Source organism: Achromobacter sp. SD115 (assembly GCF_017355315.1).
GTDB lineage: Bacteria > Pseudomonadota > Gammaproteobacteria > Burkholderiales > Burkholderiaceae_B > Achromobacter > Achromobacter xylosoxidans_B.
This window is the reverse complement of the sequence record NZ_JADIJM010000007.1, coordinates 1-113,779: the sequence shown is the minus strand read 5'-3', so window position 1 is coordinate 113,779 and position 113,779 is coordinate 1. Positions and strand designations below refer to the sequence as shown.

Genomic DNA, 113,779 nt, shown 5'->3' with positions numbered 1-113,779 from the left:
GGCGCGGCAGGCCGACTTGCGTGGTGAACCCTTGCGGCAGGCGGCGGTCCACGTACGCATAGGACAATTGCATCTGCCAACCCGGGGTCAGTTCGCCGCTGATTTCGGCTTCCACGCCGCGCATCACCGCGCCGTCGGCGGCGACATAGGCGTTGTCGCCGTTCGGCGCCAGGCGGTCGCCATCCAACATGGCGTAGTTGTCCTGGCGGGTCCGGAACAGGGCCAACGCCGCGTTCAAGCGGCCGTCCAGCAGGGCTGACTTCAGACCGATCTCGTAGGTATTGCCTTTGATGGGAGCCAGTACGCTGCCCGACACGCTCTGCGCCTGTTGCGGCTGGAAGATGCTGGTATAGCTGGCATAGGCGGACAACGTGCTGGTGAGGTCGTAGACCACGCCGGCATACGGGGTGTAGACGCCCTGCTCCCGCATATTGTCCGGGTAGGACGAACCATCGTTGTAGTTGTACGAGGCCTGCTGGTCCCACCAGGTCACGCGCGATCCCAGCACCACGGACAACGCGTCGGTGGGACGCAGGCGCAACGCGCCGTAGATCGACGCCTGCTTCTCTGTGTAGTAACGCTTGCCCGTGGTCTGCCAGTCCGGTTCGGGCACGTCGCCATTCCAGTCGCGAATGTCTGGAATCTTCGCGTCGTAGCCCGGCGCCGTCCAAAGCGGATACATGTCGTAGTCGCCCCTAGTGCGCGAGGCGCTTGCGCCCACCACCAGGTCATGTCGACGGCCGAAGGCGTCGAATGCGCCGCTCAGGCTTGCGTCGACCGCATTCTGCGTCTTGGGGATGGGCCATTTGGCGACCCAGACCGAGGCGCCGCCGCCCGTCGCCGGGTCTGCCCAACCGTTACTGCTGAACCAGCCATAGGTGCGGTCATTGTCGTCTCCGGTGCGGGATACGGTCACCGACCCCTTCCACAGCGGCGCGAACTCATGATCGAGCGTGGCGAACACGTTGTAGCGCGTGCGTTCCTGGCGGCTCCAGTTGGTCGCCGAGTTGAAACGCTGGCGGAAATCCGTCTTCGAACCGTCCGCGTAAGCGGCAGGGAACCCGAAGTAAGAGCACGCCGTGCACTTCTTGCGCTGATACTCCGCGCCCACGGTGAGCAGCGTGCGTTCGGCCAGGTCGGCCTCGACCACCCCATAAAGCAACTGCGAATCCTGCTTGACGCGGTCGATGAACGAACCGCCCTCCTGCCACGCGCCAACCAGGCGGCCGCGCAACTTGCCGGCTTCGTCCAGCGGGCTGCCCAGATCGAATTCCGCGCGCCGGTAGTCCCAGGACCCGACGGCCGCACCCACGCCGGCCTCGAACTCGCGGGTTGGACGCTTGCGCACCAGATTGATCGACGCCGCGGGATTGCCAGCGCCGTTCAACAGGCCGGTCGAACCGCGCACCACTTCGATCCGGTCATACAGCGCGGTATCCAGCCCCAGCGCATTAAAGTCCTTGTGCGTGGGCACGCCATCCACCTGCATGTTGGTGACTTCCATGCCGCGCGCGTACAGGCCCTTTTCGTTGTCGTCGGCCGACCCTTTCTTTTTGAAAGTCAGGCCGGGCGTGTTCGCAATGGCGTCCTCCAGCGTGTTGAGCCCCTGGTCCGACAAGCGTTCGCGCGTCATCACCGATACCGATTGTGGCGTCTCGCGCAGCGTCATCGGCAGCTTGGTGGCGGTAGTGGACAGGCCCACGGTATACGAGCCCGAGCCTTCGCTGGGCGCCGGTTCGCGCGAGCCCAGCACCTCGACGGGCGCTAGCGTCTGCGCGCTGACGAGGCGCAGCCCATAGTTGTTGCCGCCCTGGCTGACAGCCTCCAGCCCGGTCCCCGACAACATGGTTGCCAGCCCCGAAGCAATGCCGTACTGCCCCCGCAGGCCCGCGCTTTGCCTGCCTTGCGTCAATTGGGCGTCGAACGACAGCACCACGCCCGCCTGGGCGGCAAAGCGGCTGAGCGCCAGGCCCAAGGGACCGGCCGGCACATCATAGGAACGAGCCGCATCGGCCGAGGGTACGGCCTGCGCCAATGCGGGCGGGGCCAAGGTCACCGCCATCATTGCAGCAAAGACAGCGCCCGCAATCGGCGCCAGGGAACTTGGAGGGCGATGGAAGGAGGTAGCGAAAGGCATAAGCTCAGGTTTTCCGTGTATCAAATCCGACGTAATCCCTGCTAAGTCGGACGAGCACGGAAAAAGGACAATGCCAGACGCAAATAAATCAGCCGCGGGCGACGATCCGGGTGTAGTAGCGCGTAAAGCGGGAAATGCGCACGGGCAGCGCACGTTCCACCGCGGCCAGCGCGCGGTCAGTGTCGTCGATCGGGAATGCGCCCGACACGCGCAACGGTGCCACCGCCTCGTCGCAGCTCAAGCGGCCGGGACGGTAGCGGTCCAGCTGCGCAACGAAATCGCCCAGCCGCAGGTCGTCCACGATCAACAAACCGCGGGTCCAGGCGTCGGGTTCACTGGTGATGGCGCCTTCATGGCGGGCTGCCGAGGTCTCCAGAACGCCCTGCTCGCCCGCGTTCAGCACCAGCGGCTCTCCCCCATCGGCGGGCTGCAGTTCCACCGCATGCCGCAGCACCGCGACACGCGTGTGCATGTCCTGCCGCCTGACGGTAAAACGCGTCCCCAGCGGGCGCACCGTGCCATGCCGCGTCGTCACCCGCAGGGGCGGCAAGCCCGGAGCGGCGCGTTCGGTATCGATCAGGATCTCGCCTGCATGGACGGTGATGTGCCGGCCGCGCGCGTCCACCGTCACGTCTACCGCGCTGGCGCTGTCCAGCCACAGCAACGTGCCATCCGCCAGCAACAGTTCGCGCCGTTCGCCCGTGCCCATGCGGTAGTCGGCCAGATAACCGGCCGCCATCTGCTCGATCGGCAGGGTGCGCCAAGCCAGCAAGCCACCGGCGCCGAAGAGCGCCGCCGCCCCCAGGCCGGACCGCAGCGCAGTGCGTCGGCGCGCGAAGTGAAGGTCTGCGCGATTGAGCGCATCTGCGGCGAGCCGGGCGGGCGCCGCATTCAAGGCGCCGCGCAGGCGTTCCACCTGGCTCCAGATGCGCGCATGTTCGGGATCGGCCGCCAGCCAGCGGCCATGCGCCGTCACATCGGCCGCGCTGACGTCATCGGCGCACAGTCGCGCATACCATTGCGCCGCCGCGGCGATAGTCTTGTCCGCCATCGCTCGCCTATTGCCGTTCCAAGGCGTAGACCAGGCAATGCTCGGTCGCGCGCGCCATGTACTTCTTCACCGAACTGACCGTCACGCCCAGCTTGGTCGCAATGTCTGCGTAGCTTGCGCCTTCAAGTTGGGACATGAGGAAGGCGCGCCTCACCTTCTCGCCCAGGCCGTGCAGCATGGCGTCGATCTCGCGGATCGTTTCCAGCAGGATGGCTTGAGTTTCGGGCGAGATCGCATGGGCCTCCGGCTGTTGAGCCAGGGTCTCCAGCCAGGCGCGCTCCAGTACCTGGCGCCGGATGTGGTCCACCAGCGTGCGTTGTGCCACCGTGGCCAAAAAACTGCGAGGCTGCCTGACGCCCTGCAACTGGGCCATGGATGCGGGCGACGCCAACAGGCGCAAAAACGTGTCCTGAGCCAGGTCGGCGGCTTCGGCGGGCACATTCAAGCGCCGCAGCAGCCATCCACGCAGCCAGCCGTGATGATCGCGGTAGAGCAAGCCAAGCTCGCGGTGCTCCAAAGATGGCAAGGACGACATGGCCGTAGCGCGACCGCTTCATGAGTTTTTAAGAATGGGAATTGTAATCATTATTGATGGTGGGGCGCAATTTCGCACCGAGTGCGCCAGAATCCGCAGGAATTTTCGGACAAGCGTCAGCCCACCCCCCAAAAAAAAGCAGACCCGCGGTCCGCCTCCCTATGGTCCAGACACCCGCTGCGGCCGGCCAACGGCGCGCAGCAGGGGCCGCTTCAATGACCCGTCGAATCCCCTTCCCGGCTGGCCTCGAACAGGAACCACGTGCGCCTCTCGGTTTCATCGATCCAGTTTTCGATCAAGCTGGAGCTGGCGATGTCGCGGTGCTCATCGGTGATGTTGTGCGCTTCGCGCAGCGCCGCGGCCAGGACCTTGTTGTCCTCGCGCAGCTCGGCCAGCATGTCCAGGGGCTGCACATAGTCCGCGTCGTTGTCCGAGATGCGCTGCGAGCGCGCGATATGGCCGATGGACCGCAGCGTCGTGCCGCCGATCTTGCGGATGCGTTCCGCGATGGGGTCCGTCATGGCGAACAGCTGGTCGCCCTGCTCGTCGAGCAGCAGGTGGTAGTCGCGGAAATGCGGCCCGCTGACATGCCAGTGGAAGTTCTTGGTCTTGAGATACAGCGCGAACACGTCGGCCAGTATCTGGTTCAGCGCGGCGGAAATATCCCTGGTGGCGGCCGACGCCAGGTCGGTCGGCGTCGCCAGCGGCCGCTTGCGCCGCTCTTTCAGGGCTTTGGTGGTCTTCTCATCCAGTTTCTTGGCCATGGGTCGCAACTCCTAGGAATGATGGTGAAAACGCACGCGCGGCGCAGCTCATGCACGCCACGACTCCGTTAGCGTAATTCCGCCCGCGCACTTTTGCCAATGTCCTGGATCAAGGCGCCACCGCTTCTTTGACCATGCCCTGCGTCAAGGCTCCGCCGCTTCTGAAATCCAGCCCGGCTAGGAGTATGCTACGCCGCGTCAATCTAGCTGGATCCATTCATCGCTATGCGCGGCAATCCCGACGCCAGGCAAGGCGCCATCGCCCTGCACGGGTTTTACTTCCTGTATTACGGCCTGCAGGGGGTCAGCATTCCGTTTCTGCCCCTGTGGTTTGCCAGCCGCGGCCTGGATCCCGCCTTCATCGGCCTGATCGTCGCCACGTCCTTCCTGCCCAAGATCCTTTCCACGCCGGTCGTCGCGCACGTGGCCGACCAGACCGGCCGCGCGCACGCCCTGATCGCCGCGGCGCTGGCGGCCTCGCTGGTGCTGTTCGTCTGCTACCCGTTCGGCAGCACGCCCGCCTGGCTGCTGGCCATCACCCTGCTGCTCAATGCCGTCTTCCCGGCGGTGCTGCCGCTGATGGACCGCATGGCCATCGCCAGCGGCCGCGGCCAGGGCAGCTCCTACACCGTCATGCGCGCCTGCGGCTCGCTGGGCTTTGCCGTGGTCACCGTGGCCGGCGGCTACCTGATCAAGACCTTCGACGCCGACTGGGTGATGTGGCTGTCGATCCTGCTCATCATCGCCTGCCTGGCCTGCGTACGGCTGCTGCCCCGCGCGGCGCGCCCCGCCGCCGGCGAAGCGCCGGCGCCTGCGGTGCGCCTGCCCATGCTCGAGGTCCTGCGCGACCGCCCGCTGCTGATGTGCATCGCAGCGGCCTCGTTGGTCCAGGCCAGCAACGGCTTTCTCTATTCCTATTCCACGCTGTACTGGACCGCCAGCGGGCTGTCGACCTCGCTGATTTCGATGCTGTGGGTGGTGGGCGTGGCCAGCGAGGTCCTGTTCTTCTTCCTGGCGCCCCGCATCCTGGCCCGCACGGGCGCGCAGTGGCTGATCCTGGCGTCCGCCGTCATGACCGCGATCCGTTGGGCCGGACTATCCGCCACCACCGATCCCACGCTGATCGCCGCGCTGCAGCTACTGCAGTGCTTCACGCTGGCGGGCAACAACGCCGCCATCATGTGGTACATCACGCGCCACGTGCCTGCGGCGATCAAGACCTCGGCCATTGCGCTCTATGCGTTGTTATCCGGCGGGGTCTTCATGTTCGCCAGCATCCAGCTGGGCGGCGCGCTGTACCGCAGCTATGCGCCGGGGGGATTCCTGGTGATGTCGCTGTGCGCCATTGGGGCGGTGCCCTTGGTCATCTACGCCGAAAAGCTGCGCAGAAAGGCGGAAGCACCCGGCGCCTAGAAGCTGCTGGACGAAAAAAAGGCCTCGCGAGCGAGGCCTTGTCTGTCAGCAGCAGCCGATCCGCTTCTTCCCGCCATAGCGCGCGTCCTGACGCTCGCGGAAAAATGCTTCGTACGTCATCGGCTCCTGGTCGGGGTGCGTGCGCCGCATGTGCGCCACATAGGTTTCATAGTCCGGCACGCCGACCATCAGCCGGAGCGTCTGCCCCAGGTAGCGGCCGGCGGCGCCGGCCGCGGAACTCATGTTGGTGAACAGCATGCGTCGTCTCCCCTTTCGCTCAGTCCGCGCCGGCAGCGGCCGGCAGCGTTTCGTACGGCATTTCGCGCGAGGTGGGCTTGTTCTCGTTGCGCGCGCGCTGCACCGAACGCAGCCCGAACACCACGATGCTCACCACCACGAAGATGAAGATCGCGCAGAGGCCGGCGTTGATGTAGTCGTTGAGGACCACGCGCGACATTTCGCCCAGGGACTTGGCTGGAGCCAGGACCTTGCCTTCGGCGATGGCCGCGTTGTACTTGTCGGCATGCGCCAGGAAGCTGACGCGCGGGTCGGCGTGGAACAGCTTCTGCCAGCCGGCGGTCAGCGTGCATGCCAGCAGCCACAAGGTCGGCAGCACCGTCACCCATGCGTAGCGGTCGCGCTTCATCTTGAACAGCACCACGGTGCCCAGGGTCAGCGCGATCGCGGCCAGCATCTGGTTGGCGATGCCGAACAGCGGCCACAGCGTGTTGATGCCGCCCAGCGGATCCACCACGCCCTGGTACAGGAAGTAGCCCCAGGCCGCCACGCACAGGCCGGTGGCGATCAGGTTGGCGGGCAACGAGTCGGTGCGCTTGAGCGTCGGGGCGAATGTGCCCAGCAAGTCCTGCAGCATGAAGCGGCCAGCGCGGGTGCCGGCGTCGACCGCCGTCAAGATGAAGAGCGCTTCGAACAGGATGGCGAAGTGGTACCAGAAGGCCATCATGCCCGGGCCGCCGATGGCCTGGTGCAGGATGTGGGCCATGCCCACGGCCAGGGTGGGCGCGCCGCCGGCGCGGGAGATGATGGTGCTTTCGCCCACGTCCTTGGCGGTCTGGATCAGGTCGGCCGGCGTCACCACGAAGCCCCAGCTGGACACTACCTGGGCGACCTGGTCGGGGGTGGTGCCGATCACGGCTGCCGGGCTGTTCATGGCGTAGTAGATGCCCGGCTCGATCACGCAAGCCGCCACCAGCGCCATGATGGCGACGAAGGATTCCATCAGCATGCCGCCGTAGCCGATGTAGCGGGCCTGGGTTTCGTTCTCGATCAGCTTGGGCGTGGTGCCCGAGGAGATCAGGGCGTGGAAGCCCGACACCGCGCCGCAGGCGATGGTGATGAAGAGGAACGGGAACAGATTGCCCGACCACACCGGACCGGTGCCGTCGACGAACTGGGTCAGCGCGGGCATTTTCAGCTCGGGCGCCACCACCACGATGCCGATGGCCAGGCCGACGATGGTCCCGATCTTGAGGAAGGTCGACAGGTAGTCGCGCGGGGCCAGCAGCAGCCACACCGGCAGCACCGAGGCGATGAAGCCGTAGATGATCAGGATCCAGGTCAGGCCCTTGCCGTCGAAGTCGAACATCGGTCCGATCACCGGGTGCGCGGCCACGTCCTGGCCGAAGGTGATGGCGGCCATCAGGCCGACGAAGCCGATGATGGACACTTCGCCGATCTTGCCCGGGCGGATGTAGCGCAGGTACACGCCCATGAACAGCGCGATGGGGATGGTCGCGGCCACCGTGAAGGTGCCCCAGGGCGAATGTGTCAGCGCCTTGACCACGATCAGCGCCAGCACGGCCAGGATGATGACCATGATCATGAAAGCGCCGAACAGCGCGATCACGCCCGGGATCTTGCCCAGTTCGGACTTGACCAGGTCACCCAGCGAACGGCCGTCGCGGCGGGTCGAGATGAAGAGGATGGTGAAGTCCTGCACGGCGCCGGCGAACACCACGCCGGCCAGTATCCACAGCATGCCCGGCAGATAACCCATCTGCGCGGCCAGCACCGGGCCCACCAGGGGGCCGGCGCCGGCGATGGCGGCGAAGTGGTGGCCGAACAGCACGTGCTTGTTGGTGGGCACGTAGTCCAGGCCGTCGTTGTGCTTCCATGCCGGCGTCATGCGCGTCGGATCCAGCTGGAAGACGTTCTTGGCGATGAAGCGGCTGTAGTAACGGTATGCGATCAAATACACGCATACGGCGGCGATCACCACCCATAGCGCATTGATGGTCTCCCCTCTGGCCAGCGCCACGGTACCCAGCGCGAACGCGCCCAGTACCGCAACCGCCAGCCAGACCAGGTGCTGACCCAGTCCCTTACTGCTGGTTTGCATAAGTGCTCCTCTTGCCTCCCGCCATGCTTTTGGCGTGAAACGCTTTTATCGTCCCGCGGAAGGCAGACTCATTGTTGTGGGGTGGTGGACGCGCGCGTCCACGCAGCGCCGTGTCGACGCGGACGCTAGTATTTCGTTTTGACCACGCAGCAACAAGCGCGAAACTACGCAAGTCCGCTACGTGTTACTACGCAATGCGCCGCAGCATGATTTGGCGGAAACCGTAAAATCCATGCTGGAATTTCCCGACCCTGATTGCGGAACGTAAAATGCTGCGCCGCAATAAACGCGTTCGCGCTGATACAAATCCTTCATGAAGCTGCGCCTGAAAATCCTGCTGCTTGCCGCGGTGCCCCTGCTGGTGGCTGTCGCCGCCATCACGGTGGCCGTCTACGTGCAGGGCCTGCAACTGGCGCAGCGCGAAAAACAAGTGGTGGAAAGCGCCTGGCTGGCCAGCAAGGAAGGCGAGCTGCGCCACTACGTCAACCTGGCCTACAGCGCCATCGCGCCGCTGCAGGCGGCGGCCGACGACGACGCCACCCGCCAGCGCGCGCTCGACCTGCTGGCGCAGATGGAATTCGGCCACGACGGCTATTTTTTCGTCTACGACCTGCAGGGCAGGAACCTGATGCACCCGCGCCAGCCGGAACTGGTCGGCCAGGACCTCTGGGAACTGCGCGACACCAAGGGCCAGCCGGTCATCCAGAACCTGCTGACGGCCGCCCGGCGCGGCGGCCAGGACGGCGAAGCGGTGCATTACCTGTGGGAAAAGCCGTCCACCCTCCAGACCGAGGAAAAGCTGGGCTACGTGGTGGTGCTGGAGCGCTGGGGCTGGATGCTGGGCACCGGCATCTACCTGGACGACGTGCAGCAAGCGCTGGAACGCATCGACGCGGCCGCGCAGGCCAATATCCGCAGCATGTTCGCCTGGGTGGCAGGGATTGCCGCCGTGTCGATCCTGGGCGTGGCCGCCTGCGGCCTGGCCCTGAACATCAGCGACCACCGCCAGTCCGACGCCAAGCTGCGGCTGATGGCGCGGCAGCTGGTGCGTTCGCAGGAAGACGAGCGCGCGCGGCTTTCGCGCGAACTGCATGACGGCATCAGCCAGGTGCTGGTGTCGATCAAGCTGTCCCTGGAAGCGGCGCGCGAACGGCTGCGGCAGACACTGCCGACGGAGCCGCGCCAGTTCGCCCACATCGACACCCCGCTGGGCGGCGCGCTGGACCGGTTGAACACCGCCGTGGGCGAGGTCCGCCGCATTTCGCACAACTTGCGGCCCACGCTGCTGGATGACCTGGGCCTGCCGGCCGCGCTGGAACACCTGGGCCGGGAGTTCGCCATTCCCAGCGAGGACGGCGCCCCGCCGCTGGCCGTGCGCCTGCATACCGCCGGACAGCCGGTGAAGCTGCCCGAAGCCTACGCCACCGCCCTGTTCCGCGTCACCCAGGAAGCCCTGACCAATGTCATCCGCCACGCCGGCGCCACCCGCGCCGACCTGACGCTGGCCTATTCTTCGCGCGACCTACGCCTGACCATCGCCGACGACGGCCGCGGTTTCGACTATGCCGAAGTGCAGCAGGATCCGCGCCGCGGCATCGGCCTGCGCAATATGCGCGAGCGCATGAACGCGCTGGCCGGCACGCTGACGTTCCGCTCCACCTCCCACGGCACGGTGCTGCAAGCCTGGCTGCCGCTGCCCGCCGCCCCTCTCCCCGCGAGTCCCGAAGCATGACCGACGCCATCCGACTGCTGTTGATCGACGACCATCCACTGGTGCGGGACGGGCTGCGCCTGCGCCTGGAAACCGTGCCGCAGCTGCGGGTAGTGGGCGAAGCCGGCAACGCCGCCGCCGCCCAGGCCTTCCTGGCCGCCTGCATGGCCGAGGATCCGCAGGGCGGCACCTTGCCGCACCTGGCGCTGATGGACCTGAACATGCCGGGCGTGGGCGGACTGGAGTTGACCGCCCTGCTGCATGAACGCTACCCGCAGATCGCCGTGCTGGTGCTGTCCATGCACGACAACCCCGAATACATGGTGCAGGCGGTCAAGGCCGGCGCGCGCGGCTATCTGCTGAAGGACGAGCCGGCGCAGGAGATCGTCACCGCCATCGACGCCGTCATGGCCGGCCGCAGCTATTTCAGCGCCGCGGTGGCGGTGCGCCTGTCGCAGGCCACGGCCCCCGCCACCATGCTGACGCAGCGCGAACGCGACGTGCTGCGCCACATCGCCAGCGGCGAGGCCAACAAGCAGATCGCGCAGGCGCTGGGGCTGTCGGTGCGCACGGTGGAGACCCATCGCCTGAACATCAAGCGCAAGCTGGGCATAGATGGGCAGGCGGAATTGATCAAGTATGCAGTGGAAAACAGAGGGGTCTGAGCCGGGTCCGGTCCCGGTCTGACCCTTTTCCCGCGCTGCGGTAGACTTGCGTCACCAAGCTACACAGTAAAGCGCCGCAACCAGCGCCGCCCCCAGGAGTCCCCGATGTCATTGGAAAAGCACTACACCGCCATTCTCGAACAACTAGGGGAAGATCCGTCCCGCGAAGGGCTGGCCGACACGCCCGCCCGCGCGGCCAAGGCCATGCGCCACCTGTGCCGCGGCTACGGACAGAACCTGGACGAAATCGTCAACGGCGCGCTGTTCACCTCCGACACGCGCGAGATCGTGCTGGTCAAGAATATTGAGCTGTACTCGCTCTGTGAGCACCACATGCTGCCCTTCATCGGCAAGGCGCACGTGGCCTACCTGCCCAACGGCAAGGTGCTGGGCCTGTCCAAGGTCGCGCGCATCGTCGAGATGTACGCGCGCCGCCTGCAGATCCAGGAAAACCTCAGCCGCCAGGTGGCAGAGGCCGTGCAGTCCGTGACCGACGCCGCCGGCGTGGCCGTGGTCATCGAAGCCCAGCACATGTGCATGATGATGCGCGGCGTGGAAAAGCAGAACTCGTCCATGGTGACCTCCGTCATGCTGGGCGAATTCCACGACAACCCCTCGACCCGGGCCGAGTTCCTGAGCCTCATCCGCTAGCAGGATCTCCTCTCCCCCTTTTGGCGCATGTCGCGGGCCCGCCCCGCCGCGCCGGCCGCGCCAGTCCTCGCGTTGCCGGCGAGGCGGGCGGGCCTGGATCTTTTTGGCTCCTACTGATTAGGGCATCTGGACCTAGCGTTCTGGCCCCATCCGGGCAAACTGGCTTCAGTGTCCTGTCCCGCAGATGCGTCCGCATGACGAAATTCATCCATAGTCGTCAGGGCTAGGCGCAAACCGCAGCGATACCCGTAGGTATCGCGAGGATTTGCAACGACGCACTGGCGGCTATGGGTGGATTTCGTGCGGGCGTATCTGCGGGACAGGACACCAGCATGCCGGTCGCGCCGGAGCGCGGCCGTTCCCTCCCGGAGATCTCCATGAACGCGATATTCCGCCTCATCCGCCGCTGCACCCTGGCCGGCCTGGCCGCCGCGCTGCTGGCCGCTCCCGCCTATGCCCAGACCAAGCTGGTGGTGGGCTACCAGCTGATCGTCGGGCCGTTCCTGTCGGCGATCGCCGACGGCAGTTTCGACAAGGCCCTGAAGGACGCCGGCTACCAGGTGGACTGGCGCCAGTTCACCTCCGGCGGCGACATTTCCACTGCGCTAGCCTCCGGCAACGTGCCGGTCGGCGTGCTGGGCTCCACCGGCATCACCGCCGCCGCCACCCGCGGCGTGGACATGGAGCTGTTCTGGATCCTGGACAACATCGGCAAGTCCGAGGCGCTGGTGGCGCGCAACGGCTCCGGCATCAACAGCACGGCCGACCTGAAAGGCAAACGCGTCGCCACGCCCTTCGTGTCCACCTCGCACTTCCATCTGCTGGTCGGGCTGGAACAGGTCTGGAAGATCAATCCGCGCGACGTGCGCATCCTGAACATGCAGCCGCCGCAGATCGTGGCCGCCTGGCAGCGCGGCGATATCGACGCCGCCTACGTCTGGCCGCCCGCGCTGACCGAGATCGCCAAGAGCGGCAAGATCATTGCCGACTCGGAACAGATCGGCAAGGCAAGCGTGCCGACCTTCGACGGCATCGTGGTCGACCGCGCCTGGGCCGCCAAGAATCCCAAGTTCATGGCCGCCTTCACCAGCGTATTGGCCAAGTCCTATGCGGACTACCGCGCCAACAGCGCCAAGTGGACCGCTGACTCGCCCCAGGTCAAGAGCATCGTCAAGCTGATCGGCGGCAAACCCGAGGACATGGTCGAGGCGCTCCAGTTGCTGGTGTTCCCGACCGTGCAGGAACAGGCCTCCAATGTCTGGCTGGGCGGCGGCAAGGACTCGGGCGCCGCGCGCGCCTTCGCGGCCAGCGCCCAGTTCCTGAAGGACCAGAAGCAGATCGACAAGGCCCTGGCCGACTACAGCCCGCACGTCACGGACAAGTACGCCAAGGCGGCAGAGAAGTAAGGGACGCTTACGGCCAAGGCGGCCCGTCCGGCGCCGCCTGCCCAGCGTCCCGCAGGGCTGCGCGCAGCCCGTCGCATCAAGGGGAGCCGGCATGACCATGCAGTCCACGTCCGCCACGCAGAGCCTGTGCGCGGAGAAAGTCAGCGTCACCTACCCCGGCCTGCACGACAGCGGTCCGGTCATCGCGTTGCAGAACGTCAACCTGACCATCCAGCCGGGGGAGTTCGTCGTTGCGCTGGGCGCCTCGGGTTGCGGCAAGACCACCCTGCTCAGCTTGCTGGCCGGGTTCCTGTCGCCGACCGAGGGCGAGATCACGCTGGGCGGCAGGCCCATCGTCGGACCCGGCGCGGACCGTGGCGTGGTGTTCCAGAAACATGCCCTGCTGCCCTGGCTGAACGTGCTGGAGAACACCGAGTTCGGCTTGAAGCTGCAAGGCGTGGACAAGGAAACCCGCCGCGCCCGCGCCCGCCGCAACCTGGAACTGGTGGGCCTGCAGGACTTCCACCGCCACATGATCTACCAGCTGTCCGGCGGCATGCAGCAGCGCGTGGGTATTGCGCGCGCGCTGACCTGCAATCCCGCCATGCTGCTGATGGACGAGCCCATGGCGGCGCTGGACGCGCTGACCCGGGAAACCATCCAGGAGCTGCTGCTGGACATCTGGCGGCAGACCAACAAGATGTTCTTCTTCATCACGCACAGCGTCGAAGAAGCGCTGTTTCTGGGTTCGCGGCTGATCGTCATGTCGCCCCGCCCGGGCCGCATCACGCACACCTTCACGCCGGACTTCAACCGGCGCTACCTGGAGACCCGCGATGGCCGCAGCATCAAATCCAGTCCCGACTTCATCGCCATGCGCGAACAAGTCCTTGGCATCATCTATGGCGACGAGCGAGCCTCTTCCCCCCAAGGCTTCCATGGCTAGCAGCCGCACGGGACACAAGCCCGCCGCGCCAGGCAGGGTCTACGGCGCGCCGGGCGCGGGCTACAGCGGCCACATCAGCCTGATCACCAGCCTGGCGCTCATCGGGCTGTGGTTCCTGGTGACCAGCGCCGGCTGGGTGCGGCCCTTGTTCCTGCCCTCGCCCCTGGCCGTGTACGACAAGTTCGTCTCGGCCATGACCGACGGCGTGGCCAATTCGACGCTGACGGAACATGCGCTGGCCAGCCTGTCGCGGGTGTTCGGGGCCTTCTTTCTGGCCTGCGTGACCGCCATTCCGGTCGGCATCCTGATGGGCGTGAACCGCTACGCGCGCGGCATCTTCGATCCGCCTATCGAGTTCTACCGCCCGCTGCCGCCGCTGGCCTATCTGCCGCTCATCATCATCTGGTTCGGCATCGGCGAATTCCCCAAGGTCCTGCTGATCTACCTGGCGATCTTCGCGCCCATGGCGATCGCGGCCCGCGCCGGCGTGCGCTCGGTGTCGATCGAACAGATCCACGCCGCCTACGCCATGGGCGGCACGCCGGCGCAGATCGTCTGGCATGTGATCCTGAAGGCGGCCATGCCGGAAATCTTCACCGGCATGCGCATCGGCATCGGCGTGGGCTGGACCACGCTGGTGGCCGCCGAAATGGTGGCCGCCGACCGCGGGCTGGGCTTCATGGTGCTGAACGCGGCCCAGTTCCTGGCCAGCGACACCGTCATCATGGGCATCATCGTGATCGGCGTGTTTGCCTTCGCCTTCGACCTGCTGGTCCGTTATCTGGAGAAATTCGCCATCCCCTGGAAGGGACGGGTCTGAACGCCGCCCGGGCAATCCCTCATTTATTCCCCCATCCGGCTCCTCTATCCTCAAGAACGGCGCCTGCGCAGCGGCTACCGGCTGCGCGGGCCTACACAAGGAGCCGTCATGTCCAGCCAGGCCTCGATGCTCAAGCCTGTGTTGTGGGAGCGCCTGTTCGAACGCGAAAGCGCGCCCAATCTCAGCCTGCAGGGCTGCGTGCGCCAGATGCTGGTGTCCGCCATCCTCAGCGGCCACCTGCCGCCCGGCACGCCGGTGCCGTCCAGCCGGCATCTGGCCGACCAGCTGCGCATCGCGCGCAACACCGTCGTGTTCGCGTATCAGCAACTGGTCAGCGAGGGTTATCTGGTGTCGCGCGAACGCAGCGGCCACTTCGTCAGCGACACGGTCATGCGGGGCCACTCGGGGCCCGCGTCCGATGCCCCGCCCGCCGACGGCGGCGAACCGGACGTGCGCTGGGACGAAAGACTGCGCTTCCGGCCATCCCGCCAGCGCAACATTACCAAGCCGCGCGACTGGCAGAAGCAGCCCTATCCCTTCGTCTACGCGCAGTTCGACCAGGACCTGTTTCCCACCGCGGAATGGCGCGAGTGCTGCATCAAGGCGCTGTCGGTGCTGGACATCCGCAGCTGGGCGCCCGACCTGATCACCCACGACGATCCCGCGCTCATCGAGCAGATCCGCACCCAGGTCCTGCCGCGCCGCGGCGTCTGGGCGGATGCCGAGGAAATCGTCATCACCGTGGGCGCGCAGCATGCGCTCTATCTGCTGGCCGACCTGCTGGTCAATGAAGACACCGTGGTCGGCATGGAAGACCCCGGCTACCCCGACGCCCGCAACATCTTCGCCAGCCACACGCGCAACCTGCTGCCCTTGCCGGTGGACGAACAAGGGCTATGCAGCGGCACCCATCTGCTGGGCTGCGACTACATCTTCGTCACGCCCGGCCACCAATGCCCCACCACGGTGACGCTATCGCCGGAGCGCCGCCAGAACCTGCTGACGCTGGCGCGCCAGGCCGACAGCCTGATCATCGAGGACGACTTCGAAAGCGAAAGCCGCTGGGGCGAAGGCGCGATTCCCGCATTGAAGAGCCTGGACCGCGACGGCCGCGTGATCTACGTGGGCAGCCTGGCCAAGTCCTTCGCCCCAGGCTTGCGCATCGGCTACATCGTGGCCCCGCGCGAGCTCACCGCCGAACTGCGCGCCCTGCGCCGCCTGATGCTGCGCCATCCGTCGGCTTACATCCAGCGCGCGTTCTCGCTGTTCATTTCGCTGGGCCACCACCATTCACTGTTGCGCAGGCAGTCCCAGGCCTACCAGGAACGCGGCACCGAACTGGCCCGCGCGCTGGCGCGGCACTTGCCTGATTTCAAGTCCATCCCCATCACCGGATCCTCGTTCTGCTGGCTGCAAGGCCCGCCCTGGCTCAACGCCGTCGAGCTGTCCGAGGCGGCACTGGCCGAAGGCGTGGTGGTCGAGCCGGGCGACGTTTTCTTCATGAACGGCGCCGACGCGCCGCGCAACTTCCTGCGCGTCGGCTTCACCTCGATCCGGCCGGAGCACATCGAACCCGGCATCGCCAGACTGGCCAAGGTGGTCGAGCGCTACCGCCGTGCCGCCGCCGGCAATAAAAAGGCCCCTGAGGGCCCGGACCTGCACACGCTAGAGCATTTCGTCTCGTAGGTAGTACCAGCGGTACAGCAGGCCCTGACCCAGCCTGCGGAACGGCGCGAACATATGGCCCGGCAAGGGCGAGTCGTAGATCGGCAGGTCCCAGGCCACGCCGTCCTTGCCCATCATCCGCTGCGCCAGGCGCTTGCCGGCGTGGGCCGAGAACGCCACGCCGTTGCCGCCGTAGCCGAAGGCGTAGTAGACCGGCTGCGCCGGATCGGGCTGCGTCACGCGCGGCATCATGTCGTGGCTCACGTCCACCCAGCCCCACCAGGAATAGTCCACGTCCACGCCCGCCAGCGTGGGAAACTTGCGCGCCAATCCCTCGCGCAGCAGCGCCAGATGGCGCGGATGCTGTGCGTCGGCGCCGCGCAGAGCGCTGCGGCTGCCTATCTGCATGCGGCCGTCGGGCAGCAGGCGGTAATAGAAGCGCAAGGTCCGCGTGTCGGTGATGAACACCGTGCTTTTCAGCCCCGCGGCGTCGCGCTCAGCCGGGGTCAGCACCCGCGTCACCAGCGAGTTCGACAGCACCGGCATGATGCGGTTGTCCAGCAGACGGTTGACGCCTTGCGCGGTGTAGCCGCCGGTGGCGAATGCCACGCGGCGCGCGCGTACATAACCGTTCGGGGTCTGCAGCCGCACGCCGCCATTCTCCGAACGCCAGCCCAGCACCGGACTGCCCGGATGAATGCGCACGCCCAGCGCCCGCGCCTGCCGCATGTAGCCGTAGGCAAGCTTCAAGGGATGCACGCCCACGCCGTCAGGCTCGTGCATCGCGCCCACCGCCTCGCGGTCGTACACGTAGCGCTCGCGCAATTCCTCCCTGCTCAGCATCCTGGCGTCGTAGCCGAACACGTCGCGCATCACGCGGGCTTCGTTCTCCAGGAAGGCCATCTTCTTCTGGCGGTGCGCCGTGTAGAGATGGCCGCCCGGCTGCGCGTCGCAATCCACCTGGGCCACCAGGCTCTTCCAGTATTCAAAGCCTTCGCGGATCTCCGCGTCCAGGCGTTTGGCCGTCGCCAGGCCCCAGCGCGCTATCCATTGCGAACGGTACAAACGCCCGGACGCGTTCTGCCCCTGGCCGCCGTTGCGGCTGGTGCAACCCCACACCGCGCGGTTGGCTTCCAGCACCACGGCCTTGACGCCGAAGTCACGGGCCAGCGTCAGAGCCGCCGACAGGCCGGTAAAGCCGGAGCCCACGATCACCACGTCGGCGTCGATATCGCCGTCGACCGGGCCGTCGTCCTCGGGCGGCTGGCCGGCGGTCGCGACCCAGTAGGTGGGCGCGTAGTCCTGGCCGCGCCCGGGCGGGGACACCAGCGGATCGTAGGCCGGGTTGTACGCGCTGATCGCCGTCCGGCCAGCGGGGGCCGGCCCTACAGATTGGAAGGACATTTGAGTATCCATGCTGCGTTCCGGTTGCTGGGTGCGAAAGGCGGCCTCAGCCGCGCGCCGGCAAGGCCGGGCGCTGCTTGCGGTAGGCGTTCTTCACGCGGATCTTGCCGTCCTGGAAGGTGAACACGTCCACCATGTCCGCCTCCACGCGGGAGCCGTCGGCGGCGGTGCCGGTAAAGGTGGATTCGGACACGCCGCGGTCGCCCGCGACCCAATGCGTGCCGTTCTGCCACTGCGCATCGGGGAAGTTCGCCCAGGCCGCGGCAAAGGCCGTGCGCACCGCGTCGCGCCCTTCATGGCGCGCGCCCCATCGTTCGGGGCCGGCCACGGTCTCGAACACGCAGTCCTCGCTCATGAAGGACATCAGGGCATCGATATCGTGTCGGTTCCAGGCCGCCGCGAATTCGGCCAGCATGTCGGCGGTGACGGTCTTCTGCATTGCATACCTCCGATAGACGCCGGCGCGACACGCGCCAGCATTCAGATCAAAGGTAAGTGAGCCCCCAGGCAGGGTCTAGAACCAGAAGCGGGAAATCGCTTGCACCAGACGCAACATCGGGCGGCGGGCCGCGCAACGCGCTCCCCGCCCCCCGATGCCATGCCTTGCGGTGTTCCCGGACTGCGGGCTACAGCGTCATCCCGCCATCGGCTGTCAAACTGGCGCCCGTCATGTATCCGAATTCCGCGCTTGCAAGCCATGCCACCAGCGACGCGATTTCGTCGGCGCTGCCGGCGCGCTGCAGCGGAATCAGCGGAATGACCGCGTCCAGATGGTTGACCGTCATGTCGGTCTGGATAGGCCCGGGCTGCACGTTGTTGATCGTAATGCCGCGCGGCGCAAGGTCGAGGGCGATGCCCTTGACCATCGTCGCCACCGCCGCCTTCGTCATCGCATAAACGCTCACGGCCGGCCCGCCGATGCGCGCGGCCACGTTGCTGCCGATCGTCACAATCCGGCCGCCGCGCTCGAGGTGCGCAGCGCCCGCCTGGATCGCCAGGAACACGCCCCGCACGTTGACGGCCAGCATCTGGTCTAGGTCTGCCACGCTCACGTCGGCCACGCCACCCAGCTTCAGAATTCCCGCGTTGACCACGACGACGTCGAGCCGCCCGAAATGCTCGACCGCCCGCGCGGCGGCCAGCCGGATCGCCTCCGCGTTCGCGCTATCGGCATGGATGGCCAGCGCCTTCGCCCCGCACTCCTCAATCGCGGCGGCGGTCTCGCGCGCTCGCTCGGGCGCCGATAGGTAGGTGAACGCTACATCCGCGCCGTCGGCCGCCAGCCGCCGGCCAATGGCGGCGCCGATGCCGCGCGAACCGCCGAATACGATTGCGGCCTTGCGCAAGCCGTTGGAAGTGCCTGTCATGATTCGCTCCTTGGTAGACCGATGGGTCAAATTGCAGCCGGAAAAAGGCCGGCTATCGAACCGGCGAATTCTCCCGTTTGCATCGAGTCGATCAATGACAAAAAAATTGACAGGCAATCCAATAAATTTGTATTTCTCTGCGTCCGTCCCTCAAACCGCCGCCGGCGCCAGCCATGCAGCAACCTCCACGGGCTTGATCGCCCCGCGCAAGCCGATCAGCACCAGCGATGGCCCGTCCAGATCCGTGGGCGGCCTGGCCTGCGTGTCATAGCGCACACGCCGGCCCGCCAGTTGCACCAGCACCAGGCCGTGCCGGTCGGTGCGCACCCAACCCTTGGCGCGCAGCAATTGCCGCGGCGCCTCGCGCAGCCTGCTGGCGAGCCTGTCGGCGTCGAGCAGCGCGGGCGCGCGCCACAGCCAGCTCTGGAACGGATGGTCGGGATCGTCGGACGTTGCGGCGTGAACGTGTCCGGGGTGCCCGCAAGCACCGCTGGCGCATTCATGCGCGAGGCCGCGCGCCTCACCCTCCTCCTCGCCCAGCAGGTGGCGCAGGTCCACCCGCCCTTCCCGCGCGTCAACCATCGCAGCCCCGTGCGTCGCCGCGCGCAACCACAGGCGTAGCCCCGGCAACTCCCGGGCGGACACCAGGTCGGTCTTGTTCAGCACCAGCAGATCCGCCGCCTTGAACTGGCGATCCAGCGTATCGGCCAGCAAGGGATCCGCCGCCAGCGTGCGCACGTTCGCGGCGTCGGCCAGCACCACCACGCCCTCCAGCTGCAGCATGGGATCGGACATGCCGACCTGCGCGATGCGGCCCGGATCCGACACCCCGCTGGCCTCGATCACGATCCATTCGGGCAAGGGGTCCAGCGCCAGCACGCGCGCCAAGGCATCGTCCAGACCACCTGCCATCGAACAGCAGACACAGCCGTTGGCCAGCCTGATCACCTGGTCGCTGCGCTGCGCGATCAGTCCGGCGTCGATGTCCACCGGGCCGAAGTCATTCACCAGGACCGCCGCACGGCGGCGAGTGGTGGATAGCACATGATTGAGCAAGGTCGTCTTGCCCGCGCCCAGAAACCCGCCCACCACGGTCAGCGCGATGCGCGCTCCGCCCAACGGCGCCATCTCAGGCCTCCCGCAACGCCAGCGGCCTGCCGCCGATGACCGTGCCCAGCACGCGTACGTCCTTCAGCTGCTCGGGCGGCACTTCCAGCGGATCGTCCTGCAGCACGCAAAAATCGGCATGCTTGCCGATCTCGATGGAGCCCACCAGATGGTCCAGGTGCAGGGTGTAGGCCGCGCCCAGCGTCACGGCGTGCAGGGCCGCCTCCACGCCGATGCGCTCGGATTCGCCCAGCACCTTGCCCGAGGAAGTCTGGCGATTGACCGCGCACCAGGCCGTGAACAGCGGTCCCAGCGGCGTGATGGGCGCGTCCGAGTGGATGGAGAACGGCACGCCGGCGCGCGCCGCCGAAGCGCAGGCGTCCATGCGCTTGGCGCGGTCCGGCCCCATGGTCATGGCATGGTGCGCATCGCCCCAGTAAAAGATGTGGTTGGCGAAAAGATTGGCGCACATGCCCAGACTGGCCATGCGCCGGAACTGCGCCGCGTCGGCCATCTGGCAATGCTGCAAGGTATGGCGGTGGTCCCGGCGCGGACTGCGGCGCAGGGCGCGGTCGACGGCGTCGATGGCAAGCTCGGTGGCTTCATCGCCATTGGTGTGGATATGCAGCTGCACGCCGGCATCGTGATACGTCTGGACCATGGCGTCCAGTTCGGCCGGCGCGATCACCCAGATGCCGTTGGGCGCGCCGTTGTAGTAGCCCGGCCAGCGCAGCCTGGCCGTAAAGCCCTGGATCGAGCCGTCCACCACCAGCTTGACCATGCCCAGATGCAGCTTGTCGTTGTTGAGCCGCCGGGCATCCTCCAACTTGGCCAGGCAGCGCGCCGGATCGCCCGCATACGTCAGCGCGGACGCGGCGGGCACGATGCGCACCGGATAGTCCGGTTCAGAGGTGATGCGCGCCAGTGTCGCCAGGCCGTCGTCCCCCAGCTCGTTGACCAGGTCCGTGGCGGTCGTGACGCCTGCCCACTGAGCCACCTTGCCGAACATGCGCAGGCCCTCTTCCGACACGCCCACGGTGCGGAACGGGCTGCCGATCAGGCGCATGACGGGAAACATGGCCGCGAATTCGCAGAGCTCGCCGCTGGGGCGCCCATCGTCCATGCGGGTAATGCCTTCGATATCGGTATCGCGGTCGATGCCGGCACGCGCCAGCATCGGGGTATTCACGTTCATCAGGTGCATGCTGGCGTGCATCACCACCACGGGCCGCTCGGCGGAAACGGCGTCCAGGTCCTGCACACGCATGCGCGCGCCGTCGAAGAAGATCGGATCGAAGCCCCAGCCGATCAGCGTTTCGCCGGCTGGTAAGGCACGCTCGGCCTCGCTCAGCCGGGCAGCCACCGCGTCGAAGCTCTTCAGGCCTTCCCAAAGCCGGCCGTCCGGCCCGCGCCGGTCGTAATAGCCCACGTACACGAACTTCCACATGCCGCCTTCCGGCAGGTGGCAATGCCCTTCCACCAGGCCGGGCATGAGCACTTTGTCCGCATAGCGTTCGTCAAGTTCGGCAGGCCCCCAGCCCGCCAGGTCTTCGCGGCTGCCCACGCCCAGGATGCGGCCCTCGCGCACCGCCACGTGGGTGGCGCGCGGCTGCATCGGGTTCATGGTCAGGATGCTGCGCGCGGCATAGATCGTGGTTCGTGCGCGGGTCTGGGTCATCGGTCTGTCCTTCTATCAGAGGGTGGGCTTATCCCTGCAGCGGCGACACCAGGACGCCATCGCGGGATTCGACGAAATGGCAGGCCACGCGGTGGCCCGGCGCGACTTCGCGCAGGGCCGGCTCACGCGTGGCGCAGAGCGGCTGCGCGGCCGGGCAACGGCCGGCGAAGCGACAGCCGGGCGGCGGATCGACCGGGCTGGGCGGATCCCCCGCCAGCCGTACTCGGCGGGCGGCAAGTTCGCGCCCGCCCTTCACGGTCGGCACCGCCGACATCAGGGCGACGCTGTAGGGATGCAAGGGGCGCGTGAAGAAGGCGTTGCGCGAGGCCTGCTCGATGATCTTGCCCAGATACATGACGGCGATGTCGTCGCAGATGTGCTCCACCACCGCCATGTCGTGCGAGATGAACAGGAATGACTGCCCCTGCTCGCGCTGGATGCGCCGCAGCAGGTTCAGGATCTGCGCGCGGATGGCGATGTCCAGGGCGGACACCGGCTCGTCGCAGACGATCAGGTCCGGCGCGCTGGCCAGGGCCCGGGCCACGTTCAGCCGCTGCCGCTGGCCGCCGGAGAACTGGTGCGGAAACAGCTGCCGCTGTTCCGGGCGCAGGCCCACCAGCTCGAACATGCGGGCCACCCGCGCCTCGCGTCCTCCCGGCGGATCGATGCCCATCAGGTCCAGCGGCGAACGCACGATATCACCCGCGCGCTGGCGCGGATTGAGCGAGGAATACGGATCCTGGAACACCAGCTGCACGCGGCGGCGCATGCGGCGCAGGGCCGAACCGCTCAACGCCGTCATGTCGGTGCCGTCGAAGTGGATGGAACCCGCGGTCGGATCCGCCAGGCGCAGCACCGACAAGGCGGTAGTGGTCTTGCCCGAACCGGACTCGCCCACGATCGCCAGGGTGCGGCCGCGCTGCAGCTCGAAGGACACGCCGTCCACGGCCTTCACGACGACGGGCTTGCCGTCGCGTCCGCGTCCGCCAATGGGGAAATGCACGGCAAGATCGCGCACCGACAGCAAGGCGGGAGATTGCGGTGATGTCATCGCACGACCTCCGGATACAGCCAACAGGCGACTTCCTGGCCCTCGCCCACGCGGGTCAGGGGCGGAAACGCCTCACGGCAGCGCGCCATGGCCTGCCCGCAGCGCTCCATGAAGGGGCAGCCCGCGCCGCGTTCCCAGATCGAAGGCACCACGCCGGGAATCTCCGGCAGTTCCGGGCGGATGTCGTCGGGCTCGCGGTCCAGTTCCGGCAGACAGGCGATCAGCCCCTGGGTGTAGGGATGGCGCGGCTGCGCCAGGATTTCGCGCACGCCACCCTGCTCCACCACCCGCCCGCCGTACATGACCACCACGCGGTCGGCCATTTCCGACACCGCGCCCATATCGTGCGTGATCAGCAGCACCGCGGTGCCGCGCCGGGCCTGCTGCTCGCGCAGCAGGTCGAATATCTGCGCCTGCACCGTCACGTCCAGCGCGGTAGTGGGTTCGTCGGCGATCAGCACGTCCGGATCGCAGGCCAGCGCGATGGCGATCATCACGCGCTGCCGCATGCCGCCTGACATCTGGTGTGGATAGTCGTCCACGCGCCGCTCGGGCAGGGGGATGCCGACAGACTTCAGCATCTCGATGGCGCGCTCGCGGGCCTGGCTCTTGCTCAGGCCCTGGTGCAGCCGCAACGGCTCCGCGATCTGGTCGCCGACCGTGTACACGGGATTCAACGCCGTCATGGGCTCCTGGAAGATCATCGATATCTTGTTGCCGCGCACCCGGCGCATGGCCTCTTCGTCGTGGCCGGCCAGGTCATCGCCGCGCAGGCGCACGCTGCCCCCGCCTATGCGCCCCGGCGCGGGAATCAGCCGCATGATGGCCAGCGCCGTCATGCTCTTGCCGCAGCCGGATTCGCCCACCAGACACAGGGTCTCGCCAGGGTTCAGGGCAAAGCTCACCGCGCTCAGCACCTCGGCCGCGCGCCCGCGCGCCTGGAATTCCAGGCTCAGGCTATCCACCTCCAGCACCGGGGCGTTCATGCCCGCCCCCGCGAGTTGGGATTCAGCGCGTCGTTCAGCCCGTCGCCGATCAGGCTGACGGCCAGCACGGTCACGAAGATGGCGGCGCCCGGCAGGGTCACCGCCCACCACGCGGTCAGGATGTAGGGGCGATTGCTACCTATCATCAGGCCCCAGCTCATGATATTGGGATCGCCCAGGCCCAGGAACGACAGGCCGGCCTCGAACAGAATCGCCATGCCTATCGCCAGCGTCGCGGACACGATCAGCGGCGCCAAGGCATTGGGCAGGATCACCCGCCAGATGATGCGGGCGTCGCCCGCGCCTATCACCCGCTCCGCCAGCACGTACTCGCGGCGTTTCAGGCGCAGGAATTCGCCGCGCGCCAGCCGCGCCGTGCCTGTCCAGCTGACCACGCCGATCGCCACCGCGATGGTCGCGAGCGAAGGCGAGAACAGCGTCACCAGCACCATGGCGAACAGCAAGGTGGGCAGCACCTGGAAGAACTCGGTGATGCGCATCAGGGTTTCGTCGATCCAGCCGCCGTAGTAGCCCGCCAGCGCCCCCACCGTCAGCCCGATGGCCATGGACAGCACCGCCGCCACCACGCCCACCAGCAGCGTGGCGCGGCCGCCGTAGACCATGCCGGTCAGCACGTCGCGGCCCAGGTAGTCGGTACCCATCAAGGCGTCCGCGCCCGGCGGCGTCATCGGCGCGCCGGCGATCTCGAAGGGGTCCGCCTGCATGACCATGGGGCCGAAGATCGTCACCGCCAGGATGACGGCCAGCAGCAGCACGCCGGCCAGCGCCGAGGGATTGCGCGCGAACACCCGCAGGGCCTCGTACGACGGACGGGCCGGCGGCCGCGCCGCCTGGGCCTGCAAAGCGGCAACGGGAACGGCGGAAGGAGTCTGGCTCATGAGGTCTTGATCCTGGGATCGATCAGGCGGTAGGCCAGATCGGTAAGCTGATTCATCACCACCACCAGCAGCGAGGCGAACAGCAGGATGCCCAGCAGCGTGGGATAGTCGCGCCTGAGCACGGAATCGAAGGCCAGCCGCCCCAGCCCCGGCCAGTTGAAGACCGTCTCGACCAGGATCGCGCCCGCCAGCACATTGCCGAACTGCAGGCCCAGCATGGTCACCACCGGCAGCACGCCGTTGCGCAGCGCGTGCTTGTACAGCACGGTGCGTTCCGGCAGACCCTTGGCGCGCGCGGTGCGGATGTAGTCGGCCGACAGGGCCTCCATGACGCTGGCGCGCGCCAGCCGGCTGTACTGCGCCAGGTAGACAAATGCCAAGGTGAAGGCCGGCAGCACCAGATGGTGCAGCACGTCCAGCACGCCGGCCCAGCCGTCCTGGGGTCCGCCGGCAGAGCGCATGTCGGACACCGGGAAGATCGGCAGCACCGAGGCGAACAGGATGATGAGGATGATGCCGGTCCAGAACACCGGCGCGGAATAGCCCACCACCGACAGCAGCGTGATGCCTTGCGACAGCGGTCCATTGGGCTTGCGCGCGGCCAGCGTGCCCAACAGCGTGCCTGCCAGGAAAGCGCTCAGCACCGAGGTCACCACCAGCAGCAGCGTGGCCGGCACGCGATCCCAGATCAGTTGCGCCACCGGCACGTTGAAAAAGTAGGAATAGCCCAGGTCGCCGCGCAGCACCTGCATCAGATAGATGCCCAGCTGCGTCAGGAAGGGTTGATCCAGCCCGTACTGCGTGCGCAGCTGCGCACGCAGTTCTTCGCTGAGGCCGCCCATGGAGCCGGCGATGGTCTCCACCGGATCGCCCGGCGAGATGTGGATCAGCAGGAAGTTCAGCGTCACCACGGCCAGCAGCAGCACCAGCGCGTAGGCCAGGCGGCGCAGGAGATAGCGCGTCATGGCGGCCCCCTACTGCAAGTAGGTATCGTCCATGGGCGAGATGACGCCCCAGATCCCGTCCGGCAGCCCGTGGACCTTCTTCGAGGACAAGGTGTGGTACGGAATGACCGTGAGGAAGTCGATGGGTACGTCCGCGGTGACCAGGCGCTGGAATTCGGCGTAGAGCGCGCGGCGCTTGTCCGCGTCGGTTTCGGTGCCAGCCTGCTCCAGCAGCTCGTCCACCTTGGGATTGGCGTAGGACTGCGTATTGGTCCAGATGATGTCGCGGATGTTGCTGGACAGATAGGTGCGGTGCACGCCGATCACCGGATCGCCCCAGTTGAAGACGATGTCGGTGGTCATGTCGAAATCCTTGCTGGCGATGCGCTTGGCCCAGGTCGGGAAGTCCGGCGAGGCGCGCACCTGCACCGCGATGCCGACCTTCTTCAGCTGGCTGCGCAAGTACTCCGCCACGTTCTTGCCCTGCACGTCGGAACCCGGCATATAGTCCACGGTCAGCGACAGGCGTTCGCCCTTGGCGTCCTTCTTGAAGCCCGCTTCTTCCAGCAACTGTTCGGACTTCTTCAGGTCCAGCGGATACTTGGCGACGTCCTGGGTGGCGAACGGGCTGGTGCCGATGATGGGACCGTTGGCGGGCTGGGCGAAACCGGCGTTCAGCGCCTTGGTGATGAAACCTTTGTCGGTGGCGTAGGCGATGGCCTGCCGCACCCGCACGTCGTTCAGCGGCTTGCGCGCGGTGTTGAAGGCCAGCCAGCTCAGCGCGCCTATACCTTCGTAGCCCTTGCTGGTCATGACGATGGCGGGATTGTCCTTGGCGCGCCGCAGGATGGTGGGCTCGGTCATGAACGGCAGCACGCCGATGTCGCCGCGTTCCAATCCGATCAGCAGATTGGTCGCGTCCGGATTGATCTTCACCACGATCCGGTCCAGGTAGGGTTTGCCGGGCAGGAAGAACTTGTCGAATTTCTCCAGCACGATTTCCTGCCCGGGCTTGAACTCCTTGAACTTGAACGGACCCGACCCGACCACGTCGGCCGAATTGCGAGGGTGGTTCTTCAGGTCCTGGCCGTCGTCATAGATGTGCTTGGGCAACACCGGCATCAAGGCCGGCGACAGCGCCAGCAGGATGGCCGGATGCGGCTTGTTCATGCGCAGCACCACCGTGTAGGGGTCCGGCGTGTCCACGGCCTCCACGGGCGCGAACATGGTCTGGAACGGGTGGTTCTTCTTGACCGCCATGACGGAAAAGGCCACGTCGGCCGAGGTCACCGGCTTGCCGTCATGGAACAGCGCGTCCTTGCGCAGATGCAGGGTCAGCGACTTGCCGTCCGGCGCCAATTCCCAGGACTGGGCCAGATAGGGTTGCGGCTTCCAATCGGCGTCGTAGCGCAGCAGGCTGGCGAACAGCTGCGTGCTGGGCAAGGCGGTGGCGATGCCCGACTGCACCGCGCCGTTCAGGTGACGCGGCACTTGCGTCGAACCGATCACCAGCGTGCCGCCCGGCTTGGGTGCGTCCGCGGCCATGGCTCCGCCCGCCAGGGCCAGCGCCGTCAGAATCGTGGTCAGGCATTTTTTTGCGCTGCGCATGTTCTACCCCTTGATCTTGTGTGTCGCGAACCATTCAACGGATGGCCTTGGGGGTAGCGTATCCAGCCTGAGGGTCCAGGCTTAGTACCAAACCGCCGGACTTTTTGGAGCCAGTCGCGTCGACGGCCGGAACTCAGGCAGCCTGCGCCCGCGCATACAACGAGGCCACCGCGCAGCTGTTGACGCGGGCTTGCATGGAATCGGAGCGGCTGGTCAGCAGCACGGGCACGCGCGTGCCTAGCACCAGCCCGGCCGTACCCGCGCCGGCCAGCCAGGTCAGTTCCTTGTAGAGCATGTTGCCGGCCTCGATATCCGGCACCAGCAGGATGTCGGCATCGCCCGCCACGCGCGACACGATGCCCTTCTGGTCGGCCGCCTCGCGCGAGATGGCGTTGTCGAAGGCCAGTGGGCCGTCGATATCGCCGCCGCGGATCTGCTGGCGGTCCGCCATCTTCGACAGGGCCGCCGCATCCAGCGTGGCGGGCATGGAAGGGTTGACGGACTCGGTGGCGCACAGCACCGCCAGCTTGGGCCGTTCCACGCCCAGCGCGCGCGCCAGGTCGATGGCGTTCTGCGCGATGTCGGCCTTTTCCTGCAGGGTCGGCGCGATGTTGACGGCCGCGTCGGTCAGGATGAAGAGCTTGGGATAGGCCGCAACCGCCATCACGAAGGCATGGCTGATGCGTCTGTCGGTGCGCAGGCCTGCTTCGCGCGCCACCACCGCCGACATGAAGTGGTCGGTATGCAGGCTGCCCTTCATCAGCATGCGCACCGCGCCATCGCGCGCCAGCGCCGCCGATGCGCGCGCGGCCTGCACCTCGTCGTCGGGCGTATCGACCACTTCCAGCTCGCCTTCGCGCAGCCCCAGGTCCGCCATCAGGGTGCGCAGCCGGCCCGCGGGGCCGACCAGCACTGGTTCGATGTAGCCCGCGTCGCGCGCCTGCACGGCCGCGCCCAGACTGGTCGGACACAAGGGATACGCTACCGCAGTGCGCAAGCGTCCGGCCGACAGCGCGGCATTGCGCAGCGGCTCGAACAAGCTATCGCTTTCCATTTCGGTCTGCTCCTGCCGCGGAATCCGCGGCGCCTGGCGGGGGAAGTCCGGCGCGGCCGCCGCCGCGCCGGACGAACGCTACGCGGTCAGCGCTTGGCGGGATCGATCGACAACGGCACCTCGCCCGGATGGAACGGCTGGTTCACGTACTGCTTGTACTTGTCCAGGAAGCGCACCGGCTGCTTGAGAGCGTCGCGGCGGAACGGATCGCCCAGTTCCTGGCTGACCATCATCTCCAGCACGGTGGTCTTGCCTTCGGACTGGGCCTTGCAGGCGGCCTGCAAGGCGGCGCCCACCTGGTCGGCGTGCTCCACCCGTATGCCTTCAGCGCCCATGGCCCGCGCCAGTTCGGCGAAGTTCGGGTTCAACAGATTGCTGCCGACGAAGCGGCGGCCATAGAAGTCCACCTGGTTCTTCTTTTCGGCGCCCCACTGGCCGTTGTGGAACACCACGGCCGTGACCGGTATCTTCTCGCGCACGCAGGTCAGCAGTTCCTGGAAGCTCATGCACCAGGCGCCGTCGCCGACGTAGGCCACGGCCGGCCGGTCGGGCCTGCCGAGCTTGGCGCCGATCAGCGCGGGCAAGGCGTAGCCGCAGTTGCCGAAGCTCATGGCGGCCAGCATGGAATTCGGCTCGTCGAAGCGCAGGTAGCTGTTGGACACCGAGCAGATATTGCCGATGTCGGTGGACACCATCACGTGCTTGGGCATGGCGCGTTCCAGCTCGCGCAGCATGCGGCGCGGATGCATGCGGCCGCCGCCGTGCTCGATGATGTCCAGACTCCAGTCGTCGCGCTCATGCGACCAGCTGTCCAGTTCCGTTTCCCATTCGGCCTTCTGCGCCGCGATCTGCTCGCCGCGCCCCGCCTTGGTGGCGGCGCAAGCGACCTCGCGCCCTTGCAGCTTGGCGGCCAGCGCCGCGGCGGCCGGCTTGGCATCGCCGCAGATGCCGACCGACACCGGCCGCACCAGGCCCAGCATGCGGTGGTCGGCGTCCACCTGGATGATGCGCGCGCCCTGCGGCCAGTAGTCCAGCCCGTGCTGCGGCAAGGTGCCGAAGGGACCCAGACGCGTGCCCAGCGCCAGCACCACGTCGGCCTGCGACAGCAGCTTCATGCCGGCCTTGGCGCCCTGGTAGCCGAGCGGGCCGCACCACAGTGGATGGCTGGCCGGGAAGGCGTCGTTATGCAGGTAGCTGGTGACCACCGGCGCGCCCAGCAATTCGGCCAAGGCCACGCATTCGGCCTGGCCCTCCGAGAACAGCACGCCGCCGCCCGCCACGATGACGGGGAACTTGGCCTGCGCCAGCATCTGCGCTGCCGCCTCCAGATCCTCTTCCGAGCCCGGACCACGGCGGATGCGGCGCGGCTCGGGGATGGCCACGTCGATCTCGCCATAGAAGTAATCGCGCGGAATATTCAGCTGCGTGGGGCCGCGCTCGGCCAGCGCGTTGTCGAAAGCCTTGGCGGTGAACTCGGCCATGCGGTCGGGACGGTTCACGTGCGCCTGGTACTTGGTGATGCGCGAGAAAATGGGCAGCTGTTCGGTTTCCTGGAAGCCCCCCAGCCCCATGCCCGCGGTGCCGGTCTCGGGCGTGATCGCCACGACCGGGCTGTGCGCCCAATAGGCGGCCGCCACGCCGGTCACGAAATTGGTGATGCCCGGGCCGTTCTGCGCGATGCAGACGCCGTGGCGGCCGGTCACTCGCGAGTAGCCGTCGGCCATGTGCGCGGCGCCCTGTTCATGCACCGTGGGCACGAAGCGGATGCCCGCCGCCGGAAACAGGTCCAGCGCGTCCATGAAGGCCGAGCCGACGATGCCGAATACGTCCTTGACGCCCTGGGCGACCAGCGTTTCCACAAACGCTTCGCTGGGGGTCATGTGTTGCTTGCTGCTCATGGTCTCTCTCCTGGCAGGCCGGCGGTGTCGGATTGCATCTGGGCCGGCATGATCCGATACTGCAGCAGAAACCTCGCCGCTCACACCCCGCTGCGTTCCATTTTCTGCAAAATCCGTGCAAAGATGAGGGGCGAACCGCCGAATCTTCAATTATTGAAAGATGAAAGACGAATCTTCCGCAGCGCTACGCGCGCTGACCCTGCTGGAACAGGTCGCCCGCTCGGGGCAACCGGTATCGTTGGCCGCGCTGACGGACGCCACCGGCCTGCCCAAGCCCTCGGTGCTGCGCATCCTGTCGCGCCTGGTCGACGCCGGCATGCTGCTGCGCGAACCCGCCGGCAAAAGCTACGTCAGCGGCCCGCGCCTGAGCGCGCTGGCGCGCGACACGCTGCTGAACTCGCCCCTGCGCGGCGAGCGCCACCGCATCCTGGACAGCCTGGTCGACGAGATCGGCGAAACCTGCAACTGCACCATGCTGGACGGCGACGAGGTCATCTACCTGGACCGCGTCGAAACCGCCTGGCCGCTGCGGGTGAACCTGCAATCAGGATCGCGCGTACCGCTGCATTGCTCGGCCAGCGGCAAGCTGTTCCTGGCCCATATGCGGCGCGAGGCGCGCCAGCGCCTGCTGGCCGCGGCGGCGCTGCCGCGCTACACGCCCAACACCCTGTGCGACGTGGCCGCGCTGGAGCAGGAACTGCGTACCATCAAGAGGGAAGGCGCCAGCTTCGACCGCGAGGAATTCCTGCTGGGGATCGTCTGCATGGCGGTGCCCATCCTGCATGGCACGCGCGCCATTGCCGCCGTGGCCTTGCACGCGCCAGTGGCGCGGCTGTCGATCGAAGGCGCGCGTGCCTGGCTCCCGCGCATGCAGGAGGCCGCCCGGGCCTTGGCCGGGACCTATGGGCCGGACGCCTGACCGCCGCCAGATCCCGCTGGCCGGCCCGTCCCGGGGCATGTCGGCAGGGACAAGTCCGGCCCGCCATATCCGGACCTTTGTTGCAGGCCCCATCGGCCGCAGGCATTACACTCTTGGGCGTATGCGGTTTGCGCAACCGCCCCTTTCTTTTGCCGCCAGGCCACCGCCGGGCAGAAAGCGACTATCTCTCCTATCGTGACCGACACCTCCTTTACCTCCCTGCCCCTCCTGCCCGCCCTGCTCGACAATCTGAAGAGCCTGGGTTTCGAGCAGATGACGCCCATCCAGGCGCAAAGCCTGCCGCTGATCCTGGAAGGCCGCGATCTCATCGCGCAAGCCAAGACCGGCAGCGGCAAGACCGCGGCCTTCGGCCTGGGCGTGCTGCAGAAGCTCGATCCCGCGCGCTTGACGCCGCAGGCGCTGCTGGTGTGCCCCACGCGCGAACTGGCCGACCAGGTCGCGCAGGAACTGCGCCGGCTGGCGCGCCAGATCGCCAACATCAAGATCCTGACCCTGTGCGGCGGCGCCGCCGCCCGCCCCCAGGCCGAGTCGCTGGCGCGCGGCACCCATCTGGTGGTGGGCACGCCCGGCCGCATCCAGGACCACCTGGAACGCGGCAGCCTGGACCTGTCGGGACTGAACACCCTGGTGCTGGACGAGGCCGACCGCATGGTCGACATGGGCTTCTATGACGATATCGTGGCCATCGCCTCGCACTGCCCGACCAAGCGCCAGACGCTGCTGTTCTCGGCGACCTATCCCGACAACATCCGCAAGCTCAGCGCCCGCTTCCTGCGCAATCCCGCCGAGGTCAAGGTCGAGGCGCAGCACGACGCCAGCCGCATCGAGCAGATCTTCTACGAAATCGATGAAAAGGACCGGCTCGACGCGGTGACGCGCCTGCTGGCGCATTTCCGTCCGGAATCCACGCTGGCCTTCTGCAACACCAAGATCCGCAGCCACGACCTGGTCGAACGCCTGCAAGCCGAGGGCATCAGCGCCCAGGCGCTCAACGGCGACCTGGAACAGCGCGAGCGCGACGAGATCCTGATCCAGTTCGCCAACCGCAGCTGCGCCGTGCTGGTGGCCACCGACGTGGCCGCGCGCGGCCTGGACATCCAGAACCTGGGCGCCGTCATCAACGTCGACGTCACCAAGGACACCGAGGTCCACGTGCACCGCATCGGCCGCAGCGGCCGCGGCGAACAGAAGGGCCTGGCGCTGAGCCTGTGTTCGCCCGAGGAAATGCGCTGGGCCAACCTGATCGAGCAATATCAGGGCGCGCCGCTGGTGTGGGGCGACATCAAGACGCTGCGGCCCAAGGCGGACCGCCCCTTGCGCGCGCCCATGATCACCCTGTGCATCCAGGGCGGCAAGAAGGACAAGCTGCGCCCGGGCGACCTGCTGGGCGCCCTGACCGGCGACGGCGGCCTGACGTTCGAACAAGTCGGCAAGATCAACATCACCGAGTTCAATTCCTACGTGGCGCTGGACCGCCAGATCGCCAAACAGGCGTTCTCGCGCCTGTCCAACAGCAATATCAAGGGCCGGCGCTTCCGCATGCGCTATCTGGAAGAGTTCTGAGTGTCGTCAGGCGACAAAAACTTGATGATTTCGCTCGGGTTTTGCAATAATGGCGCGGCCTGCCCTGGCGGCCGCCCTGCCCGCGATCATCGGGGCGCGGAACCAACGGCTCGCAACCTGTTCCAACGGCCGCGGTCCCCTTTCAACCAATAGAAGAGAAACTCACCATGATCAAATCCGACGACACCGGCAAGCTGATCCTGCGCCTGACCCTCGGTATTCTGATTCTGCTGCATGGCCTGTTCAAACTGACTGGCGGCGGCGTCGGCGGCATCAGCGGGATGCTGTCCTCGCACGGCTTGCCTGGTTTCCTCGCCTATGGCGCCTACGTCGGCGAAATCCTCGCCCCCGTCCTGCTCATCGTCGGCATCTACACCCGCCTGGGTGGCCTGCTGATCGCCATCAACATGCTGGTCGCCATCCTGCTGGCCCACTCCGGCCAGATCAGCAGCATGACCAACAACGGCGGCTGGGCGCTGGAACTGCAAGGCATGTTCCTGTTCACCGGCCTGGCCATCGCCTTCATGGGCGCCGGTCGCTTCAGCCTCGCTGGCAACGGCGGCCGCTGGAACTGATAGCCGTAACACGGCGATACGCGCTACACAGGGGTCGCCAAGGCGGCCCCTCTTCATTTGCGCGGACATTGATACGAACGACATCGACGGTCACGCAGGTGCAAACATCCGTCACCGGAAAGCTGTTTCGGAACGATTACAGTGCAGAACCATGGGGACTGCCCTGTGGCCTAATCCTGACGAGCGCAACAAAGGCGTGAGCCACGCCAGGCGCTCGGCAGGAGTCGCAAATGAAGAAGAGTCTGTTGCTGATGCTGGCCATGTCCAGCGCCTTGACTGGATGCGTGGTCGTACCCGCAAGGCCGGCGTACTACCGTCCGGCGCCGGTGTATTACACGCCGCATTATTACTACCCGGCATATCCAGCCCCCCATTACTACTATCGTGGCTATTGATCCGCGCGCCCGTTGCGCAAAGGAAAAGACCATGAACATCTACTCCCGGATCCTCCGCCCGCGGCCCCTGGCCGCAGCCGTTATGCTGGCCGCCTGTGTCAGCGCCACGGCGCAGACCTATGCGCCGCCGCCCGCGCCCGCCGCGCCCGTGTATGACGATGGCGATCCGGCCAACGCCAATCTGGCGCTGGTGGACCGCAGTCCCGAACCGCCGCCTGCGCTGCCCGTGTATGTGCAGCCGGCCGCGCCCGCAGACGGCTATATGTGGGTACCCGGCTACTGGAGCCGCAATCGCTACGGCTTCTTCTGGGTCCCCGGCGCGTGGGTACTGGCGCCCTATCCCGGCGCCCTCTGGACACCGGGATACTGGGGCTTCGTGAACGGCGTGTACCTGTGGAACGCGGGCTACTGGGGCCCCCACGTGGGCTTCTATGGCGGCATCAACTACGGCTTCGGCTACACCGGCCTGGGCTACGTGGGCGGCTACTGGAAACGCGACCGCTTCTACTACAACCGCTCCGTCACGAACGTGAACATCACGCGCGTGACCAACGTCTACAACCACACGGTGGTCGTGAACAACGTGGACAACCGCCGGGTCAGCTACCATGGCGGCCCGTCGGGCGTCCGGCGCGACGCGGACCCGCGCGAACTCGCCGCGCGCAAGGACCGGCATTCCCAGCAGACCGACATGCAGCGCGGCTATGTGCGCGATGCCGGCAACAACCGGGCGCAGTTCTATGACCACAACAAGGGCCGTCCGCCCCAGGCGTACGTGGACCATCAATCCAACGGCAGGCCGCCAGAAGGCCAGCGTCCGGGGAATGGGCGCGACGGGCGGGACAACAACGGGCGCGATAACCGTGGTGGCGGCGACCGTAACAACCCGGATCGCGGGGACATGCAACGCGGACGCGATATGACGCCCGGGCAGCAAGGCCGCCCACAGCCGCCGCAGGCGCAGGCGCAACAGGGGCGCGAGCAACAGCACCGTGAACAGCAGGCTCAGGAGCAGACGCGTCAGCAACAGCAGCGCGATCAGCAGGCCCAGCAGCAAACGCGTCAGCAACAGCAGCGCGACCAGCAAGCCCAGCAGCAGGCGCGTCAGCAACAGCAGCGTGATCAGCAGGCCCAGCAGCAGGCGCGTCAGCAACAGCAGCGCGACCAGCAGGCCCAGCAGCAGACGCGTCAGCAACAGCAGCGCGATCAGCAGGCCCAGCAGCAGGCGCGTCAGCAACAGCAGCGCGACCAGCAAGCCCAGCAGCAGGCGCGTCAGCAACAGCAGCGCGACCAGCAAGCCCAGCAGCAGGCGCGTCAGCAACAGCAGCGCGACCAGCAAGCCCAGCAGCAGGCGCGTCAGCAACAGCAGCGCGATCAGCAAGCCCAGCAGCAGGCGCGTCAGCAACAGCAGCGCGATCAGCAAGCCCAGCAGCAGGCGCGTCAGCAACAGCAGCGCGACCAGCAGGCCCAGCAGCAGGCGCGTCAGCAACAGCAACGCGATCAAGCGCGCGGGGATGGAAACGGCAATGGCCGCGGTGGGCCCGGGCGCGACTAGGACCGGCCGCCGCCAGGCCGCGCGCTGGACCCTCGCTTCTCGCAGGGCTACAGTAGACCTATTGCCGCGCGGCCCCTGAAACTCTGGAGATCCCGATGAAGCGCATTGCCCCCTGGTTACTGCTCTGCGGCCTGCTGGCCGGCCCTACGGCCCAGGCCGCGCTGGACGTGGGCGCCCCGGCGCCGGAATTCAGCACCCAGGCTTCGCTGGGTGGCAAGGTCTACACGTTTTCGCTGAGCGAGGCGCTCAAGCAAGGTCCGGTGGTCCTGTATTTCTTTCCCGCCGCATTCACCCAGGGCTGCACGATAGAAGCGCACAACTTCGCCGAAGCCACGGACGAATACAAGTCCCTGGGCGCCACCGTCATCGGCGTGTCGACCGACAACATCGATACGCTGAACAAATTCTCGGTCAGCGAGTGCCGCGGCAAATTCGCGGTGGCGGCCGATGGCGACGGCAAGATCATGAAGGCCTATGACGCCGTCCACGACAAGCGTCCGGAATACGCGCAACGTATTTCCTACGTGATCTCGCCGCAGGGCAAGATCCTGTACGAATACACCGACATGAATCCGGATTCCCACGTGGCCAACACCATGCGGGCCTTGCGCGACTGGAAGGCCAGGCAGTAGGCAGCGCCGGCAAGCAGCGCGGCGCCAAGGCATACGCCGGGACCAGCCTGGCCAGATCCTCCGCGACTGTCTTGGCCGTCATGGCTGCGGCGGGGTGATGGCGCGTGACGCGAATTTCACGCGGACGGTCTTGCCCGGATCCGCCGCCACTGTCCTGGCCGTCAGCACCGCAGTGCCGGCGGAAGTCGGCGCGCGCAGTTGGACCGTGGCCATGCCGCGAGCGTTGGTGCTGCTGGTGGCTGCGGCCAGGGTGCCGCGGTTGGTCGTCCAGTTGACGATGATGCCCGCATCCTCCAGATTGCCGTTGGCATCCCTCACGGTCGCAGTGAGGGTCACGGTGTCTGTCCCGTTGGCCCGCCCGGAGGTCTTGCTGGCGGTGAGGGAGGCAACCCGAGGGGATAATGGGTCGGCCATCAGCGTCACGCTAACGGTTGCACCCGGATCCCCCGCCCCAACCCTGGCGGTCACCGAGGCCAGGCCAGCGACGGTCCCTGCCGTCAGCACGGCCGTGGCCGCGCCGCTGGCGTTGGTCTTGCTGGTAGCGCCATCCAGGGTGCCGAGGTCGGTACTCCAATTGACGACGTGGCCCTCGCCCCTGGAATTGCCATTGCCGTCCAGCACCATCGCCGTGAAGATCGCGGAGTCGCGGCCGTTGGCCACGATGCGGGTCTTGCTGGTGGAAGCACTGCCGACACGAGGAGAGGATGCGCTATTTTTGAAAGTCACCACGGCGAAATTGTTGTTCTCATCATTGGCTCCTGCCTTGGCGCTCACCGACACCTCGCCCGCCACGATCGGCGCGGTCAGCACGATGCGGGCTGCGCCGGCGGCATCGGTCATGCTCGTGGGCGCGGCCAAGGTACCTCCCGTCGTCGTCCAGTGCACGGTGATGCCGGCGCCCACCGGGTCGTTAAACTGGTTGCGCACGACAGCCGTGAAGATAGTGGTGCCGATGCCGTCGGCCACGCCCGTATTCTTGTTGGCGTTCAAGATATTGACGTAATCCCGGGACGGGTCCGCTACGTAGTTCATGACTAGGGTCTTGCCCGGATCCCCCGCTACGGCCAGGGCCTTCACCAAGACTGCGCCGGCCGAGAAATGCGTTACGGTGTTGGTAGCCGTTCCGTCCTGAGAAGTCGCACTGGTAGCCTGATCGAAAGTGGCGGCGTCGCTGCTCCAAGTGATGGTGACGCCCGCGCCGACAGGATTGCCATAGGCGTCTTGCACGGTCGCTCTCAGATTCACCCAAGCGCCAGCCGGGAAGGTGGTGCTGGTGCCGCGTAAGGGAAGGAGCGAAACCACGCGGGCGGTGGACACATCAGCCGTGAAGGTGACGGAGGCGGTCTTGCCAGCATCCCCGCTTGCCGCCTTGGCAAGAATGGACGCCGCGCCGGCCGCGGTCGGCGCGGTCAGCACGATCGAGGTTTCGCTGTTTCCATTGGTAATGCTGGTGGCGTTGAGCGTACCCAGGCTGGCGCTCCAGTTGACTGTGACGCCCGCGCCCACCGGATTGCCCTGGGCATCTACCACCGAGGCCATGAAGGTCACCGTATCCATGCCATTGGCCACGCCGACATTCTTGCTCGGGCTGAGTTCGATGACGTGCGCGCTGGACGCGTCGGCGGTGAAGGCAATGGAAACGGCCTTGCCCGTATCCCCGCCTGCGCCCTTGGCCGTTACTGTGACCGAGCCGACAGCCGTCGGCGCGGTCAGCACGATCGTGGCCTGGCTGCTGGCGTTGGTCACGCTGGTCGCGCCCGCGAGGGCACCCATGGTGGCGCCCCAGTTGACCGCGACGCCCGCGCCAACCGGATTGCCCCCCGCGTCCGTGACCGTGGCCGTGAACGTCACGGTATCCCTGCCGTTGGCCACGCCGGCGGTCTTGCTCGGGCTGAGCTCGATGACGTGCGCGCTGGACGCGTCGGCGGTGAAGGCGATGGCGGCGGTCTTGCCAGGATCGCTGCCCAGGCTCCTCCCCTGCCGGACAGGCGCGCACTTGGCGGTGACGGTCGCCTGACCAATCATGGTCGGCGCCGTCAGGACGACCGTAGCCTGGCTGCTGGCGTTGGTGACGCTGGCGGCGGCAATGGTGCCCCGATCGGTGGTCCAATTAACGGCGACGCCCGCCCCCACCGGACTGCCGCGGCCATCATCGACTGTGGCCGTGAGCGTGACGGTGTCGGTGCCATTGGCCAAGCCGCTGGTCTTGCTTGGCGTCAGGACGGCCACGCGCGCCCTCAGCACGTCGGCGGCGAAGACGGCCGAGGCCGTCTTGCCAGCATCGCCATCCGCAGCCTTGGCAGTAATGGTCGCCACGCCGGGGACGATGGGCGCGGTCAGCAGCACCGTTGCCTGACTATTGGCGTTGGTGACGCTGGCGGAGGCGATGACACCCAGATTGGCGGTCCAGTTGACGGTGACGCCGGCGCCGACAGGATTGCCACGGCCATCTTCAACCGTGGCGGTGAAAACCAGGGCATCCGTGCCATTGGCCACGCCGCTGGCCTCGCTGGGCGCAAGCAGGACCACACGGGCGCTTGAGGGATCCACCACGAAGGCGATCGCAGCAGCCTTGCCCGCATCGCCGCTTGCGCCCCTGGCGCTGACGGTCGCCACGCCCGCCACGGTGGGCGCCGTCAGCACGATCGTGGCCTGGCTGTTCGCATCGGTGCTGCTGGAGGCGGCGCTCAGTGTGCCAAGGCTGGCGCCCCAGTTGACGGCGATGCCCGCGCCCACCGGATTGCCCCGGCCGTCGGCAACGGTGGCTGTGAGAGTCACGATGTCAATACCGTTGGCCAGGGCTGTGGTCTTGGCAGACGTGAGCAGCACGACCTTCGCATCGGATGCGTCGAGCAGGAAATCCACGGACCTCGTCTTCCCCGGATCATCGACCCCAGCCTTGGCGGTGATGTCCGATGTGCCCGGAACGGTGGCGGAAAGCAGTTCCGCCACCGCCACGCCGCTGGCGTCGGTATTGCTGCTGCCGCTGGAAAGCCGGCCGCCGGTTGCCGTCCAATTGACCGCCACCCCCGCGCCTACCGCGTTGCCCTTGCCATCCTTGACTGTCGCCGCCAGCACGGTCTTGTCCCGGCCGTTCGCAAGGATGGACGCTGGAGTCACATCGAGCTGCGCGACGTTCGCCGAACTTGGCGCTGCAAGGAATTCGGCCTCGCTGCGGCCCTTGAAGCCTTGAGCTTCCGTTGCCTCGACTTCGACCATGGCCGCGACCTGGCTGCTGACCATGACGAACGCCAGTCCGTCCGCATCGGTCCGGTCCGAAGATTCCTTGATGGCGCCGGGCCCGCGCAAGGTCCATGCAATGGCGCGTCCGGCCATGGGTTCCGCCTGGACGCCGCGAACCTGGGCCGTAAACCTGACGCTGTCCATGCCGTCGGCCAGGGCCACGGCTTTCGAGCGCGCGACGCTGAGGCTGAGCGGATTGACGCTTACCTCCATGACGTTCGAACTGATTTTCCGTCCGTGCGCATCGATGGCCGTTGCCGTCAGGCGATAAGTGTTGACGCCGGCGATATTGTAGGCAGGCAGCGTCATCGCCCCTGACGCGCCGCCGGCATAGGGCATGGCAAAAGGCGCCGCCGAACCGGACCATTCGACCGTGGGTGCCTCGCCCGCGCCGACGATGGTCACCGGAAAACTGAGCACCGTCTGCGGATAGCCTCTGGTGGCCGATGGCAGCTGGATCGTCAGCGGGGCGTTTTTCTTGTATTCCAGGACGATTTCGTTATTGCGCTCGACGAGGTCCATGCGCATGCCGGCCAATTGGCGGCTGCTCGCGACGCCGCCCGGCTCCAGCTGCTTGGCCAAGGGCACGCCTATCGCGTACTTCACGCCCAGCTTGAAGCTCGTGTCGGACTTTCCGCCCTGCCCCATGCGATGGTCCAAACCCAGAGTGATGGCCGGCGCCGGCGTATAGGACACGCCCAGGGTCCAGGCGCGGGGATTCCTTTGCCGGTTGCTGGCGCCGAACAAGCCGACCTCATCGCCGTAGTACTTCTCGAACATCAACTTGCCGCCCAACTGTGGATACCGGGGCAGATAGCCTTCGGTCCTGATGTCCCAGCCGCTGGCCGGACGCTCCTGGTAGTCCCGCGCATCGGGCGAACGCTTCCAGTCGCTCAGCCGGAAGTAGCCGTTCATGCTGAGTTTGAGATAGTCCGCCCACCATTCGCCGCCCAGGCCCAGCCGCCGATGGCCGCGCGAAACGTCTTGATCCAGGAAGGCGTTGCCGCCGACCATGAAACCGTCGGCGAAATGACGATATCCCAGCCCAAGGTTGACCGTGGTTCGATAGGACTCTTGCAGCAGGTTGGTCCGCCGTGCGCCGAACTGGGAAAAAATCAGACCCGTCCCAGAATCGTGTAGCGGGAACAGCATGTCCAGGGCACCACCATGGAAGCTGCCCAGCAGGTCCAGTCTGGCGGTGCCGAACTGGCCCAGCCAGCTTTCCGCCGCCTGCTTCGCTACGCCGGTGGCCTTGCCGCTGGCCAGCGACCTGGCGTCGTCGCTGGCCATTTGATCGGGATTGGCAGGCAAGGGACGCCCTTCCAGATCGGGCGCGGGATCCAGCGTGCCAGCGGCCCGGCTCCGCGCCTGCGCGGCATCCGGGTGCGGCGTTTCCGCGGCCGCTTCCACCCTGGCGGTCCTGGATGGCGCGTTGCGTTCGGAACGGGGCAGCGGCTTGCGCAGTTCGCCGGCCAGCGGCGCCGCGCATCCCTGGAACAGCAGGAAAACCGAAAGCGCCATGCAAAGCGCCTTTCTGGCTTGGCCTGCGGCCGATGTCCGCCAAGCAAATGACTTGGTTGGTTTCAGCATCGTCATGACCTTGTCTTGAAGAATCCCGCGGGCCGGGGGTGTTCCGGCCAGACAAGGTCGCCAAACTACTGAATGGCGGCATGGGCGAATCCGTTCTGGCTCAGATCCAGGACGAAATCGCATGCGCGCTCGCAGCGAGCCTGCCCGAGGGGGTTCGTGTTGTTATTTAAAAAATGACAAAATATGACGACATGCTATTTATATGACTGCTGATATCAATATGTAATTTATTGAATCAACAACAGAAAACCTGAATACCAGATCACTCCGCGCACAGCGGACGCCAGGCAGGACTAGCGGGGGAAAAGGCAATGGAGGCGGTTCAGGCATGGCTGAACGCGGGAAACGCGGGTCGTGTCGAACAGACAACGCCCAGCGGGCCGTGTTACGGCGCTTGGGTCAAAGTGGGACGGAACCGTAGAAGCATCCCCGGCCCGGAGAGGCCGCCCGCCCCTGAAGCAAGCGCCTCATGGCGCGCTGGAGCGCGCCCGCGGCCCTAATTGAACGGCCAGACCGGAGGATGGGTACCCGGCGGGCTGGACGGACGGGTCCAGCGGGCCGGGGTTGCCGAGAACTGCGCGGCGTGCCGCAAGGCCACCAGTTCCCCGAAACCGGAGGGCTCGGTTTCCAGCAAGCCTTCGAAGCCCGGCATCGGACAGGCCAGGCCGCCCTCGACCCGGCCCAGGCCGCGCAGCCAATGCGCGGTTTGCGCCAGCGACACGCGCACATGCCAGCTGCCGCCTTCGGTCGCCTGCCGCGCCAGCGCGACCTGCGCGCCGAAGGCCATCAGGTAGCCCGAGACGTGATCCAGGATCTGCAAGGGCATGGGCTTGGGTTCGTCCTGGCCCGCAGCCTGCGCCTCGGCATGATTGAAGCCGGTGGCGGTCTGCACCAAGGAATCGAAACCGCGGCGACCTGCCCAGGGACCTTTGTCGCCATAGGCCGACAGCGACACGTAGACAATGCCAGGGCGGATGCGCGCCGCGTCCTGCGGGCCGAAGCCCAGCGCGGCCATGGCGCCGGGGCGGTAGCCCTGTACAAACACGTGCGCACTGCGCAACAGGTTGCCCAGTGCGATGCGGCCGTCGGCCGTATCCAGGTCGGCCTGCACGGACAGCTTGCCGCGGCTGGTGTCGATGATGTTGTCGATGTTGGGCAGGTGCGGCGAGTTCAGCAGCATCACGTCGGCGCCGTACGCGGCCAGCGCCCGTCCGCATACGGGACCGGCGATGATGCGGGTCAGGTCCAGCACGCGGATGTCCTTGAGCGGCCGGGCGCCATTGCCGTACTTGGGCAAGGGCCGAGGATCGGCCTCGCCGATGCGCTCGATGGTCAGCAAGGGTTGCGCGGCCACCGCCGTGGCTTGCGGATGGCGGTCCCATTCGTCGAAGCTGCGCATGGCCGCCACCGGCAAGCCCGCATCGGCAGCCACCTGTTCGAAGTCCAGGGCCTTCCAGCGGCTCAGGGCGCGCTCCACCGTTGCGCGGGAGGTGTCTTCACCGACAGGACAGCCCAAAAGCGCCAGGGCGCCATCGCGGTGATGGGCGAAATTGGCGTGAATGCGGACCCAGCCGCCGTCGCCGCAGCGGTACAGGCCGGTGATGGGGTCCCAGGGATTGGGGGTGACGCCGTTGATGGTGTAGTGGCTGCGGCACTCCTGCGCCGCATGCAGCATGTCGACGCCGACCTGCTGCCTGGCGCCGCCGCGCAAATTCCAGATTTCGGCCGCGGCCAGCGCGGCCGCGGCCATGCTGGCCTGCGCCGCCGTGCCGACGGCAAAGGACGTTGGGAGTACCGGGTCGGCGCCAGTCAACACCACGTGGTCCAGCGAGTCATCGGGCAGATCCACCGAGCGCCAGAGCTTTTGCAAAACGTCGCGGGACGAATTGCCTGCGGGTGTGCGGCCCCTCAGAAAAGACGGGCGTAGGTCCATCAGATTTCCCATAGCGTTCATCTTGCTCTAGTCGTTTATCTGAATTACATGGCGGGGCCCAGGCCGCGTCAATATACCCGGCGTGCCAGCGTGTTTCATGGTTTGACCGCGAAGCGCCGCGATTGGGCCGCGCCGCGCGAATTCCCCTGCGAGGCCCGCTGCGCGGGCCTCTGCAGGCAAGGACACATCTACTCGTAGTTTTTACATCGTCTTCCAAGCGCGCCCTGCCGGCGCGGCCGCGCGGACGGCGCAATATAGAATGCCAGCCTCGCCGGCCCGCGCGCCGCCCTCCTGCCCTGGACCGCCCATGAACACGTTGCTCTGGCTGCGCACCGACCTGCGCGCGCACGACAATCCCGCCCTGGCCGCGGCCGCCGAAGCCGGCACGGTCACCGCCCTGTTTCTGGCCGCGCCCGGCCAATGGCGGCTGCACGGCGACGCGCCGGCCAAGGTCGATTTCTGGCTGCGCAATCTGCGCGAACTATCGCGGGAACTCGGCCGCCTGGGCATTCCGCTGCGGCTGCTGGCCGTGCCTGACTGGAGCGACGCGCCGGATGCGCTGGCCGATTTCTGCCGCACCCACGCCATCGGCCAGGTCCACGCCAACGCCGAATGGGCCGTCAACGAGCGCCGCCGCGATGCCGCGGTCGCGGCCCGCCTGCAAAGCCAGGGCGTGGAGTGGACGCTGCATCACGGCGCCTCGCTGCTGCGGCCCGGCACCGTGCTGACCGGCAAGGGCGAGTGCTACCGCGTCTATACGCCGTACGCGCGGGCCTGCCGCGAACGCCTGCGTACGGCGCCGCTGCGGGCGCTGCCCGCGCCGCGCGCCCAGACGCCGCCGCCGTGGCCGGCGGACCCGCTGCCCGCGGCCTTCGAGGGTTTCGAGGCACCCGCCGCCCCCGTGCGCGCGCTGTGGCCCGCCGGCGAGGATGCGGCCAGCGAACGGCTCGAAGCGTTTGCCGATGGCGTCATCGACGCCTATCAGGAGCAACGCGACTTTCCCTCGCTGCCCGCCACCAGCTGCCTGTCGCCCTATCTGGCGGCGGGCGTGCTGTCGCCGGGCCAGGCCCTGCGCGCGGCGCTAGCGGCCAATCACGGCGAAGTGGACGGCGGCAAGCGCGGCGCGGCCACCTGGATCAACGAGCTGCTGTGGCGCGAGTTCTACCAGCATCTGTTGGCCGCACACCCTGCGCTGTCCATGCACCAGCCCATGAAGCCGGAGACCGCCGCCGTACCCTGGCGCGATGCGCCGGACGACCTGCGCGCCTGGCAGCAAGGCCAGACCGGCATTCCCATCGTCGACGCGGCGATGCGGCAGCTTCTGGCGCTGGGCTGGATGCACAACCGTCTGCGCATGGTGACGGCCATGTTCCTGTCCAAGAACCTGCTGATCGACTGGCGGCTGGGCGAAGCCTGGTTCATGGCGCAGTTGGTGGACGGCGACCTCGCCGCCAACAACGGCGGCTGGCAATGGAGCGCGTCCACGGGCGCGGACGCGGTACCCTACTTCCGCATCTTCAATCCGTTGTCGCAGTCGCGTAAATTCGATCCCGCCGGCGTGTTCCTGCGCGAATGGCTGCCGGAACTGGCGCATCTGGACAGCCGCGCCATCCACGATCCCAGCCCGATGGAGCGCGCGGGGGCCGGCTATCCGCTGGCCATCGTCGATCTGGCCCAGAGCCGGCTGCGCGCGCTGGAGGCGTTTGGTGGATTGCCCCCCGCCTGAGGCGCTCCGCCCGAGGCACCCGGCCTCGGCGGCACGCGAGAACGGCGTGGGCGCCGCTTGACCTAGGTCAACGCCGATTCCTGCCGCGTCCCGGATGATCGGTCTGCGACTCCCCGCCAACGCCGATCGCAGGACGACACAGCATGCGCGACCATCCGCAGGTCCACGACCAGGAATACACGCTGCACGACGAGCAGTGCCTCATCACGCGCACCGACGCGCGCGGCCGCATCATCTATGCCAACCCCGCGTTCCTGGAGGTCAGCGGCTACACGCAAGCCGACCTGATGGGCAAAGGCCATGACACCATGCGCCATCCCGACATGCCGCTGGCCGCCTACGACGACCTGTGGCGCACCATACAACGCGGCAAGTCCTGGACCGGCGTGATCAAGAACCGGCGCAAGCATGGCGGCCACTATTGGTCGCTGGCCAGCATCACCCCGGTGATGGAGCGCGGCGTGACCGTCTGCTATGCCTGCGTGCGCGTCAAGCCGACGCGCGCCCAGATCGAGACCGCCGACAGCGCCTACCGGCGCCTGCGCACCGGCATCACGGGCGGCTTGCGGCTGAGCGCGGGGCGGATCCTTCCGGGAGGCTTGCTGGCGCGCTTGCGCGACTGGCGTGCGGCCGGCGTACGCACGCGCATGCTGACCTGGGCGGGGCTGTCGTCCGCATTGTTCCTGGCCGCAGGCGGCTTCGCGCTGCACGGCATGGCGGCCAACCTGGATGGTGAACAACTGGCCCTGGCGGCCGCCGTGCTGGCCGGCGGCTCCAGCCTGATCTTCGCATCGGGCTGGGCCTACGCCCGCACGCTTTCCGGCTTGTTGGCCACCGCCACCGACTTCACGCGGCAGATCGCCGCCGGCAATCTGGGTACGCCGCTGGCGCCCGGCAATCCCGACGATGAAACCGGCGCGCTGCGGTTTTCGCTGGAGGCCACGCGCAGAAACCTGGTCGGTCTGGCCCGCGATGTGCACAGCGGCATTGCGGACGCGCCGGAAACGGCGGCGGAGCGCGGCGTGCAGCCCGCCGGGACCGAGGACCTGCGCCACGCCATCGAAGTGTTCCGGCTCGCGCGCACCCAGCCGCTGCCCGCGCGTCAGGCCAGCTAGGCCTATTGCGGGAATGCCCCGCGCAACGTTTGCCGCGCCGTGCGCTTTCAGCCGCCGGCCGCGGCTTCCTTGTCCAGGCGCTTGATGAACACCTGCAATTCCTTCACCACCTGTTGATCGCCGCGCGCCTGCGCGGCCTGCAGGCCCGACTCCCAGGCGGCGCGCGCGCCGCTCTTGTCGCCCTGTCCCAGGCAGGCCTTGCCCAGCCATTTCCAGGCCACCGAATAGGCGGGATCGAACGCCAGCGCCGCGCGCAGATGGGGCTCGGCGTCGGCGAAACAATCCTGCTCCGCATAGGCCTTGCCCAAGGAGAAACGCAGCAGCATATTGTCCGTGCCCTTGGCCAGCATCGCTTCCAGGCGTTCGATCATTCCTTCCATTGCCAATCTCTCCTACAGGCGCGCGCATTTCGATCCGATGCCACATGATAGGACGGTCGCTTGCGAATCCGGGCAATGGCCCCGTGCGGCGCAAGCCCTTGGCGGCGCGGCAGCCGGCGCAGGACATGGCCCCGACGGCGCCCCAAAACCCCGGGTATACCCTTATTTGCAATAGGGCCTTCCGCAAGCGCCCGCGCCACGCTGTCCTAGAATTCCGCCCTTGCCTCTTCTTTGCCGCCGGACCTTCCCCCAATTGCCGGCCTCCTCTCCCATGCCCCTGCACCTCATCGCACTTGCCGCTGCCGCTTTCGGCATCGGCACCAGCGAGTTCGTCATCATGGGCCTCCTGCCCAACGTCGCCGCGGACTTGCAGGTCAGCATCGACGTCGCCGGCCTGCTGATCACCGGTTACGCCATGGGCGTGGTGATAGGCGCGCCCATCATGGCCATCATCACCGCCAGGCTGCCGCGCAAGGCCACGCTAATCGGGCTGGCCAGCACCTTCGTGGTGGGCAACCTGCTGTGCGCGCTGGCGCCGAACTACGGACTGCTGATGGCCGCGCGCGTGTTCACGGCGTTCTGCCATGGCGCCTTCTTCGGCCTGGGCGCCGTGGTGGCCGCGGACCTGGTGCCGCGCAACCAGCGCGCCAGCGCCATCGCGCTGATGTTCACGGGGCTGACGCTGGCCAACGTGCTGGGCGTGCCGTTGGGCACGGCGCTGGGCCAGGTGGCCGGATGGCGCTCGACCTTCTGGGTGGTCAGCGGCATCGGCTTGGCGGCCGTGGCGGCGCTGGCCGCCTGGCTGCCGGCGCGCATCCCCATGCAGCCCGGCAACATCCTGCGCGAATTCAAGGTGCTGCGCGACGTGCGCGTGGTCTGGCCGCTGGCCGCCAGCGTGCTGGCGTCCGCCGCGCTGTTCTGTGTGCTCACTTACATCGCGCCGCTCTTGCGCGAAGTGACCGGCGTGTCCGAGCGCGGCGTGACCGGCGTGCTGCTGCTCTTCGGCGTGGCGCTGACGGTGGGCAGCACCTTGGGCGGCAAGCTGGGCGACCGCAACCTGGAACTGTCGCTGCGCCGCATTTTCCTCGGCCTGCTGCTGGTGTTCCTGGCGCTGAGCCAGGCCATCCACGCCTTGGCGCCCATGCTGGCCGTGACCTTCATCTGGGGCGTGCTGGGCTTTGCCGTGGTGCCGTTGCTGCAGATGCTGATCGTGGACCAGGCAGCCGACGCGCCCAACCTGGCCTCGACCCTGAACCAGGGCGCGTTCAACCTCGGCAATGCGGGCGGCGCCTGGCTGGGCAGCCTGGCACTGGGCCATGGCCTGCCGCTGACGGACCTGCCCTGGATGTCGGCCGGCATCACCGCCGCCGTCCTGCTGCTGACCTTGTGGGGCACGCGCTACTACGGCCGCGGCGCCGGGGCTACACTCGCTGGACAACAAGCCGGTGCGCTGACGCCCTCGCGTTCGGACGCCTGATCCAAGGAGCACGCATGAGCACCCTCTACGATTTCTCCGCCCGCGCCATCGACGGCACGGAACAGTCCTTGGACACCTACCGCGGCCGCGTGCTGCTGGTGGTGAACGTGGCCTCCAAGTGCGGCTTCACGCCCCAATACACCGGCCTGGAAGAGCTCTACCGCTCGTTCCACGACGACGGTTTCGCCGTGCTGGGCTTTCCCTGCGACCAGTTCGGCCACCAGGAACCCGGCGACGAAGCCGAGATCCGCAATTTCTGCAGCACGCAGTACGACATTACCTTCCCGCTCTACGCCAAGATCGACGTCAACGGCGACGGCGCCCATCCGCTGTACCGCTGGCTCAAGGGCGAAAAGCCCGGCGTCTTCGGCACCGAGGGCATCAAGTGGAACTTCACCAAATTCCTGGTGGGCCGCGACGGCCAGGTCATCAAGCGCTACGCGCCCACCGACACGCCAGCCGGCATCCGGGACGACATCGAAAAAGCGCTGTCCGCGCCGGTCTGAGCGGGCTTCATCGCAGCGGCGGCAGCCGGCGGCGCACCGTGTGCGCCTTGACGATGGCGGTGTTGGTTTCCGCGAACTCGGTCACGCGCTCCAGGATGCCGTCCAGGTGCGAGATCGAGCGCAGCACCACGCGGGCGATGAAGCAGTCGTCGCCCGTGACCTTGTCGCACTCGACGAATTCCGGAATCTGCTGGATCAGGCCTTCCACGTGGCGCAACTGCCCGGGCAAGGGACGGATGCGGACGATGGCCTCCAAGGTGTAGCCCAGCGCCACCGGGTCCACGTCCAGGGTATAGGCGCGGATCACGCCCGACTCTTCCAGCCTGCGCAGGCGGTCCGCCACGCTGGGCGCGGACATCCCGACCTGGCGCGCCAGGTCGGCCGTGGTGGTGCGGGCGTTGGCCGTCAGCGTCTCCACCAGACGGCGATCGATACCATCCAGGACCGGGTTTTCACTTTTTAGGTCGTTTTGCATAAATTCCACCTAAACAAAGGTTTCGGAATCGATTCACCACATCATGATCATATAACCAGCGTGATCCGCCTGGGATAATTTCTCCATCGAATATCGTGGCCGCGAGGCCCCTGGAGAACCCTCATGAACCCCTCATCAGAACGCGTGGGCCTGGCCCAGATGGCCGCCGCGATGACCTTGTCCGGCACCCTCGGGGTGTTCGTGCTGGAGTCGGGCCAGAGCGCCTGGAACGTGGTTTTCTTCCGCTGCGTGTTCGGCGCCCTGTCGCTGTTCCTGTATTGCTGGGCGCGCGGCCTGCTCAAGCCCGGCCTGTTCACCGCCCGCACGCTGGCGCTGGCCCTGGCGGCCGGCGCCGCGCTGGTGCTGAACTGGGTGCTGCTGTTTTCTGCCTACCGGCTGGCGTCCATTTCGCTGGCCACCGCGGTCTATAACGTGCAGCCGTTTTTCCTGATCGGCCTGGGCGTGCTGTTCCTGGGCGAACGGCCCACGCGCGGCAAGCTGGCGTGGTCGGTGCTGGCCTTTGCCGGCCTGATGCTGGTGCTGCGCCTGTCCGACGCCGGCGGCGCCGATGGCCGCGCCTATCTGTCTGGGCTGATGCTGGGGCTGGGCGCGGCGGCGCTCTATGGGGTCACCGCCATCATCGTCAAGCGGCTCAAGCACATTCCGCCCCAGGTCCTGGCACTGGTGCAGGTCACGCTAGGCGCCGTGATGCTGCTGCCCATGGCGGACTTCAACGCCCTGCCCGCCGCGCCGCTGCAATGGGGCTATCTGGTTGCGCTGGGGTTGATCCATACCTGCCTGATGTACATCCTCATGTACTCGGCCATCCAGAAGCTGCCGACCACCTCCACCGCCGCACTCAGCTTCATCTATCCTGCCGTGGCCATCCTGCTGGACTTCGTGGTCTACGGGCATCGCATGGACGCCACGCAGATCGCCGGCGTGGCCATGATCTTCGTGGCGGCGGCGGGCGTCAGCCTGAACTGGACCTGGCGCATGCCTGGCCGGCCGCGCGCCGGCGCGGCCTGAAAACCGGCTGACAGGCCGGGGAACGCCCAAGGGACAAATCCGTACCCGCCCCCCGGTTATTGGGGCCGCCGCGAACCCGGCCCCGCTATCATGGCTTTTCCCTGCGCCGGCCGCCGCCGGCGCAACGCACAGGACATCCCATGATCGATCTCTACTACTGGACCACCCCCAACGGCCACAAGATCACGCTGTTCCTCGAAGAAACCGGCCTGCCCTACAAGATCCATCCGGTGAACATCGGCCGCGGCGATCAGTTCAAGCCCGAGTTCCTGGCCATCGCCCCCAACAACCGCATTCCGGCCATCGTCGACCAGGCGCCCGCTGGCGGCGGTGCGCCGATTTCCTTGTTCGAGTCGGGCGCCATCCTGCTGTATCTCGCCGAGAAGACCGGCCGCTTCCTGCCCGCCGACCTGCGCGGCCGCGCCGAAGTGTCGCAGTGGCTTTTCTGGCAGATGGGCGGCCTGGGCCCCATGGCCGGCCAGAACCACCATTTCTCGGGCTACGCGCAAGAGCGCATCGCCTACGCCATTGACCGCTACGTCAAGGAAACCAACCGCCTCTACGGCGTGCTGAACAAGCGCCTGGCGGACCGCGAATTCGTCGCCGGCGACTATTCCATCGCCGACATGGCGGCCTATCCCTGGATCGTGCCGCACGCCAAGCAGGGCCAGGACCTGAACGACTTTCCGCACCTGAAGCGCTGGTTCGACGCCATCGCGGCGCGCCCCGCCACGCAGCGCGCCTATGCGCTGGCCGACACCATCAATACCGCGCCGTCCGTCGGCGACGAGGAATCGCGTCGCATCCTGTTCGGCCAGACCGCTCAGAACGTCGCGCGCTGAAGGAGCCGCCATGCCCGACCCGCAACTGGTTTTCCGCCGCGCTCGACTGGGGGATCTGCCTGGCATCGTCGCCCTGTTGGCCGACGACGAACTCGGCGCCACGCGCGAGAATCCCGCGCTGCCGCTGGACCCGCGCTATGCTGCCGCCTTTGCCGCAATCGGCCAGGACTCCAATCAATTCCTGGCCGTGGTCGAACAGGGTTCGAACCTGGTCGGCTGTTTGCAGTTATCGTTCATACCCGGCCTGTCGCGGCTGGGCCAGTGGCGCGGGCAGATCGAGAGCGTGCGCATCGCCTCGTCGTCGCGCGGCGCCGGCCTCGGACGCAAGATGTTCGAATGGGCGATCGAGCAATGCCGCATCCAGGGCTGCAGCCTGGTGCAACTGACCACCGACCGCGCCCGGCCCGATGCGCGCAGGTTCTATGAAAGCCTGGGCTTCAAGGCCAGCCACGACGGCATGAAGCTCAGCCTGTAGTTTTTGGCACTGATACAGCAAGGAGCGCCCATGCATGGCGAATACAAAGTCCCCGGCGGCAAACTGGTCGTCGCGGATCTGGAAGTGCGCGATGGCCGCCTGGCCGACGTGCGCATCAGCGGCGATTTTTTTCTTGAACCGCCCGAGGCCCTGGACGCCATCAATAGCGGCCTGAACGGCCTGCCGGCCGACGCCGGCGAACTGGAACTGGCGCTGGCCGTGCAATCGGCCCTGCCCGCCGATGCCGAAATGTTCGGCTTCTCGGCCGAAGCCGTCGCCGTGGTGCTGCGGAGGGCGCTGGCATGACGCGCACCGACTGGAACGACTACGACTGGCAACTGATCCATGAAGGGCCGCAAGACCCGGTGCTGCACATGGCGCTGGACGCCGTCATCACTGATGAAGTCGGCGCCGGCCTGCGCCCGCCCACCCTGCGCATCTGGGAATGGGCCGCGCCCGCGGTCGTGATCGGCCGCTTTCAATCGCTCAAGAACGAAGTCGACCCCGAAGGCGCGCACCGCCACGGCATCCAGGTCGTGCGCCGCGTCAGCGGCGGCGGCGCCATGTTCATGGAACCCGGCAACTCCATCACCTATTCGCTCAGCGCGCCTCAGGCGCTGGTGCACGGCATGAGCTTCCAGGAGTCCTACGCCTTCCTGGACGCCTGGGTGCTGACCGCCTTGCAGGGACTGGGCATCAAGGCCTGGTACCAGCCGCTCAACGACATTGCCTCCGACATCGGCAAGATCGGCGGCGCTGCGCAAGCCCGCCGCGGCGGCGCGGTGCTGCATCACGTCACCATGTCCTACGACATCGACGCGGATAAAATGGTCGAAGTCCTGCGCATCGGCCGCGAGAAGCTGTCGGACAAAGGCACCACCAGCGCCAAGAAGCGCGTCGACCCTTTGCGCACCCAGACCGGGCTGTCGCGCGAAGTCATCATCGGCCGCATGGTGGAAACTTTTGCCGGCCTGCACCGTCTCACCCCGGGGCAGATAGGCAGCGACACCCTGGCCCGCGCGCAGGCGCAGGCGGCCGAGAAGTTCGCCACGCCCGAATGGACCGGCGTGGTGCCTTGAACCGCCCGGCACCGATTTTCTGGAGGTAGTTTCAATGCGTCGCACATTCACGCCGCAAGGCGCGATAAGCGGTCTCATCCTGGGCGCAGCCCTGCTGGCGCTGGCGGGCTGCAGCAGCACGCCGCCGGCCGACATCACGCTGGCCACGCAGGGCCCGGCCTCGGCGTCCACGCCGGAAAAAGTCGGCGACCTGTCCACCGAGCGCATCAAGTGGGCGTCTAGCAAACCGGGCTGCGAGGGCGACTGCCCGCGCATCGAAATCGACAGCGTCGCCTTCCCGGGCATCCCCAAGCTCACCGCGCTGGTGGACCACGTGCTGGCCTACATGACCGGCACCGATGCCAACCGCCGCGGCCCCTACGACACGCTGTCCGAGTACACGCAGTACTTCTGGTCGGTGGCGCGCGCGCGCGACGCCACCTATTTCAAGGCCAGCGTGAAGGACACGGTGGGCGACATCGTGGCGGTCGAACTACATACCGAACAGTTCCTGACCGGCGCCGCGCATGGCATCCCCGCCACCCAGTACCTGAACTGGGAGCGCAGCCATGGCCGCGTGATGAGCCTGGAAGAAGCGCTGATACCGGGTCGCCATGCGCAATACGTGGCGGCGTTGCGGCAGGCGCATGCCAAATGGCTGGCCAGCAATCCCGATGCGCGCCGCGATCCGGCGGCCTACAACAAGATGTGGCCGTTCCAGGAAAGCGACAACTACGCGCTGACGCGCGACGGCATCGTGGTCAAGTACGACGCCTATTCCATCGCGCCGTACTCGCATGGCGAACCCGAGCTGAGCATTCCCTATTCGGAACTGCGCGGGATCCTGAAGCCTGAACTGCTGCCTGCCGCATAAGCCGCATGCGGGAACGCCCGCGGTCTACGCGGGCGTTCGGTACGGCATCAAACCGGGGTTCGGTTGAGCGGACTGAGGATGGAGCTAGGGAGGTGGCCGCTTTTTTCGCGTCTGTGGCCGGGTAAGACGCCCAGTCCGCTCAGTGCAACCGCGGCGGCAGGGCGACGCTGACGCGCCGCCCTTGCGCGCCTTGCGTCTTAGAAGCGGTGACGCACGCCCACCATGGCCACGGTGCTCTTCACGCCGTCGGTGAACGCGAAGTTGGTGGCATACGAACCCAAGGCGTACAGATTGGTGCGCTTGGACAGGTTGTAGGTGTAGCCCAGGCTGTAGATGTTCATGGTGGCGTCGTCGCCGGTCAGCTTGGTGCTATCCGTATCGGCGCGCTGCCACGAAGCCAGGATGTTGCTGGCGCCGCCGATCGGCACGCTCAAGCCCACCAGGTAGGAGTTGGCCTTGAAGCCCGACACCGCCACGTTGGTGCCGAAGCCCTTGGCTTCGGGGCTGCCGCTGCCGAAGGCGTTGGCGCCCTGGCCGGTGAACCAGCCGTCGCGCGTCTGGCCGTAGGCCAGCGCCAGCTTCAGCACTTCGAAGTCGTACGAGCCGCCGATCATCCACGACTTGGGCGTGGCGTCGGTGTTCAACTGGTTCGCGGGGTTCAGCTGGTCATAGGTCAGCGCCACGTTCACCGGGCCGCTGACATAGCGCAGGCCGGCCGTGATGGCGCGGGTGTTGTCGGCGGTCTTGAAGCCGGTTTGCGCGGCGGTCGTGTCGGCGGCGTTGAACGAGTAGCCGATGCCGAACTGCACGCCGCTGAACGACGGCGTCGAGTACTGCACCATGTTGTCGTAGCGGACCGTGTTGGCGGCGCTGAAGGCCACGCCAATGTTGGCCTGGCCGTAGCTGCCGCCGAACGGATCGATCGCGGCGAAGTACTTCGAGGCGATGTTGGTCTGGCGGCCCAGTTCCAACAGGCCCCACGAGGTGCTCTTCAGGCCGATGGTGGCTTGGCGGCCGAACAGGCGGCTGCTCTGGCCCGACGTGCCGTTGGCCGAGTTGAAGCCGCTTTCCAGCGTGAACACGGCGCTCAGGCCGTCGCCCAGGTCCTCGGCGCCGCGCAGGCCCCAGCGCGAACCGCTGGACACGCCGTTGACCATGCCAACCTTGGACTCATGGTAGCCATCACCCTTGATGCGCTGGTAGCCGATACCGGTGTCGATCAAGCCGTACAGCGTCACCGAGGTCTCCGCTTGCGCCGTTGCGCCGAACGCGGCCAGCATGGCGGTGACGAACAAAGTCTTTTTCATTGCAAATTCCCATTGATTGAACAGACATGCGCATCCGGGCTGGCACGCATCGCGTGCGGCGCGCCCGGCGCATGGCAGGAACGGATTCTAGGGACGCAATATGTCAGTTCTGGTTACGCAAGTTGGGAAATCCCCTAGGCCGTGAAAAAGGCGCTGAATGTCGCGCCATGCCGACAGCCCGCCAGCAAGGCCACGGCACCCGCAGGCCTGCAATGTCGATGTGCTATTCATGCGCGGTGCGCGTGCGGACGCGCAAATGGAAATCGCCCCTTGCGGGGCGATTTCCGTTTTTGCCACCGGCCATGCCAGACAGGCGCGGCCGGGGCGGTTCTTGTCTCCCTGCCCTCCTCGGCGCGGCGTCCAGGGACGCCCCGCCGTATCGGGTATCAGGGGTACAGGCCGCGCACCTGGCGCGCTTGCAGGATGCGCGTGCAAGCGACGATGAACGCCGCCGTGCGCAGCGTGACCTTGTGTTCCTTGGCCACTTGCGACACCGAGGCGTAGGCTTCGCGCATCAGGCGTTCCAGGCGCTGGTTGATCTCGTCCTCGCTCCAGAAGAAGCTGGAGAAGTCCTGCACCCATTCGAAGTAGCTGACCGTCACGCCGCCGGCGTTGGCCAGCACGTCCGGCACCACATAGACGCCGTGTTCGGCCAGGATGTCGTCCGCTTCGGGCGTGGTCGGGCCGTTGGCGCCTTCCACCACGATCTTCGCGCGCACCTTGGCGGCGTTGGCAGCGGTGATCTGGCTTTCCAGGGCGGCCGGGATCAGGAATTCGGTTTCCAGCGTCCAGAACTCGTCGCGGTCCATGGCCTGGCCGCCGGAGAAGCCGCCCACGCCGCCATGCTGCGATACGTAGGACAGCAGCTTGTGCACGTCCAGCCCTTCGGCGTTGTGGACGGTGCCGGTGTGGTCCTGCGCGGCGATGACCTTGGCGCCGGCTTCATGGAACAGGCGGGCAGCGGTGCCGCCCACGTTGCCGAAGCCCTGCACCACCACGCGCGCCTTGGACACGTCGATGTTCAGGTCGCGCGCGGCTTCGCAGCCCACCACGAACACGCCGCGGCCGGTGGCCTCGACGCGGCCCAGGCTGCCGCCCAGCGCGATCGGCTTGCCGGTGACCACGCCGGTGGCAGTGGCGCCTTCGTTCATGGAGTACGTGTCCATCATCCAGGCCATGGTCTGGGCGTTGGTGTTCACGTCAGGCGCCGGGATGTCCTTGGAGGGTCCGATGATGACGCCGATTTCCGAGGTGTAGCGGCGCGTCATGCGCTCGAGTTCGGAAGCGGACAGCTTGCGCGGGTCGACCCGCACGCCGCCCTTGGCGCCGCCATAGGGCAGGTTCACCGCGGCGTTCTTGATCGACATCCAGGCCGCCAGCGCCATCACTTCGGAGAGCGTGACGTCCTGGTGGAAGCGCACGCCGCCCTTGCCGGGGCCGCGCGAGGTGTTGTGCTGGACGCGGTAGCCCTCGAAGTGGGCGATGCTGCCGTTGTCGAGTTCGATCGGCACGTCGACGATCAGGGAACGCTTGGGGCGCTTCAGGGTCTCGACCCAACGCGCCAGCGAACCGAGATACGGGGTGACCCGGTCGACTTGCTGCAGGTAGTTGCCCCAGGGGCCGAGGTCCTCGGCGTTCAGATAAGACGGCAATGCGTGGGTGGGAGTTTGAGACATGAGCTGGCTCTCCTGACAAAGTTGCGCCATTTTATCCACGAAAGTCATATCGTCCCCATTTAAAACAAAAATATTTTAATTAGGGACGCATTACTGTTGCGACGATTGAACGGGCCGCAAACCGAAGCCTGATGCTGCCCTTATCCTAAGCCGCCAAGCCGGCAGCGTCCAGCCTGCCAGCCATAAGCCGCAAGCCCTGCCACCCGCCATAAGGGGGATGAAAAACGGGGCGGTTTCCTGCCAGGAAACCGCCCCGCCTGATCCTGCCCCCCCCCATCCGAAGGATGAAGGCGGGTCCGCTCAATCGCTCAACAACTGCCAGGCAAGGCGCGCCGCCGCCCGCGCGCCATGACCGTCCTGGTCGTAGCGTGGATTGAACTCGGCCATGTCGGCCAGTCGCAACTTGCCGCTGGCCTTGACCCGCAGCACGATTTCCTCGATCACCGTCAGCGGCACCCCATAGGGCGCCGGCGCCGACACGCCCGGCATGACCGCCGCCGGCAGCACGTCCAGGTCTATGGTCAGGTAGACGTGCCGCGCCCGCGCCAGCAAGGCGTCGACGTTGGCCAGCCGGGCCGCCAGATGGCGCTCCTGCATGTCGCGGTCCTCGACCCAGATGGCCCCGACTTCGGCGGCGCGCGCGTACAGCGCCGGCGTGTTGGCCAGCCGCGATACGCCCAGGCAGGCGTATTGCAGGGCCCGGCCGCGTTCCTCGCAAAAACGCGAGATCTGGTCGAACGGCGTGCCGGAACTGCCGGGCCGCCCGGTGCGCAGGTCGAAGTGCGCATCCAGGTTCAGCACCAGCACGGGCTCCGTGTCGCCACGGGCATCCAGCCAGCGCGCCAGGCCCTGGAAGCTGCCCCAGGCGATCTCGTGGCCGCCGCCCAGCACCAGCGGTCGGGCGCCCTGCTCCATCAGTTCGGCCACGCGCAGGCCCAACTGCTCCTGGGCGTCCTCGAGCCGGTCGCCCTCGCAGGCCACGTCGCCGGCGTCCAGCAGGCGCGTGAGGCCGTGCGCCGGAAGGCCCGCCAGGAACTTGCGGATGACTTGCGGGCCTTCGGCCGCGCCGATGCGGCCCTGGTTGCGGGCCACGCCGGCGTCGCAGGCAAAGCCCAGCAGCACCGCCTCGCCCTTGCGGGCCTGGCCGGCGGCCGCTTCGACGATATGCGCCAGGCGGCGCGTGTCGCCTTGTTCGGCGCTGTCGTCGCGGGCCTTCCACAGGCTTTTGTCGAATTGCGCCACGCTCATGCCGCCCCCTGCCCCGCGCTCAGCACCGCCTGCAGGAACTCGCGGGTACGCGCCTCGCGCGGCTGGGTAAAGATCACGTCGGGCGAACCGGACTCCAGGATCACACCGCCGTCCATCACCGCCACCATGTCGGCCACGTCGCGGGCAAAGCCCATTTCGTGCGTGACCACCATCATGGTCATGCCTTCCTTGGCCAGCAGCTTCATGACCTGCAGCACTTCGCCCACCAACTCCGGGTCCAGCGCCGAGGTCGGCTCGTCGAACAGCATGACCTTGGGCTGCATGGCCAGGGCGCGGGCGATGGCCACACGCTGCTTCTGCCCGCCCGACAGGCTGGCGGGCATGGCCGACATCTTCTGGCCCAGGCCGACCTTGTCCAGCAGGTCCGCGGCCAGGGCATGGGCTTCTTCGCGGCCCATGCCGCGCAGCTTGCGCGGACCGACCGTGACGTTGTCCAGCACCGACAGGTGCGGGAACAGGTTGAAGCCCTGGAACACCATACCCACCTGCATGCGCAGCTGGTTGAGTTCGGCTTCGGGCAGCAGCTTGCCGTGGTCCAGCAAGGTCTGGCCGCAGATGTCGATGGTGCCGGCTTGCGCCACTTCCAGGCCGTTGCAGCAGCGCAGCAAGGTGCTCTTGCCCGAGCCGCTGGGCCCGATCACCACCACCACCTGGGACGGCAGCACGTCGAAGTCGATGCCGCTCAGGACCTCGTGGTCGCCGTAGGATTTGCGCAGGCCGCGGATGCGGATCATTTCTTGCGGGTCCGCGGCCCGGGCCGCAGCAGAGTTCATTGCGGAGTTCATTGCACCATCCCCCCCGCGCGCAGGCGGTGTTCAACCTTGCGCAGCACCAGCATGGTGGCCGTGGTCAGGATCAGATAAATCAGCGCCACTACCAGATAGGTTTCCAGCGAGCGATAGGACACGCTGATGATCTTCTGGCCTTCATGCATCAGGTCGTGGATCGTCAAGAGCGACACCAGGGCCGAGTTCTTGATCAGCGCGATGAATTCGTTGCCCAGCGGCGGGATCATGCGCACCACTGCCTGCGGCAGCACGATGATGCGCATGGCCTGGCCGGACGACATGCCGAGCGAGCGCGCCGCCTCGGTCTGGCCGCGGTCCACCGACTGGATCGCGCCGCGCACGATTTCCGACACGTAGGCGCCGGAGTACATGCCCAGGCCCAGCACGCCGCAGGCGAACGCCGGCAGGGTGATGCCGAAGTGCGGCAGGCCAAAGAACCAGATGAACAGCTGCACCAGCAAGGGCGTGCCGCGGAACAGCAGCAGATAGACGCTGCACAGGTTGTAGATGACGTAGCGCTTCGGGTTGAGGCGCCCCACGCCCACCAGCAGGCCGATGACGCAGGCCAGCAGCAAGGCGCCCGCGGTCACCTCGACGGTGACCACGGCGCCATTGATCAGCGCGCCGAAGTCGGCAAAGACGGGAGAAAAATCCAGGTTCATTTCGCGGGAGCCTCGAACCACTTGTTGACGATGGCCTGGTAGCTGCCGTCGGCCTTGAGCTTCTGCAGCGCGGCGTTCAGTTCACGGGTCAGCTCGGGCTTGTTCTTGGGCACGGCGATGCCGTAGTCCTCGGTGGTGATCTGGTCGTTCAGCACCGTCAGGTCAGGCGTGCTCTGGGCGAACAGCTTGGCGGCGGGCTTGCCCGTCACCGCGGCTTCGGCGCGGCCGATCTGCACCAGGTTGAACATCTCCTGGTTCTTCTCGACTTCCACGCGCTGCACCGCCGGGTAGTGTTCCTTCAGATAGTTGACCGACTTGGTGCCCACCTGCACCGACACCTTGCGGCCGTCCAGATCCTTCAGCGTCTTGACCGGACCGTCCTTCTTGGTCATGACGACCAGGCCGCCCGCGTAGTACGGGTCGGTGAAATCCACGACCTTGGCACGCTCGGGCGTGATGTAGATGGCCGACACGGCGATGTCGGCGCGGCCGGCCTGCAGGGCGGGAATCAGGCCCTTGAAGTCGATGTCGATCCATTCGACCTTCTTGCCCATGGCGCCGGCCAGGGCTTCCACCAGTTCGATATCGAAGCCGGTGCGCTTGCCGTCCTTGACGAACTCCATCGGCGGGAAAGTCGCGTCGGTCACGGCGCGGATGGTTTCCTGGGCGAACGCCGGACCGGCGCTCCAGGCGAGGCCCAGCGTCAGGGCGGCGGTCAGCAGTGTGCGGCGAGTGGTCATGGTGGGTCCTCTAAGGAATATGGATACGGCGGTCGGATGGGTACGGTGGAGCGTGGGAGAAAAAAGTGCTCTCAATGAGCCTGCAACTTCGCCGAGATGCGCCGGGCCGCGGCCACGGTCATTTCGGTCAATGCCTCGGGCCGTTGGGCGGCCCGGGTCGAAGGCGCCATCAGCGTGATCGAGGCCACGGCCTGATTGGCGCGTTGAAAGATCGGCACGCTCACGCCCCAGACGCCGGCGTCGACCTCGCTGTCGGTCATGGCGTAGCCCTGGGCGCGGATGGCTTCCAGCTCGAGCCCAAGGCGCCCGGCGTCCACGCCGGCCTCGGCCGCCAGATACGTCAGCGCAGCCTGCAGGCGGGCCAGCGGCATGAAGGCCAGCAACGACTTGGCGGAGGCTCCGCGCGCCAGCGGCAGGCCGCGCCCCTTGGTGAAGGAGCAGCGCAGCGGATGCTGGCTTTCGATCATGTCCAGGCACACCGCCTGGTCCTTGACCGCCACCAGCAAGCCTATGGTTTCGCCGGAGGCGGCGGCCAGCGCGGTCATGTCGGGCTGCGCTTCGTGGATCAGGAACGAGGACTGGTCAAAGCCCCAGGCCAGTTGCACGCACAACGGGCCGGGACCGTATTCGCCGTCGTGCTCGGCGACGAAGCCCCAGCGCTTGAGCAGCGCCACCTGCCGGTACAGGGTGCTTTGCGCCAGGCCGGTCTGCTCGGCCAAAGCGGCGATGCTGAGGGGGCCGTCATGCCTGGCCAGGGTGGCCAGCACATACAGCACGCGATCCGCGCCTGCCCCGACTGAGTGATCCGCTTTCAACATTTGGCTCCAAGCTAACGGAGCGCAGATTATCAATTTATGGTTCTTCAACCACTTTTTATTCCCGAATACTGAGAATGACTGGGGAAAACCCCGAATAGCCGACGCAAAAAAGGCGCCCGAAGGCGCCGAAGAATCCGCCGCGCCCCGGCGGTGCGCGGTGGATCAAACCCGGCCCGGGCCGGTCAGGCCTGGTGGGCGGTAGAGCCCAGGATGCGCTCCGCGCAACGCGCCCAGTACAGCAGCCGCGCGTCCTCCTTGACGAAACCGACCATCTGGAAGCCCAGCGGCAGGCCGTTGGGGCCGCGCGCCACGGGCAAGGTGATGGACGGGTTGTGCAGCAGCGACCAGATGCGGATGAAAGCCGAGCTGCCGGTGGAGCTGGCAAGCGGCGCTTCGCCCAGCGTGGAAGGCATAACCACGGCGTCGACCTCGCGCGCGGCGTCGTAGAAGGCGCGGCGGCAGGCGTCGGCGGCGTCCAGCGCCCCGGCGTAATCGGCCGCGGACAGCCCTTCGCCCATGGTCAGGTAATCGATCAGGCCCGGATCGCACAGCGCCGCGTGGTCGCGCTTGATGGCCGCGTATTCGCGCGCCAGGTCGTAGGCCATGATCACGTCCTGCGCCTCGCCCATGGTGTCGAAGGCCGGCGGCATGGCCAGTTCAGTCACCTTCACGCCGGCGGCCGACAGCGCGCGCAGATTGGCTTCGAAGCTCTCGCGCATGCAGGGTTCCGTATCCGTCCAGTCCTTGGGACGCCACACGCCCAGGCGGAAATCGCTGCGCAACGAGGACGCCGGATCGTAACGGGGATCGCCCGTGAAGGCGCGCATGAACAGCGCGGCGTCGTCGACCGAACGCGAGATGGGTCCGATCACGTCCAATACCCGCGAATAGCGCCGGATGGCCACATAAGGGATGGCGTCCAGCGTGGGCTTGAAGCCCACCGCCCCGCAGAATGCCGACGGCCGCAGGATGGAGCCCGCCGTCTGCGTGCCGATGGACAGCGGCGCCATGAAGTCGGCAACCGCGGCCGCCGAACCCGCCGAGGACGCGGCCGGCGTGCGGCTCAGGTCGTGTGGGTTGCGCGCGGGGCCGGGCAGCATGATGGCGTGGCGCGACACGGTGTTCTTGCCCAGCAGGTTGAAGCCCAGTTCCTGCGCCTGCGTCACCACGGGCGCGTCGGCCTCGGGCTGGCGGCCCGGAAAGATTTCGGGGTCGCCCAGTTCGGTCGGCATGGCCGCCGTGTCGATGGTGTCCTTGATGCCCAGCGGCACACCGTCCAGCGCGCGCCGCCGGCCATGGCGGTCCCATTCGCGGGCGCGGGCCAGCGCGCCTTCGGCGTCCACCCGGACCCAGGCCTTGACGCCGCCGTTGCGTTCTTCGATGCGGTCCAGGCAGGCGCGCGCCCAGGCCTCGCAGGTCAGTTTGCCCTGCTCCAGCGCGGCCAGGCCCTCGGTGGCGGTAAGGGCGGCGATGGCGCCGGGCGCGGGGCGGCGCGCAGCGGATGCCGGGGAAACCATGGTTTCGGAAGTAGGCAAGGAAGTAGGCAAAGTACGGCTCCTGCAAAGCATCATGGAAAAGTAGACTTGCCGTCCGCGCCAGCAGCCGCCGGCGGGACGGTCCAATCGGTTTCAGGCGGGGACATTGCCAGCGGACGAACGATCGCCCCCAGCATGGCCGCCCCCCGCATGCCCTCCCCGCCCGATATACAGATCGCTCATATGCTGGTTGGCCAGCAGCGCCTGCCCCGTATCGGTCAGCACGATACGGCCGGAATCCAGGATGTAGCCGCGGTCGCTGAACGCCAGCGCCTGGCGCGCCCGCTGCTCCACCATCAGCACGCCCACGCCGATCTGCGGCAGGCGCCGCACTTCGGCGAACACCTGCTCGGTCAGCGCCGGCGACAAGGCGGCCGAGGGCTCGTCCAGCACCATCAGGCGCGGCGAGGACATCAGCGCGCGGGCGAAGGCCAGCTGCTGGCGCTCGCCGCCGGACAGGTTCTCGGCATGCGTCTTGCGCCGCCCGGCCAGCGCGGGAAACAGCTCGAACATGTCGCGGATGCGCTTTTCGCGCGCCTGCACGTGTTCGACCACCTGCAGGTTCTCCAGCACGGTCAGCGCGCCGAACACGTTGCGTACCTGCGGCACATAGGAAATGCCGATGCGCACCCGCTCTTCGACCGGCAGCGCGAGCAGGTCGCGGCCATCGAAGGTCATGGTGCCGGCGATGCGCGGCAACAGCCCCATCACCGCCTTGACCAGCGTGGACTTGCCCGCGCCATTGGTGCCGGCGATGGTGACGATCTCGCGCGGCGCGACGTGCATGTCGATGCCGCTGACGATATCGACCTCGCCGTAGCCGCCGGACAGGCCTTGCATGACGAGCTGGCTCATATCACTCCCCCCATGTACGCTTCGCGCACCTGTTCATTGGCCAGGACGCTGTCGGGCGTCCCTTCGGCGATGACGCGGCCGCGGTCCATGACGTACATGCGCGGCACGATGCGCGACAGCTCTTCCAGGTTGTGCTCGATGATGGCGACGGTCAGGCCGCGCTGGTTCAGTTCCACGATGCGCGCCGACAGTTCTTCGATCAGCACCGGATTGACGCCGGCGAACGGTTCGTCCAGCAGGATGCAGCGCGGCTCCAGCATCAGCAGCCGCCCCAGTTCCAGCAGCTTCTTCTGGCCGCCCGACAGTTTCCCGGCCGGCTCGTCGGCCACGCGGGTCAGGTTCAGGAACGCCAGCAATTCGTGCACGCGTTCGGCGTTGCGCGCTTCTTCGCGCGCCACCTCGCGGCGGGCGAACACCAGCGCCGCCAGCTTTTCGCCGCGCTGGTCCGGCGCGGCGGCCATCATGTTGTCGAAGACCGTCAGCTGGCTGAACTCGCGCGGCACCTGGAAGGTGCGCGCCAATCCGCGGCGCACGCGCTGGTGCACGGCGACGCCCGTGATGTCCTCGTCCGCAAAACGCACGGACCCGGAACTGGGCGGGATGTAGCCCGTGACCACCGAAAACAGCGTGCTCTTGCCCGCGCCGTTGGTGCCGATCACCCCGACCATTTCGCCCTTGCGCACTTCCAGCGACACGTCGTCCAGCGCCTTGAAACCGCCGAAGCTGGCGCTCAGCCCTTTGATGGAAAGCAGCGTCATCCCTTATCTCCTGCGCGTGGCCGAGGTGTTGCCGAAAATGCCCTGAGGCCGGTACAGCACCACGCAAATGAGCGCCAGGCCGATGACGCCGATGCGCACGCTGGCCATCTGTACCTCCGAGATGCCGCCGACGAAGTCGCGCACGAAACGCGAACCTTCCAGAAAGCCGACCAGCAGCACCGTGCCCGCCACCACGCCGCTCAACCGCCCCACGCCGCCCAGGATGATGGCAATCCAGATGTAGAAGGTGATCAACGGCACGAACTGCTCGGGGCTGATGAACGTCAGGTAGTGCGCCTGGAACGCGCCCGCCAGGCCGGCCAGGCCCGCGCCCAGCATCAGCGAACGGGTCTTGAAGCGGGCCGGGTCCTTGCCCAGCGCCCGCACCGCCACCTCGTTGTCGCGCACCGCCTCGATCACGCGGCCGAAGGGGCTGCGTATCACCAGGTGGATGAGGAACAAGGCGCCGGCGTTGACCGCCAGGAGCAGCAGCATGATCCACAGGTCCACCGTCTGCGGCGAGGCCCAGCCGGCGAACAGCCGCGGGATGCCGGGCAGGCCGTGCATGCCGCGCGTCAGCCATTCCTCGGTCTGCAGCATCATGCGCACCGACTCAGAGAAGCCCAGCGTCACGATGGCCAGGTAGTCGCTGCCCAGCCGCAAGGCGATCATGCCCAGCGGCCAGGCCGCCAGCGCCGCGAACGCGGCGGCGGCCGCCATGGAGATGGGTATCGGCACGCCCTTGAGCGACAGCAGCGCCGAGGTGTAAGCGCCGATGGCGAAGAAGCCGACGTGGCCGAAGTTGATCAGTCCGGTGAACCCGTAGTGCAGCGACAGGCCGAAGGCCAGCAGCATGTAGATCAGGATCCCGATGGCGATAGCAATCAGATAGGCTTCCATGACTCACCTCGCCGCCATCGGACGGCCGAAGATACCCTGGGGACGCAGCAGCAGCACGCACAGCAGCACCGCGAAGGCGAATACGATCTTGTAGGCCGGCCCGACCACCAGGCTGGCGACTTCCTGCGCAATGCTGAACACCATGATGCCGACGATGGCGCCAACCGGATTGCCGATGCCGCCCAGGATCACGGCCGCGAACATGGGCATCAGCAGTTCCCAGCCCAGTTCGGGGATCACCACCGCCTTGATGCCCAGCAGCACCCCGCCCAGCCCGCAATACGCGCCGGCGATGCTCCACAGCGTGATCATCACGCGCCGTCCACGTATGCCGCTGGCCGCGGCCAGCTCGGGGTTGTCCGCCACCGCCCGCATGCGCCGCCCGGTGGGCGTCATGTGCATCAGGGCGAACACCAGCGCCAGCGCCGCCACCGCCGTGCCGACGATGTACAGGTCGGTGGGCAGGATGCGCACGCCGCCGAAATTCCAGGCGCGCGTCAAGGGCATGTCGAAGGTGTACTGGTCCTGCCCGGCGAAGAACGTGATCGTGCTGCGCAGCGCGAACGCCACGCCGATGGACGCGATCAGGCGCGACACGTTGGAGCGCGACTCCAGCGGCCGGAACACCCAGGCATAGAAAAACAGGCTGACCAGGGTGGTGCCGGCGACGGCCGCCAGGCCGCCCGCCAGCATCGAGCCGCCGGCCAGCGCCTGGGTGAAGACGGCGGCGTAGGCGCCCAACGTCATGTAGTCGCCGCTGGCGGCGTTGGGAAAGCGGGCGATGCCGAACACCAGCGTGATCGCCAGTGCCGGCAAGGCCAGCAGCATCCCGATCACAACGCCGTTGATCGCGGCGTTGATGACGGTGATTCCATCCATACTTGTGTTCCCCTAGTGTTTTTATCGTCAGACCTGGCCGGCGATGACTTCATTCAGCACCAGCTTGCCGTCGCGGATGTCGAAGACGCCGAAGTCCGGCACGGTCTCGCCCTGTTTGCCGAAGTCCAGGCGCGAGGACGCGCCGTCGTAGTCCACCGGCTTGCCGGCGCGCAGCAGCGCCTGGCCTTGCGCGAAGCCGCTGACCTTTTCTCCGCCGCCCTGCGCGGTCACGGCGCGGATCTTGCCGTTGATGGCGGCCACGTCCGCGGTCGGCCCCGCCGCCTCGATGGCGAGCGCCAGCGTGATCACCATGTCATAGGACTGCGAAGCGAAGATGTCCGGCTCGCGCTTGGTGCGCTTGCGGAATTCGGCGGCGAAGGTCTTGTAGGCCTGGTGTTCGTGGGCAGCCACGTTGGAGATCGAGATGATGCCCTCGGTGGCTTCCTTGCCCAGCGCCTTGACCAGGTCTTCGTTGGCGGTCCAGCCCGGCATGATGAACTTGCAGTCCTGGCCGGTCTGGAACCATTCCTTCAGGATGATGGTGGCGTCGGGCCGGTAGGCGCTCAGCGAGATCACGTCGGGCTTGGACGCCAGCACCTTGGTCAGTTCGGTGCGGTAGGTGGTCTGATTGGGTTCGTAGATGGTGAAGGCGCTGACCTTGCCTCCCTTCTCCTGCCAGGTATCACGGAAGTAGTTTGCCTGCCCTACAAAAGTGGAGTTATTGAAGGCCATGACCGCCGGCCGCTTGAAGCCGCGCTGCCGCGCCACTTCGGCGAAAGCGCGGCCGAACACCGCGTTGGATGCCTGGAACATCCAGGCCAGCCCCTGCTTGTTCTCGGTCAGCATTTCCGGCGCGCCGCAGGTGTTCATGGTGATGAGGCCCGCGGCATTGGTGATGGGCATGGCGGCCAGGCCCACCGACGACGGCCAGATGCCGACCACCGCCTCGACCTTGTTGATCTCGATCAGCTTCTTCACCGCCAGCACGGCGGCGTCGGGCTTGGTCTGGTCGTCTTCGGCATAAAGCTGGATCTTGCGGCCAGCCGCGCCGCCGGCGGCGTTGACCTCGTCGATGGCGATCTTGATGGCTTCCAGCATGGCCGGGCCATAGGGGCCGCCGACGCCGGTGATGGAGTTGAGCGCCCCCAGCCGGAACGGCTGGGCCGATTGCGCCCGGACCAGGGAGGGAACGGCGCCGCAAGCGGCCAGCGCGGCGCTGGCCGCGATGAAGCCGCGGCGGGAAAGATGGATGGGCTGTGTCATGAAGGTTCCTTGCGGCGTGAACATCTTTGTTCAACTTCGAATAGCCGCCGGCGTGCGTGACGCCGGCGTCCCCTTGTAGCTTGGATGCGACTTCGATACTGCCTGCTGCGGTTTGTCTGTTACGCGATGACTCCTCGGGCGCGCATGCCTGCAATTCTGTCCTCCGCCACCCCGAAGCGGCGCAGCACCTCGTCGGTGTGCTGGCCCATCAGCGGCGCGGCCGTGCGCAAGGCACCCGGCGTCCTGGAAAACTTGGTCGGAATACCTATGGTCTTCATCTTGCCCAGCGCGGGATGGTCCAGTTCCTGCACCATGCCGCGCGCCAGGTAATGCGGGTCCTGCATGGCCTGGCCGAAGTCGTTGATCGGGCCGCAGGGCACGGAGGCCTTCTCGCAGCGCGCTATCCATTCGGCCGCGTCGGCGCGCGCGAATTCCGCTTCCAGCAAGGGTTCCAGTTCGGCGATATTGGCCAGCCGGTCCGAATTGGTGATGAAGCGCGGATCGGTGATGAGTTCGGGGCGCTCCAACACGTCCGCGCACAGGCGCTCCCAGGTGCGCTGGTTGGCGGCGCCTATCATGATGAAGCCCTGGCGCGTGCCGAAGGCCTGGTACGGAGCCGACACACGGTGGCGGCTGCCGGTGCCTTCCGGCACCGTGCCGTCGGCGAAGTAGGCGGCGGCTTCCCAGACGAACCAGGGCAATCCGCACTCGGCCAGCGCGATGTCGATGTGCTGGCCCTCGCCCGTCTTCATCTGGTGGATGCAGGCGGCCAGGATGGCATAGACCGCCGTCAGGCCCGCCCCCACGTCATAGATGGCGATGCCCGACTTCAAGGGACGCCCGCCGGGTTCGCCGGTCATGCTCATGATGCCGCTCATGCCCTGGGCCACCAGGTCGAAGCCGCCCTTGCCCGCGTAGGGGCCGGTATGGCCATAGCCGGAGATCGAGCAATACACCAGGCGCGGATTGATGCGCGACAGCGTTTCGTAGTCCACGCCCAGCGACTTGGTCACGCCCACGCGATAGTTCTCCACCACCACGTCGGCCCAGCGGGCCAGCTCGTACAGCACCTCGCGGGCCTCGGGATCCTTCAGGTTCAGCGCCACGCCCTGCTTGTTGCGGTTGATCTGGGCGAAACAGGTGGACTCGCCGTTCACATAGGGGCCCATTTCGCGGGAGTCGTCGCCGGCGCCGGTCTTCTCGACCTTGATGACCTCGGCGCCCAAGTCGGCCAGCACCATGGTGCAGTACGGCCCGGCCATGATCTGCGAGAGATCCAGGATCTTGATGCCTGCCAGGGGGGATGCAGCTTGCGTCATATGCGGTCCGTCTCGGGTCGGTGGCCGCTTTAGCGGCCGATGAATTCGGGGATGCGCTTGGCGGCGAAGGCTGCGCGGCCGCGCCGGTAGTCCTCGGTGCCGAAGCAGGCGTAGGCTTCGCTGCGCTCGTCCGCGCTCAGCGCGCGTCCTTCGCGCAGCTGGCCGACGAAGCGCTTGTGCCAACGGTTGACCAGCGGCGCGGCTGCGGCGATGCGACGGGCGGTGGCATAGGTTTGTTCCGCCACGCGTTCGTCATCCACCACGCGGGTCAGGAGGCCCTTGGACATGGCCTCGTCGGCGCCAAAGATGTTCCCTTCCAGCAGGATTTCCAGCACCCGCGCGGCGCCGACCACGCGGATCAGATCGGCCAGTTCCTGGTGGTCCACGGTCAGCCCGATGCGGTTCACCGGGATGCCGTAGCGGCTGTTGCGCCCGCCGATGCGGATGTCGCACAAGGCGGCCAGCTCCAGCCCGCCGCCCACGCACACGCCTTCGATGCAGGCCACCGTGGGATGGCGCAGATGCTTGAGCGTGTCGGTCATGGACAAGGTGAAAAGCGCGTACTCGGCCGCCTGCGCGGCGCCGTCGCGGTCTTCTTCGAAGCCGCCGATATCGCTGCCGGCGCAGAAGGCGCCGCCGGCGCCGCGCAGCACCACGCAGCGCACCGTGTCGTCGGCGTCGAGTTCGCGCATGACCCGGCCGAACTCCCGGTACATGTCCAGCGTGAACGCGTTGCGCTTTTCCGGGCGGTTCATCAGCACGGTGGCCACGCCGTCGGCGTCGCGGCTCAGGTCTATGCTCATGCCGCGTCCTCCAGGCGTAGTTCGGTGCCTTGCAGCACCACCCTGCCGTCCAGTTCCAGCGTCGCGTCGGTGACGATGGTGTCGTAATGGGCGGCCGCCTTGACGGTGCCGCCGATGTAGGCGCTGGTGCCCAGCGCCAGCTGGATCGAGCCGTAGACGGATTCATCGGACAGCATGGTGCCGTCCAATTGGCAGCGCGGGTTCATGCCCACGCCCAGTTCGCCCAGGTTGTAGACCAGCGGGTCGTTGAAGCTGGCCAGCAGGTCGCGGAACTGCCGTGCTACCGCCCCGCCTTCGATGGCCACCGCCATGCCCTTCTCCATATGGATGCGCACCGGCTCGTCGCGGATCAGCGAGACACCGGGAATGCTGGCGTTGACCACGATCACGCCTTCGGCCGTGCCTTCCACCGGCGCCAGGCTGGACTCCAGGCAATAGCCCGCCGAAATATCGGTGGTGTTGGCAAAGCCGTGCAGCGCGCGGCCCTGGCGGCCGGCGATGCTCATGGTCACGTCGGTGCCGAGTTCGCTGGTGACGCGGGCCGTGTCGGCGCGGGTCAGCGCGTCGGCCAGGCCCTGGATCTGCGGACGCAGCGCGTCGAAGTCGCAGTCCCAGCCTTCGGCCAGGAAGAAATCGGGCAGATGGGATTCGGGCAGCACGATCACGCCGACCCCGGCGCGCGTGGCCTGCTGGCGCGCATCGGTATGCGCGGCGTTGGCCCGCGTCAGGGCGATGACCAGGTCGGCCGCCTGCATGGCCTGGGCCACCACCGGCGACAACTGCCGGCCGTGGCGCGCGGAACCCGCGATCTGCAGCAGGTGCAGGCCGGCGCCCGCCTCATCCACCGCGATGGCCAGGGGCTCGACGTTGTGGTGGGTGTGCAGGTCGTACAGCACCAGCACTTCCATGCCCGGTTTGGCCGCGCCCAGCTGGCTGACCACTTTGCGGGCGTTCTTCAGTTTCAACAGCGTATGCATGCAGCGCTCCTCAAGCCGTTTGCGACGCGCGGGCGTCGGCGATGCGCTGGGCGTCCGCCACCGCGCGCCCGAGGATGTCCAGGCCGCGGGCCAATTCCTCGTCGGTAATGGACAGGGGCGCCAGGAAGCGGATCACGTTGCCGTAAAAGCCCGCCTTCACCAGCACCAGTCCGCCCTGGTAGGCGGCCTGCACGATGTGGGCCGCCAGATCGCCGGCGGGGCTGTCGTCGCCGTTGCCGCGCACGACCTCAAAGGCCACCATCGCGCCCAGGCCGCGCACGTCGCCGACGATGCCGTACTGTCCGGCCCAGGCAGTAAAGCGTTCGCGCACGCTGGCGCCGAGATCGCGGGCGCGCGCCGCGTAGTCCTCGCGCCGCATGACCGCGATGGTCGCGAGCGCTGCGGCGCAGGCCAGCGGGTTGCCGCCATAGGTGCCGCCCAGGCCGCCCACGGCGGGCGCGTCCATCAAGTCGGCGCGCCCCACCAGCGCCGCTATCGGCAAGCCGCCGCCCATGGACTTGGCCAGGGTGTAGAGGTCGGCCTCGATGCCGGCATGCTGGGTGGCGAACCATTCCCCGGTGCGGCAGAAGCCCGACTGGATCTCGTCGGCGATCAGCACGATGCCGTGTTGGGTGCAGTAGGCGCGCAGCGCCTGCAGGAAGGCGGGCGACGCGGCATGGAAGCCGCCCTCGCCCTGCACCGGCTCGATGATCACGGCGGCGACCTGCTCCGCGTTGATCTCGGTTTCGACCAGGCGGCGGAATTCATTGAAGGCCGCCTCGGCACATTCGGCTTCGGTAAGCCCGGAGCGGTAGCGCACCGGAAACGGCGCGCGGTAGACCTCGGAGGCGAAGGGGCCAAAGCCAGTCTTGTACGCGGGCGCCTTGGCGGTCAGCGACAGCGCCATGTAGGTACGGCCGTGGAAGGCGTTCTCGAACGCCACCACCGCTTGCCGGCCGGTGGCGCGGCGCGCCACCTTGATGGCGTTTTCCACGGCCTCGGCGCCGGTGGTCTGCAACATGGCCTTCTTGGGCCAGGATCCGGGCACCAGATCGACCAGCGCTTCGGCCAGCTCGATGTATTCCGGATACATGACGATGTTGAAGCAGGTGTGCAGATAGCGCGCGGCCTGCGCCTGGACGGCGACCACCACCTCGGGATGCGCATGGCCGACGTTCAGGGTACCGATGCCGCCGGCGAAATCAATGTAGGCATGCCCGTCCAGGTCGGTCAGCGTGGCGCCGCGGGCAGCGGCCGCGAATACCGGGGGCCCGTTGGCCACGCCCAGGGCGACGGCGGCGTTGCGCCGGGCCAGGTATGCCTGGCACTGCGGACCGGGAAGTTGAGGGGACTGCGCGGCGTCTTTCATTGCCCTGGGCTCCTTGGATGCGTGGGTACGGCGACGAAGTGCAGCCACTATATTCTTGTGCGTTTTATTGTGTCAATGCTGATTTACAACTACGCATTCTAAATTGTGCACAATCTTGAGTTCAAAAAAATGCTATGCTTCCCGCCATTCAACCCAGGTGCCTACATGCCCAATAAACGCGCGACTGCCTCAGCTGACGCCGCCGCCCCCGAAACACGCAAGGCGGCTTCCACCCACGAAGTCATACTGGATATGCGAGAACGTATTGCGTCGCAGGCCTTGCTGCCCGGCACCCGCGTGCCGGAGGAAGACCTGGCGCAGGCCTACGACATCCCCCGCGCCAAGGCGCGCGAAGTGCTGGCGACGCTGGAAGACCGCGCGCTGGTGGAACGGGTGCCCAACAAGGGCGCCGTCGTGGCCCTGGTGGACATGGAAACGACCTATCGGCTGTACCAAGTGCGCGAGGCGCTGGACGGCCTGGCCGTGCGCCTGGCCATCGCCAATGCCACGCCCGACGATTGGGAAGCGATGCAGGCCCTGCTGGGGGAACCTTTCGAGCACAGCCTGAAGAGCGGCGACATCGAGGCCCATGTGGCCACGATCGAACAGTTCCGCAACCACATCAAGGAACTGGCGCGCAATCCGGTACTGAGCGACATGATCGAGCGCATCTACGATCGCACCCGCGTGTCGATGCGCCGCGTGGCCCTGCTGCCGGGCCGTTCAGAGATGGGGATCAAGCAGTACCGCGCCCTGTTGGACGCAATGGTTCGCGGCGACGCCGATGAGGCCGAGCGCTGCGTGCGCGAATTGAACGGCAGCGCCCGCGACTACATCGAGCGCTACAAGAATTACGTGATTTGAAGCGGGCCGGCCCCTTGCGGGCCGGCCCTCGGGCAAGCCCGCGCCTCAGGGCGCGGCGGGCTCGTCGTAGTTGTTGAGCTTCACGCCCGAAACGCCCTGGACCGCGGAAGACGCGGCCGGGGCTTTCTTTTCAGCGGCGGGAGCCTGCGCGGCTGCCGCGCCCAGCTCCGGACTGGCCGGCGCGCTAACTGCCGCGCCCGCCTGTGCCCCCGCCGACTCGACGCCCTCTTCGGCCGGCCGCGACGCGCGCAGCTTGCGGCGGGTTTCTTCTTGCTGGGCGATCAGCTTGTCCAGTTCCGCGGCCACCGCCGTGGACTTGCCCGTCCTGGCCCAATCGGCCGGGGTCTGGCCCTTGGTATCGCGCGAGCCGACGTCGGCCCCGGCTTTCAGCAGCAGGTCCACCATGGGTTTGCGGCCGGAAAGCGCCGCCATCATCAGCGGCGTTTCGCCATTGGGCGCGGGCGCGTTGACCATGGCCTGGTGCGCCAGCAGCAGGCGCGCCATTTCCAGCTGGCCCTTCGACGCCGCGTAGTGCAGCGGCGTCCAGCCCAGGCGGTTGACCTGGGCGCCGCGGGCGATCAGCTTCTTGGCGCGCTCGGTCTGGCCGGCAATGGCCAAGTACATCAGCGGCGTCTCGCCCGCCGGGTTCTCGGCGTTGACGTCGGTGCGCTTGTCGGCGGCAATCACGTCGAATACCTTCCAGGCGCCGTCGACCACCGCGCGCATCAGCGCCGGCTGGCCGTTCTTGTAGCGCACGTTCGGATCCTCGCCGCGCGCCAGCAGTTCCTTGATGTCGTCCGGATAGTCATTGGCGACATAGACCCACCAGTCGCCTGGGTTGGCGGCCTGCGCCACCGCCGGGGCAGTCAGCCCCACGGCCAGCGCCAGCAGCGCTCCACGGCAACACGACAAGAGGGCGTTCTGGACGGAAGCGTTGCGGGCAGCCATGGATTTCCTATAAATTACTTTAAATAAATTAGATCAGATTATTTCTTTATCTTATTGAAAAGACGGAAGAAATTATCCGAAGACGCTTTGGCCACGTCGGCCACCGGTATACCCCTGAGATCCGCAATCTTCTCCGCGACGTGGATCACCTTGGACGGGTCGTTCAGCTTGCCACGATACGGCACGGGCGCCAGATACGGCGAGTCGGTCTCGATCAACAGACGGTCCAGCGGCACCTTGGCGGCCACTTCATGCACGACCTGGGCATTCTTGAAGGTCACGATGCCGGACAGGGAAATATAGAAGTTCTGGTCCAGCGCGGCCTGTGCCACTTCCCAGCTTTCGGTAAAGCAATGCATCACGCCGCCGACTTCGGCCGCCTGCTCTTCCCGCAGCATGCGCACGGTGTCCTCGGCGGACGAGCGCGTGTGCACGATCAGGGGCAGGCCCGTGTCGCGCGCGGCGCGGATGTGGCGGCGAAAGCGCTCGCGCTGCCAGTCCAGCGGTTCTGACAGGCGGTAATAGTCCAGCCCGGTCTCGCCGATGGCCACGACCTTCGGATGCTCGGACAGGCGCGCCAGTTCTTCGGGCGTGGGGTCGGGCGTGTCTTCGTAATCGGGGTGCACGCCGACCGAGGCCCACAGATTGGCCTGCGGCTCGACCAGCGACATCAGGCCGGGCCATTCCGGCATGTTGACGCTGACGACCAGCGCGTGGGTGACCTGGTTGGCGGCCATCCGGTCAAGAATGGCCGGCAGATCGGCGGCCAGTTCCGGAAAGTTCAAATGGCAGTGGGAATCGACGTACATGATGAGTCTGGATACAAGTGCCGCGGCGCCGCGTCCTTTGCCGGACGAAGCGCCGCCGGATCAAGGGCTTACGCCAGGCAGGATAGCACCACGCGCTGCAAGGTCGCGTGGGCGAAGAGCTTGGCATTCAAGGGATGGGTGGCCAGCGCGCGCTGGCGCGTCAGCCAGCGCGCGGCCTCGGCCACCTTGGCCGGGTTCATGCGCGCGGCGACCTGCGCGACCGCGCCGCCCAGGGCCGGGAAATAGCGCGCGGGCGCCCCTGCGCTGGCCAGCATCAGATCGGTGTACAGACGCTGCAAGGCGTCGATCCACTCAGTGGCCGCCACCTTTTCCAGGGCCTCGGCCAAGGTGCCCACGTCGGGCGACTGCCCCTGGGACAGCGGCCCGACCAGTTGGGTCAGCCAGGGCGGACAAGCAGCTTCGCCCGACTGCGCCAGCCGCAGCGCCGCCAGCGGCGCGCCGCCCGCGGCGGCCAGCCATTCGCGGGCCGGCTCCACGTTCTGTTCGCGCAGCCATTGCAGCGCGGTGTCCGGATCCGGCGCCGGCAGCGGCAGGCGGCGGCAGCGCGACACCAGGGTGGGCAGCAGGCGGTCCGGCGCGTCCGCAACCAGCAGGAAGACCGTGTGCGGCGGCGGTTCCTCCAGCACCTTGAGCAAGGCGTTGGACGACACCACGTTCAGCGCATGGGCCGGATACAGCAACGCCACGCGCCAGCCGCCGCGGTGCGTGGCGGTGTTGAACCAGGATTCCAGCGAACGGATCTGGTCTATGCGGATTTCCTTGGACGGCGTTCGCTTGGCCGTGCCCGTGGCCGGCTCAGCGTCTTCCGACGGTTCGGCGGCGTCCGCCCCCTCTTCCACGGCCACGGCTTCGGGCCGGATGCGGCGCAGGTCGGGATGGTTGCCGCTGGCGAACCAGGCACAGGCGGCGCAACGGCCGCAGGCCAGGCCGTTGTCCGGGGTCTCGCACAACAGGCTGGCTGCCGCGGCGACCGCGAAGTCCAGCTTGCCGATGCCGGCCAGTCCGTGAATCAGCCAGGCGTGGGCGAAGCGGTCGCGGTTGCCCAGCCAAGTGCGCGCCGTCTCGGCCTGCCAGGGCAGGAATTGCGGCGCGTTGGACGCCGTGGCGTCCTCCTCTTTGGCGGCGCGGGTGGCGTTCATTCCTGCCGCCCTAGAAGTTCCAGCAACCCCGCCTCGAGTTCCACGCGGATCTGGGCGATGGATCGGGTCGAATCGACGATGCGGATGCGCTGCGGATCAGCCGCGGCGCGCGCATGGTAGGCCTCGCGGGTGCGCTCGAAGAAGGCCGCCCCCTCGCGCTCGAAGCGGTCGGGTTCGCGCGCGTCGGCCAGTCGGGCGCGCGCGACTTCCAGCGGCACGTCGAACAGCCAGGTGCGGTCGGGCTGGCCGGCCTGCATCCAGTCTTCCAGCGCGGCCACGCGCGATGCGCCCAGGCCGCGGCCGCCGCCCTGATAGGCGTAGGTGGCGTCGGTGTAGCGGTCGCAGACCACCCAGGCGCCGCGCGCCCGCGCCGGTTCGATGACTTGATGCAGGTGTTCGCAACGGGCGGCGAACATCAACAGCGTCTCGGTGTCCAGCCCCATGGGGTCGGTCAGCAGCAAGCCGCGCAGCTTCTCGCCCAAGGGCGTGCCGCCGGGTTCGCGGGTGGACACCACGTCCAGCCCCTGCGCGCGCAGGAAATCGGCAATCCAGACGGTATGCGTGCTTTTGCCCGCGCCGTCCACGCCTTCCAGCGTGATAAAGCGTCCGCGCGTGGTCATTGGTCTTGTCCTTGTACTGGTGCCGGGTCCAGCTCGGGCGCCGCGTCCGACGCCGCGGCGGGCGCCGGGCTGGTTGGAGCGGCTGCGGGCGCGCCGTTGGCCGGGCTGCCGTTGGCGCCGCCGCGGCCCGGTGCCGGGCTGGGCGCGGCGTTCTGGCCCTGGCCCAGGATATAGCGGGAAACGTTGCGGTTGTGCTCGTTCAGATTGACCGAGAACTCGCTGGTGCCGTTGCCGCGGGAAACGAAAAAGAGAAATTTGTGCGTCTCGGGCTGCACCGCCGCCAGCAGCGCCGCGCGGCCCGGCGCCGCGATCGGCGTGGGCGGCAGGCCCGGCCGCGTGTAGGTGTTCCAGGGCGTGTCGGTCTGCAGGTCGCGCTTGCGGATCCGCCCTTGGTAGGCGTCGCCCATGCCGTAGATCACCGTCGGATCGGTCTGCAACAGCATGCCGATCTTGAGGCGGTTGGTGAACACGCCGGCCACGCGGCGGCGGTCCGGGCCGTGGCCGGTTTCCTTTTCCACGATGGAAGCCAGCACCAGGGCTTCGTAGGGCGTGGTCACCGGCAGGTCCGGCTGGCGCTTGGCCCAGGTGTCCTGCAGGATGCGCTGGCCTTCCTGGTAGGCGCGGCGCAACAGGTCGTAATCGGTGCTGCCCGGCGTGAAAATGTAGGTATCCGGGAAGAACAGCCCTTCCGGCTGCTTGATGTCGGAACCCAGGCGTTCCATCAATTCTTCATCGGTGGTCTCGCCCAGCGTCTGCTTGACGTCGGGATTCGCGCGCAGCGCCTGGCGGATCTGGCGGTAGGTCCAGCCCTCCAGGAAGGTGATCTGCCGCTGCGTCATGTCGCCGCGCGCCAGGCGTTCCAGCAGTTGCCAGGGCGAGTCGCCATTGATGGCCTGGTAGCCGCCGGCCTTTATCTGCTTGTCGCGTTCGGACAGGCGCGCCATCCAGATGAAACCGGGCTCCCAGACCGGCACGCCGGCCTCGTTCAGCGCCCGCGCGACCGTGCGCGGGCTGCTGCCCGGATCCACCACGAAATCTATCCTGTCGGCTTTCAGCTGCATGGGCTTGTGCGCCCAATACCAGGCGCCGCCCACAGCTGCGGCGGCAGCCAGCGCGATCAACAGGGAGAACCACAGGACGAAAAAAAAGAGTCGCTTCTTCATAAGTGTCGGAAGTTTAATTGATCGCGCGGACCTGTCGCGGCTAAAGAGGGGCAGAACACGGCGCGCGTCCCTGCGCGCGGCGGGGACATGGCCCAGTCCGGAGGGGAACACGGCTATCATCAACACTTTGATGACGCGATAACACCGCCTCCATGCACGCTTTCCATTCTTCGATTCCCGCCCGCGCGGAAGGTTGCGCGCAACTTGCGCCGCTGGACGATTTCCTGGTCTTTGCCGCTGCCGGCGCGGACGCGCTCACTTTTCTGCACGGCCAGCTCACGCAGGACGTCACCGGCCTGCCCCAGGACGCCGCCCGCCTGGCCGGCTACTGCACCGCCAAAGGCCGCCTGCTGGCTACCCTGGTGATGTGGCGCGGCGCCCCCGGCGGCGCGGACGATGCGCCCCAGCTCTACGGCCTGGTGCGCCAGGACCTGGCCCAGGCGCTGCTCAAGCGTCTGTCGATGTTCGTGCTGCGCGCCAAGGCCAAGCTCGGCGCCACGCCGCTGCATGTGGCGGGCGTGACGGCCTCGGCAGCCGAAGCCGCCGCGCTGGAAGCCGCAACCGGCGCGCTGCCGCGCGCGCCCTGGCAACGCGTCGATCTGCCGTCCGGCACCTGGATCGCCGCGCCGTCCGCCGACGCGCGCCTGCGCTGGTGGTGGATCGCCTCCGACGAACAGCTGGACCAGTCGGCCGCGCTGGCCGACGCGCTGGGCCTGGCGCCCGCCGCGCAATGGCACGCCGCCGACCTGGCCGCGGGCATACCGTGGATCACCGCGGCCACCCAGGACGTATTCATCCCGCAGACGGTCAACCTGGACCTGATCCAGGGCGTCAGCTTCACCAAGGGCTGTTATCCGGGCCAGGAAGTGGTGGCGCGCAGCCACTATCGCGGCACCGTCAAGCGGCGCATGGCATACGGCACCATCGCCGATACTGCCGTCCAGGACCAGGCGCTGGCCGGCGTGGACGTCTATGACGCCACGCAGCCCGGCGAGCCCATCGGCCGCGTCGTGGACGCAGCTGGCGAACAAGGCCTTGTATCGGTGCTGTTCGAAACCACGCTGGCGGCACTGCCCGAAGGCGACCTGCGCCTGGGTGCCGCGGACGGCCCGCGCATTGGGGCGGTTCCGCTGCCCTATTCCATCACGCCGTAAGCCCACGGTCCGCGAGGCCGCCCTGGCGCGGTTCCGGAGCCGTCGTGGCGCGCTCCTGCCGGCGCGCGCTCGCGCTGGCTGGTACTAGACCGCCACGCCGAACAGCGCGCCTACCCCCGCCGTCGCCGCCATCGCCAGGCCGCCCAGGATCGTCACCCGCAACGCGGCCGGTCCCTTGGGCGCGCCGCCTGCGCCCGCCGCCAGGGCGCCCAGGCCGGCCAGACAGGCGACCGACGCGCCGATGACCCAAACGATCAATTGCGGCATGGGCGCCGTCGCCGCCACGGCCAGCGGCAGCGCCGCGCCGCCGGCGAACGATGCCGCCGACGCCACCGCAGCCTGCACCGGACGGGCGCGGTTATGTATCGATATACCCAGCTCGTCGCGGGCATGCGCGTCGAGCGCATCGTAGCTGGTCAATTGCCGCGCCACCTGTTCGGCCAGCTCGCGGGTCAGGCCGCGCTCCACGTAGATGTCGATGAGTTCAGCCAGTTCTTCGCTGGAGTTGCGCTTGAGCGAGCGCTGCTCCAAGCGCAGGTCCGCAGCCTCGGTGTCAGCTTGCGACCGCACCGACACGTACTCGCCCGCCGCCATCGACAGCGCCCCCGCCACCAGCCCTGCCACGCCCGAGGTCAGGATGGCGTCATGCGTGGCCTGGGCCGCCGCCACCCCGGTAATCAGGCTGGCGGTGGACACGATGCCGTCGTTTGCGCCCAGCACGGCCGCGCGCAGCCAGTTGCTGCGGAAAATCCGATGATGTTCTTTTGGAGGCATTGCCAGAAAACCCATGCACCGCGCGATGAACGCGCCGCGGATCCGCCGACCAGGCCGGACCCGCAGCGCGCGGAGTTCAACGCGGCGTCACGCGCACCGCGGTGAGCAAGCCTATCACGCAAAGCGTGGCCTGCTCGCCGTCGTAGGCATGCACCTCGACCTGGCAGACCGACAGGCGCTTGCCAGGCTTGACCACGCGGCCGCTGGCGACGTAGCGGCTGCCCTTGGCGGGCGCCAGGAAATTCATCTTGAACTCCGAGGTCAGCACGTCCTCGCCCGGCGCGAACAGGGTATAGGCGGCATAGCCGCCGGCGCTGTCGGCGATGGTCGTGGAAATGCCCGCATGCAGAAAGCCGTTCTGCTGGCACAGGTCGGCGCGGTAAGGCAGCACGATGTCCACCCTGCCCGGCTCGACCACGTCCAGCGCCGCGCCCAGCAAGGTCATGATGCTCTGCCGGGCGAAGCTCTCCTGGACCCGCGCGGCCGGGTCCAGCTGCGCTTGCGACGGCGCCATGTCAGTCCTGCTCGCGCTTGACAAGATTGACGATGCTGGAGAAGTCCAGCTTGCCCGAACCGCCCGAACTGTGCAGCGAATACAGATTGCGCGCCAGCTCGCCCAGCGGGATCGAGGCCCGCGCCGACAAGGCGGCCTCGGCCGCCAGGCCCAAGTCCTTCAACATCAGGTCCACGCCGAAACCGCCGGCGTAGCCCTTGGAGGCCGGCGCATGCTCCATTACGCCGGGCCAGGGGTTGTAGAGTTCCGTGGCCCAGTTGCGGCCGGAGCTCTTGGCGATGATGTCCGACAGCACCTTGGGATCCAGGCCGTTGGCCACGCCCAGTGCCAGCGCTTCGGAGGTGCCCGCCATCAGGATGCCCAACAGCATGTTGTTGCAGATCTTGGCCACCTGGCCGGCGCCGGCCGGACCGGCATGGAAAATGTTCTTGCCCATCTTTTCGAGGACGGGACGGGCGCGCTCGAGCGCCGCGGCCTGGCCGCCGACGATGAAGGTCAGCGTGCCGGCGGCTGCGCCGCCGGTGCCGCCGGAAACCGGGGCGTCGATCATGGCGATGCCGCGCGCCTCGGCCGCTTGCGCGACCTTGCGCGCCGAGTCCGGCGCGATGGTGCTGCACTCGATGACCAGCGCGCTCGACGGGATCTTGCCCAGCAGGTCTTCACCCAGGTACAGCCCTTCGACGTGCTTGCTGGCCGGCAGCATCGAGACCACCACTTCGGCGCCCTTGACCGCTTCCGAGGCGGACGCGGCGGACGTGGCGCCGGCGTCCGTCAGGATCTTCACGGCCGCCGGCACCAGGTCGAAGACCGTCACACTATGGCCGGCCTTGACCAGATTCAATGCCATGGGCGCGCCCATATTGCCCAAACCGATAAACGCGATGCTGCTCATGATGTCTTGTCTCCTGTTGCTATTGCTATAGGTGTGAAACCATCGTGTACTGCGTTGCCGTGCCGGCGGGCGGCGGCGGATCCGCCGCCGCGGGCCCTAGCGCCCTTCCTGTCCCAGGTCCGCCAGCGGATGGGGTTCGCCCTCGGGCCAAGGCTCGTCAAAGAATTTCTGCACCCAGGCGTCGGTCGCCATGTCGATGGCGGCGGGATTCCAGCGCGGCTTCTTGTCCTTGTCGATCAGCAAGGCGCGGATGCCTTCGGCGAAATCGCCATGGCCGGTGCAGGCCAGCGCCGCGATGTACTCGGCGCGGAACACATCGTCCAGCGAACGCAGGCGCAGCCGCTGCTGCAACGCGAACGACAGGCGCACCGATCCGGGCGAGCCGGCCAGCATCGTCTGCGCCGCGCGCGCCAGCCACGGATCCTCGTGGTCCTTCAGCGCGGCCAGCTCTTCGTAGATGTCGTCCAGGCGGTTGCCGTTGCACAGGCTGTTGATCAGAAACGAGTGATGGCGCAGATTGCCCGGCGCCAGCGGCGTCTTGGGCTCCAGCGCCGTCAAGGCGCGGCGCAGCAGGCCGTCGTTGATGGCGCGCGGGGGGATGGCGTCCTCCGCCGCGTCCGCCCCCTGGCCGGCCCAGGGCTGCTCCTCGAGCGAGGCCAGCAGCTTGGGCCAATCCGCGTGGTCCAGGCGGAAGTCCGCCAGGCCGGCGAAAATCGCGTCCGACGTACCCAGCTGCGCGCCGGTCAGCGCCAGGAACAGGCCGAGGCGGCCCGACATGCGGTTCAGCAGCCAGCTGCCGCCCACGTCCGGGAACAGGCCGATGGTGACCTCCGGCATCGCCAGCCGGGAGCTTTCGCTGACCACGCGGTGGCTGGCGCCCATCATCAGGCCGATGCCCCCGCCCATGACGATGCCATGGCCCCAGCACAGGACCGGCTTGGGATAGGTGTGAATGCGGTAGTCCAGGCGGTACTCGTGCTCGAAGAAGCGGCGGGCGTAGGCGTTGCTCCATCCCGGCTTGCCGGCGTTTTCAGTCATGCTGCGGTACAGGCCGTGCAGGTCGCCGCCCGCGCAGAAGGCTTTTTCACCCGCGCCCTGCAGCACCACCAGGGCCACGCCGGGATCGCGTGCCCAGGCGTCCAGCCGCTCGGCCAGCAGGTCCACCATTTCCAGCGACAAGCCGTTCAGGGTCTGCGGCGAATTCAGCGTCGCGATCCCGAAGCGCACTCCATTGGCAGCGGTTTTTTCTTCGAACAGCACCGGTGCATTCATCTTATGTCGGCTCCTTTTTCCAACAATTGGCGGGCGATGATCACGCGCATGATCTCGTTGGTCCCTTCCAGAATCTGATGAACGCGAGTATCGCGCACCAGACGCTCCAAGGGATAGTCCCGCAGGTATCCGTAGCCACCGTGGATTTGTTGCGCATCCAGGCAGATCTGGAAACCCATGTCGGTGGCGAAGCGCTTGGCCATGGCGCAGTAGGTCGCCGCGTCGGGCGCCCCGGCGTCCAGTTTGCAGGCCGCCAGGCGCACCATCTGGCGCGCCGCCACCAGGTGCGTCGCCATGTCGGCCAGCTTGAACTGCAGGGCCTGGAACTCGGCCAGGCGGCGGTTGAACTGGCGCCGCTCGTCCATGTAGCGCCGGGCGGCGTCCAGCGCGCCCTGCGCCGCGCCCACCGAGCAGGTGCCGATATTGATGCGGCCGCCGTCCAGGCCCTTCATGGCGATCTTGAAGCCCTCGCCTTCCTGGCCCAGCATGTTGGCCGCCGGCACGCGGACGTTTTCGAAGGTGATGGGACGGGTGGACTGGCTGTTCCAGCCCATCTTCTCTTCCTTGCGTCCGTAGCCTATGCCCTCGCTGTCGGCCGGCACGGCAAAGGCGCTGATGCCGCCCGCGCCCTCGCCGCCGGTGCGCGCCATGACCACCAGCAGGTCGGTGTCGCCGCCGCCCGAAATGAAGGCCTTGGCGCCGTTGAGGATGTAGTCATCGCCCTGGCGTTGCGCCCGGGTCGACAAGGAAGCGGCGTCCGAACCCGCGCCCGGCTCGGTCAGGCAGTAGGAAGCCAGCTTCTGGCCGCTGGCCAGCAACGGTCCCCAGGCTTCGCGCAACGCGGGCTGGCCCCAGTTGCCGACCATCCAGGTAGCCATGTTGTGGATCGTGAGGAAGGCCGTGGTCGACGGATCCACCGCCGCCATTTCCTCGAACACCAGGGTGGCGTCCAGGCGCGGCAACCCCAGGCCGCCGATGTCCTCGCTGGCGTAGATGGCGCAAAAGCCCATCTCGCCCGCCCGCGCAAAGGCTTCGCGCGGGAAGATGCCCTCGGCGTCCCAGCGCGCCGCGTTGGGCGCCAGTTCGCCCTCGGCGTAGTCGCGCGCCGCCTGCGCAAAAGCGCGTTGCTCGTCGGTCAGTTCCAAGTCCACAGCCTGTCTCCTGTTGTACTGAGTATTGTCTGTTGGCGTTGCTGCCGTCTCGTGAACGCCAGCCCGTCGATTTTGACATGACGTTGACGTAAACGTAAATGCGTGACGATGCTTATGTTACGCCGGAAGCGGCAGGAGAATTTGTCCTATTTGCGACATTGTGCGGGGCGGCAAGCCACCCCTCGGAGCGTAGCCCTACAGCAGCCCGGCCGGGCGGACCCTGCCGTTCTTCGCCGTCTTGGCGCGGCGGTGTTCGGCGCGGCGGCGGCGCGATTCCTTGGGATCGAAACTCAGGCCGCGGTAGATTTCCACGCGGTCGCCGTCGGCCAGCCTGGCCTGCGGCTCGGTGGCATGGCCAAAAATGCCCACGCCCCGGCTCCAGGGCTGCACCACCGGAAAGGCCTGGGCAAAGCCGCTGGCCGCCAGCGCGTCGGCCACGGTGGCGCCATCGGGCAGACGCAATTCACGCAGCCAGACATGGCCCGGCAAGGCATAACAGACGCTGACGCCGATCTGCGCCGCGGACGGCTCATTCGCCATACTTGGCCTGCGCGCGCTTGGTGAAGGAATCGATGAAGCTGGTGGCGATGCGGTTGAAGACCGGGCCCACGACCATTTCCAACGCCCGGTTGGAAAACGCGTACTCCATGGTGAACAGGACCTTGCAGGCGTCTTCGGCCAGCGGCTGGAATTCCCAATGCCCCACCAGGCTGGAGAACGGCCCATCGACCAGCTCCAGATCGATCCGGTCGGGATAGACATGGGTGTTGCGGGTGGTGAAGCGTTGCTTCATGCCCGCGAAGCTGATCAGGATGGAGGCCTGCATGCCGTGCTCGTCGCGGGTCTGCACCTCGGCGCCGCCACACCAGGGCATGAACTCCGGGTACTTCTCCACGTCGGCGACCAGATCGAACATCTGGGCGGCGCTGTAAGGCACCAGGACGGATCGTTGTACTTTGTGCATCGACTATCGCAAATGGCTAGAATGGCACGATTTTACCGGCACAACACGACCTGGGGCCAGAATACGCCTCGCGGCAGGCCACGGCACCCAGGCACAAGGGCTTTATGAGCATTATCGACAATCGCAAGGCCACGCACGACTATTTCATCGAAGACCGCTACGAGGCTGGCCTGGTGCTGCAAGGCTGGGAAGTCAAGGCGATCCGCGATGGCCGCGTGCAGCTCAAGGAAAGCTACGTCATCGTGCGCGACGGCGAGCTGTACCTGCTGGGCATGCACGTCAGCCCCCTGCCCACGGCCTCCACCCATATCCACCCCGACGCCATGCGCACGCGCAAGCTGCTGCTCAAGGCCGAGGAAATCAGCAAGCTCATCGGCAAGGTCGAGCAGCGCGGCTACACGCTGGTGCCGCTCAACCTGCACTATAAGAACGGGCGCATCAAGCTGGACTTCGCGCTGGGCCGCGGCAAAAAGATGTTCGACAAGCGCGACACCGCGCGCGAAAAGGACTGGCAGCGCGAAAAGGAACGCATCATGAAGCACGACACCCGCGCCCCGCGCAAGAGCAAGGACGATTGATTCAGGCGGCCTCGGGCAGCGGCTGGCGCTCAGCCTCCTGCCCCGGGCCCGTGATGCGGTTACGCCCCGCCGCCTTGGCCGCATACAGCTTGCGGTCGGCACGTTCGAAAAATGCCTGCAGGCTCTCCCCAGGCATCCAGTCCGCCACGCCGGCGCTGAAGGTATAGGAAATGGTGCTGCCGCCGTGCGCACAGGGCGTGCGCCGCACCGAATCCAGCAGCCTCTCCGCCACATCCATCACCGCGTCGCTACGCATGTCGGGAAACAGCACCGCGAATTCCTCGCCGCCGACCCGCCCGACGTGGTCGCCGGTGCGCAGCGTGGCGGTGGCGAGCAGGCCGAAATGCCGCAACACCGCGTCGCCGGCCGCATGGCCGTGGGTATCGTTGATGCGCTTGAAATAGTCGATGTCCAGCAACAGCAGCGTCAGCGGCCGCCGCGTGCGCAAGGCCTGGGCGCAATAGCGCTCGGCCTGCAGCCACCACGCCTTGCGCGACATCAGGCCCGTCAGGAAATCCGTGCTGGCCTCCTGTTCGCGGTCCGCCAGCATCCGGTCGTGGATGATCATGATGGTGCCCAGGGTCAGGCATGGCATCGTCAGCACGCCCAGCGTCATGAACGCGATGTTCCACGCCGTGGGCTGCAGCAGGGCCTGCGCCGTCGCGATATCGAACAGGTAGACGGCGGCGCGCGCCGCGCACACCGCCGCGGACACCAGCGCCACCACGCGCACGAAATGGTAGCTGTAGCGGGACCGGTTCATCGGCATGCCGCGCTTGACCGTCATGGCGATGGCCGCCATGAACCCGAACATCAGTCCGGACATGACCACCATGCGCGATCCGACCTGGGGTTCGATGTAGGTGTAGAACGCCAGCGCCAGCAGCGTTGCGCTGGAAGCCAGCGCCATGAGGCGCCTGGGTACGGTGAGGCCCAGCAGCCGGCGCAATCCCGTGTAGTACGCGCAAAGCGCCAGGGCCACGGCGGTATTGCTGGCGATCACCGACACCCACAACGGCGCCTCGGTAACCTGGAAGGCATAGAGCCCGAACGCCGCCAGCGTCAGCAGGTTGGCGCGTATCGCCTCCTTGATGCCCGCCATGCCGCTGCGGGCCAGGGACCCCAGCACGCACAGCGCAAGCACTCCCGCCAATGCCGCTATCAAAAGCAAGTTAACGGGAGCGATCATCGCCAGGCGCCGCCAGACGCGGTTATCAGCTGTTGCGGGTGGACTTCACGATGGTCATGGCGGAAGCGATCATGCCGCCCACGTCCGCCAGGTTCGCCGGCAGAATCAGCGTGTTGCCTTCCTTGGCGACGTTGCCGAACGCCTCGACGTAGCGCTCGGCGACCTTCAGGTTCACGGCTTCCATGCCGCCGGGCTGGCGCACGGCGTCGGCCACTTGGGTGATGGCCTTGGCGGTGGCCTCGGCAATCGCCAACACCGCGGCGGCCTCGCCCTGCGCCTGGTTGATCTGCGCCTGCTTTTCGCCTTCGGAACGGGCAATGGCGGCTTCGCGCTCGCCGGTGGCGATGTTGATCTGCTCCTGGCGGCGGCCTTCGGAGGCCGCGATCAGGGCGCGTTTTTCACGCTCGGCGGTGATCTGGGCCTGCATCGAACGCAAGATCTCGTTGGGCGGGGTCAAGTCCTTGATCTCGTAGCGCAGCACCTTCACGCCCCAGTTCAGCGCCGCCTCGTCCAGCGAAGCGACGATGTTGCTGTTGATGGAATCGCGCTCTTCGAAGGTGCGGTCCAGCTCCATCTTGCCGATGACCGAACGCAGGGTCGTCTGCGCCAGCTGCGTGATGGCCGAGATGTAGTTCGACGAACCGTAGGAGGCGCGCATCGGGTCGGTCACCTGGAAGTACAGCACGCCGTCGACCTGCAGCTGCGTGTTGTCGCGCGTGATGCAAACCTGGCTGGGCACGTCCAGCGGGATTTCCTTGAGCGAATGCTTGTACGACACGCGCTCGATGAACGGGATGACAAAGCCCGCGCCGGGCGACAAGACCCGGTCGAACTTGCCCAGGCGCTCGACCACCCAGGCGTGCTGCTGGGGCACGATGGCGATGGCCTTGATGACTATCAGTATCGCCAGCGCGACGATGACAAGCAGGACGATGGTGGATGTATCGATCATCATGATTCGGAGCCTCTCCTTCTGGTAAATACACTCGCGGGTATCGCCCGAAAACGCGGACGCCCGCTGCCGGTCCCGCCTGCGGCGGGCCGGCGCTGATCAGGCCGGACCCGGCGTGCCCCTGGGGGCCAGCACCAGAATCGAGCCGCGCATTTCGATGATGATTTGTTCGCCAGCCACCGGCGCCTGGCCCTGGGCCAGCTCCGCCTGCCAGTGCGCGCCGCGGTACCAGACGCGCGCGGTGCCCTGGTCGGACCAGGCCTCGACCGACACGGTCTGGCCGATGTCCAGGTTGACGTCGGCATTGCGGGCGGAATCGACCTCTCGCTTTTTCAGCACGCGGGTCTTGCGCAGGACCAGCAGGCCCAGCAGCAGCACGATGCCGCAGCCCACCAGTTGCCATTCCAGGCCCGCGCCCAACCACGCAGCCACACCGCCTGCCGCCAGGCCCAGGGCCACCAGCAGCAGATAGAAAGTCCCCGTCGCCAGTTCCCCGATCAGGGCCAGCGCGGCCAGTCCCAGCCAGATCCACATAGTCTTTATTCGCCCGAAAGGATGAGTATGTGAGCGGAATTGTACGTATTTCCGGGACGGAACGGGAAAGGCGCTTCCGTCCGGGACCCGAGCGCTGGATTATGATGTGCGCTGGCGGTGGAAATCCCTGTGGAACCCGGCGCCCGCATCCTTTACGCACAAGCCCCCAATGACCGCTGCAATACCCTCCGCTCTCCCCGTCCTGATCCTGCACACCGGCGATCCGGACGATACGCTCAAAAGCCAGTTCGGCGGCTATGCCGAACAACTCGCGCAGGCCGCCGGCCTGACCGCCGAGGCCATGGAAATCGTGCCCGTGCACGAAAGCAAACGGCCGCAGCCCCCCGCCCGCTATCGCGCCGCCCTGATCACGGGCTCGCCCGCCATGGTGACCGACAAGGAACCCTGGAGCGAGGACACCGCCGCCTGGCTGCGCGAAGCCGCCGCGGCCGGCCTGCCCATGTTCGGCGTGTGCTACGGCCACCAGTTGCTGGCCCATGCGCTGGGCGGCAAGGTCGGCTACAACCCCGCCGGACGCGAGGTCGGCACCCAGACGGTCGAACTGCTGCCGCCGGCCGCCGGCGACAAACTGCTGGCCGGACTGCCGCCCACCTTTCCCGCCCAGATGCTGCACGCGCAGACCGTGCTGCAACCGCCGCCCGGCGCCGCCGTGCTGGCGCGCTCGGACCTGGACGAGCACCAGATGATCCGCATCGGCCGCAACGTGTTCTCGACCCAGTTCCACCCCGAATTCGGTCCCGACTTCATCCGCGCCCACCTGGAACGCTTCAGCCGCCGCTACGCGGCTGAAAACCTGGACGTCCCGGGGCTGTCCGCCAATGTCCGCGCCACCCCCGTGGCGGGCGGCCTGTTGCGGCGCTTCCTCGACGCCTACGCGCCCGCGTAGCGCCCCGCGCGACCGCCGCGCAATATACGGAGTGCGGCGCCGGCAGGCTTTTGAGACGATGGGTCCAAGCGCGCGAATCCATGCGCAACAGGAGCTTTTTCATGAACCAAGCCGCCGCTCTGAGCAAACAGCACGCCGCCGCCATCGAACGCGCCTGCCGCGCCCTGGAAGCCGAGCAGCCGCCGGATCTGTCCACGCTGGCCGAGCAGGCCGGCATGAGCCGCTTCCATTTCCATCGCGTCTTCAAGGCGGCCACCGGCATCACCCCCAAGGCCTATGCTGACGCCCTGCGCGCAGGCCGCACCCGCCAGCAGCTCAAGCAGAGCGCCAGCGTCACCGACGCCATGTACGACGCCGGCTTCAATTCCAGCGGCCGCTTCTACGAAGCCGCCCCCGCCATGCTGGGCATGACGCCCACCGCCTTCCGCAAGAACGGCCAGGGCGTGGAGATCCGCTTCGCGGTGGCGCAATGCTCCCTGGGTGCGCTGCTGGTGGCGGCCAGCGACACCGGCATCTGCGAAATCGCCCTGCATGAAGATCCCGAACAACTGGTGCGCAATCTGCAGGACCGCTTCAAGGCCGCCCGCCTGATCGGCGCCGACGCGCAGTTCGAAGGCTGGGTCGCGGCCGTGGTCGGCTTCGTCGAAGATCCCTCGCGCGGCCTGGACCTGCCGCTGGACGTGCGCGGCACGGCCTTCCAGCGTCAGGTGTGGCAAGCGCTGCGCGAGATCCCCGTGGGCGAGACCGCCACCTACACCGACATCGCCGAACGCATAGGCTCGCCACGCGCCGTGCGCGCCGTGGCGCGTGCCTGCGCCACCAACAACATCGCGCTGGCCATCCCCTGCCACCGCGTGGTCCGCACCGACGGCTCGCTGGCCGGCTACCGCTGGGGCATAGACCGCAAGCGCGAACTGATTGCGCGCGAAGCGCTGGCAGCCTAGCCCTTGCCGGCCTGAGCGCATAAAAAAACCCCGCGCCCTTGCAGGCGCGGGGTTTTCACATAGGCAAGGCCTATCAGTTCTTGGCCAGGCGCTGCCAGGTATCGACAACGGTATCCGGGTTGAGCGACATCGACAGGATGCCCTCGTCCTTCAGCCATTGCGCGAAGTCCGGATGGTCGCTGGGGCCTTGGCCGCAGATGCCCACGTACTTGTTAGCGGCCAGGCACGCCTTGATCGCGCGGCGCAGCATGAACTTCACGGCCTCGTCGCGTTCGTCGAAGTCGGCGGCCAGCAGTTCCATGCCGGAATCGCGGTCCAGGCCCAAGGTCAGCTGGGTCATGTCGTTCGAGCCGATCGAGAAACCGTCGAAGTACTGCAGGAACTCGTCGGCCAGGATGGCGTTGGACGGCACTTCGCACATCATGATGAGCTTCAGGCCGTTCTCGCCGCGCGCCAGGCCGTGCTTGGCGAGCAGGTCCACCACCTTGGACGCCTGGCCCAGGGTGCGCACGAAAGGCACCATGATTTCGACGTTGGTCAGGCCCATTTCATCGCGCACCTTCTTGAGCGCTTCGCATTCCATGCGGAAGCATTCGGCGAAGTCCTCGGCGATGTAGCGCGACGCGCCGCGGAAGCCCAGCATGGGGTTCTCTTCCTCGGGCTCGTAGCGCGAACCGCCGACCAGCTTGCGGTACTCGTTGGACTTGAAGTCCGACATGCGCACGATGACGGGCTTGGGGTAGAAAGCGGCGGCGATGGTCGCCACGCCTTCGGCCATCTTCTCGACGAAGAAGGCACGCGGGCTGGCATGGCCGCGGGCGGCCGATTCCACGGCCTTCTTCAGCTCGCCGTCGACGTTCGGGTAGTCCAGCACCGCCTTGGGGTGGATGCCGATATTGTTGTTGATGATGAATTCCAGGCGGGCCAGGCCCACGCCGCCGTTCGGGATCTGGGCGAAGTCGAAGGCCAGCTGCGGGTTGCCCACGTTCATCATGATCTTCAGATCGATGGGGGGCATGTCGCCGCGGCGCACTTCTTCCACTTCGGTTTCGATCAGGCCGTCATAGATGCGGCCTTCGTCGCCCTCGGCGCAAGACACGGTCACGGCCTGGCCTTCCTTCAGCAGGTCGGTCGCGTTGCCGCAGCCCACGACCGCCGGAATGCCCAGCTCGCGCGCGATGATCGCCGCGTGGCAGGTGCGGCCGCCGCGGTTGGTGACGATGGCGGCTGCGCGCTTCATCACGGGTTCCCAGTTGGGATCCGTCATGTCGGTGACCAGCACGTCGCCCGGCTGGACCTTGTCCATGTCGGAGATGTCGCCGACCACGCGCACCGGACCCGCGCCGATCTTCTGGCCGATCGCGCGGCCGGTGATCAGGACCTGGCCGGTGGCCTTCAGGCGATAGCGCTGCTGCACGTCGTTGACGCCCTGCTGCGACTTCACCGTTTCCGGACGCGCCTGCAGGATGTAGATCTTGCCATCGATGCCGTCGCGGCCCCACTCGATGTCCATCGGGCGGCCGTAGTGCTTTTCAATGATGACGGCATAGCGGGCCAGCTCGTTGACCTCGTCGTCGGTCAGCGAGTAGCGGTTGCGCTCGGACACGGGCACGTCGACCGTGCGCACGGCGCGGCCTTCGGGACGCTCGGGGTCGAACTCCATCTTGATCAGCTTGGAGCCGATGCGGCGGCCCACGATCGGGTAGTGGCCCTGGGCCAGCGTCGGCTTGAAGACGTAGAACTCGTCGGGGTTGACCGCGCCCTGCACCACGGTCTCGCCCAGGCCGTAGGACGAGGTAATGAACACCACGTCCTGGAAGCCCGATTCGGTGTCGATGGTGAACATGACGCCGGCGCTGCCCTTGTCGGAGCGCACCATGCGTTGGATGCCGGCCGACAGCGCGACGTCGGCGTGGGCGTAGCCCTTGTGCACGCGATAAGAAATGGCGCGGTCGTTGTACAGCGACGCGAACACGTGGCGGATCTTGTCCAGCACGTCGTCGATGCCGACGACGTTGAGGAAGGTTTCCTGCTGGCCGGCGAACGAGGCGTCGGGCAGATCTTCGGCGGTCGCGGAGGAGCGCACGGCGAACGAACCCTTGCCGTCAGCGTCGAGCTTGGCGAAGGCGGTACGGATCTGCGATTCGAATTCGGACGAGAACGGCGCGTCGATGATCCATTGGCGGATCTGCGAGCCGGCGTTGGCCAGTTCGCGCACGTCTTCGGGGTTCAACGTGGTCAGGCGTTCGGCGATGCGCTTGTCCAGGCCGGAGGCCTTGAGGAAGTCGCGGAAAGCATCAGCTGTCGTGGCAAAGCCGCCCGGCACGCGGACACCCGCGCCAGACAGCTGACTGATCATTTCGCCTAGTGATGCGTTCTTGCCTCCTACCGAGTCCACATCCGTCATGCGGAGCTGCTCGAACAAAACAACGTACGACATTGAAGTCACCTTTTACAATGGAATGAAAGCGAGTTTGGTCAATGCATCAGGAAGCTGGATCGCAGCTCCAATTTACGCGCTGACCAAACTGGCCTTGGACCGCCCTTGGGGTGACTTATAGGGGCCTGATTGTACTCGGTGGAGTGCATCCGGCCATCTGCCTGGTTGGAATTTTTTACACATGACATCTACCCCGATCGTACGCACGGTATACATCGTTTCCGACAGTACCGGCATCACCGCAGAAACCTTCAGCCAGTCAGTGCTTTCGCAGTTTGAAGAGGTCAATTTCAAGCCTATCCGCCTGCCCTTTGTCGACACGCTGGAAAAGGCGGCGGAAGTGGCCATGCGGATCGACCGCAGCGCGCTGGAGGCTGGCGTTCCTCCGATCGTGTTCAGCACCCTGGTCAATCCGGACATTCTGGCGCGCGTTCGCCAAGCGAACGGCGTTTTCTTGGACCTGTTCGGCACCTTTGTCAGCCATATCGAGCAGGCCCTGGGCCTGAAGTCCAGCCATTCCATCGGCCGCTCGCACATGCAGGCCAATTCGGAAAAGTACCGCAACCGCATCGACGCCATCAATTTCAGCCTGGCGCATGACGACGGTCAGTTCGTGAACCAGCTGGATCAGGCGGACGTGATCCTGGTCGGCGTGTCCCGCTGCGGCAAGACGCCCACCAGCCTGTACCTGGCCATGCAGTACGCCATCAAGGCGGCCAACTTCCCACTCACGCCGGACGATTTCGAGCGCGGCACCCTGCCCTCGACCATCGCGCCGCACCGCGGCAAGCTGTTCGGCCTGTCGATCCAGCCCGAACGCCTGGCCGAAGTCCGCAACGAGCGCCGCCCCAACAGCCGCTATGCGCAACTGGAACAGTGCCGCTACGAAGTGGCCGAGGCCGAACGCATGATGCGCCGGGAAGGCATTTCCTGGCTGTCCAGCACCACCAAATCGATTGAGGAAATCGCCACGACGGTGTTGCAGGAAGTGGGCCTGGACCGGGGCTGAAAATGGCAAGGGCGCGCCGATGGCGCGCCCTGCTTTAAGACATGGCCCAGATCAGGGGCGCAGCTTGACGCGCTCGCGCGACCCCGCGCCCCAATATTGCAGCGGCCCCATTTCCTGCTGGGCGGTTGCCTCCGACTCTTCCAGGCGCATGTCCTGGCGGCCCATGTTGGACGAGTTGCCACTCACGCCTTCGATGCTCAAGCGCACGTAGCGGGTCTGGCCCGGGGCCAGCGTGAACGACAGTTTCTCGTCGTCGCGCAAAGTGTCGACCACGTACTGGCCGGCAGGCCGGTTCACATAGAAGAAGCTGCCCGGCTTGGAACGGCCGACCTTCAGCCCGTTCACGCGCAGGTACGGCTGGGCCGACACCACGCCCACCGGCGCCGGCGGCTGGTAAAAGTAGATGCGGCCCGTTTCCGGCACCATCATGGGAATGGAACTGGCAACCTCCTTGTACCGAGGACCGCTGCAACCCGCCAACAGGGCCGCGCCCAGCACGGCGGCAGCCACCAACTTGAACCTGCGCTTCATTCCGTCTTCTCCGGTTTGCCTGCCTCGCAGGCCATCAACGCTACGGCCCGGTGCGAACAGGTATATAAATAAATCTAAAACATACATATTGTAATTTTACTCGTAGCGCAGCGGCTCGCGCTCGCGCCGGCCTGCGCCCCAATAACGCAGGTCCTTCATGGCCTGCAGGGCTTCGTCAGCGGAGGCCTCCAGCCGCAGGACCTGCCGCCCGCCCGCGATATCCACCCGCAGGTACTGGGTCTGCCCCGCGGCCAAGGGGACCTTGAGTGCATCCTTGCGCTCCTTGCGGTCGGTGGCGGTAATGACTTCCAACTCGCCTGGCGCGCGGTCCACGAAGAAAAAGCGGCCGGATTTGGAACGCCCGACCTTGCGGCCATCGACCAGGATTGCGGGCTGCGCGACTTTGTCGCCGTTGGACGTCGCGGGCTGGTAGAAGTAGATCCGGCCTTCGGCAGCTTCCAGCGCCGGAATGCGGTCCGCCACGTCGCCATACCGGGGGCCGGCGCAAGCGGCTAGCAACAGCGCCGCGCCCAGCGCGGCAAGACTCGATTTGATCCAGCTTTTCATGTCCCGTCCTTGATCCGGTCGCGCCCGGCCGCGCGGCTCAAGGCCACCTCGTTCAGGCAAACGGGGCAGTATAAAGAGGGGACGGTGCCTTCAATCGGCGGAAAAACGGCGAAACGCCGGGTTGCTCGGCCTTCAGCCCGGAGTGCCGCGCAAGGCTTGGCGCCGCTGCTCGAAGAGGCAGATCGCGGCTGCGGCGCCTACATTGAGCGATTCCACCGCCGCCATGTCGTGCGGTATGCGCACCTTGAGGCGCGCGGCGGCAAGCAGTTCCGCGGCCACGCCCTGGCCCTCATGGCCGAACACCCAGGCGCAGCGTTGCGGCAGCACGCCTTCGTACAGGTCGCGCGCGCCGTCCAGCGCGGTCGCCACCAGCGGTATCTGCAGCCGGGGCAGCAAGGCGGCCAGATCGACATGCTCGTGGATAGCCAGGGCGAAATGGGCGCCCTGGCCGCTGCGCAGCACCTTGGGAGACCAGGCGGCGGCGGTGCCCGTCGCCAGGAAGACGCGCTTCACGCCCGCCGCCGCGCAAGTGCGCAGCAGCGTGCCGACGTTGCCGGGATCCTGGATGCGGTCGAACAGCACGCAGTTCTCGTCCACGGCATCGGGCAGGTCCAGGGCCGGCGGCGTCACCTGAAAAGCCACGCCCTGCCCGCTTTCTACGGCCGCCAGGGACTGCATCAGGCGCGCGTCCAGGGCCAGGCAGTCGCGGTCCGGCACGGCGGCTGCCAACGCCGCAATATCGGGCTGGGACAGGCGTTCCACGTCGAAGATCGCCTGATCGGGCGCGCCGTGATGCTGCAGCCAGGCCTGGCACAGGTGCACGCCGTCCAGCAGCACCGGCGCGCCGCGCTTGCCCGCCGTGGCGGCGAGCTTGGCCAGCGCCTTGACCGCGGGATTGTCGCGGGAACTGATGTGCTTCATGAGTTCAGGCCGAAGGCCTTGATGGGAGCGAAGCTGCGCCGGTGTTCGGCGCAGGGGCCGTGCTCGCGCAGCATCGCCAGATGCAGCGCGGTGCCATAGCCCTTGTGCTGGTCGAAAGCGTACTGGGGATACAGGGCATGCAGACGCAGCAGGTCCGCGTCGCGCGCTGTCTTGGCGAGGATCGAGGCCGCGGAAATCGCGGGTACCAGGGCATCGCCCTTGATGACGGTCTGCACCGTGCAGCCCAGTTTGGGAGCCTGGTTGCCGTCCACCAGCGCCAGTTGCGGCAGGGTGGACAAGCCTTGCACCGCGCGCTGCATGGCCAGCATCGTGGCGCGCAGGATGTTCATGCTGTCGATCTCGGCGACGCTGGCGCTGGCGATGCACCAGGCCAATGCAAATTCCTGGATTTCGAGCGCCAACGCCTCGCGCGTGGCCGCCTTGAGCACCTTGGAATCCGCCAGGCCGGCAATGGGCCTGCCCGGATTCAGGATGACGGCAGCCGCGTAGACGGCGCCGGCCAGCGGGCCGCGGCCCGCCTCGTCGACGCCCGCCGTGACCATGGCCGGCTGCTCGGGAGCCACGAACAGGTCAGGCTGCTCCACCTGCCACCTCCAGGATCGCCTGGGCGGCCAGCGCGGGCGTATCGCGCAGCAGCTCCTGATGCAGGGCCGTAAAGCGCGCCTCGATGCGCGCCCGGCCCGCGTCGTCGGTCAGGGACGTCCAGGTCGCTTCCGCGAGTTTTTCGGGGGTCGCATCGTCCTGCAGCAGTTCCGGCACGGCGAAATCGCGCAGCAGCACGTTCGGCAAGCCGACCCAGGGCAGGTAGGGCCGCTGCTGGCCGGACTTCCAGGCCATGATGCGGCGCATCCAGGGCGAAAGCACGTAGGAAATCACCATGGGCCGCTTGTACAGCGCCGTTTCCAGCGTGGCGGTGCCGCTGGCCACCAGCACCGCCGTGGCGGCCTCCATGACGGACCAGGCCACCGGCGCCTGGCGCTCTCCACCCTCGCCATGCAGATCGTTCGCGGTGATGCAGCGCAGCCCCGGCACGGGGTACTGAGCCAGGATCGCCTGGAACTCCGCGCGCCGCTGGTCATTGACCATGGGTACCACGCATTGCAGCGCCGGATCTTTCTTCAACAGTATCTGCGCGGCTTGCAGAAAGCGCGGCGCCAAAAGGCGGATCTCGGACGAACGGCTGCCCGGCAGGATCGCCAGCACGCGGGCGTTCTGATCGACGCCCAGACGCTCGCGCGCCGCGGCGCGGTCCGGCTGCATGGGCACGGCCCCGGCCAGCGGGTGGCCCACGTACGTGACCGGAATGCCTTCCTTGCGGTAGATCTCTTCCTCGAACGGGAACAGCACCAGCATGTGCGACACCGACTCGCGGATCTTGTGGATGCGCTCATAGCGCCAGGCCCAGATCGACGGCCCGACGAAATGCACGGTGGGCGTACCCGCCTGGCGCAATTGGTGCTCCAGGCGCAGGTTGAAGTCCGGTGCGTCGATGCCGACGAATACGGCGGGCGGCTCCGCCAGCCAGCGCTGCTTGACGTTCCGATAGGTGCCCAGCAGGCTGGGCAGGCGCTTGAGCGCGTCGACATAGCCGAACACCGTCAAGGCGTGCATGGGATGCCAGGCATCGAAGCCGCGGGCCTGCATCTGCGGCCCGCCTATGCCTTCGCAGCGGATGGCGGCGTCGTGCGCTTGCAGACCGGCAATGATGCGACCTGCCAGCAGGTCGCCCGAAGGCTCGCCGGCCACCATGCCGATCCGAGTGTTCATGGGCGGATGATGCCGCGGCTCGCGACGTCCAGGAAGTCGAGCAAGGTCTGCAGATGCGGGGCGACCTCGGGTTCGGCCTGCTGGCGGGCGCGTATTTCGGCGCGCGCCGCGTCCAGGGACAGACCGCGGCGGTAGATGATCTTGTAGGCATCGCGCAGCGCCGCAATATCGGCGGGCGTGAAGCCCCGGCGCTTGAGGCCTTCGACGTTGACGCCCACCGGACGGCAAGGATTGCCCGCGGCCAGCACGAAAGGCGGCGTGTCCTGCATGAGAGAGCTGTTGCCGCCCGTCATGCTGTGCGCGCCGATGCGCGAAAACTGGTGCACGCCGGTCAGGCCGCCCACGATGGCCCAATCGCCGACGTGGACATGGCCGCCCAGTTGCACCGAGTTGGCCAGAATGGTGTTGCTGCCGATGTGGCAATCATGCGCCACGTGCACATACGCCATGACCCAGTTGTCATCGCCCAGCGTCGTAACCCCGCCATCCTGCACGGTGCCCGTGTTGAGCGTGACGAATTCCCGGAAGGTATTGCGGTCGCCGATTTCCAGGCGGGTAGGCTCGCCCTGGTACTTCTTGTCCTGCGGCATGCCGCCGACCGAGCAGTAGCGATAGAAGCGGTTGTCGCGCCCGATGGTCGTCACCCCGTCCACCATGCAGTACGGGCCGATCTCGGTGCCTGCGCCGATGGTCACATTGGGACCGATGGTCGCGAACGGACCGACGACGACGGTCGGGTCGAGCTTAGCCGCCGGATCAACGACGGCGGTGGGGTGAATGTTTCCTGCCATTTACTCTTCCAGGCTGCGAATCGCGCACATCAGTTTGGCCGAGGCGACTTCCTGGCCGTCCACCGTCGCGCGCGCTTGGTACTTACAGATGCTACGGCTCAGGCGTTCGGCTTCCACCTCGATGCGCAATTGGTCGCCCGGCACCACCGGACGGCGGAAACGCGCGCCGTCGATGCCGACCAGGTAATACGCGGTCTTGGAACCTTCGCACTTCAGGCCGCCGTTTTCGTCGGTGAACGAGAACAGGGCGGAGGCCTGAGCCATGGCTTCCACGATGAGCACGCCCGGCATCACCGGGTGGTGCGGAAAATGGCCGTTGAAAAACGGTTCATTGATCGAGACGTTCTTGATGGCCACGATGGACTTGCCAGGCACCATTTCGACGACGCGGTCAATCAGCAGCATCGGATAACGATGCGGCAGCCTCTCCATGATCCCCTTGATGTCGAGTTCCATTTTTCTATGCTTTCCTGCGAAGTAAAGTAAACGTGCGGCGCGGACGCGCCAGCGGCGGCAATGCGCCCTAGTCTTTTTCCAGCGTCCGCACGCGCCGGCGCAATTGCGCCAACTGTTGTATCACGGCGGCGTTGCGCTGCCATTCGCCATGTTCCGCATACGGGAAGACCCCGGTATAGCGGCCAGGCTTCGAAATGCTGGAGGTCACCGCGGTGCCTCCGGAAATATGCACATCGTCACCCAGCGTCAGGTGTCCCGACAGCATGGCCGCGCCGCCTATGGTGCAGCGCTCGCCGATGGTGGTCGAGCCGGCCACGCCGACGCAGGCCGCAACGGCGGTATGCGCGCCGATGCGGCAGTTGTGCGCGACCATGATCTGGTTGTCCAGCTTCACGCCATCGGACAGGATGGTGTCCTCCAGCGCACCGCGGTCGACGGTGGTGTTGGCGCCGATCTCGACGTCATCACCAACGGTCACGCCGCCGAGCTGGGGAATCTTGCCCCAGGCGCCCTTGCCCAGCGTCGGGTCCGGCGCAAAGCCGAAGCCGTCCGCGCCCAGCACGGCGCCGCTATGGATGATCGCGCGCGCGCCCACCTCGACCCCGTCATACAGCGTGACATGGGCGTACAGGCGGCTACCGGGCCCCACGGACGAGCCGGCGCCGATGACGCAGCCCGGTCCGAGCACGGTATCGCGACCGATGCGGGCGCCGGATTCGACGACGCAATTCGGACCGATACGCACGCCCTCTTCGATGATGGCGTCAGCGGCGACGACCGCGGAGGGATGCGTGGATGCGGGCAGCGCGGGACGCCTGGCGGCATCGAACCACTGCGCCACGCGGGCGTAAAGCAGATAGGGATGCTGACAGACGACCAGCGCGAACGGCGGCCGGGCGTGGCCTTCGGCTTCCAGAGCCTCGGCCACGTCGGGAGAGACGATGACCGCCCCTGCTTGCGTGGCGCCTAGCTGACTCTGGTAGCGGGGGTTGGCCAGGAAAGCGATTTCCTGCCGACCCGCCGATGACAGGGTTCCGATGCCGCAGACCCGCATCGGGTCCGCACCCGGAACCGCGCTGATACGCCAGTCCATTCCCTGGGTGTTGGCGGCGCTCAACAGTGTTTCCAGCGTTGGCGCGCGGGCAAGATCCAGTAAAACCGGCATAGCTTGACGGGTGCTGCTTACTTGCCCAGGCTCTGGATCACCTTGTCGGTGATGTCGATGCGCGGGTTGACCGTGACGGCGTCCTGAATGATCAGGTCGTAGCTTTCCTGTTCGGCGATGCGCTTGATGGCGTCATTGGCCTTCGTCACGATGCCGGAGAACTCTTCGTTGCGGCGGCGGTTGAAGTCTTCCTGGAACTCGCGGCGCTTGCGCTGCAGGTCGGTATCCAGGTTGGACAGTTCGCGCTGGCGCTTGACGCGGTCGGACTCCGACAGGACGGGAGCGTCCTTGTCGAACTTCTCGGCTTGCGAACGCAGGCTGTTGTTCAGGCGCTGGAGCTCGTCGTCGCGCTTCTTGAATTCGGCTTCAATCTTGCTTTGCGCTGCCTTGGCCGGACCCGACTCGCGCAGGATCCGCTCGGTATTGACGAAACCGATCTTCGTGCCTTGGGCCTGCGCGGGAATCGCAGCAGCCGAACCGAGAATGAGCGCACCTACCAGGGCAATCGAGCCGCCCAGCTTGCCGCGGCGCTTGGCGCGCAGCGAATTCGAGGATTTAAGTGCGGAATCAGACATCATGAAAATCTCACCTTCCAGTAAGGCAAAGCCAAAGTGTGTATTGTGCCACTAAACAGCAAGGGAGCCGGCTGAGCGCCCTTCCCCCTTGTTTTCAAGCGTAACGGCGCGTTTAGAAACCCGTTCCGATCTGGAACTGGAAGCTCTGCTTGTCGTCGCCCGACTTCGAATTGAGCGGACGGGCGTAGGACAACTGCAACGGCCCCATCGGCGACTGCCACGACAGGCCGATACCGGCCGAGAACCTCCAGCCGCAAGGATCCTCGACCTCGCTGCCGGGCTTGCCGCCGGTGCAGCTTTGGCCGCTGCCCGCCGATACCTGGCCGGCGTCAGAGAAAATGAACCAGCGCAGCGTGCGGTCCTTCGACGCGCCCGGGAACGGCAGGTAGAGCTGCGCGTTTGCGATGACGCGCCGCGTGCCGCCCAGGTAGTCGCCCGTCTTCGAATCGCGCGGCCCCAGGGACGAGCCCTCGTAGCCGCGCACCGTGCCGATACCGCCGGCATAGACGTTCTTGATGATCGGGTAATCCTTGCTGCCGTAGCCCTGCCCCCAATCGACCATGCCGTTCAAGGCCAGGGTATAGGAGCCGCCCAGCGGTACGAAGTACTGCTGCTGCGCCGTCAACATCGTGTACTGCAGATCGATGGTCGACAGATCGGCCTTCAGGCGGGTGTAGCCGCCCTTGGTCGGCGCCAGACCGCTGTCGCGCGTGTCCTTGGTCCAACCGGTGGTGAAGATCACCGAGTTGGTCGCATCGCCGTAGTCCCTGACGAACTTCTCATAGGCCGCCGGCGAGTTGTTGAACAGGTCGATCTGGTTGCGTTCGACGTTCGCGCCCAGCATGATGCGGTCATATTCCGAGATCGGCACGCCGAAGTTCATGCCCAGGCCCATGGCCTTGACGCGGTAGTCGCCGTCGTTGTTGTTCCAGGGCTCGGTCACGCGATAGTAGGCGGACGTGGTGCGGCTGATGCCGTCCTTGGTCCAGTACGGATCGGTGTGCGACAGCACGATGGCGCGGTTGGTCTTGCTGGTGTTCAGCTGCAGGGTCAGGTTGGTGCCGCTGCCGAAGACGTTGTCTTCGCTGATGCCGGCCGACAGAATGGCCTTTTCGGACGAGCCATAACCCACGCCCAGGTTGATCATGCCGGTAGGCTTTTCCTTGACGTCGACGTTGACGTCGACCTGGTCGGGAGAGCCCGGGACCGGATCGGTCTTGACGTTGACGTCGCTGAAATAGCCCAGGCGGTCGACGCGGTCGCGCGAGGTCTTGATGTCCTTGGCGTCGTACCAGGCGGCTTCCTGCTGGCGCATTTCGCGGCGCACGACTTCGTCGCGCGTGCGGGTATTACCGCCGATCTGGATGCGGCGCACGTACACGCGGCGGCTGGGGTCAACGTAGAACGTCAGGTCGGCCTCATGCTTGGCGCGGTCCAGCTGCGGATTCGGGTTGACGTTGGCGAAGGCATAGCCCAGTTCGCCCAGGTAGTCGGTAATGGCCTTGGCCGAGCCGTTGGCCTTGGCGGCCGAGAAGGTCTCTTCCGGCTTGATTTCGACCAGCGCGTTGATTTCCTTGTCCAGGCCCAGCAGATTGCCGGCCAGCTTCACGCTGCGCACCTTGTAGGGCTCGCCTTCGTGGACGGTAATCGTGATGCGGATGTCCTTGCGGTCCGGCGAAATCGTGACCTGGGGCGGCTCGACCGAAAACTCCAGATAGCCCTGATCCAGGTAGAACGAGCGCAGGCGCTCCAGGTCGCCCTCGAGCTTTTCACGCGAGTACTTGTCGGTATCCGTGTACCAGGTCAGCCAGCCCGGCGTGGTCAGCTTGAATTCGTCGAGCAGATCGCTTTCGGAGAAGGCCTTGTTGCCGACGAAGCGGATTTCCTGGATGCGCGCGACCGAGCCTTCGAACACGTCGAAGCTCACGCCCACGCGGTTGCGGGGCAGCGGGGTCACGGTGGAAGTCACTTCGATGCCGTACTTGCCCTTGGACAGGTACTGCTGCTTCAGTTCGTATTCGGCGCGCTCGAGCATGGAGCGGTCGAAGATGCGGCCTTCGGCGAAGCCCACTTGCGCCAGCGAGGTGGTAATGGCCTTGGAGTCGAACTCGCGCATGCCATTGAAGTTCACCGACGCGATCGTGGGACGTTCCTGCACGACCACCACGACGACATTGTTGTCCGTCTGGATCTGCACGTCGGTGAAGAAGCCGGTGCCGTACAAGCGGCGGATGGCTTCGGTGGCTTCTTCTTCGGTGAACTTTTCGCCCACTTTGACGGGGAGATAGCCGAAGACGGTGCCGGCGTCAGTCCGTTGAATACCCTCTACGCGGATATCCCGCACGACAAAAGGGTCGAAGGCGTGGGCGATGGCCGGAACCAGCAGTGCGGCGATCAAACCCGGCAGTACACCCTTTTTGTGATGAAACATCCGGCGAAAAGACATCCTTGAGTATCCTCGGTCGTGCAAATGGCGGGGGATTTTATGCTAAATCGCGTTCAAGTGAACAAACGCGTGAAATCATTGAACAGCGCAAGCCCCATCAGGCTTGCCAATAAACCTATGCCGGCGCGCTGTCCGATATCGATCCACCTAGCTGGCGGCGGGCTACCCCGCACAATTTCGACGAGATAGTACAGCAGATGGCCACCGTCCAGCATGGGAATAGGCAGCAAATTTAGTACGCCCAGGCTGATGCTGATCAAGGCGATATAGGCGATATACGCAACAATTCCGATTCTGGCGGTCTGGCCGGCGTAATCCGCGATGGTCACGGGACCGCTGACATTGCGCCAGGAAACGTCGCCCGTCACCATGCGGCCCATCATGCGCAGCGAGAACCAGGCGGTGTCCCAGGTCCGGACCGCGCCTTTCCACAAGCTCTCGAACACGCCATAGCGCACGGTCACCATGGGGATGTCGCCACCCAGCTGGACTCCCAGCCGGCCGATCTGCTGGCCGTTGACGGTTTCGGCGCGCGGCGTGACGTTCAGCGAAATGTTGGCGCCGTCGCGTGCCAGCGTCAGCGCCAGGGTCTGGCCCGCGCTTTCCTGGATCTGGCGGACCAGGGTTCCGGTGTCCGGCGTGGGTACGCCATTCACAGCCAGAACCAGGTCGCCTGCGCGCAGGCCGGCCGCCTGCCCTTCGCCGCCGTCGTTGACGACGCGCACCGCGGGCTTGGGCTGGGCCAGCCGCACGCCGGCCGCGGCCAAGGGGTCGCCGCCGGCCGGATCCATGGTGTTGGACGGCAGAACCAGTTCGCGCTGCTGCACCGCGCCCGCAGGGGTTTTGACCTCGATCCGGGCGCTGCCGCCGGTGGCCATGACGTCCATCAGGCGCCAGCGCGCGTCGGACCAGGAGGCAATCTCTTCGCCATCGATGGCAAGGATGTGGTCGCCTGAGAGCAGGCCCGCCTGCGCCGCCGGCGTGCCGGCGGCGGGCTGGGCGATGACGGCCACGGGCTCCTCGGTGCCGGCCATGTTCAGGCCTGCGTACAGGAACACCGCGAGTATCAGGTTGAAAATGGGGCCAGCGGCCACGATGGCGATGCGTTGGCTCACGGGCTTGCTATTGAAGGCGCCGGCCACTTCCGCCGGGCTCGCGCCAGCGGGGGGATCGTCCTGCATCTTGACGTAGCCGCCCAGCGGCAAGGCCGAAACGGCCCATTCCGTGCCGTGGCGGTCGGTGCGACGCAGGATGACCTTGCCGAAGCCCACCGAAAAGCGCAACACCTTCACGCCGCACAGGCGGGCCACCCAATAGTGCCCCAGTTCATGGAAGATGATCAGGGAGCCAAGCGCAACCGCAAAGGCCAACAGGGTGAAAAGCATCGGGGTCGGAGAAATCTAGAAAATCAGGGGCCGGCGGACGATGGCCTGCATCAGGCCAGGCCCAGGCTGCCCGCGAAGACGCGCGCGTCAGAGTCAAGCGCGAGCACATCGTCAAGACTGTTGAGCGTAACAGATGCTTGCCGCGCCTGCCACTCCAGGGAAGCCTCGATAACCCGCGGAATCCAGGTGTATGGCAGGCGTCCGCCCAGGAAAGCCTCCACGGCGATCTCGTTGGCGGCATTCAGGGTCACGCAGGCACCCTGCCCGGCACGCAGCGCCGCGAAGGAATGCGCCAGACACGGGAAGCGCGCCAGATCGGGCTTCTCGAAGTCCAGCCGCCCCAGGCGAGTCAGATCCAGCGGACCGACGCCACTGTCCAGGCGTTCAGGAAATCCCAGGCCGTAGGCGATGGGGGTGCGCATGTCCGGCTGGCCGAGCTGCGCCAACACGGACCCGTCGTCGTACTCCACCATGGAATGCACCACGCTTTGAGGGTGCACCACCACTTCGATACGATCGGCGGGCATGGCGAACAGCCAATGGGCCTCGATCACCTCGAGGCCCTTGTTGAGCATGGTGGCGGAATCCACCGAAATCTTGCGGCCCATGCTCCAGTTGGGGTGAGCGCAGGCCTGGGCCGGGGTCACTTCGTGCAGATCTTCCAGGTCACGCCCGCGGAAAGGACCGCCGGAAGCGGTCAGGAGCAGGCGGCGCACGCCAGGCGCGGGACTTTGCGGCGCGAGGGCGCGCCCACCATGGGGCAGACACTGGAAAATAGCGTTATGTTCGCTGTCGATAGGCAGCAGTTCGGCGCCGTTATCGCGTATGGCCTGCATGAAGAGCGAGCCGGCCGCCACCAGCGCTTCCTTGTTGGCCAGCAGCACGCGCTTGCCGCTGCGGGCGGCCGCCAGGGCGGCGGGCAGGCCCGCGGCGCCTACGATGGCCGCCATGACCGAGTCGCATTGGGGATCGGCGGCGGTATCCGCCAAGGCCTGCGCGCCCACCCGGATCTCCGGCATGGGCCGCCCGCCCGCCCAGGCCGCGACGAACTTCTTGCGGGCCGCCGCGTCGGGCACCACCACGACTGCTGCGCGGCTGGCCTGCGCCTGCTCCGCCAGGCGCGCCATCTGGCTGTAGGCCGACAAGGCATACACCGCCAGCCGCTCGGGGTGGCGGGCGATCACATCCAGCGTGCTTTCACCGATCGAACCGGTCGATCCCAGCACGACGACGCGTTGAAAAGCCGTCAAAACAACACTCCAGACAAAAGTAGCGCAAACGGCGCGACCGGAAGAATCGCGTCGATGCGGTCATAGACCCCACCGTGACCAGGCAGCAGCGTGCTGGAATCCTTGCGGCCGGCGCGCCGCTTGAGCAGCGACTCGAACAGGTCTCCCACGATCGACACCACGCCCAGCAGCGCAGCGATGGGCAGGGCCAGCCAGAAGCTCCAGCGCTCGACCAGCGCGTGGCCGTAAGTGCCCTCCCAGAGACTGGAAAGACCGATCCAGACCACCGCGCCCAGGACGCCGGCGACCGCGCCCGCGATCGTCTTGCCCGGACTGACCCGCGGCGCCAGTTTACGCTTGCCGAACGCCCTGCCGGCAAAATAGGCGGCGATATCCGCGACCCAGACCAGCGCCAGCAGCGACACCACGAAACCGGCGCCATGGGCCACGAACATCTGCGCCAGCACGGCCCAGGCGGCGAATGCGGCAGGCACGGAGAAAGCCGACCAGCCCAGGCTGGCGGGAGGCGCGTCGGAGCGGCCGCGGATGACCGCCGCCAGACCGCCGAACAGCCAGACCGCCGCCACTGCCGGCACCAGATAGCGCAACACCCAGGCGGGATCGGCGATGCCCGTGCCGCCACCCGCCAGCCAGGCAGAGGTCAAGGCCAGCATGCCTGCGAACAACAGGACGGCAACGCCGACGGCGATAAGGGGGGATGGCGGTTGCGGCAGCGTCAGGCGCAGCCACTCCCAATTGGCGCAGGCGGCGGCCAGCGCCAACAAGGCGACGAACCACCAGGGGTTCGCGCTCATCATGGCAGCCGCCAGAACAGCCAACAGAATGACTGCGGTAACGATACGCTGGCCCAACATATGACGGTCTCCTCGTGTACAGCTCTGGCAAGACGCGCAGGTCGTCCGTTTACTGCGCGCCGTCTTCGCTGAGTTGCGCGCTGGTGCGGCCGAAACGGCGCTCGCGCGTGCGATACCAGTCAAAGGCGGCCGCGAGTTCGGCGGCGCCGAAGTCCGGCCAGTAGCGGTCCGTGAAGTAGAACTCCGCGTAAGCCATCTGCCAGATCAGGAAATTGGAAATGCGCTGTTCGCCGCCGGTGCGGATGAACAGGTCGGGCTCGGGGGCCCAGGACATGGAAAGGTGGCGGGACAGGCGTTCCTCGTCCACCAGCTGGGGTTGCGAGGCCAAAGCCGGTTCGGCAGCCAGCATGGCGCGGGTGGCCTGCAGGATGTCCCAGCGCCCGCCATAGTTGGCGGCGACCGTCAGATGCAGGCGGTCGTTGTGCGCCGTGCGTTGCTGAGCGGCGAAAATCAGCTCTTGCAGGCGGGGCTCGAAGGCGGACAGATCGCCAATGACGTGCAGGCGCACGCCCTGCTCGTCCAGCTTGCCGATCTCGCGCTCCAGCGCCTGCACGAACAGGCGCATCAGCAGCGACACTTCCTCGGCGGGACGGCGCCAGTTCTCGGAACTGAAGGCGAACAACGTCAGATAGCGCACGCCGGCGCGGCCGCAGGCCTCGACGACGCGCCGCACCGCCTGCACGCCCTTGGCATGGCCCGCGGTGCGCGGCAGCAGCCGCCTCGTCGCCCACCGGCCATTGCCATCCATGATGATGGCCACATGCTCGGGAATGTCGCGAGTGGTGGGAACCGCCTGGGTCGAACTGGTTGCCATTGGTCTGGAGCTGCGCGCGATGAGACGGCGAAAACGGAATTACGTGAAGAAAAGCCTGCGCCGTCGTTCCATCGCTACGCAGCAACGCTGCGGATCAATGGACAGGACGGCGCTCAGGCAGGAAATCCTGGTCGCCAGGGCGATACGGCCTAGCCTATCACCCTGGCGGCATCCAGGAATTATACGGTCATGATTTCCGCTTCTTTTTGCGTGACCATCTTGTCGATCTCGGCCACGCTACGGTCGGTCAGCTTCTGGACGTCATCCTGCGAACGACGCTCGTCGTCCTCGGAGATTTCCTTGTCCTTGACCAGCTTCTTCAGCGCTTCATTGGCTTCGCGGCGCAGGTTGCGCACGGCCACCTTGGCGTCCTCGCCTTCGCTACGGACCACCTTGGTCAGGTCGCGGCGGCGCTCTTCGGTCAGGGCGGGCATCGGCACGCGGATGGTGTCGCCCATCGACATGGGGTTCAGGCCCAGGTCCGATTCGCGGATCGCCTTTTCAATGGCGGCGGCCATGCTCTTCTCGTAGGGCTGCACGCTGATGGTGCGCGCGTCCACGAGGTTCACGTTGCCGACCTGGCTGATCGGCACGGGCGAACCGTAGTACTCGACCTGCACGTGGTCCAGGATGCCGGTATGGGCGCGGCCCGTGCGGATCTTGGCCAGGTTGGTCTTGAGCGTGTCAAGCGACTTGGCCATCCTGGCTTCGGCGGATTTGCGGATTTCTGCGACGCTCATGGCGTTTCCTTTTCTTTAGACGTGTACCAAGGTGCCTTCGTCTTCGCCGCTGACGACCCGCTTGAGGGCGCCGGACTTATTGATCGAAAACACTTTGATCGGCAGCTTCTGGTCACGGCACAGCGCAAAGGCCGTGGCGTCCATGACTTCCAGCCGGCGGACGATCGCTTCGTCGAAGCTGATGCGCGAGTAACGCGTGGCGGTGGGATCCTTGTTGGGATCCGCGCTGTAGATGCCGTCGACCTTGGTGGCCTTCAGCACGATCTCCGCCCCGATCTCGGCGCCGCGCAACGCAGCGGCCGTGTCCGTGGTGAAGAAGGGGTTGCCGGTGCCTGCCGCGAAGATGACGACCTTGCCCTCTTCGAGGTAGCGCAGCGCCTTCGGGCGGATATACGGTTCGACGACCTGGTCGATGTTCAAGGCCGATTGCACGCGGGTGTCGACACCCTTGTGCTTGAGCGCATCTTGCAGCGCAAGCGCGTTCATGATGGTGGCCATCATGCCCATGTAGTCGGCGGTCGCGCGGTCCATGCCCTGCGCGCCCGGGGCGACGCCACGGAAAATATTGCCTCCGCCGATGACGATGGCCAATTCGACGCCCGTGGCGGCGACTTCGGCGACCTCATCGGTCATGCGGACGATGGTGGAGCGGTTGATGCCGAATGCATCGTCGCCCATCAGCGCCTCGCCGGAAAGTTTGAGAAGAACCCGTTTGTATGCTCTGCTGCTCATAGGTGATATCCCGAAGAACAATCCGACGAAAGTGTAAGACAAGAAATAGGCCGGACTAGAATTTAATCTAGCGCCGGCCCTTAAGCACTACCCTGGGGTCAGGCGCGGCCAGCGGCGGCGGCGGCGACCTCAGCGGCGAAATCGCTGGTCTTCTTCTCGATACCTTCGCCGACAACGAACAGCACGAACTTGCTGATCGAAGCGCCCTTTTCCTTGAGCATCTGCTCAACGCTGTGCTTGTCGCTCTTGACGAACGGCTGCGACAGCAGGGTGACTTCCTTCAGGAACTTCGCGACCGAGCCTTCGACCATCTTGGCGACGATTTCAGCCGGCTTGCCGGATTCGGCGGCCTTCTGTTCGGCGACCGAGCGTTCGGCGGCGATGTCGGCGGGGTTCACGCCGTCGGCGTTCAGCGCCTTGGGCTTGGTGGCGGCGATGTGCATCGCCAGGTCCTTGCCCACTTCTTCCGCGCCGGTGTATTCGACCAGCACGCCGATCTTGCCGCCGTGCACGTAGCTGGCCAGCGCGTTCGGGGTCTCGATGCGCTCGAAGCGGCGGATCGAGATGTTTTCGCCGATCTTGCCGATCAGGGCGGTGCGGGTGGTTTCGACCGTGCCGTCGCCGTAGGGCAGCGCCGACAGGGCTTCCACCGTGGCGGGGTTCTGCGTGGCAACCAGTTCGGCCAGCTTGTTCACGAAGCCGACGAAGTCGTCGTTCTTGGCGACGAAGTCGGTTTCGCAGTTGATTTCGATGACGGCGCCCTTCTTGGCGTCGGCGGAGATGAACAGACCGATCAGGCCTTCAGCGGTGACGCGGGCGGCAGCCTTGCTGGCCTTGTTGCCCAGCTTGACGCGCAGGATTTCCTCGGCGCGGGCCAGGTCGCCCTCGGCTTCCGTCAAGGCCTTCTTGCACTCCATCATGGGGGCGTCGGTCTTTTCGCGCAGTTCCTTGACCAGGGCAGCGGTAATTTCAGCCATGTTTGCTCCAATTTGCTAGAACATGCCCCGGCAAGCCGGGACAGTGGTTTGATTCGATGGGACATCCGCGACTAGCGGATCAGGAAGATGGGAGCCCACCTTCGCATTGCCGGCGAGGCGGGAGCGGACCCGCATTCGGAACCGCTCCCAGACGCTAACCGCCGGACATGACAATAGGCTTAGGCCTGGTTGTCCTGCACTTCGACGAACTCTTCCTGGCCTTCGCCCAGCTCTTCGACCAGACCGTTCAGGTTCTGTTCGCGGCCTTCCAGCACAGCGTCGGCGATGCCCTTGGCGTACAGCGCGATGGCCTTGGCCGAGTCGTCGTTGCCGGGGATGACGTAGTCGATGCCGTCGGGCGAGTGGTTGGTGTCAACCACGGCGACCACGGGGATGCCCAGCGTCTTGGCTTCGGCGATGGCGATCTTGTGGTAGCCGACGTCGATCACGAAAATGGCGTCAGGCAGACCGTTCATGTCCTTGATGCCGCCGATCGACTTGTTCAGCTTGTCCAGTTCGCGTTGGAACAGCAGGCCTTCCTTCTTGATCATGCGCTCGGCGCCGCCTTCGGCGACCACGACTTCCATGTCCTTCAGGCGCTTGACCGAGGTCTTGACCGTCTTGAAGTTGGTCAGCATGCCGCCGAGCCAGCGGGCGTCGACGAAGGGCATGCCGCAACGGGCGGCTTCGGTGGCGACCAGCTCGCGCGCAGCGCGCTTGGTGCCGACGAACAGGATGTTGCCGCCGCGAGCAGCCAGCTGCTTCACGAACTTGGTGGCTTCCTGGTACTTATCAACCGTCTTTTCGAGGTTGATGATGTGAATCTTGTTGCGATGGCCGAAGATATAGGGGGCCATCTTGGGGTTCCAGTAGCGGGTCTGGTGACCGAAGTGGACACCCGCTTCCAGCATTTCGCGCATCAAAGACATAACTTTCTCCAAGGGTTGATTTCTTGCGCCGCACCTGCATCAGCCTCTGGCTGACACCCTGGGTGGTGTTGCGCGCGATTTCCCGCAAATGCGGGATGACAAAATTTTAACCGGGCCGACCGATCACTGCCGCAATAACTACGACGCCTGGGGCGCCTTCTACTACGCTGCCGCGATAAACCCAGACGGCCGCCACGACCAAGAGCCTTGCACCGCATGCTTGCAGGCGCTTGTCCAGACCCACCAGGAATTTCCTGGAAGTTTCCGGCGGTTTCCCGAAAGCGCACCCGGACCTGTTTTGTTGGCGGCGAAATCCAGCTCTGGAAAATCCAGCTCTTCGCGTTCAAGCGTGGGGTTTTACGCCCTGGCTTCAGTTCGACCGCGCATCAGACCATCGGGGCATTTCTTAAGAAAACGCGAACGTTTTCAAGAACTTAAGCCGACATCCATACCGAGTCCAAACCCTGAGCCTGCATCGCCGCTCTAAAACATGACCGGGCTTACAAGCACGCCGCGTCCCAGCTTGCGCCAGCATCCGCATCGCCGCCGACCACGCCCAGCCCGGCTTGCTTCCAGCAAGCGCCCCGCTCGTAAAACCCGCGACCTGCCCGATTTCGCTCCACAACCTTCGCTTGCGGTGAAACTTCAGGGCCTGCCGCCGATCACTATGAATGGACCGCCGCTAGTGCCTGCCGGGTGTACCTGACCTGCGACCAAGCCGCTGCCAACACCCGCCGGATTCAGCCTTTGCCGTAACCCGATTGCTCCCCAAAATTTTAGGGAAGCCTATAATTCTACTATTCTTTCAAGCAGACATTCAAGCGAGACATCGCGAAGCGACTTCATGGGCACTATTACCAATCAGGCCGACTTGGCCAAGATGCGCGCCGCCTGCCAGGACGCGGCCAAAGTCCTCGATTTCATCACCCCTTATGTCAAGCCTGGGGTCACCACCGGGGAATTGGACCGTCTCTGCCTGGATTACCTGACCGATGAGCTGGGCGTGAAGTCCGCCACCGTGGGCTATGCGCCCCCCGGCTACCCGCCCTTCCCCGGCGCCATCTGTACTTCGGTCAACCACCAGGTCTGCCACGGCATCCCGGGCGACAAGGTACTGAAAAACGGGGACTCGCTGAACATCGACGTCACCATCATCAAGGATGGCTGGTTCGGCGACACCAGCCGCATGTACGCGGTGGGCGAACAGTCCATATTGTCGCGCCGGCTGACAGAGATTACCTTCGAATGCATGTGGAAAGGCATCCAGCAGGTGAAAAACGGGGCCACGTTGGGCGACATCGGCAACGCGATCCAGAAGCATGCCGAGGCCAATGGCTTTTCGGTGGTGCGCGAGTTCTGCGGCCACGGCATCGGCCAGCGCTTCCATGAAGACCCGCAGGTGCTGCACTATGGCAAACCGGGTACCGGCGTGAAGTTGACGACCGGCATGCTGTTCACCATCGAGCCCATGATCAACGCCGGACGCCGCGAGATCCGTCAGTTGTCCGACGGCTGGACGGTGGTCACCCGCGACCACAGCCTGTCGGCGCAATGGGAGCATGCTGTCTGTGTCACCGAAACCGGCTACGAAGTGCTGACCCTGTCGCCGGGTATGCCCCAGCCGCCGGCCTTCATTACCGAACCCCTCGTCATCCCCGCGCTCTGACGCACCTGCTCCAGCCATCATGACCGCCGCATCCCTCAGCGCCCTGCGCGAACGCATCCAGGAAGCCCGGCGGGCCGCGGTGGCGGAGTTCCGCACGCACCTGCGGCCGGACACCCTGCTGTCGGAGCAGCGCCGCATTGTCGACGCCGCGCTGCGCGACCTGGTCAAGCACTGCCCGCTGCCTGCCGGCGCCACGCTGGCGGCGGTGGGCGGCTATGGCCGCGGCGAGCTTTACCCGCATTCCGATGTCGACCTGCTGATCCTGCTGCCACACGCCCCCACGCCCGACGATGAGTCGGCCATCGAAAAGCTGGTGGCGTCGCTCTGGGACCTGGGCCTGGAGCCCGGCCACAGCGTGCGCACCATCGAGGACTGCGAACGCGAGGCCGACGCCGACATCACCGTGGAAACGGCCTTGCTGGAGTCCCGCTGGCTGGCCGGCAGCCGCACGCTGATGAAGCAATTCGAAGCCGCGACCAAGTCCCGCCTGGACCCCCGTGCTTTCTTCCGCGCCAAGCGGGTCGAAATGCAGCAGCGCCACGCCCGCTACCACGACACGCCTTACGCGCTGGAACCGAATTGCAAGGAATCCCCCGGCGGCCTGCGCGACCTGCAGGTCATCCTGTGGATGGCGCGCGCGGCGGGCTTCGGCAACAGTTGGCGTTCCGTGGCGCAGGCCGGCCTGCTGACCTCATCGGAAGCGCGCGACCTGCGCAAAGCCGAACAGGCTTTCAAGCGTCTGCGCATCGAATTGCACCTGCTGGCGAACCGGCGCGAGGACCGCGTGCTGTTCGACCTGCAACCGGCCCTGGCCGAGGTCTATGGCATCCATGCCACCGCCACCCGCCGCGGCAGCGAGTTGCTGATGCAGCGCTACTACTGGGCGGCACGGCTGGTGACGCAGTTGAACGGCATCCTGGTGCAGAACATCGAGGAACGCCTGTTCCCGCGCCCCGACAGCGACGCGCGCGATATCGACGACGATTTCCGCAATCTGCGCGACCGCCTGGACATCATTCGCGACGACGGCTTCGAACGCAATCCCACCCTGCTGCTGCGCGCCTTCCTGGTGATGCAGCAACATCCGGAACTGACCGGCATGTCGGCGCGGACGCTGCGCGCCATCTGGCATTCGCGCCACCGCATCGACGCCCAGTTCCGCCGCAACCCGGTCAACCGCAAGCTGTTCCTGCAGATCCTGCAGCAGCCGCGCGGCATCGTGCACGAACTGCGGCGCATGACCATGCTGAACATCCTGCCGCGCTACCTGCCGGTGTTCCGCCGCATCGTCGGCCAGATGCAGCATGACCTGTTCCACGCCTACACGGTGGACCAGCACACGCTGGCGGTGGTGCGCAACCTGCGCCGCTTCACCATGCCCGAACACGCCCAGGAGTATCCGCTGGCCAGCCAGCTGATCGCCAGCCTGGACCGGCACTGGCTGCTGTATGTGGCGGCGCTGTTCCACGACATCGCCAAGGGCCGCGGCGGCGACCATTCCGAACTCGGGGCGCGCGAGGTGCGCAAGTTTGCGCAAGACCACGGCATGGAGCCCGAGGACACCAAGCTGGTGGAATTCCTGGTCCGCCAGCACCTGCTGATGTCAGCCGTGGCGCAGAAGCGCGACCTGTCCGACCCGGCCGTGGTGCAGGACTTCGCCGCCACCGTGCAGGACGAGCGCCACCTGACCGCTCTGTATCTGCTGACGGTGGCCGATATCCGCGGCACCAGCCCCAAGGTCTGGAACGCCTGGAAGGGCAAACTGCTGGAAGACCTGTACAAGCTGACGCTGGCCGCGCTGGGCGGCGCCCATGCCGACGCCCACACCGTCCTGACCGAACGCAAGGAAGAGGCTGCCCGCCTGACCCGCCTGGCCGGCCTGCGCGACGACGCCCGCGAAGCCTTCTGGAACCAGCTCGACGTGGCGTACTTCCTGCGCCACGACGCCTCGGACATCGCCTGGCACACGCGCCATCTGTACCACCAGGTCGCTCCAGCCCAGGCGGTGGTCAAGGCCCGCCCCATCGAACAAGGGGAAAGCCTGCAGGTCATGGTGTACACCCGCGACGCGCCCGACCTGTTCGTGGCGATTTGCGGCTATTTCGACGCCAAGTCGCTTTCCATTCAGGATGCCCGCATCCACACCACGCGCCACGGCTGGGCGCTGGACAGCTTCATCGTGCTGCTGCCGGAAGGCGCCAGCGACCTGCGAGCGCAGGCCACCCTGGTCGAACATGAACTCGCCGAACGCCTGAAAGACCCGCACGCCGCCGCCCAGCAGCAGCCCGTCCGCGGCGGCTACTACGGGCGGGGCCGTCAGTCGCGCGTGTCGCGCGTGTTCCCGGTCATGCCGCAGGCCGAATTGCAGCCCGACGAGCGCAGCACCTCCTGGCGCCTGTCCGTAACCGCGACCGACCGTCCCGGCCTGCTGCACGCCCTGGCACGCGTCTTCGCCCGTCACGAGGTGAACCTGCTGATGGCCAAGATCATGACGCTGGGCGATCGCGTCGAGGACGTGTTCATCGTGGATGGATCGACGCTGGCGCGCCCGCGCAGCCAGATGCAGTTCGAGCGCGACATCCTGGACGCCCTGGCGGGCGAGGAAACCCAGCAGCGCGCCGCCTGAGCGCGGCAGGCCCCCGGCATCGCCAGCGCCGCCGGGACCGCATACAATCCCGGTTTTCGGCCAGGCGATACCCTCCCCATGGAGCTAAACGATTATCTGCGCGTTTTCGGCACCAGCTTCTTTTTCGCGCTGGCCACCCTGCTGCCGTTCCTGAATCCGCCCGCGATCGCGCCGATTTTCCTGTCGCTGACCGAAGGCGCTTCGTCTTCCACCCGCATGGTGCTGGCCAAGCGCGTGGCCATCAATGTCTGCCTGATGCTGATCGTGGCCATGGTGGCGGGCAACGTGCTGCTCAGTTTCTTCGGCATTTCCCTGTCCATCGTGCGGGTCGGCGGCGGCATGCTGGTGATCGCCAGCGCCTGGCGGCTGGTGAATTCGCCCGACGCCGACACCGAGCGCGTGGCGCGCATGGCCGAGTCCTTCACCCCCGAAATGGCCAAGGCCCGGGCGTTCTATCCCCTGACCTTTCCCATCAGTTGCGGCCCCGGCTCCATCGCCGCGGCCATCACCGTGGGGGTGTCGCTGCGCGACCAGAACCACGTGCTGAGCCTGGTGCGCCTGGGCGGCTCCATCCCGGGCATCATCGTCGTGTCGGTGACGCTCTACATCTGCCTGCGCTTTGCCGCGCAGATGCTGCACCGCCTGGGCGACAATGGCACCGCCGTGTTCATGCGCCTGTCGGCCTTCATCATGCTGTGCCTGGGCGTGCAGATCTTCTGGGAAGGCTCGCGCGAACTGCTGCTGGGCGTGCTGCAGCAAGTGATGCAACCAATTCCGATTCCCAAGGCCTAAGCCTGGCCGGACGCCGCGTCCGGCCCCTTTTCCAACCCTTGCAAAGCAACAATGACTTCTCGCTCAGAACGCCTGCTCCGCCTGATCGCCCTCTTCTGCTTCGGCGCCGTCGGCCTCGCCCTGGTTTCCCAGCACGTCTTCGACATGCCGCCCTGCGCCTGGTGCGTCATGCAGCGCCTGATCTACCTGGTGATCGGCGTCGTCGCGCTGGTCGGCGGATTCGGCGGCGGACGCGTCCTGACGCGCCTGTGCGGCGCGCTCACCGCGCTGCTGTCCCTGAGTGGCATTGCCGCCGCCTGGTACCAGTACAGCGTGGCCGCCAACATGCTCTCCTGCGACCAGACCTTCGCCGACCGCTTCATGACCGGCATCGGGCTGGAAAGCGCCGTGCCGTCGCTGTTCGGCATCTTTGCCACCTGCATGGACGCCAAGGTGCCGGTGCTGGGCATCGAATACGCCTTGTGGAGCCTGGCGCTCTTCGTCATCATTTTCTTCATGGCGCTGCCGGTCGTGTTCCGGCGCGGCGGGTCGCAGTAA

General features: G+C 66.6%; 106 protein-coding genes and 1 pseudogene (1 of these 107 cut by a window edge). 34 read left to right on the top strand and 73 right to left on the bottom strand.

Annotated features, from left to right (window positions below; all coding sequences use genetic code 11):
- The 4 genes from IPU70_RS12305 to IPU70_RS12290 all read right to left on the bottom strand — a co-directional run.
- Positions 1-2,056: the 5' portion of a TonB-dependent siderophore receptor gene (locus IPU70_RS12305; RefSeq protein WP_371818933.1), read on the bottom strand. The gene continues 311 nt to the left of window position 1, outside the view; only the first 2,056 of its 2,367 coding nucleotides appear in the window; it begins with the start codon at positions 2,054-2,056; its stop codon lies beyond the left edge, outside the window.
- A gap of 169 nt (positions 2,057-2,225) precedes the next feature.
- Entirely contained in the window at positions 2,226-3,188 is a 963-nt protein-coding gene (locus IPU70_RS12300; RefSeq protein ID WP_207467609.1) for a FecR domain-containing protein, read from the bottom strand.
- 7 nt (positions 3,189-3,195) lie between these two features.
- A complete protein-coding gene (locus IPU70_RS12295; RefSeq protein WP_207467608.1) occupies positions 3,196-3,723 on the bottom strand; it encodes a sigma-70 family RNA polymerase sigma factor in 528 nt (175 codons plus the stop codon).
- Positions 3,724-3,935: 212 nt separating this feature from the next.
- The gene (locus IPU70_RS12290) at positions 3,936-4,487 is read right to left on the bottom strand and encodes a Dps family protein (protein WP_013393536.1); all 552 of its coding nucleotides are present in this window, start codon (positions 4,485-4,487) and stop codon (positions 3,936-3,938) included.
- A 225-nt stretch (positions 4,488-4,712) separates the two neighbouring features.
- On the opposite strand from IPU70_RS12290, the gene IPU70_RS12285 reads away from it, so the two are divergent.
- On the top strand, positions 4,713-5,900 hold the full coding sequence (locus IPU70_RS12285; RefSeq protein WP_207467607.1) for an MFS transporter: 1,188 nt from the start codon (positions 4,713-4,715) through the stop codon (positions 5,898-5,900).
- A gap of 45 nt (positions 5,901-5,945) precedes the next feature.
- Here IPU70_RS12285 and IPU70_RS12280 read toward each other — a convergent pair whose 3' ends face one another.
- The gene (locus IPU70_RS12280; RefSeq protein WP_013393534.1) at positions 5,946-6,158 is read right to left on the bottom strand and encodes a YbdD/YjiX family protein; all 213 of its coding nucleotides are present in this window, start codon (positions 6,156-6,158) and stop codon (positions 5,946-5,948) included.
- A gap of 19 nt (positions 6,159-6,177) precedes the next feature.
- Positions 6,178-8,259 carry a carbon starvation CstA family protein gene (locus IPU70_RS12275; protein WP_207467606.1) on the bottom strand — a complete coding sequence of 694 codons (2,082 nt, stop codon included), beginning with the start codon at positions 8,257-8,259 and terminating at the stop codon, positions 6,178-6,180.
- Positions 8,260-8,572: 313 nt separating this feature from the next.
- On the opposite strand from IPU70_RS12275, the gene IPU70_RS12270 reads away from it, so the two are divergent.
- The 7 genes from IPU70_RS12270 to IPU70_RS12240 all read left to right on the top strand — a co-directional run bounded on the left by IPU70_RS12270 (position 8,573) and on the right by IPU70_RS12240 (position 16,123).
- A complete protein-coding gene (locus tag IPU70_RS12270; protein ID WP_207467605.1) occupies positions 8,573-9,991 on the top strand; it encodes a cache domain-containing protein in 1,419 nt (472 codons plus the stop codon).
- Entirely contained in the window at positions 9,988-10,635 is a 648-nt protein-coding gene (locus IPU70_RS12265) for a response regulator transcription factor (RefSeq protein WP_207467603.1), read from the top strand. Before IPU70_RS12270 ends, IPU70_RS12265 begins: the two co-directional genes overlap by 4 nt.
- Before the next feature lie 105 nt (positions 10,636-10,740).
- A complete protein-coding gene (gene folE / locus IPU70_RS12260) occupies positions 10,741-11,286 on the top strand; it encodes a GTP cyclohydrolase I FolE (protein WP_062682444.1) in 546 nt (181 codons plus the stop codon).
- Between the two features lie 377 nt (positions 11,287-11,663).
- The gene (gene tauA, locus IPU70_RS12255; RefSeq protein WP_207467602.1) at positions 11,664-12,692 is read left to right on the top strand and encodes a taurine ABC transporter substrate-binding protein; all 1,029 of its coding nucleotides are present in this window, start codon (positions 11,664-11,666) and stop codon (positions 12,690-12,692) included.
- 91 nt (positions 12,693-12,783) lie between these two features.
- Positions 12,784-13,617 (top strand): taurine ABC transporter ATP-binding protein, encoded by an 834-nt coding sequence (locus IPU70_RS12250; RefSeq protein ID WP_013393528.1) that lies wholly within the window; start codon positions 12,784-12,786, stop codon positions 13,615-13,617.
- Positions 13,610-14,437, top strand: coding sequence for an ABC transporter permease subunit (locus tag IPU70_RS12245; protein ID WP_207467600.1), 828 nt, complete (start codon positions 13,610-13,612; stop codon positions 14,435-14,437). The genes IPU70_RS12250 and IPU70_RS12245 overlap by 8 nt, the downstream gene beginning before the upstream one ends.
- Before the next feature lie 108 nt (positions 14,438-14,545).
- On the top strand, positions 14,546-16,123 hold the full coding sequence (locus IPU70_RS12240) for a PLP-dependent aminotransferase family protein (protein WP_207467598.1): 1,578 nt from the start codon (positions 14,546-14,548) through the stop codon (positions 16,121-16,123).
- On the opposite strand, the gene IPU70_RS12235 is transcribed toward IPU70_RS12240, so the two are convergent.
- From IPU70_RS12235 to xsc, 12 genes and pseudogenes are all read right to left on the bottom strand, one after another.
- Entirely contained in the window at positions 16,103-17,506 is a 1,404-nt protein-coding gene (locus IPU70_RS12235) for an FAD-binding oxidoreductase (RefSeq protein ID WP_207467596.1), read from the bottom strand. The genes IPU70_RS12240 and IPU70_RS12235 overlap by 21 nt on opposite strands.
- A 46-nt stretch (positions 17,507-17,552) precedes the next feature.
- Positions 17,553-17,945, bottom strand: coding sequence for a nuclear transport factor 2 family protein (locus IPU70_RS12230; protein WP_207467594.1), 393 nt, complete (start codon positions 17,943-17,945; stop codon positions 17,553-17,555).
- Between the two features lie 187 nt (positions 17,946-18,132).
- The gene (locus IPU70_RS12225; RefSeq protein WP_207467592.1) at positions 18,133-18,873 is read right to left on the bottom strand and encodes an SDR family oxidoreductase; all 741 of its coding nucleotides are present in this window, start codon (positions 18,871-18,873) and stop codon (positions 18,133-18,135) included.
- Between the two features lie 150 nt (positions 18,874-19,023).
- Complete coding sequence (locus IPU70_RS12220) at positions 19,024-20,001, bottom strand: GTP-binding protein (RefSeq protein WP_207467590.1); 978 nt, start codon at positions 19,999-20,001, stop codon at positions 19,024-19,026.
- Position 20,002: 1 nt separating this feature from the next.
- A complete protein-coding gene (locus IPU70_RS12215) occupies positions 20,003-21,658 on the bottom strand; it encodes an amidohydrolase (RefSeq protein WP_207467588.1) in 1,656 nt (551 codons plus the stop codon).
- Positions 21,659-21,686: 28 nt separating this feature from the next.
- The gene (locus IPU70_RS12210; protein WP_207467586.1) at positions 21,687-22,709 is read right to left on the bottom strand and encodes an ABC transporter ATP-binding protein; all 1,023 of its coding nucleotides are present in this window, start codon (positions 22,707-22,709) and stop codon (positions 21,687-21,689) included.
- On the bottom strand, positions 22,706-23,695 hold the full coding sequence (locus IPU70_RS12205; protein ID WP_207467584.1) for an ABC transporter ATP-binding protein: 990 nt from the start codon (positions 23,693-23,695) through the stop codon (positions 22,706-22,708). The genes IPU70_RS12210 and IPU70_RS12205 overlap by 4 nt, the downstream gene beginning before the upstream one ends.
- Positions 23,692-24,594 (bottom strand): ABC transporter permease, encoded by a 903-nt coding sequence (locus tag IPU70_RS12200; protein ID WP_207467582.1) that lies wholly within the window; start codon positions 24,592-24,594, stop codon positions 23,692-23,694. The genes IPU70_RS12205 and IPU70_RS12200 overlap by 4 nt, the downstream gene beginning before the upstream one ends.
- Complete coding sequence (locus tag IPU70_RS12195) at positions 24,591-25,559, bottom strand: ABC transporter permease (RefSeq protein ID WP_207467581.1); 969 nt, start codon at positions 25,557-25,559, stop codon at positions 24,591-24,593. The genes IPU70_RS12200 and IPU70_RS12195 overlap by 4 nt, the downstream gene beginning before the upstream one ends.
- Positions 25,560-25,568: 9 nt before the next feature.
- A complete protein-coding gene (locus IPU70_RS12190) occupies positions 25,569-27,146 on the bottom strand; it encodes an ABC transporter substrate-binding protein (RefSeq protein ID WP_207467579.1) in 1,578 nt (525 codons plus the stop codon).
- Positions 27,147-27,279: 133 nt separating this feature from the next.
- Positions 27,280-28,242, bottom strand: a pseudogene (locus IPU70_RS12185) (bifunctional enoyl-CoA hydratase/phosphate acetyltransferase); the annotation flags it as partial.
- Between the two features lie 44 nt (positions 28,243-28,286).
- On the bottom strand, positions 28,287-30,098 hold the full coding sequence (xsc, locus tag IPU70_RS12180) for a sulfoacetaldehyde acetyltransferase (protein WP_207467577.1): 1,812 nt from the start codon (positions 30,096-30,098) through the stop codon (positions 28,287-28,289).
- Between the two features lie 160 nt (positions 30,099-30,258).
- Between xsc and IPU70_RS12175 the strand changes: the two genes are divergently transcribed.
- The 6 genes from IPU70_RS12175 (at position 30,259) to IPU70_RS12150 (ending at position 35,758) form a co-directional block, all read left to right on the top strand.
- Positions 30,259-31,017, top strand: coding sequence for an IclR family transcriptional regulator (locus tag IPU70_RS12175; protein WP_207467574.1), 759 nt, complete (start codon positions 30,259-30,261; stop codon positions 31,015-31,017).
- Positions 31,018-31,212: 195 nt separating this feature from the next.
- The gene (dbpA, locus tag IPU70_RS12170) at positions 31,213-32,601 is read left to right on the top strand and encodes an ATP-dependent RNA helicase DbpA (RefSeq protein ID WP_207467572.1); all 1,389 of its coding nucleotides are present in this window, start codon (positions 31,213-31,215) and stop codon (positions 32,599-32,601) included.
- 167 nt (positions 32,602-32,768) lie between these two features.
- Complete coding sequence (locus IPU70_RS12165) at positions 32,769-33,176, top strand: DoxX family protein (protein WP_173149247.1); 408 nt, start codon at positions 32,769-32,771, stop codon at positions 33,174-33,176.
- Between the two features lie 230 nt (positions 33,177-33,406).
- Complete coding sequence (locus IPU70_RS12160) at positions 33,407-33,571, top strand: hypothetical protein (protein ID WP_013393510.1); 165 nt, start codon at positions 33,407-33,409, stop codon at positions 33,569-33,571.
- Between the two features lie 31 nt (positions 33,572-33,602).
- Complete coding sequence (locus IPU70_RS12155; RefSeq protein ID WP_207467570.1) at positions 33,603-35,126, top strand: adenylate cyclase; 1,524 nt, start codon at positions 33,603-33,605, stop codon at positions 35,124-35,126.
- Positions 35,127-35,221: 95 nt separating this feature from the next.
- Positions 35,222-35,758, top strand: a complete 537-nt coding sequence (locus IPU70_RS12150) for a peroxiredoxin (RefSeq protein ID WP_207467568.1) — start codon at positions 35,222-35,224, stop codon at positions 35,756-35,758.
- Positions 35,759-35,836: 78 nt separating this feature from the next.
- Here the strand turns inward: IPU70_RS12150 and IPU70_RS12145 are convergent, their stop codons facing one another.
- Positions 35,837-40,522: an Ig-like domain-containing protein gene (locus IPU70_RS12145; protein WP_207467566.1), complete on the bottom strand. Its 4,686-nt coding sequence runs from the start codon at positions 40,520-40,522 to the stop codon at positions 35,837-35,839.
- 565 nt (positions 40,523-41,087) lie between these two features.
- Positions 41,088-42,536, bottom strand: coding sequence for a CoA transferase (locus IPU70_RS12140; protein WP_207467831.1), 1,449 nt, complete (start codon positions 42,534-42,536; stop codon positions 41,088-41,090).
- A 295-nt stretch (positions 42,537-42,831) separates the two neighbouring features.
- Between IPU70_RS12140 and phrB the strand changes: the two genes are divergently transcribed.
- Positions 42,832-44,250: a deoxyribodipyrimidine photo-lyase gene (phrB, locus tag IPU70_RS12135; RefSeq protein ID WP_207467564.1), complete on the top strand. Its 1,419-nt coding sequence runs from the start codon at positions 42,832-42,834 to the stop codon at positions 44,248-44,250.
- Positions 44,251-44,393: 143 nt separating this feature from the next.
- Positions 44,394-45,365, top strand: a complete 972-nt coding sequence (locus IPU70_RS12130; protein WP_207467562.1) for a PAS domain-containing protein — start codon at positions 44,394-44,396, stop codon at positions 45,363-45,365.
- 47 nt (positions 45,366-45,412) lie between these two features.
- Here the strand turns inward: IPU70_RS12130 and IPU70_RS12125 are convergent, their stop codons facing one another.
- Positions 45,413-45,745 carry a tetratricopeptide repeat protein gene (locus IPU70_RS12125; protein WP_013393503.1) on the bottom strand — a complete coding sequence of 111 codons (333 nt, stop codon included), beginning with the start codon at positions 45,743-45,745 and terminating at the stop codon, positions 45,413-45,415.
- Between the two features lie 271 nt (positions 45,746-46,016).
- Between IPU70_RS12125 and IPU70_RS12120 the strand changes: the two genes are divergently transcribed.
- Both IPU70_RS12120 and IPU70_RS12115 read left to right on the top strand, forming a co-directional pair.
- On the top strand, positions 46,017-47,222 hold the full coding sequence (locus tag IPU70_RS12120; protein WP_207467560.1) for an MFS transporter: 1,206 nt from the start codon (positions 46,017-46,019) through the stop codon (positions 47,220-47,222).
- 14 nt (positions 47,223-47,236) lie between these two features.
- Entirely contained in the window at positions 47,237-47,728 is a 492-nt protein-coding gene (locus IPU70_RS12115; RefSeq protein WP_013393501.1) for a glutathione peroxidase, read from the top strand.
- A gap of 7 nt (positions 47,729-47,735) precedes the next feature.
- Here IPU70_RS12115 and IPU70_RS12110 read toward each other — a convergent pair whose 3' ends face one another.
- Positions 47,736-48,203, bottom strand: a complete 468-nt coding sequence (locus IPU70_RS12110; RefSeq protein ID WP_013393500.1) for an Lrp/AsnC family transcriptional regulator — start codon at positions 48,201-48,203, stop codon at positions 47,736-47,738.
- A 123-nt stretch (positions 48,204-48,326) separates the two neighbouring features.
- On the opposite strand from IPU70_RS12110, the gene IPU70_RS12105 reads away from it, so the two are divergent.
- The 6 genes from IPU70_RS12105 to IPU70_RS12080 all read left to right on the top strand — a co-directional run bounded on the left by IPU70_RS12105 (position 48,327) and on the right by IPU70_RS12080 (position 52,481).
- Complete coding sequence (locus IPU70_RS12105; protein WP_207467558.1) at positions 48,327-49,232, top strand: DMT family transporter; 906 nt, start codon at positions 48,327-48,329, stop codon at positions 49,230-49,232.
- A 140-nt stretch (positions 49,233-49,372) separates the two neighbouring features.
- The gene (locus IPU70_RS12100; protein WP_207467556.1) at positions 49,373-50,074 is read left to right on the top strand and encodes a glutathione binding-like protein; all 702 of its coding nucleotides are present in this window, start codon (positions 49,373-49,375) and stop codon (positions 50,072-50,074) included.
- 10 nt (positions 50,075-50,084) lie between these two features.
- Positions 50,085-50,549 (top strand): GNAT family N-acetyltransferase, encoded by a 465-nt coding sequence (locus IPU70_RS12095; protein ID WP_207467554.1) that lies wholly within the window; start codon positions 50,085-50,087, stop codon positions 50,547-50,549.
- Between the two features lie 30 nt (positions 50,550-50,579).
- On the top strand, positions 50,580-50,855 hold the full coding sequence (locus IPU70_RS12090) for a lipoate protein ligase C-terminal domain-containing protein (RefSeq protein ID WP_013393496.1): 276 nt from the start codon (positions 50,580-50,582) through the stop codon (positions 50,853-50,855).
- A complete protein-coding gene (locus tag IPU70_RS12085; RefSeq protein ID WP_207467552.1) occupies positions 50,852-51,628 on the top strand; it encodes a biotin/lipoate A/B protein ligase family protein in 777 nt (258 codons plus the stop codon). Before IPU70_RS12090 ends, IPU70_RS12085 begins: the two co-directional genes overlap by 4 nt.
- A gap of 34 nt (positions 51,629-51,662) precedes the next feature.
- Complete coding sequence (locus tag IPU70_RS12080; protein WP_207467550.1) at positions 51,663-52,481, top strand: RsiV family protein; 819 nt, start codon at positions 51,663-51,665, stop codon at positions 52,479-52,481.
- A gap of 197 nt (positions 52,482-52,678) precedes the next feature.
- On the opposite strand, the gene IPU70_RS12075 is transcribed toward IPU70_RS12080, so the two are convergent.
- The 17 genes from IPU70_RS12075 to gabT form a co-directional block, all read right to left on the bottom strand.
- Positions 52,679-53,788 carry a porin gene (locus IPU70_RS12075; protein ID WP_207467548.1) on the bottom strand — a complete coding sequence of 370 codons (1,110 nt, stop codon included), beginning with the start codon at positions 53,786-53,788 and terminating at the stop codon, positions 52,679-52,681.
- A gap of 386 nt (positions 53,789-54,174) precedes the next feature.
- Complete coding sequence (locus IPU70_RS12070) at positions 54,175-55,464, bottom strand: Glu/Leu/Phe/Val dehydrogenase (RefSeq protein ID WP_207467546.1); 1,290 nt, start codon at positions 55,462-55,464, stop codon at positions 54,175-54,177.
- 300 nt (positions 55,465-55,764) lie between these two features.
- Positions 55,765-56,712 (bottom strand): formimidoylglutamase, encoded by a 948-nt coding sequence (gene hutG / locus IPU70_RS12065; RefSeq protein WP_207467544.1) that lies wholly within the window; start codon positions 56,710-56,712, stop codon positions 55,765-55,767.
- Entirely contained in the window at positions 56,709-57,467 is a 759-nt protein-coding gene (locus IPU70_RS12060) for an amino acid ABC transporter ATP-binding protein (RefSeq protein ID WP_162470892.1), read from the bottom strand. Before IPU70_RS12060 ends, hutG begins: the two co-directional genes overlap by 4 nt.
- Before the next feature lie 47 nt (positions 57,468-57,514).
- Positions 57,515-58,183: an amino acid ABC transporter permease gene (locus tag IPU70_RS12055; RefSeq protein ID WP_013393489.1), complete on the bottom strand. Its 669-nt coding sequence runs from the start codon at positions 58,181-58,183 to the stop codon at positions 57,515-57,517.
- Positions 58,180-58,923: a transporter substrate-binding domain-containing protein gene (locus tag IPU70_RS12050; protein ID WP_013393488.1), complete on the bottom strand. Its 744-nt coding sequence runs from the start codon at positions 58,921-58,923 to the stop codon at positions 58,180-58,182. The genes IPU70_RS12055 and IPU70_RS12050 overlap by 4 nt, the downstream gene beginning before the upstream one ends.
- A gap of 71 nt (positions 58,924-58,994) precedes the next feature.
- The gene (locus tag IPU70_RS12045) at positions 58,995-59,741 is read right to left on the bottom strand and encodes an IclR family transcriptional regulator (RefSeq protein WP_207467542.1); all 747 of its coding nucleotides are present in this window, start codon (positions 59,739-59,741) and stop codon (positions 58,995-58,997) included.
- Positions 59,742-59,923: 182 nt separating this feature from the next.
- On the bottom strand, positions 59,924-61,288 hold the full coding sequence (locus IPU70_RS12040) for an amidase (RefSeq protein ID WP_242702448.1): 1,365 nt from the start codon (positions 61,286-61,288) through the stop codon (positions 59,924-59,926).
- Between the two features lie 81 nt (positions 61,289-61,369).
- On the bottom strand, positions 61,370-62,131 hold the full coding sequence (locus IPU70_RS12035; RefSeq protein ID WP_207467540.1) for an ABC transporter ATP-binding protein: 762 nt from the start codon (positions 62,129-62,131) through the stop codon (positions 61,370-61,372).
- Positions 62,128-62,889 (bottom strand): ABC transporter ATP-binding protein, encoded by a 762-nt coding sequence (locus IPU70_RS12030; protein WP_013393484.1) that lies wholly within the window; start codon positions 62,887-62,889, stop codon positions 62,128-62,130. Before IPU70_RS12030 ends, IPU70_RS12035 begins: the two co-directional genes overlap by 4 nt.
- Positions 62,890-62,892: 3 nt before the next feature.
- Positions 62,893-63,789: a branched-chain amino acid ABC transporter permease gene (locus IPU70_RS12025; RefSeq protein WP_207467538.1), complete on the bottom strand. Its 897-nt coding sequence runs from the start codon at positions 63,787-63,789 to the stop codon at positions 62,893-62,895.
- Between the two features lie 3 nt (positions 63,790-63,792).
- Positions 63,793-64,668: a branched-chain amino acid ABC transporter permease gene (locus IPU70_RS12020; RefSeq protein ID WP_013393482.1), complete on the bottom strand. Its 876-nt coding sequence runs from the start codon at positions 64,666-64,668 to the stop codon at positions 63,793-63,795.
- A 27-nt stretch (positions 64,669-64,695) separates the two neighbouring features.
- Complete coding sequence (locus IPU70_RS12015) at positions 64,696-65,931, bottom strand: ABC transporter substrate-binding protein (RefSeq protein ID WP_242702447.1); 1,236 nt, start codon at positions 65,929-65,931, stop codon at positions 64,696-64,698.
- A 119-nt stretch (positions 65,932-66,050) separates the two neighbouring features.
- Complete coding sequence (locus tag IPU70_RS12010; RefSeq protein WP_207467533.1) at positions 66,051-67,250, bottom strand: CaiB/BaiF CoA-transferase family protein; 1,200 nt, start codon at positions 67,248-67,250, stop codon at positions 66,051-66,053.
- Positions 67,251-67,279: 29 nt separating this feature from the next.
- Entirely contained in the window at positions 67,280-68,053 is a 774-nt protein-coding gene (locus IPU70_RS12005) for an enoyl-CoA hydratase/isomerase family protein (protein ID WP_207467531.1), read from the bottom strand.
- Positions 68,050-69,030 carry an aminopeptidase gene (locus tag IPU70_RS12000; RefSeq protein WP_207467528.1) on the bottom strand — a complete coding sequence of 327 codons (981 nt, stop codon included), beginning with the start codon at positions 69,028-69,030 and terminating at the stop codon, positions 68,050-68,052. Before IPU70_RS12000 ends, IPU70_RS12005 begins: the two co-directional genes overlap by 4 nt.
- A 10-nt stretch (positions 69,031-69,040) precedes the next feature.
- Positions 69,041-70,399: a 4-aminobutyrate--2-oxoglutarate transaminase gene (gabT, locus tag IPU70_RS11995; protein ID WP_207467526.1), complete on the bottom strand. Its 1,359-nt coding sequence runs from the start codon at positions 70,397-70,399 to the stop codon at positions 69,041-69,043.
- Positions 70,400-70,528: 129 nt separating this feature from the next.
- On the opposite strand from gabT, the gene IPU70_RS11990 reads away from it, so the two are divergent.
- Positions 70,529-71,263, top strand: coding sequence for a GntR family transcriptional regulator (locus tag IPU70_RS11990; protein ID WP_371818916.1), 735 nt, complete (start codon positions 70,529-70,531; stop codon positions 71,261-71,263).
- Positions 71,264-71,308: 45 nt separating this feature from the next.
- On the opposite strand, the gene IPU70_RS11985 is transcribed toward IPU70_RS11990, so the two are convergent.
- The 5 genes from IPU70_RS11985 to mltG form a co-directional block, all read right to left on the bottom strand.
- The gene (locus tag IPU70_RS11985) at positions 71,309-72,211 is read right to left on the bottom strand and encodes an ankyrin repeat domain-containing protein (protein WP_207467523.1); all 903 of its coding nucleotides are present in this window, start codon (positions 72,209-72,211) and stop codon (positions 71,309-71,311) included.
- A gap of 38 nt (positions 72,212-72,249) precedes the next feature.
- Positions 72,250-73,020: a TatD family hydrolase gene (locus IPU70_RS11980; RefSeq protein ID WP_207467521.1), complete on the bottom strand. Its 771-nt coding sequence runs from the start codon at positions 73,018-73,020 to the stop codon at positions 72,250-72,252.
- Between the two features lie 68 nt (positions 73,021-73,088).
- On the bottom strand, positions 73,089-74,180 hold the full coding sequence (holB, locus tag IPU70_RS11975; RefSeq protein WP_207467520.1) for a DNA polymerase III subunit delta': 1,092 nt from the start codon (positions 74,178-74,180) through the stop codon (positions 73,089-73,091).
- On the bottom strand, positions 74,177-74,800 hold the full coding sequence (gene tmk / locus IPU70_RS11970; protein WP_207467518.1) for a dTMP kinase: 624 nt from the start codon (positions 74,798-74,800) through the stop codon (positions 74,177-74,179). The genes holB and tmk overlap by 4 nt, the downstream gene beginning before the upstream one ends.
- Entirely contained in the window at positions 74,797-75,963 is a 1,167-nt protein-coding gene (gene mltG, locus IPU70_RS11965; RefSeq protein ID WP_207467516.1) for an endolytic transglycosylase MltG, read from the bottom strand. Before mltG ends, tmk begins: the two co-directional genes overlap by 4 nt.
- A gap of 152 nt (positions 75,964-76,115) precedes the next feature.
- On the opposite strand from mltG, the gene IPU70_RS11960 reads away from it, so the two are divergent.
- Complete coding sequence (locus IPU70_RS11960) at positions 76,116-77,117, top strand: folate-binding protein YgfZ (protein WP_207467514.1); 1,002 nt, start codon at positions 76,116-76,118, stop codon at positions 77,115-77,117.
- 84 nt (positions 77,118-77,201) lie between these two features.
- Here the strand turns inward: IPU70_RS11960 and IPU70_RS11955 are convergent, their stop codons facing one another.
- The 7 genes from IPU70_RS11955 to IPU70_RS11925 form a co-directional block, all read right to left on the bottom strand.
- Positions 77,202-77,891 carry a VIT family protein gene (locus IPU70_RS11955; RefSeq protein WP_207467513.1) on the bottom strand — a complete coding sequence of 230 codons (690 nt, stop codon included), beginning with the start codon at positions 77,889-77,891 and terminating at the stop codon, positions 77,202-77,204.
- 76 nt (positions 77,892-77,967) lie between these two features.
- Positions 77,968-78,405, bottom strand: coding sequence for a PaaI family thioesterase (locus IPU70_RS11950; RefSeq protein WP_013393468.1), 438 nt, complete (start codon positions 78,403-78,405; stop codon positions 77,968-77,970).
- 1 nt (position 78,406) lies between these two features.
- Positions 78,407-79,378, bottom strand: coding sequence for a 3-hydroxyisobutyrate dehydrogenase (gene mmsB / locus IPU70_RS11945; protein ID WP_207467827.1), 972 nt, complete (start codon positions 79,376-79,378; stop codon positions 78,407-78,409).
- A gap of 15 nt (positions 79,379-79,393) precedes the next feature.
- Positions 79,394-80,569 (bottom strand): enoyl-CoA hydratase/isomerase family protein, encoded by a 1,176-nt coding sequence (locus IPU70_RS11940; RefSeq protein WP_207467511.1) that lies wholly within the window; start codon positions 80,567-80,569, stop codon positions 79,394-79,396.
- Positions 80,566-81,720 carry an acyl-CoA dehydrogenase family protein gene (locus IPU70_RS11935; RefSeq protein WP_207467509.1) on the bottom strand — a complete coding sequence of 385 codons (1,155 nt, stop codon included), beginning with the start codon at positions 81,718-81,720 and terminating at the stop codon, positions 80,566-80,568. The genes IPU70_RS11940 and IPU70_RS11935 overlap by 4 nt, the downstream gene beginning before the upstream one ends.
- 195 nt (positions 81,721-81,915) lie before the next feature.
- Complete coding sequence (locus tag IPU70_RS11930; RefSeq protein WP_207467507.1) at positions 81,916-82,260, bottom strand: RnfH family protein; 345 nt, start codon at positions 82,258-82,260, stop codon at positions 81,916-81,918.
- A complete protein-coding gene (locus IPU70_RS11925) occupies positions 82,250-82,684 on the bottom strand; it encodes a type II toxin-antitoxin system RatA family toxin (protein ID WP_006223413.1) in 435 nt (144 codons plus the stop codon). The genes IPU70_RS11930 and IPU70_RS11925 overlap by 11 nt, the downstream gene beginning before the upstream one ends.
- 104 nt (positions 82,685-82,788) lie before the next feature.
- Here IPU70_RS11925 and smpB point away from each other — a divergent pair, with 104 nt between their 5' ends.
- Positions 82,789-83,262 (top strand): SsrA-binding protein SmpB, encoded by a 474-nt coding sequence (gene smpB / locus IPU70_RS11920; RefSeq protein WP_013393463.1) that lies wholly within the window; start codon positions 82,789-82,791, stop codon positions 83,260-83,262.
- A gap of 1 nt (position 83,263) precedes the next feature.
- Here the strand turns inward: smpB and IPU70_RS11915 are convergent, their stop codons facing one another.
- From IPU70_RS11915 to IPU70_RS11905, 3 genes are all read right to left on the bottom strand, one after another.
- The gene (locus IPU70_RS11915; RefSeq protein WP_207467506.1) at positions 83,264-84,451 is read right to left on the bottom strand and encodes a GGDEF domain-containing protein; all 1,188 of its coding nucleotides are present in this window, start codon (positions 84,449-84,451) and stop codon (positions 83,264-83,266) included.
- 25 nt (positions 84,452-84,476) lie between these two features.
- A complete protein-coding gene (locus IPU70_RS11910) occupies positions 84,477-85,403 on the bottom strand; it encodes an SPFH domain-containing protein (protein WP_041655510.1) in 927 nt (308 codons plus the stop codon).
- Positions 85,404-85,502: 99 nt separating this feature from the next.
- Entirely contained in the window at positions 85,503-85,937 is a 435-nt protein-coding gene (locus tag IPU70_RS11905) for an NfeD family protein (protein WP_207467504.1), read from the bottom strand.
- 169 nt (positions 85,938-86,106) lie between these two features.
- On the opposite strand from IPU70_RS11905, the gene IPU70_RS11900 reads away from it, so the two are divergent.
- Both IPU70_RS11900 and IPU70_RS11895 read left to right on the top strand, forming a co-directional pair.
- Complete coding sequence (locus tag IPU70_RS11900) at positions 86,107-86,844, top strand: glutamine amidotransferase (protein WP_207467502.1); 738 nt, start codon at positions 86,107-86,109, stop codon at positions 86,842-86,844.
- A 101-nt stretch (positions 86,845-86,945) separates the two neighbouring features.
- Entirely contained in the window at positions 86,946-87,788 is an 843-nt protein-coding gene (locus tag IPU70_RS11895; RefSeq protein WP_207467500.1) for a bifunctional transcriptional activator/DNA repair enzyme AdaA, read from the top strand.
- 73 nt (positions 87,789-87,861) lie between these two features.
- Here the strand turns inward: IPU70_RS11895 and ppsA are convergent, their stop codons facing one another.
- Positions 87,862-90,228: a phosphoenolpyruvate synthase gene (ppsA, locus tag IPU70_RS11890; RefSeq protein ID WP_207467498.1), complete on the bottom strand. Its 2,367-nt coding sequence runs from the start codon at positions 90,226-90,228 to the stop codon at positions 87,862-87,864.
- Between the two features lie 181 nt (positions 90,229-90,409).
- Between ppsA and IPU70_RS11885 the strand changes: the two genes are divergently transcribed.
- Positions 90,410-91,237 (top strand): pyruvate, water dikinase regulatory protein, encoded by an 828-nt coding sequence (locus tag IPU70_RS11885; RefSeq protein ID WP_207467497.1) that lies wholly within the window; start codon positions 90,410-90,412, stop codon positions 91,235-91,237.
- A gap of 51 nt (positions 91,238-91,288) precedes the next feature.
- Here the strand turns inward: IPU70_RS11885 and IPU70_RS11880 are convergent, their stop codons facing one another.
- From IPU70_RS11880 to rpsB, 18 genes are all read right to left on the bottom strand, one after another.
- Positions 91,289-91,768 (bottom strand): DUF2846 domain-containing protein, encoded by a 480-nt coding sequence (locus IPU70_RS11880; protein WP_207467495.1) that lies wholly within the window; start codon positions 91,766-91,768, stop codon positions 91,289-91,291.
- A gap of 96 nt (positions 91,769-91,864) precedes the next feature.
- Positions 91,865-92,335, bottom strand: coding sequence for a DUF2846 domain-containing protein (locus IPU70_RS11875; protein ID WP_207467493.1), 471 nt, complete (start codon positions 92,333-92,335; stop codon positions 91,865-91,867).
- A gap of 132 nt (positions 92,336-92,467) precedes the next feature.
- Positions 92,468-93,256 (bottom strand): RNA methyltransferase, encoded by a 789-nt coding sequence (locus tag IPU70_RS11870; protein WP_207467491.1) that lies wholly within the window; start codon positions 93,254-93,256, stop codon positions 92,468-92,470.
- Entirely contained in the window at positions 93,253-93,861 is a 609-nt protein-coding gene (gene rnhB / locus IPU70_RS11865; protein WP_207467489.1) for a ribonuclease HII, read from the bottom strand. The genes IPU70_RS11870 and rnhB overlap by 4 nt, the downstream gene beginning before the upstream one ends.
- Positions 93,848-95,044: a lipid-A-disaccharide synthase gene (lpxB, locus tag IPU70_RS11860; protein WP_207467488.1), complete on the bottom strand. Its 1,197-nt coding sequence runs from the start codon at positions 95,042-95,044 to the stop codon at positions 93,848-93,850. Before lpxB ends, rnhB begins: the two co-directional genes overlap by 14 nt.
- Complete coding sequence (gene lpxA, locus IPU70_RS11855; RefSeq protein ID WP_207467486.1) at positions 95,041-95,835, bottom strand: acyl-ACP--UDP-N-acetylglucosamine O-acyltransferase; 795 nt, start codon at positions 95,833-95,835, stop codon at positions 95,041-95,043. The genes lpxB and lpxA overlap by 4 nt, the downstream gene beginning before the upstream one ends.
- Positions 95,836-96,291, bottom strand: coding sequence for a 3-hydroxyacyl-ACP dehydratase FabZ (gene fabZ, locus IPU70_RS11850; protein ID WP_008167730.1), 456 nt, complete (start codon positions 96,289-96,291; stop codon positions 95,836-95,838). It abuts the gene before it with no gap.
- Between the two features lie 67 nt (positions 96,292-96,358).
- The gene (lpxD, locus tag IPU70_RS11845; protein WP_207467484.1) at positions 96,359-97,456 is read right to left on the bottom strand and encodes a UDP-3-O-(3-hydroxymyristoyl)glucosamine N-acyltransferase; all 1,098 of its coding nucleotides are present in this window, start codon (positions 97,454-97,456) and stop codon (positions 96,359-96,361) included.
- A 17-nt stretch (positions 97,457-97,473) separates the two neighbouring features.
- Complete coding sequence (locus IPU70_RS11840; RefSeq protein ID WP_013393447.1) at positions 97,474-98,034, bottom strand: OmpH family outer membrane protein; 561 nt, start codon at positions 98,032-98,034, stop codon at positions 97,474-97,476.
- A 109-nt stretch (positions 98,035-98,143) separates the two neighbouring features.
- Positions 98,144-100,477: an outer membrane protein assembly factor BamA gene (gene bamA, locus IPU70_RS11835; protein ID WP_013393446.1), complete on the bottom strand. Its 2,334-nt coding sequence runs from the start codon at positions 100,475-100,477 to the stop codon at positions 98,144-98,146.
- A 53-nt stretch (positions 100,478-100,530) separates the two neighbouring features.
- Entirely contained in the window at positions 100,531-101,862 is a 1,332-nt protein-coding gene (gene rseP, locus IPU70_RS11830; RefSeq protein ID WP_207467482.1) for an RIP metalloprotease RseP, read from the bottom strand.
- A gap of 50 nt (positions 101,863-101,912) precedes the next feature.
- Positions 101,913-103,112 (bottom strand): 1-deoxy-D-xylulose-5-phosphate reductoisomerase, encoded by a 1,200-nt coding sequence (locus IPU70_RS11825; protein ID WP_207467480.1) that lies wholly within the window; start codon positions 103,110-103,112, stop codon positions 101,913-101,915.
- Positions 103,109-103,966: a phosphatidate cytidylyltransferase gene (locus IPU70_RS11820; RefSeq protein ID WP_207467478.1), complete on the bottom strand. Its 858-nt coding sequence runs from the start codon at positions 103,964-103,966 to the stop codon at positions 103,109-103,111. The genes IPU70_RS11825 and IPU70_RS11820 overlap by 4 nt, the downstream gene beginning before the upstream one ends.
- A gap of 49 nt (positions 103,967-104,015) precedes the next feature.
- A complete protein-coding gene (uppS, locus tag IPU70_RS11815) occupies positions 104,016-104,780 on the bottom strand; it encodes a polyprenyl diphosphate synthase (protein ID WP_207467476.1) in 765 nt (254 codons plus the stop codon).
- A gap of 179 nt (positions 104,781-104,959) precedes the next feature.
- Positions 104,960-105,520 (bottom strand): ribosome recycling factor, encoded by a 561-nt coding sequence (gene frr, locus IPU70_RS11810; RefSeq protein WP_013393441.1) that lies wholly within the window; start codon positions 105,518-105,520, stop codon positions 104,960-104,962.
- Between the two features lie 15 nt (positions 105,521-105,535).
- A complete protein-coding gene (pyrH, locus tag IPU70_RS11805; RefSeq protein WP_013393440.1) occupies positions 105,536-106,252 on the bottom strand; it encodes a UMP kinase in 717 nt (238 codons plus the stop codon).
- Between the two features lie 98 nt (positions 106,253-106,350).
- Complete coding sequence (gene tsf, locus IPU70_RS11800; RefSeq protein ID WP_013393439.1) at positions 106,351-107,229, bottom strand: translation elongation factor Ts; 879 nt, start codon at positions 107,227-107,229, stop codon at positions 106,351-106,353.
- Between the two features lie 179 nt (positions 107,230-107,408).
- A complete protein-coding gene (gene rpsB / locus IPU70_RS11795) occupies positions 107,409-108,158 on the bottom strand; it encodes a 30S ribosomal protein S2 (protein ID WP_013393438.1) in 750 nt (249 codons plus the stop codon).
- Between the two features lie 844 nt (positions 108,159-109,002).
- Here rpsB and map point away from each other — a divergent pair.
- From map to IPU70_RS11775, 4 genes are all read left to right on the top strand, one after another.
- Positions 109,003-109,824, top strand: a complete 822-nt coding sequence (gene map / locus IPU70_RS11790; RefSeq protein WP_207467474.1) for a type I methionyl aminopeptidase — start codon at positions 109,003-109,005, stop codon at positions 109,822-109,824.
- A 19-nt stretch (positions 109,825-109,843) separates the two neighbouring features.
- Positions 109,844-112,450: a [protein-PII] uridylyltransferase gene (locus IPU70_RS11785; RefSeq protein ID WP_207467472.1), complete on the top strand. Its 2,607-nt coding sequence runs from the start codon at positions 109,844-109,846 to the stop codon at positions 112,448-112,450.
- Positions 112,451-112,528: 78 nt separating this feature from the next.
- Positions 112,529-113,242: a MarC family protein gene (locus tag IPU70_RS11780; RefSeq protein WP_013393435.1), complete on the top strand. Its 714-nt coding sequence runs from the start codon at positions 112,529-112,531 to the stop codon at positions 113,240-113,242.
- A gap of 51 nt (positions 113,243-113,293) precedes the next feature.
- On the top strand, positions 113,294-113,779 hold the full coding sequence (locus IPU70_RS11775; RefSeq protein ID WP_207467470.1) for a disulfide bond formation protein B: 486 nt from the start codon (positions 113,294-113,296) through the stop codon (positions 113,777-113,779).

Coding starts and splice junctions, on each gene's coding strand:
- IPU70_RS12300 (WP_207467609.1), bottom strand. CDS start 3,188: ATGGCGGACAAGACTATCGCCGCGGCGGCGCAATGGTATGCGCGACTG.
- IPU70_RS12295 (WP_207467608.1), bottom strand. CDS start 3,723: ATGTCGTCCTTGCCATCTTTGGAGCACCGCGAGCTTGGCTTGCTCTAC.
- IPU70_RS12290 (WP_013393536.1), bottom strand. CDS start 4,487: ATGGCCAAGAAACTGGATGAGAAGACCACCAAAGCCCTGAAAGAGCGG.
- IPU70_RS12285 (WP_207467607.1), top strand. CDS start 4,713: ATGCGCGGCAATCCCGACGCCAGGCAAGGCGCCATCGCCCTGCACGGG.
- IPU70_RS12280 (WP_013393534.1), bottom strand. CDS start 6,158: ATGCTGTTCACCAACATGAGTTCCGCGGCCGGCGCCGCCGGCCGCTAC.
- IPU70_RS12275 (WP_207467606.1), bottom strand. CDS start 8,259: ATGCAAACCAGCAGTAAGGGACTGGGTCAGCACCTGGTCTGGCTGGCG.
- IPU70_RS12270 (WP_207467605.1), top strand. CDS start 8,573: ATGAAGCTGCGCCTGAAAATCCTGCTGCTTGCCGCGGTGCCCCTGCTG.
- IPU70_RS12265 (WP_207467603.1), top strand. CDS start 9,988: ATGACCGACGCCATCCGACTGCTGTTGATCGACGACCATCCACTGGTG.
- folE (WP_062682444.1), top strand. CDS start 10,741: ATGTCATTGGAAAAGCACTACACCGCCATTCTCGAACAACTAGGGGAA.
- tauA (WP_207467602.1), top strand. CDS start 11,664: ATGAACGCGATATTCCGCCTCATCCGCCGCTGCACCCTGGCCGGCCTG.
- IPU70_RS12250 (WP_013393528.1), top strand. CDS start 12,784: ATGACCATGCAGTCCACGTCCGCCACGCAGAGCCTGTGCGCGGAGAAA.
- IPU70_RS12245 (WP_207467600.1), top strand. CDS start 13,610: ATGGCTAGCAGCCGCACGGGACACAAGCCCGCCGCGCCAGGCAGGGTC.
- IPU70_RS12240 (WP_207467598.1), top strand. CDS start 14,546: ATGTCCAGCCAGGCCTCGATGCTCAAGCCTGTGTTGTGGGAGCGCCTG.
- IPU70_RS12235 (WP_207467596.1), bottom strand. CDS start 17,506: ATGTCCTTCCAATCTGTAGGGCCGGCCCCCGCTGGCCGGACGGCGATC.
- IPU70_RS12230 (WP_207467594.1), bottom strand. CDS start 17,945: ATGCAGAAGACCGTCACCGCCGACATGCTGGCCGAATTCGCGGCGGCC.
- IPU70_RS12225 (WP_207467592.1), bottom strand. CDS start 18,873: ATGACAGGCACTTCCAACGGCTTGCGCAAGGCCGCAATCGTATTCGGC.
- IPU70_RS12220 (WP_207467590.1), bottom strand. CDS start 20,001: ATGGCGCCGTTGGGCGGAGCGCGCATCGCGCTGACCGTGGTGGGCGGG.
- IPU70_RS12215 (WP_207467588.1), bottom strand. CDS start 21,658: ATGACCCAGACCCGCGCACGAACCACGATCTATGCCGCGCGCAGCATC.
- IPU70_RS12210 (WP_207467586.1), bottom strand. CDS start 22,709: ATGACATCACCGCAATCTCCCGCCTTGCTGTCGGTGCGCGATCTTGCC.
- IPU70_RS12205 (WP_207467584.1), bottom strand. CDS start 23,695: ATGAACGCCCCGGTGCTGGAGGTGGATAGCCTGAGCCTGGAATTCCAG.
- IPU70_RS12200 (WP_207467582.1), bottom strand. CDS start 24,594: ATGAGCCAGACTCCTTCCGCCGTTCCCGTTGCCGCTTTGCAGGCCCAG.
- IPU70_RS12195 (WP_207467581.1), bottom strand. CDS start 25,559: ATGACGCGCTATCTCCTGCGCCGCCTGGCCTACGCGCTGGTGCTGCTG.
- IPU70_RS12190 (WP_207467579.1), bottom strand. CDS start 27,146: ATGCGCAGCGCAAAAAAATGCCTGACCACGATTCTGACGGCGCTGGCC.
- xsc (WP_207467577.1), bottom strand. CDS start 30,098: ATGAGCAGCAAGCAACACATGACCCCCAGCGAAGCGTTTGTGGAAACG.
- IPU70_RS12175 (WP_207467574.1), top strand. CDS start 30,259: ATGAAAGACGAATCTTCCGCAGCGCTACGCGCGCTGACCCTGCTGGAA.
- IPU70_RS12165 (WP_173149247.1), top strand. CDS start 32,769: ATGATCAAATCCGACGACACCGGCAAGCTGATCCTGCGCCTGACCCTC.
- IPU70_RS12160 (WP_013393510.1), top strand. CDS start 33,407: ATGAAGAAGAGTCTGTTGCTGATGCTGGCCATGTCCAGCGCCTTGACT.
- IPU70_RS12155 (WP_207467570.1), top strand. CDS start 33,603: ATGAACATCTACTCCCGGATCCTCCGCCCGCGGCCCCTGGCCGCAGCC.
- IPU70_RS12150 (WP_207467568.1), top strand. CDS start 35,222: ATGAAGCGCATTGCCCCCTGGTTACTGCTCTGCGGCCTGCTGGCCGGC.
- IPU70_RS12145 (WP_207467566.1), bottom strand. CDS start 40,522: ATGGCGCTTTCGGTTTTCCTGCTGTTCCAGGGATGCGCGGCGCCGCTG.
- IPU70_RS12140 (WP_207467831.1), bottom strand. CDS start 42,536: ATGGGAAATCTGATGGACCTACGCCCGTCTTTTCTGAGGGGCCGCACA.
- phrB (WP_207467564.1), top strand. CDS start 42,832: ATGAACACGTTGCTCTGGCTGCGCACCGACCTGCGCGCGCACGACAAT.
- IPU70_RS12130 (WP_207467562.1), top strand. CDS start 44,394: ATGCGCGACCATCCGCAGGTCCACGACCAGGAATACACGCTGCACGAC.
- IPU70_RS12125 (WP_013393503.1), bottom strand. CDS start 45,745: ATGGAAGGAATGATCGAACGCCTGGAAGCGATGCTGGCCAAGGGCACG.
- IPU70_RS12120 (WP_207467560.1), top strand. CDS start 46,017: ATGCCCCTGCACCTCATCGCACTTGCCGCTGCCGCTTTCGGCATCGGC.
- IPU70_RS12115 (WP_013393501.1), top strand. CDS start 47,237: ATGAGCACCCTCTACGATTTCTCCGCCCGCGCCATCGACGGCACGGAA.
- IPU70_RS12110 (WP_013393500.1), bottom strand. CDS start 48,203: ATGCAAAACGACCTAAAAAGTGAAAACCCGGTCCTGGATGGTATCGAT.
- IPU70_RS12105 (WP_207467558.1), top strand. CDS start 48,327: ATGAACCCCTCATCAGAACGCGTGGGCCTGGCCCAGATGGCCGCCGCG.
- IPU70_RS12100 (WP_207467556.1), top strand. CDS start 49,373: ATGATCGATCTCTACTACTGGACCACCCCCAACGGCCACAAGATCACG.
- IPU70_RS12095 (WP_207467554.1), top strand. CDS start 50,085: ATGCCCGACCCGCAACTGGTTTTCCGCCGCGCTCGACTGGGGGATCTG.
- IPU70_RS12090 (WP_013393496.1), top strand. CDS start 50,580: ATGCATGGCGAATACAAAGTCCCCGGCGGCAAACTGGTCGTCGCGGAT.
- IPU70_RS12085 (WP_207467552.1), top strand. CDS start 50,852: ATGACGCGCACCGACTGGAACGACTACGACTGGCAACTGATCCATGAA.
- IPU70_RS12080 (WP_207467550.1), top strand. CDS start 51,663: ATGCGTCGCACATTCACGCCGCAAGGCGCGATAAGCGGTCTCATCCTG.
- IPU70_RS12075 (WP_207467548.1), bottom strand. CDS start 53,788: ATGAAAAAGACTTTGTTCGTCACCGCCATGCTGGCCGCGTTCGGCGCA.
- IPU70_RS12070 (WP_207467546.1), bottom strand. CDS start 55,464: ATGTCTCAAACTCCCACCCACGCATTGCCGTCTTATCTGAACGCCGAG.
- hutG (WP_207467544.1), bottom strand. CDS start 56,712: ATGAGCGTGGCGCAATTCGACAAAAGCCTGTGGAAGGCCCGCGACGAC.
- IPU70_RS12060 (WP_162470892.1), bottom strand. CDS start 57,467: ATGATCCGCATCCGCGGCCTGCGCAAATCCTACGGCGACCACGAGGTC.
- IPU70_RS12055 (WP_013393489.1), bottom strand. CDS start 58,183: ATGAACCTGGATTTTTCTCCCGTCTTTGCCGACTTCGGCGCGCTGATC.
- IPU70_RS12050 (WP_013393488.1), bottom strand. CDS start 58,923: ATGACCACTCGCCGCACACTGCTGACCGCCGCCCTGACGCTGGGCCTC.
- IPU70_RS12045 (WP_207467542.1), bottom strand. CDS start 59,741: ATGTTGAAAGCGGATCACTCAGTCGGGGCAGGCGCGGATCGCGTGCTG.
- IPU70_RS12035 (WP_207467540.1), bottom strand. CDS start 62,131: ATGAGCCAGCTCGTCATGCAAGGCCTGTCCGGCGGCTACGGCGAGGTC.
- IPU70_RS12030 (WP_013393484.1), bottom strand. CDS start 62,889: ATGACGCTGCTTTCCATCAAAGGGCTGAGCGCCAGCTTCGGCGGTTTC.
- IPU70_RS12025 (WP_207467538.1), bottom strand. CDS start 63,789: ATGGAAGCCTATCTGATTGCTATCGCCATCGGGATCCTGATCTACATG.
- IPU70_RS12020 (WP_013393482.1), bottom strand. CDS start 64,668: ATGGATGGAATCACCGTCATCAACGCCGCGATCAACGGCGTTGTGATC.
- IPU70_RS12015 (WP_242702447.1), bottom strand. CDS start 65,931: ATGACACAGCCCATCCATCTTTCCCGCCGCGGCTTCATCGCGGCCAGC.
- IPU70_RS12010 (WP_207467533.1), bottom strand. CDS start 67,250: ATGACGCAAGCTGCATCCCCCCTGGCAGGCATCAAGATCCTGGATCTC.
- IPU70_RS12005 (WP_207467531.1), bottom strand. CDS start 68,053: ATGAGCATAGACCTGAGCCGCGACGCCGACGGCGTGGCCACCGTGCTG.
- IPU70_RS12000 (WP_207467528.1), bottom strand. CDS start 69,030: ATGCATACGCTGTTGAAACTGAAGAACGCCCGCAAAGTGGTCAGCCAG.
- gabT (WP_207467526.1), bottom strand. CDS start 70,399: ATGAAAGACGCCGCGCAGTCCCCTCAACTTCCCGGTCCGCAGTGCCAG.
- IPU70_RS11990 (WP_371818916.1), top strand. CDS start 70,529: ATGCTATGCTTCCCGCCATTCAACCCAGGTGCCTACATGCCCAATAAA.
- IPU70_RS11985 (WP_207467523.1), bottom strand. CDS start 72,211: ATGGCTGCCCGCAACGCTTCCGTCCAGAACGCCCTCTTGTCGTGTTGC.
- IPU70_RS11980 (WP_207467521.1), bottom strand. CDS start 73,020: ATGTACGTCGATTCCCACTGCCATTTGAACTTTCCGGAACTGGCCGCC.
- holB (WP_207467520.1), bottom strand. CDS start 74,180: ATGAACGCCACCCGCGCCGCCAAAGAGGAGGACGCCACGGCGTCCAAC.
- tmk (WP_207467518.1), bottom strand. CDS start 74,800: ATGACCACGCGCGGACGCTTTATCACGCTGGAAGGCGTGGACGGCGCG.
- mltG (WP_207467516.1), bottom strand. CDS start 75,963: ATGAAGAAGCGACTCTTTTTTTTCGTCCTGTGGTTCTCCCTGTTGATC.
- IPU70_RS11960 (WP_207467514.1), top strand. CDS start 76,116: ATGCACGCTTTCCATTCTTCGATTCCCGCCCGCGCGGAAGGTTGCGCG.
- IPU70_RS11955 (WP_207467513.1), bottom strand. CDS start 77,891: ATGCCTCCAAAAGAACATCATCGGATTTTCCGCAGCAACTGGCTGCGC.
- IPU70_RS11950 (WP_013393468.1), bottom strand. CDS start 78,405: ATGGCGCCGTCGCAAGCGCAGCTGGACCCGGCCGCGCGGGTCCAGGAG.
- IPU70_RS11940 (WP_207467511.1), bottom strand. CDS start 80,569: ATGAATGCACCGGTGCTGTTCGAAGAAAAAACCGCTGCCAATGGAGTG.
- IPU70_RS11930 (WP_207467507.1), bottom strand. CDS start 82,260: ATGGCGAATGAGCCGTCCGCGGCGCAGATCGGCGTCAGCGTCTGTTAT.
- IPU70_RS11925 (WP_006223413.1), bottom strand. CDS start 82,684: ATGCACAAAGTACAACGATCCGTCCTGGTGCCTTACAGCGCCGCCCAG.
- smpB (WP_013393463.1), top strand. CDS start 82,789: ATGAGCATTATCGACAATCGCAAGGCCACGCACGACTATTTCATCGAA.
- IPU70_RS11915 (WP_207467506.1), bottom strand. CDS start 84,451: ATGATCGCTCCCGTTAACTTGCTTTTGATAGCGGCATTGGCGGGAGTG.
- IPU70_RS11910 (WP_041655510.1), bottom strand. CDS start 85,403: ATGATCGATACATCCACCATCGTCCTGCTTGTCATCGTCGCGCTGGCG.
- IPU70_RS11905 (WP_207467504.1), bottom strand. CDS start 85,937: ATGTGGATCTGGCTGGGACTGGCCGCGCTGGCCCTGATCGGGGAACTG.
- IPU70_RS11900 (WP_207467502.1), top strand. CDS start 86,107: ATGACCGCTGCAATACCCTCCGCTCTCCCCGTCCTGATCCTGCACACC.
- IPU70_RS11895 (WP_207467500.1), top strand. CDS start 86,946: ATGAACCAAGCCGCCGCTCTGAGCAAACAGCACGCCGCCGCCATCGAA.
- ppsA (WP_207467498.1), bottom strand. CDS start 90,228: ATGTCGTACGTTGTTTTGTTCGAGCAGCTCCGCATGACGGATGTGGAC.
- IPU70_RS11885 (WP_207467497.1), top strand. CDS start 90,410: ATGACATCTACCCCGATCGTACGCACGGTATACATCGTTTCCGACAGT.
- IPU70_RS11880 (WP_207467495.1), bottom strand. CDS start 91,768: ATGAAGCGCAGGTTCAAGTTGGTGGCTGCCGCCGTGCTGGGCGCGGCC.
- IPU70_RS11875 (WP_207467493.1), bottom strand. CDS start 92,335: ATGAAAAGCTGGATCAAATCGAGTCTTGCCGCGCTGGGCGCGGCGCTG.
- IPU70_RS11870 (WP_207467491.1), bottom strand. CDS start 93,256: ATGAAGCACATCAGTTCCCGCGACAATCCCGCGGTCAAGGCGCTGGCC.
- lpxB (WP_207467488.1), bottom strand. CDS start 95,044: ATGAACACTCGGATCGGCATGGTGGCCGGCGAGCCTTCGGGCGACCTG.
- lpxA (WP_207467486.1), bottom strand. CDS start 95,835: ATGGCAGGAAACATTCACCCCACCGCCGTCGTTGATCCGGCGGCTAAG.
- fabZ (WP_008167730.1), bottom strand. CDS start 96,291: ATGGAACTCGACATCAAGGGGATCATGGAGAGGCTGCCGCATCGTTAT.
- lpxD (WP_207467484.1), bottom strand. CDS start 97,456: ATGCCGGTTTTACTGGATCTTGCCCGCGCGCCAACGCTGGAAACACTG.
- IPU70_RS11840 (WP_013393447.1), bottom strand. CDS start 98,034: ATGATGTCTGATTCCGCACTTAAATCCTCGAATTCGCTGCGCGCCAAG.
- bamA (WP_013393446.1), bottom strand. CDS start 100,477: ATGTCTTTTCGCCGGATGTTTCATCACAAAAAGGGTGTACTGCCGGGT.
- rseP (WP_207467482.1), bottom strand. CDS start 101,862: ATGCTTTTCACCCTGTTGGCCTTTGCGGTTGCGCTTGGCTCCCTGATC.
- IPU70_RS11820 (WP_207467478.1), bottom strand. CDS start 103,966: ATGTTGGGCCAGCGTATCGTTACCGCAGTCATTCTGTTGGCTGTTCTG.
- uppS (WP_207467476.1), bottom strand. CDS start 104,780: ATGGCAACCAGTTCGACCCAGGCGGTTCCCACCACTCGCGACATTCCC.
- frr (WP_013393441.1), bottom strand. CDS start 105,520: ATGAGCGTCGCAGAAATCCGCAAATCCGCCGAAGCCAGGATGGCCAAG.
- pyrH (WP_013393440.1), bottom strand. CDS start 106,252: ATGAGCAGCAGAGCATACAAACGGGTTCTTCTCAAACTTTCCGGCGAG.
- tsf (WP_013393439.1), bottom strand. CDS start 107,229: ATGGCTGAAATTACCGCTGCCCTGGTCAAGGAACTGCGCGAAAAGACC.
- rpsB (WP_013393438.1), bottom strand. CDS start 108,158: ATGTCTTTGATGCGCGAAATGCTGGAAGCGGGTGTCCACTTCGGTCAC.
- map (WP_207467474.1), top strand. CDS start 109,003: ATGGGCACTATTACCAATCAGGCCGACTTGGCCAAGATGCGCGCCGCC.
- IPU70_RS11785 (WP_207467472.1), top strand. CDS start 109,844: ATGACCGCCGCATCCCTCAGCGCCCTGCGCGAACGCATCCAGGAAGCC.
- IPU70_RS11780 (WP_013393435.1), top strand. CDS start 112,529: ATGGAGCTAAACGATTATCTGCGCGTTTTCGGCACCAGCTTCTTTTTC.
- IPU70_RS11775 (WP_207467470.1), top strand. CDS start 113,294: ATGACTTCTCGCTCAGAACGCCTGCTCCGCCTGATCGCCCTCTTCTGC.